Origin of the sequence: Veillonella absiana (assembly GCF_032970865.1) — a bacterium.
Taxonomy (GTDB): domain Bacteria; phylum Bacillota; class Negativicutes; order Veillonellales; family Veillonellaceae; genus Veillonella; species Veillonella absiana.
In genome coordinates this window covers 1-90,341 of the sequence record NZ_JAWJZB010000011.1, presented here as the reverse complement: position 1 = coordinate 90,341, position 90,341 = coordinate 1, and the positions used below count along the sequence as shown (strand labels likewise).

Sequence of the window (90,341 nt, the reverse complement as noted above, 5' to 3'; positions counted from 1 at the left end):
GAGCTGTCCTTATGGACCTTCATGATGAATGGCTCAGTTCTACAAGAAAATATATTAAGTTTAATCAATGAGTGACCGGTAAAACATTGTATAGTATTTTACACAGGATTATGGACTTGACTGAAAAAATAAAACTAAGATAAAATACCTATATTTAAGGGCTTTCTGTAAGCTTTATTATCTATATAAACTCTATAAAATTACTTTCAAATTCTCCGGAACCGGGTGCGCAGGTTCGAATCCTGCTAGGCGCACCAAGTAAACAAGCGTCTTCTCACGATGTGAGAGGTCGCTATTTTTTGTTTTGGGACACTTTTTGGGACACATTCTTTTTTATTGTTGCAAGAAAACTAACATGGTATAGTAAAAGTACTTTTATCAATAAAAATAATATGTATATTGTAACTAGGTAGAAAGGACTATGTAATGGAAGTAAAAAACAAAATTGCTGGTGCGGTCTATGGTATGGCACTAGGTGATGCAATGGGAATGCCCCCTGAACTTTGGGGACGAGAGAGAGCCCGAAAATTCTTTGGTGGTAAGATCACAGAATTTCTCGATGGACCGGCAGAAAACGATGTATCCGTCAATTATAAAAAAGCACAATTTACAGATGATACGGGACAAGCACTGGTTCTCCTTGACTCCTTAGCAGCGACTAATTACAAACCTACAGCTAAAGATATTGCCCAAAGACTATTAGCCTGGGCCGACAAAGAAAAGGCCTTTGAAAATAATATTTTAGGGCCTACCTCTAAAGTAGCACTAGCCAATTTCCGCGATGGTATAGATGCTCGGGCTTTCACCGACAAAGCCTTGTCCAATGGTAGCGCCATGCGAATTGCTCCTATAGGCTGTTTGTTTAGACCAGACCAGCAACAAGAATTGCTTGACTATGTATTTGGTGTTTCCCAAGTAACACATACTAGTGACGTTACCATTGCTGGCGCTGCTATGATTGCCGAAGGTGTGGCCTCGGCTATCGTACATGATGATTTTGAACAAGTATTACAAGATATATTAGCCATCGAACCAGCGGGCTATCAACGAGGTTGTGAGACCTTCAGCGCTCGTCTAGCTGAACGTGTAAAAATCGGTATTGCACTGGCAAAACAATACAAAAATGACGAGGATATGTTCCTCGCCAAAATATACGATGTAGTTGGTGCTGGTGTGGGTATTATTGAATCTGTGCCAGCGGCTATATCCATTGCTTACTATGCACAAAATCCAAATAGATGCAGTCTCATGTGTGCCAATCTCGGCGGTGATACTGATACCATCGGTGCTATGGCCACTGCTATCTGCGGAGCTTTCACAGGATATTCAACCATCAAACCAGAATACACAGAATTATTGCGTACACAAAATCCTGACACAGATTTCGATTCCTATATTAATATACTTGTAAAAGGAAGGGATCTACTAGCATGAAAACTCTTGTAATTGGCGCGGCTATCGTGGATCTTATGATGCACATCGATCGCCTCCCCAAAAGCGGTGAGGATATCCCCTGTCATGACACACGCACCGTTGTTGGTGGTTGCGCCTATAATGTAGCTAATATGCTACAAAACTTGCATATCCCCCATGACCTATGTGTGCCTGTTGGGACCGGTCATTTCGGCGATATTATTCGAGCAGGCATGCTGAAATCTGGCTATACGCCACTCATCGAGGATTCTACGCAGGATAACGGCTATTGTCTCAGTCTAATCGAGCAAACTGGTGAAAGAACCTTCATCACCGTCCAAGGTTCAGAAGGTCATTTCAAATCAGAATGGTTCGATCAAATCGACATCAATAACTATTACAATATCTATATCGCAGGCTATCAGTCTTGTGGTGAAAGTGGCCAAGTCATTTCTCACTGGTTCGCACAAAATCCTACAATTTCTAATAAACGAATATTTTTTGCGCCTGGCCCCATGATTACACACATTAAACCAGATATACTAGAACGTTTACTTTCATTACAACCAATACTGCATCTCAATGAAGTTGAAGCATTGGATTTTACGAAATGTACTAATACAGAATCTGCTATCAAGACTATTTACAATAAAAACAAGAATCTTGTATTTATCACATTAGGCAAACGAGGCACCCTTTATTACGATGGGAATGAAATACATACTATTGACGCCATGCCCACAACTGTTGTTGATACAGTAGGTGCTGGAGATAGCCATATTGCAGCCATAATCGCTGGCATCAGTAATGGCCTATCTATATCACAGTCCGTGCACCTAGCCAACAAAGTAGCAGCGAGTATTGTAAGTATATCGGGGCCCGTGATGGATTATGAAGCATTTCAAAAAAATTTGGATATTTGGAACTATGAATACAATTAATTCCGGAGGTTTGGAACTATGAATGCAATTAAAGAATTTTTCAGTGATTGGAGTTGGAATGAAAAAGCTTGGCTAGCCTTTGTGCTAATTGTACAAACAGTAGCTTGGCTTATTCACAACGATACCCTATTCGTGCTAATCATGACATTAACAAGTAGCCTTAATTTGGTATTTGGTGCCAAAGGTAAGGTCGCCGGTTTATATTTTGCCATCATTAATAGCGTATTATACTCGATTCAATGTTATGGTATTCAATTATATGGGGAAGTAATGTACAATGTCCTCTACTCCATCCCAATTAGCGCTATTGCCATCTATACATGGAAGAAAAATATGACACAAAGCGGTGAAGTTAAATTTAGATCCATGACGCCCAAGATGATGATGATTGCAACAGCCATAACCGCTGTAGGTGTATGGGCGTATATGCTGCTTCTTCAATCTATGGGCGGCAACCTTCCTTTCATGGACTCCTTAACGACAGTGGTAGCCGTAGTAGCCAGTATGCTATATTTACTTCGTTTTTCCGAGCAATGGGCTATGTGGGCTATCGTAAATATCCTAGCCATCGCTATGTGGATCATGGTATTCATGCAAGGCGATCATTCTGCAGCATTGATTATCCTTATGAAGGTTATCAACTTACTTAACTCCTTATATGGTTTCTTTAACTGGAGAAAAATCTCTAGAAAAACTGCCAATGCATAATAATATAATTTCACAATAAAAATCGCCTATAATCTACTATTCTCAATAGTGGTTATAGGCTATTTTATATTCCATTTTATTTAAATGCATCCAATCCAGCAAATCCAAATTCCAACATAGCCTCAATGAGATCCCCCATAGGATATTCCATAGGAATATCTGGGATGACATCATTGTAATCTGATGCATTATTCTGGGTGATGATGAGCATTGCAAAGGGCCCAAAGAAGCTCAATGCACAACTATACAGTCGTTTATCTTCAAAGGAAATACCCGTGTATTCACTGATGTGTTTGAGCATGATCAAATTCTGAGTGAAATACCCTACCTCATAATTGAGTCGCACAAACTCATTAGAAATTGTTCCCATTCCGAGGAATTCCTTTAAAAATGGCGATGGGTTAATGATTTCTCGCGCCCACACACGGACTTCCCAAGATTTTTCTACCAAGGCCTTATAGATATTTTCATTAATGAAATTTTCCAATCGCTGTCTTGGCGTCCAATTTTCAAGGTCCTCTTGACCGCCTCGTGCCCTACCAATTAATGTTTGGTACGTATGAGCAAGTACTTCGCGATATAGTCCTTCACGACTGCCGAAATGGTAGTTAATGGCCGCCATATTCTCACCGGCGAGCTCGCAAATTTCCTTGCTCGTTGTATCTTTAAAGCCCTTTATAGCAATAATTTGGCCAGCGCAGTCGATGAGGAATTCTTTTGTTTTTTCACCTTTACTTTTATTTTTTTGCTCTGACATAACAAACTCCTTTATTGTGCCTTATGTTTAAATAGCCATCCTGACAAGGGCATTGTTACCGCTGCCACAGCAATCATCGGTATGAAATCCATATAGATATCAAAAAATCCTGCCCCTTCAAGGTAAATTCTGCGTACTGCATCAACGGCAAAACGCATAGGATTTACATATGTAACATATTGCAATATGGTAGGCATATTATCTACCGGCGTTGCCAAACCTGACAACAAAACTAACGGCATTAATAAAATTAATAAATATACTAGTACCTGTTGCATATTCTTTGCTATAGAGGATATAGATAGACCAATACCAGTGGAACTAATAGCAAAAACTGTCACCGCCAAGAATAATAATCCAAAATTGCCTTGGAATGGCACCTCAAACCAATATCGAGCAATGAGGAATAAAAATGTACTTTGCAATAAACCAATCACAATGGGCGCCAATGCCTTGCCGATTAAAATCTCTGTCTGTGACAACGGTGTCACCAACAGTTGGTCAAACGTTCCCTGTTCCCGTTCTTTAGCAATAGACATGCCCGATAACATGATAACTTGTACAAATGAAATCATGGCAATCAAGGATGGTAAAAAATTCCAGTTTGATTTGGAGTTTGGATTATACCATACACGTTGATCAATACTAACAACTCCATATATTCCCGCTTGTTCTGCATTCCATGTTGCTACAATGGTATTCACATAACCTATAGCAAGGCTTGCAATTGTTGTATTACGACCATCTGCAATGACCTGTATAAGCGCATTGTCACCACGGCTGAGTTTACTTTCAAAATCATTAGGAATAACAATGCCTACAATAATATTGTCAGCACTGATTCCATCCGCCAACTGACTGGAATTACCTAGTGTAGCATACCTGGTGAAAGTCCCAGTAGAATCTATTTTCGCTAGTAACGACCGTGATGACGCACTATGTGAATTATCCACCACTGCATAAGACACATCATTTAATTCATAGGTAGCAGCATAGCCATACATCAAGCCTTGTAAAATAGCGGTTAGTAGAATCATTGCACGCATTCGTGGATCCTTTAGAGTAGAAATAAACTCCTTTTGTGCTAAGAAAAAAATATGACGAAGGTATAGTCTAAATTTAGCAATCCACGAAGATACCATAGATTCCTTACGAAACTGTTGCATCGTATCATTTGATGAATGTGTAGACATTAGTTCACCTTCTTTCGAGTCATATAAAAGGCTAAGAAGAAGAAGAAAATCATATACCCTAATAAAATTGATGTATTTTTAACGATGAGTGGCCAATAGTTTCCCGTTAATAACAACGATTTTAATAGTTGTAAATAATAGGTAGTCGGAAAAAAGTGACTGATAACTTGAATGGCTACAGGTTCTGAATGCAAATCAAACATAAATCCTGAAAGCATGATGGATGGTAAGAAGCTAATATAGAGTGCCATTTGAGATGCTAAAAACTGATTTTTAGCAATGGCTGAAATCACCAATCCAATCCCTAATGCTACCAATAGATATAGCATGGATACCCCCATAATCACGATGATTGACCCACGAAGTGGCACGTCAAAGAGATAGTGCCCAGCTGTCAAACATAGGGTTAATCCAATCCAAGCTACACCAAAGTAAGGGATTAATTTAGCCAAAATAATCTCTAAAATCTGTACAGGTGTGACAAAGAGTGATTCAAAGGTACCGCGTTCCCATTCACGAGCCATAACTACGGCTGTTAAAAATACCCCCACAATGGTTAACACGAGCATCAAAATGCCTGGTACATAGAACCATGCACTGGTGTTTGCATCATTAAACCAGATTCGACTCACCACATTAACTTGCCCCACACTAGAGACTGCAATACTACTCGCGGTTCTAGTTGTAACCCAGGTCAATACCGATGATTGAATGTAGGAAGATGCTGATGTCGATTTTGTTGACTCTACGCCATTAAGGAGCACTTGTAGATTGGCATCTCCGCGATATAAATCCTCCGTGAAAGTAGATGGCACTCTAAAAATAACATCTACTTTATGAGCTTTCATTAAATCAATCGCCTCTGGCATAGAGTGCGTAAATGTAGGGTTGAAATATTCTGAACCTTGTGTAAAGCTCACCATATCACGTGCCGTTGGTGATGTATCCTCAAGAACAACTGCAACTGGCACATTCTTTACGTCCAGTGACATACCATACCCCATAATAAAGATGAGCATTAATGGTAATACAATGCCCATCAAGAGACTACTCTGGTCACGAGTCAATTGTAAAAGCTCCTTTTTCACAAGGGCACGGAGCCGACGTAAAAATCCAGTAAACCTCTCCATTACATCGCCCCCTTGTCTCTCGCTCGTTCTACAATTTCAATAAAGATTTCATTCATATCGGCCTTCGGCAATTGTACTTGTTCACGAATATCTGCTGGACTACCTAAAATCAATAGTCTACCTTTGTCCTGAATCATAAATCGATCACAATATTCCGCTTCATCCATGAAATGGGTAGTAATAATTATGGTTGTACCTTGTGCCGATAATCGTGTAATCTGTTGCCAAAAATTACGCCTTGCTAAAGGGTCGATACCACTAGTCGGTTCATCAAGGAATAGAATTTTAGGACAATGAATCAAACCTGCTGCCATGGATAACCGCTGCTTATAACCACCAGGTAATTGCGAAGTATCTTCATCTTTTTTATCCGTCAATCCAAATTCATCCATGATTTCATAAATTCGACGTTCTAATGCATCACCATATAATCCATAGGCCCCGCCAAAGAAACGTAAATTTTCATACACAGTCAATGTATCATAGAGGGAAAATTTTTGTGCCACATAGCCAATATTAGCACGTGCTTGTGTTCTTGCATGGCGCAAATTTACGCCTGCTACATTGAGCACGCCCGACGTAGAAGGTAATAACCCACATAACATACGAAACGTCGTTGTTTTACCCGCCCCATTAGGACCTAGCAAACCAAACACTTCACCTTGGCGCACCTGAAAGCTCGTATTCGCTACGGCGGTAAAATCTCCAAATTGTTTTACGAGATTTTCCACCTCAATATCGATAGGCGCATCATCAGCAATGGTTTGACCTGTGAGATGAAGATAATCTAATTGAGGCATATCTGTATCACTTTTAGGAACTTGGGATTCTTCAATTTCTACTGCTGTCTCCGTTTCAGAATCCGCGAAAATTACCAATGATGATGCTGCTAATTCTTGCTCGTCATCCTTCAACAAAATCATAAAGGAATCCTCTAACCGTTCCTCTACAGGAACAGGTGTCATACCTTGCTTCACAAGCCATGCTATTTCTAAATTTGGCTCTGTTGTGATAAATCGAACTGCCCCATTGGATGGTACCGCATCGGTAATGCGTGAATCTGCCAACAAGAAACTTTGTAATACACGCATGGCTACGCCAGGTAGTGGTTTCACTTCAAAACAACGACCGCTAGCGATAGCACTGAGTTCAGCAGGTGTACCTTGTCCAAGGAATCGTCCATGATTCATGATATACACCTTTTCACACATGGCCGCTTCATCCATATAGGCGGTGCTGACAAAGACAGATAAATGTTCATCATGAACAAGATGCTTTAGGATCGCCCATAATTCACGACGAGATAATGGGTCTACCCCTACCGTTGGCTCATCGAGAATCAACAAATCTGGAGATCGCACTAATGTACAAGCAAGGCCTAGTTTTTGTTTCATCCCACCAGATAATTTCCCTGCTAAGCGAGATGTAAATTCAGATAGGCCTGTCATCTCTAGAAGTTTTTGGAATCGTTCCGGTCTTTCACCCATGGGAATTCCATGCAAATCCGCATAGAGATTCATATTTTCTGCCACCGACAAATCCTCATAGAGGCCAAATTTCTGTGGCATATAGCTGAGTAGGTTTTGCACCTCTTGAGAGTGCGCCTCTACATCAAGGCCTAGCACGTCTAGCTCGCCAGAGGTTTTATCTAGAAGTCCACACAAGAGACGCATGAATGTCGTTTTGCCTGCCCCATCAGGACCGATGAGTGCCGTCAGCTGACCTTTGGGCACCTCTAAATTAATACGCTCTAGAGCCACCACGGAAGGGCCGTTTTTCACGGGGAATTCCATATGAACATCCTTAGCCCTAATTACTAATGTAGTATCCATATGAATCACCTACAATGCGATTTTGACAGTTGTCGGCATGCCTAAACGCAATACATTGTCCGGATCGTCAGCATAGACGCGCACCTCGTACACGAGGGATGTACGCAACTCATCAGTTTGTACAGTTTTAGGTGTGAACTCGGCAGTACCTGAGATGTATCCAATTTGACCAATGATTGGTTCTGTTCTGCCATCGAGATAAATCTTAGCCTCTTGGCCTTCAAAGATTTTTGGCAAATCTGTTTCTTTCACATATACACGAGCCCATTTTTTATCGTTCAAGGATAATTTAAACACAGGCCTTGTTGTGGACGCCATATCCCCTACCTCTAATAGGCGAGAACGAATGACCCCATCAGATGGTGCCACCAATTGATAATTACTAAGCACATATTCTTGGCGTGCCAATTCATCTTTATAATATTGTAATGTAGCTTCCGCTTGGGCAATGTCCTCTTGACGAGAACCCGCTGCCGCTTCTTGTAATACTTTTTCAGCATAGGCTAATTTAGCTTGTGCTGCATCGGCTGTAGCTTGCGCATCATCACGTTGTTGAGCACTGATAGCATCTTGATCGTACAAAGATTGTAAACGAGCATAACTAGTTTGCGCTTGATTGGCTGTAGCACGAGCAGAATCAACATTTGCCTGTGCTTGCTCAATTTCTTCACTACGAGTGCCATTGAGCAATTTTGAAACTGTCGCCTGTTGTGCTGCAATTTGAGATTTATCCTTGCTAATAGATAATTTTAATTCAGTACTATCTAATTCCGCCAATAATTGTCCCGCCTTAACAGTATCTCCTTCTGTAACATAGATTTTGTCAATGCGATCACTTTGACGAAATGCTACATCCACTTCACGCACATCGACATTGCCATGCAATGTGAGTGTAGATGCATTGGCCTGCTCCACTTTTGTTTCATAATAGGAATATCCGCCATAGCCCACACCTAACAATACGATCGCGGCTATAATAATTGTAACGATTCTCTTTTTTTCCATATTATCCACCCATCTTATCATTTCCACTTCGTTTCTATAACAGTTTTTATTTATGGTGAAAGCTCCAGTCCCTGTTCATAGAACTCTATATGAAAATGACTCACCATAATTACAATAACTGATATCTATACATTCATTATACATAATCCAAATTATAATTTCAAATTTTAATTTGAAATTATTTATATAAAAAAATAAGCGTTGTAAGTAATCTGGCCACTCACCATATTACATACAACGCTTCGTATTCAAAGCTATGATTGTTTACATTTCATCATTTCTTTCAACGTAAAGTCTCAAGCATTACGCCGTCACACGATTTTGAAACTTACCTTTTTGTAATTGTAATCCATTGTTGATTTTGTTGGTCCTTAGGCAACATAGAGTGATCGAACCACATAGCGTAAAGTCTTTCACCATTATTAATAGCATAGCCATCTTGGTCATGGTCACTAGTATCGTACGGATCTGCCAAAATAATTGTATCATCTAGCGGTGTATCCGTGCCCATCGTATCATAGCCGATAATAGCACGCCAATGACCTCCCCATTCTACATTTTCTACGAGAATTGGTGTGTTGTCTTTCAAATTATCCACCACGAAGGCCTGGAAGGATTCATAGGTATCAAAGGTTTACCATCAAGACTACTTTGTACATCTAGATCCAATGTTTTTAAATAATTAACCATATCCTTTTTATTAGTTCCAATGGGATACAGTTGCGTATTCATACCTTTCGCAAGGTCCATTTCAGTGAGATTTGTAATGCCATTATGATAAAGCACAGTTAATACTGCAGCAGGTGCACATGTATTCTCACGAGATTGTTGATACGTCCGATAATGAGAAATCATCGTCAAATGATCATTACTCTTCATATTATAAGAATCGAGTCGAGGATAATACGAGGAATTTTTATGATTCATCATCGCTGGCTCCGATGACGCCCCTTCTGTTTTCGTATCTAAATCCGCTGGATACGGGATTGGATTATTGGCCAATAATTACTCACAACACCACTCATGGTGAAAGCTGATGCTAAACTCATTACAAGTAATGCTTTTGAAATCGTATTACGTAGTTTCATATGCTTAAACCTCATTTATAAATTTCTATAATAAGCAAAATAGATATGTAATTCTATCGAAAAACTCGCTCTCTTATTGTAATTTATCCCAACGATACCATAATTATTTATAAATAGCTATTGTTCTGATTACCTTAATCGTATGCCTAATATTCAATATTCAATAATTTCAATATTGAATTGCTCGATATCGAGATGTATACTTTAGATAAAGAGTTATGACATAACTCTAATTTATTTATTTCAAGTGAAATAAGAAAGAAGTGATCTATTATGAAAGAACCTGTAATCGCTCAAAAATCATCCTATCAAGTAGAATTGGAAGAAGGCAAAACCTACTATTGGTGCTCTTGTGGTCGTAGCAAAAACCAACCTTTCTGCGATGGTTCTCACGAAGGTACAGAGTTCAAACCGGTAGCATTTACTGCTGAAAAAACTGGTACCGTAGGCCTATGCGGCTGTAAACATACGGCTAACCCACCATACTGCGATGAAACACATAGAAAACTATAATAGCGATGGCTAGTGATTACTAACGATTACAAAATTATCGCATAATCGTTATATAACAAAGAGGCTGATGCTTAGGAAAAACTCCTGGCATCAGCCTCTTTGTTTTGTGCTCTTTTTAGTGCTCTTTATACAGTGTTACTTTCATTCATTAGAAAACATCAAATAGCATATAATATATTCGCTAACATAGAATGATTGTTATCGAAACTTGCATCTGAGTAAATATAGCTTTGGTCATAAGAAATGCCTAATGTTTTTTCTTCCTCATTTTCCATGTCACCCACATTAGGTGTCTTACCATACTTTTCAAATACTGTATCGATGGAATCCCCTACGCCAATACCACGAGGTGTGAGTGTAGAACGATCAAGAATCAGAATATATTGTAGTTCATCATTGGCACCATTAGGAAAATTACCATCTACATCCTTGTAAACAATAAATCCCGTACCTTGATAAAATAATCCTCTACTATGATTATTCGTTTGTGGCCAGCCAGGTAAAACCGTTGGTAGAGCAAACTCTACAACGCGTGTCGGTTCACCATATATACGACGAATATCTGCCTCGCTAGCAGGATGGGTTACACCAAGAACACGTACATCATTCACAGTAAATCCCCCCGGAATCTCTGCTGCTAGCGCCGTTAATGGTAAACATGCGAGTATCCCAATCGCCAGTAGATTCTTTAGTTTTCTCATCTCTTTCTCCTTTTTATATCCCTACAATTACACTATATGTCATTATATTAATTCGCATATTGATTAAACCAATTATTTCCAAATACATGCCCTTTATATTCTACGCGTTCCATACGACCGTCTGGATTCATAAAGAAGGTTCCTTGTTCATTCTTACTCGTAACAAATTGACCTTCGACATTATTATCTAGATGAATTGTTTTTATGTGACCATCGATAACAGTATTAATAGATTTAGTAATATACCTGGCTTCTTTTCCTGTACAACCTAATTGTGCTTGTACGTTTTTACATTCCTTAGCTACAATTTTTTCTATACGTTTTAGTCTTCGGTTATCTTTATCAGAAAACCAATCACCCATGAGGCCCCATTCAAGTAAAGTTTGAATAATAAATTCAAGTATAAATTCCAAAGCTGCTGACATATTGGCTTTTCCTTTTGTTTTTATAATTCACTTTTCAACCGTTCTAATAACGCATCACAACTCCGACTCACATCATCATAGGTTTCATCAAAGTTTCCCGTATACCAAGGATCCTTAACATCTCGGCTTTCACCGACGAAGTCCATTGCCTTGTATACCTTGTTTTGCACATCATCGCCAATGATTCGTTTTAGATTACGCGCATTATTGTCATCCATAATAACGAGATAATCGTAATTGCTGTAGTCTTGTTTCGTTACCTGTACGGCCTCACGACGTGTGAAAGGAATCCCCATTTCACGTAATTTAGATTTCGTGCCATGATGTGTATCGTTACCTATTTCCTCACGAGATGTGGCCGCTGATGCCACACGAATCTGATTGGATAATCCCGCCTTATCTACAATGTGGCGCATATAAAATTCTGCCATCGTAGATCGGCAAATATTACCGTGGCAGATAAATAGAATGTTAATCATAGTCGTTAGTTCCTTTCTGAGATATTCCCATTATACTGTAAAAAAAAGTACATGAACAACATTAATCGTTATTCATGTACAATCTTATAGCTATCACATATTCTATTTTTCAATGCGAATCTTTAATTTAGGATTTTCCTCGCTGGCATCTTTAAAGACTTGAATCAAGGTCACGCCATAATCGCCAAGCTTTGTTTTTGTATCCTTTGGCAATACCACCAATGTATCCTCAGCAATATCGGTCAGTACATCATACAAAGCATCAAGATTCTTGCCATAGTAACTAGGAAACTTCATCAATGTTTGTAAATGTTCATGCAACTCTTGTTTAGAGGTCATGTATTTACTGTCTAATATATATTCTTTCATCATAACCTCCTAATACAACTGCTTAAACGTCTTATAATGATCATCCGTGTAATAAATCAGGCCATCATTGGAGAACACGATACGTTTTGCACCACGGTTACCTTTGACATAATCGATATCAGCCTCTTTCCAACTACGTCCTTGTTTGTCAGGAACAGCCTTTTCATAATTACCGAAACGATCCCCACCGATACTCTTACCAGGGGCCACCTTATCGAGTGTGCCTTTATCCTTCCAGCCAAGTTGCTCTGCTTGTTTTTTCGTAATAAAATTGGATGGTAATTTGTTAAACTTATGTACATAAGCCGCTACGTGATCCTTGTCTGTATACGTGCCATTTTCCTGTACTTCTACGTTAGTACTACTTTTGCTCGCATCACCTTTGTTAGATTGAGTTGCTGTCTGACTCGCACTTGCTTGATTATTCGCCTGTGTCGCCGTATTTTTATTACTGCCACAACCAACTAGCAATGCGATGGCAAACACCATAACGCTCAATAATGCTATAATTCGTTTCATAATACCTCCTATATAGTTGTGATAATTATAATTTTATTATACAGGTATTACAGGTATTTTTTCATAATTAATATAGAAATTTCTCTATTTATTTTACGCATTGGTAAAAGCATCAAAAGAGCCATCATAAATATACGCTAACACAGAGAAAACCATACAAAAATCAACGATTTGTTGAATGTGACCATAAGCATTGACAGTGAATTTGCAATATGCTAAGCTACCTACCATCGTGAGAGTACTGTATACTCCCCAAACGGGTGCAGGCACAATGCGAAGCCTTTCCACGATTCGATTTAGAAACATTGAAAGGACAATCATTATGTCACTATTTGAACGTATTATTAACACTATCCTATTTGAAATCTCTGCCATCATCGTAGGCATTATCGGCGTGCGATTCTTTACAGAAACCGACGCCACACATGCTGCGGGCGTAACAGTAGTAATGTCTCTGATGGCCGCTACTTGGGCCTTTATCTATAATTACGGATTTGACCGTATCTTCACCGGTCCACGTGAAGATCGTACACCGCTACAACGTATAATACACGCTGTAGACCTTGAAGGTGGCTTGTTACTAGCCACGGTCCCATTCATTGCTTACGCCCTCAATATGAGCCTATGGGAAACGTTTGTAACGGATATTTCATTAACCCTATTAATACTTGTAGATGCTTATATTTTTAACTATATCTACGATCACGTTCGCTTACGCTTCGTAACAGCGAAAGTGTAACGGCTGAGTACAAAATATTAAGACCCTTTCTTTTTTCTCCTAACGACGTAAACGTCGAATGTCACGAGAAAGAGAGTCCTTTATTATTTTACTGTGGAACCCGGAGTACTTTCGTTGTTACGAAGCAAAACCTCACTCCGCGGGACCCCGACCTCCTTCGGCGATCGGGGCTGGATAGCTACATTTAGGCAAAAAAGCTGTCTCACGATAATATTCATCCTAACTATTAATCACTACAGCTATTTTATATCCTTAAAGCATATACTTCTCCGCGCTATATCGTCCCCCTTCGTACCAATTTGTAAAGAAATCCAATTACGGTATCGCATAATTTGTATCTCGTCGATATGTACACCTTTACAGGTATGTTAAAACACCCATGACACTATCTTTTCGCGACATTCGGCTTCGCCGTCAGGAGCGCAAAGATAGTGTCATGGGTGTTTGCACAATTAAGGGTACCGCGACGAGATACAAATTGTAGATTCTCTAAATTATTTCTTCACAAATCGGTACCCTACGCCCCAGACAGTTTCTATATAATAAGGCTTCGCCGGATCTACTTCTACTTTTTCTCTCAATCGATTAATATGTACCATAACTGTAGATGTATCACCTACCGCATCAAGCCCCCATACTTTTTCAAATAATTGATCCTTAGAGAATACGATACCTTGATTACGTGCTAGATATAAAAGCAAATCAAATTCAAGATTTGTAAGAGATAATTCTTCACCATTGCGCAAAACCTTATGTTCCCCAATTAATATCTCGATATCATCAGCTTTAATATAGTTATCTTCGTTCTGTCCAGAGCCAGCCATCGATGTGAGGAGTCGTTCATACCGTTTAATATTGCCTTTCACTCGAGCTACTAACTCTGTTGGGCTAAATGGTTTTACAATGTAATCATCAGCACCAAGACCGATACCACGGACTTTATCATAATCTTCAAGCTTTGCGGTTACCATCAATACCGGAATTTCAGATTCCTTGCGAATAGCCCGGCATACTTGAAATCCATCCATTTCAGGAAGCATAACATCTAATAATATTAAATCGTATTTTCCAGAAAGAGCGGCCTCTAAACCACTTTTACCATCCGCACAATGATCGACCTCCATATCAGAGGCTTCTAAATAGTCACGTTCCAATTCTGCAATGGCTGCATCATCTTCAATAATTAAAATTCGTTTCATATTGTTCTTCCTTTCATAATGCTATATTTACTATTGATCATCTACTATACTATAGGCAATGCAATTTCAATGATGAACCCCGTCTGTGTATAATCTAGCGTCGTTCGATTCATAGCATATACGGTGCCACCCATGGCCTCAACAATTTGTTTGACAATCGCTAAGCCTAACCCATTTCCGGACGCCACATTCGTACGCGCTGCATCAGCACGATAGAATAAGTCAAAGAGCTTGTCAATTTCATTATCAGAAACACCATTTCCATAATCCCCTAAGGTAAGCACTAAAGATTTACCACGTACCGATAAAATCATATCCACGGTACTTTCACCATGAGGAGAATATTTTAAACTATTTTCTAGAATATTGGTGAGAACGCGCTCAAATTGCATAGGATCCAAGTCAACTTGACTAGAATGCGGTGCCATGTCATCCAACAAATGCGCTCGAATGTGAACATTTCGTTCCGCATATAAATCCTTGCGTTCAGCTAAAAATTCATGCAAATACGCATTCATATCCATCCGTTGCATTTCCAATGGCACTTGACTCATCTCAAATTTAGAGAAATCACTCAGCTGTTTGATTAGTGATTCCATTACATTTGCACGATCAACAATGCGATTCGCATACCGTTCTTGTTGCTCAGGGGTTTTGACGATGCCATCTTTAAAAGCGCTGGCAAATCCTTTAACAGCTGTCAATGGAGTAGCTAAATCATGACTAATTCCCGCAATCATAGCGCGTCGTTGCTGCTCCATCTGTTCACGATGAGCTACATTATTTTTTAATTCTTGGCGCATAGTATCAAATATAGCGCAAGTCTCACCGAGCTCATCATTACTATCCACCTGTAAGGTCTGATTTAAATCACCACGCTTGATAGCTTGTGCCGCCTCTTGTAATGACTCTAGAGGTTTTAAAATCATAGATGATACTATTTGTGATAAATACAGGCCTTGTAGAATAATAGCTATCAGAAATAGCAATATTCCTGCTCCCACTACAGCTTCCATAGCCTGTTTTTCAAAAGATTCATTGGTTAAACTCTTTGTTAAAAATGGAATGTCTCCTTCACTATAAATCCCCCATCCATGGGTAGATTCTACAATATAGTGAAATTGATCGCCATCCCACTCTAATAAATCCAATGCAATAATATCACTTGTTATTATAACTTGCCCATCAGTAGGATTTTTTTCTGCACGGACTAATTTTAAAAGTCGTTCATACAATTCAGGACCATTCGTATGTTGCGTAGCATATTGAACAACACCATCTTTTGCAACTACTACATCAGCGCCTTGTACCTCCAGCAAGGAAATAGGAATTCGCAAATCAGATAGCCCCATATCATCATCAGCAAAGGCTCTATAAATACTAGACATGCTCATTTGTACCATTAGACTATTAATTTGGCTAGGAAATAGCATAACCCATTTTCTATTTTGTACAGGATCTCCAAATCGAAATATCCCTAATAAAATCACGGTTACCAATGTCAATGTCACTAGTGGCACTGTGATCATCATAAAGTTAACCATCATTAATTTATGTTTAATGGATGCTTTAGAAACCCATTCATAAAGGCGTGTCATATATACTCTCACATTCTTGTCTGCACACTACGTTGCATCTTCATATTATCATGTACACTATCATACATATAAAATTTACTATATTTATTATACGCATATTTGTTTCACCTTGGGTATACCCATATGCAATAAAATAGAGACTTGTAATGTACTTGTTTTTCACCTGTTAGAAAGCTGTTAATATTTCTTCCTATACTCAATTTATCAAAAATGTGTTTGTAGTATTAGGAGTTTACGATGAAAATCATAGCAGCCTTAAAATCGCCACTCTCAGTGGTGTTATCATTATTTACTATTTTATACCTATTAGGGAATAGTCAGATAGCCATAACCGACCCAGTAGAGTCAAACTATACATTAACAGCCTTAGAAATGCTCAAGGCTAATGACTATATGTCACCACGAATATATGGAAATTACTGGTTTGATAAACCGATTTTCTTCTATTGGGAACTCATCGGTGCCTATAAACTATTCGGCATCAATGAATTTGCCTCTCGCTTGTTTCCTACTATATTCTCTATTTCTAGTTTAGGTTTCCTATATTGGTTCACTACTAAAATTGCAGACCGTCGTTTAGCTATTACAGCTGTACTTGTACTGGGTACATCATTTGCATATTGGTTATTGGCAAAAACTGTTATTACCGACTCTACGCTATTTCTATTCTTTAATGCCACTTTGGCCTTCTTCTATCTAGCCTACAGTTCAAATCAAAAATATTATTACTACTTCTGTTATATATTTGCTGCTCTGTCAACACTCACGAAGGGTCCTATTGGATTCCTATTACCGGGCTTAATTATTGTACTATTCTTAGCCTCGCAACGTAATTTCATAGAAGTACACCATATGAAACTACCGTTGGGACTACCACTCTTTTTAGTCATAGTCGGTAGCTGGTATGGATATATGTATGCTTTACACGGCAGTGCCTTTTTAGACACCTTCCTAGGCGTCCACAACGTACTACGCGCTACAGTATCTGAACATCCAAAGGATAATGTGTGGTATTATTATACAGCTATATTCTTTGCTATTACATTGCCATGGGGCTTTACGGTGCCTAAACAACTCTACCAACAATGGAAACAACGCATCCCTAATTGGTACAAACCGCCAAATTACATAAATTATAATCCTACAACCATGTTCCTACTCATTTGGGCTATTACCATCAATGTATTTTTCCAGTGCATGGCGACTAAATATACAACCTATACATACCCTTCACTGTTTCCTATTGCGATTTTAATGGCACGTTATCTTGTGGCCCATCCAAACAGGGTGAAAGTCACAGCTTTCATTACAGGTATAACCTACATCGTGTTAACGTATACACTAGCTATCCCATTAACAAATCAATTCTATTCAGGTAAACACACAGCCCGTTATATTGAATCTTTATCTGACACAACAGCGCCTATCTACTTCCACGGTAACTATAGAGCCTCTATTCCATTTTATAGTGGGAAAACTATTATTCGTGTCGTTCAAGATGAAAGTCTAGCAGATACGCTTCCTGGTGGAATCAACTGGAATGCTAAAAATGTAATGCCTATCACGGGATTCAAAGAAATTGATGCAAATAAGACAGCCTACCTTATCGAATCTAATCCTTTAAAAAATAATCGCCCCTTTGATCTAGATCTCATTACTTGGAGTCCAGTAATGAAAACAAGCAATACCATAATCTCTACACATATTCCCACGCATTAATCGGATACACTAGTGATTATCTGGCATATATCATATGTGATATGGTGTTTACCTGATATGTGCTCCATGATGTATCCTCTACGATGTATGTTATATTTTATGTGTGATAGGCCTTATGTGTGATATGTGATATGTGATATGTCATATGTCATATGTGTGTGATGTGTCTTATAAAATTAAAAATCCCTATAGACTATCTATTTAAAAGATAATCTATAGGGATTTTTGTATGTCTTGTTTGATTATGTGTTACTTTTACCAAGAGAATCGAACGGATTCATCGAGATGTATTACCAAGCACCCATCCAAGTGATGATGATGGCATTCGTGAAGTCGATAAGAAATGCACCTACCAAGGATACAATCAACCATGCACGAGGTGCATGACCATGTTTGTCACCAATAGCTTGCATGTTTGCCAAGCCATTAGCTGTAGCGCCCATAGCGAAACCGATAGCACCTACAGCAAGCATCATGGATTCGTAGTTTTTACCGAAGATACGGAAGTATACGAGCCATGCTACCACTAGCATAAATACAGTTTGAGCCACCAAAATGATGAACAATGGCAATGCCAAGTGAATCAATTCATAAAGGTTCAAGCTGTTAATCGCCATAGTAACGTATACAGTTAACGCTACCTCTGCAACGATATTAAGACCGCCACCTTGTACTTTGTACATGCCAGAGAAATCACCAATGTTACGGATAACTGCTGCAATTAACATAGCCCCGATGTACGCTGGCAATGTAATAAGTTGACCAAGGTACGCACTAACAACGGAACCAATACCGATCGCTAAGAATACGAAAGCACTCGCTTTGATAACGCCACGAGCATCGGAGTGCTCTTCTTCTTCCAATACTGTAAGGTCAACAGCATCTGGTTTATCAGCACCAGCTGGTTTATTAGCTGGATCAATATTGTATTTATTCAAAATCCATTCACCGAATGGACCACCTAATACAAGGGCTGCTACCATGCCAAATGTGGCTGCAGTAATCGCTACAGATGTGGAACCTTGGATACCATAAGTTGTTTCAAAATATGGGCCAAACGCAGCGGATGTACCAAGGCCACCCATCAAGGATACCGCACCAGCTAAGATGCCATAGTGTGGATCGATACCCATTGCACCAGCAATACCCATACCAATTAAGTTTTGAGCAAAGCCTACAATAGTAGAGATAATCCAGAAGAATACTAATGCAATACCACCGTATTTAACAAGTTTCAAACTCGCCATCATACCAACAGTAGTAAAGAATGCTAATAAGGCCACAGTAGATAAAGAATTATCAAATGTTACTTGCAAAATTCCCAAGCCGCGCAATACGGACAAGAAGAATGCAAATGGTAGACCACCAATAACGGCAGCCGGCAAGCTTAATTTTTGGAGTAAAGCAACTTTGCTTTTAATCCAAACCCCCAAGTAGTACGTCACAAAAGCTAACGCTACTGCTTGTACACTGGAGATTTTCAGTGTCGCAACACTAGAAGCTACTTCATTCATGGAGTGCTCCTCCTTTACATACAATTCATAAAAACTCAAAAAATTACATAATCAGTACATATAAAACATAGTATCTATTTTACTCGATTTAGTTAATTTAATCAATATTGTCTATAGAAATTAGCTTATATATATTATGTAGTGAGTTCACTGTTGTATCGCTAAAATTCTCTTTCGCTTAAAGAGCAGCACTACAGTAGAATGCAGAAAGCCCCGAGTATATCTGTGCAGCGACATTCGGCTCCGCCGTCAGGAGCGAACAGATATACTCGGGGCTTTCACCCATTAAATTTTAGCGCGTTTTAAGCGAAGAGAATTCGATACAACAGTAAAGGAACTAAACGCCATGGCCGTTCCCGCAATCATTGGTGTCAACATGCCCACACCGGCCAAAGGAATACCTAATGTATTGAAGATTAACGCCCAGAACAAGTTTTCTTTAATGTTCTTCATAGTTTTACGACTAGCTTTGAACGCCGATACTAACGTGCTAAGGCTAGCATTCATCAATACAACGTCAGCAGACTCCATCGCAATATCTGTACCAGAACCAATAGCTATACCAACATCAGCAGTAGCAAGCGCTGGTGCATCATTAATCCCATCACCAACCATAGCCACCATTTTACCTTGTGCTTTCAGTTCAGCTACTTTATTTGCTTTATCTTGTGGCAATACTTCTGCCATGATGTGATTAATACCAACGAGTTTACCAATATGTGCCGCAGTACGTTTATTATCGCCTGTGAGCATCCAAACTTCTACGCCAAGGTCTTTCAATTGTTTAATAACATCAATAGACTCTTGGCGAACCACATCGGCTACGCCAAGAATACCAGCGATATTACCATCCGCGGCAACTACGGATACGGCCATACCTTGTGCTTCAGAGGCTTGGATTTCGTCCATTAAAGCAGCCATATCATAGCCAAGTTCTGTCATCCAACGACTATGACCGATTTGTACTAGGGCACCGTTTACGTTACCTTGTAACCCGTGACCTGGTACCTCTTCATAATTAACGACTTCAGAAATAACTCCATTGAATTCAGTGGCATAGCGAACAAGAGCTTTACCGATTGGGTGAGATGTTTTGCTTTCAAGAGAGGCCACATAATTTAGCAAATCGACTTCGCTAGCATTCACTGGTTTCGCCAATTCAACGGCTAGTGTACCCGCTGTTAATGTACCAGTTTTATCAAAAATAATGGCATTTACCTTGCCTGTTTCTTCAAGGGATGCGGCATCTTTAAACAAGATACCATGCTCAGCGGACAACCCAGACCCAACCATAATAGATGTTGGTGTAGCCAAACCTAATGCACATGGACAAGCAATAACAAGTACCGCAGTGGCATTCATCAACGCAGTTTCGATGTCACTACTCATAACGAAATACCAAACCACAAATACAAGGGCCGCAATAGCGATGATAGCTGGTACGAATACCGCAGATACGCGGTCCGCAATACGTTGCACCGGTGCTTTGGAGGTTTGTGCTTGTTCAACGACCTTAACGATTTGCGCTAGAACTGTTTCACCGCCGATTTTTTCAGCTTTCATAGTAAAAGTACCAGTCAAATTCAATGTGGAACCTACTACAGGGCTGTCCACGGATTTTTCTACGGGCATACTTTCACCAGTGAGCATGGACTCATCAACCGTAGATGCACCAGATAATACAGTACCATCAACCGGCACCTTTTCGCCAGAGCGAACCTCTAGGACATCGTCATGTTCCACTTGATCAAGAGGTACGTCCACGAATGCACCGTCACGAAGCACATGCGCTGTATGGGCTTGAAGGCCAATCAACTTTTCGATGGCCTCAGACGTACGACCTTTGGCACGAGCTTCAAGGTAACGACCAAGCAAGATGAAAGTTACAAGCCATGCGGATGTTTCAAAATAAATCCCTACATGACCGAGGTCAGGACGAAATATCATATTATACGTACTGAATAAATATGCCACTGTTGTCCCCATAACAACGAGTACGTCCATTGTTAACGCACCACTGTGCACAGCGGCCCAAGCATTTTTATAGAACACAAGGCCCGGTCCAAATTGAGCAACGGTGGCCATAAGGAACTCGCCCCACACAGGGATGGCGCCGTAGCCCATGCGATGGAACGCCATATTAAGCATCATTGGCACCGCCATACAGGCAGCGATAATAACCTTCGTCATCAAGGACTTTAGTTCCGCATCATGTTTTTGTTTTGCCTCAGTATCAATGGTCGGTATACCGGTATCCTGTAGCTCTGCCGCACCGAAACCTATATTTGTGATAGCTTGAATGATATCCTCTTGTGTAGGTCCCCCTTCAGCAACAGCTACATTTGCTTTTTCTGTTAACAAATTGACCTTAACACTATCAACGCCATCCAATTTTTTCACGGTATTTTCAATACGCGCAACACAAGCCGCGCAGTGCATACCGGTGATACTTAGATTAATTTCATTTTCTGCTACCATGATGGCATCTCCCTTCTCTATTTACATACATTGTCATACTTTACAGGTTTAGAATGCTGTCTCACGATTGCGCCATTGCTGCACACAATGTATCACAACTGCGTCTTACACTTATTTATGCAATGCTTTATAAACACTCATCAACTCATCAATAGCTTCCTTTTCGTGGCCCTTTTGAATGGCCTCAACCACGCAGGACTGTGAGTGACTCTCTAACATGGCCATACCCACTTGATACAATGCCGCTCGAGCCGCTGCAATCTGCTGCAACACATCGATACAATACCGATGATCCTGGACCATCTTTTCGATACCGCCCACTTGACCTTGGATTCGTCGCAATCGGCGAGATACTTTTTCTACTTCCATATCATTTAACATATGACGACTCCTTTTCTATCATCGTGAAAGCACCCTCGCTCGTTATAAATTTATTTACTAACGATACCTTGGGTCACCTTCGCAGATATGCATAATCATTTTGAAACTAACTTGCACTTGTCAACAAAAATTGGACACAAAACTAAAAAAATCAGGCATAAAAAACGAATCGATGTACAAGATTCATCAACTTTTCTGACATCCTTCAAGCTTGTTAGACAAACCATGCCATCGATAATGCAGACGAGATCAGCAGATGGGCGTGTGACGTTCCCGATACTGCTTCGGCGTCAGGTAGCCTAAGGAATAGGCTGGCCTCTGTTCATTGAAGAAAAGAATGTAGTCATCCACCTCCTCCTTGACCGGTTTCTCGCCGGTCACATGCAAGTCCATGAACAGCTCCGCCTTGATCCATCCATTGATGGACTCCATAGCGGCATTGTCTGTGGGGGTCCCGGCACGTGACATGGATCGGGTGATGCCGTACATGGGCAATAGCTCGTTGTAGGCTTTGGAGGCGTAGACCGATCCCTGGTCAGAATGGAGAACCATTTGGTGCTCCGGATGCCGTTTTTGCCACTCAATCAGATTTTCCAGTCCGCTGATGTAAGTCATGCGATCACCGCGTTTTGCAGAGAGGGAATGACTGACAATCTCATTGTTCCATAGATCCATATAAAGAGTCAGTTCATGGTAGATGCCTTTCACATAAAAAGCGGTCATATCACTCACGATGCACTGCATTGGCCCATCGATCTGCATTTCAGACATGAGCAGGTTGGGAAATATCCGCGCTGGATCGCCAGCCTTCTTGTACCTGTAGTGCTTGGATTTGCTCTTGATTCCCGCAATTCTACAGCATTTGTGGGCATAGGGATCGGACAGGACAATCTCTTTGTCCAACCGTATCTTGGCGTTCAGCCAGCGATAGCCGTGCGATGGATACTTCCAATGGTACTCCTGGAACAGCAGGACGTTGCTCAAAAGGCGCTTTTCTTTGCCCGACGGCTGAGAAAGATGTTTTTTCCAAGCGTAGAAACTGCTCCTCTGGATGCCCATTGTCTTGCAAAGAAGCTTCACCGGAATTTCTCCGGATAGTTCCATGATTACTTGATAATCTTGTTGCCGTACAGAATTACAGTACCATCCCCCTTCACCTCGTAGCCTTTTTTTAGCCGTGCCTCGGTTATCTTGGCCTTGATTAGTTCCTGGATAAGTTCTTCCTTTGTCATCGCCTTCAGTTCATCCAGCTCTGCCGGAGCTTTCTTGAACGAGGGCGCACAGATGCTTCTTCGTCCCTGCTTGGGCGGCAACTGGTTGGCATCCCGGTACATTCTCATGTAATTCCGTGCCGTCTGCTCATTGATAACGTATTCCTCTGCAGCTTCATACCGGCTGATTTCGCCGTCGTAAATGCGGCGGCCAATGTCCAATCTCTGTTCTTTTGTGTACTTCACGGCAAACCTCCTGTCCTGTGAGGGAGAATTTCTGTCCGATAATTAATTTCGTACTATCCGTACAGTATACACCGTATGTCCAAAAATTACCCCCTCCGTGTCCAATTTTAGTTTACCACTTCAAACTCTAGTTTAACTGATTTAAGTATATACCCCCCACCAGTATTTGTAAATATGGGGGTATACAGTATTATGGATATTAAATAGACCTATAAAGCCCCTGTAACAATGTACTTTTCAGAATTCACCTTCTTGCAGTTATATAGGGGGTATATTTCAACTCACCAATTTAGTGCATATATTATTTGATAATTTTCTAAATAAAAATCACGACTTATTATTCATATCGCAGAATAACAAGTCGTGGATACCTTCAACTATTCATTTCTTCTATAGTTCTAATGCAGTCTTTAATCCAGCTATGCGTGTATAGCCTTTAACAGAATCATCATAAGCAATCCGTCGCCGCTAGTGTTATCTTATTGAACTTACGTTCTTTTCTCTGTAACTCTACATTCTTACGAATACGCTTATACTGCATAATCCCCCCTCCTTCTTTCAAAAATGAACCCTCTATACTTTCGCAGTGACATTCGGCTCTGCCGTCAGGAGCAAGAAAGTATAGAGGGTTCATTTCACTCCTACATTCGGCAAAGCCGTCAGGAGCCTAGAAAGTATAGCTTGGTCATTTATTAAACTGTTTTTTTTAGCTATGTATTAATTTAGCGGCAACAAGGACCATATCCGCCCATCATCATACCTGGGCCATAATTTGATGTATTATTAGCACCCATCATACCGTAACCATTCATCATCATTGGTCCATAACCGTTCATCATAGGACCGTAACCCATCATGCCTTGACCATTGCCCATCATATAGGAATCAGGATTATTAGATGCATATTCTTTCATATTTTTCATATGTTGATCGAAATTAGCATTCATTTGTTCCGCCTGATCCTTAGTCAAACGACCGCTCTCAACAGCTTGTTTCATCATAGATTTATGATTACTTTCCATTTGAGAAAAATATTGTTCTTGCGCATCTGTTAATGATGCTGCGTTAACCTGTGCACTTTCCAATGTGAAAGTCCCACCTACACCAAGCAAACATACAAGTACTGCAGCTATCAATTTACATTTTTTAGTCATAACAAGTACCTCCTTCTGTTAGTTCTCATTATATACCTATACTCCCTCTTTGTACATAAGAGGGTATCCCCTACAAACTCAGTGTTCATCTGCACTACCAATTCCTACTCTCCAAGGGTATAAGCTTTCCCATTTTCAACTGCATCCGCAGAATCGCAAATTACATATATTTTTCCGTATGCCCATAGAACATAAAATCTCCAAAATTCCTCTCTCAGGCCATTCACCGTACAGTCAGAACCGTAAATTCCACCACTTTCCGCCTCCCACGTAGAATGCCAAATACCCAAGATACCCGCTCTCAACTCATTCTCCGATACAACGAGAGCCGTAAATAACACCCATTGCCCCGCCCCCTCTACCGTAGAATGCAAAATGTCCCTAATATACTTCCGTAGCGACATTCGGCTCCGCCGTCAGGAGCCGAGGAAGTATATTAGGGGCATTTACATTATAATCCTTTTTGTTCTATCCCACTAAACACATATCCCAAATGACCAGTATAGTTCATCAATACAAGACGCCACACGCCTTTATCGCATTCCAATACATTCACACAGGTATTATCTTGTTTGATTTGCCAAAAGTGTTCCATGCCAAGACCTAGCACATCACAGATGATAGCTTTATTCACCGCATCATGGGCTGCCACCAACACAGTTTTACCATCATAGGTGTCTACATATTCATCAAAGGCTTCACGTACACGTTTACGCACATCCTCTAAGGATTCCCCACCTTCACCAGGCATTTGCACTAAATGAGGTTCTGTATGCCATTGATGGAACATATCTGGATATTCCGCAGAAATATCCGTAGATAGTTGGCCTTCCCATACACCATGATTAATTTCTGTTAAGCGATCATCGGCAATTACTTCTTTGCCTTGATGATTCGCACAGAACTCTGCAGTCATAAAGGAGCGTTTAAGGGGACTTGAAATATATACATCTACTGGCATATCTTTCAATGCTTCACCTACTAACTTACCTTGCTCTAATCCACGTGGACTAAGGTCTGTATTTTCTTGACCTTGATAACGGCCCTCTACATTCCAATTCGTTTCACCATGACGCACCAAAATAATTCGTATCATAAGATCTCTCTTTCATCATTAAGAATCTGCATCAAGTCTATCGCGATGCAACACTATACACCTATCAAAAAAACGTACATAACAGGCGCCAAAATAACGGTGCCTGTTATGTGTTTAACTATTAATGACCAGCTTCGCAGTTGATCAATTTAACTTCCAAAATACCTTCGATAGCACGAAGTTTAATCATAATATCATTAGAGATATCTGCTTGTACTGCTACAGCCATGATATTAGTGTCCGTATCAGTTGTTTTACCTACTTGCATGCCTGTAATATTGATACCTGCCTCACCCAAGATAGTGGAAATTTGACCAATCATATTAGGACGATTGTTGTGAGGTGCCAATAACAAGTAACCTTCCGGCGTAAAGTCCATACGGTAATCATCAATTTGGATTATTTTTGCTTCATTACCATTGAATAATGTACCTACGATAGTATGAGTATTTTTTTCCGTTTTCAATGTCAATGTCACTGCATTTGCCACTGGTTTATTACCTTGGGATTTTACTTCTTTCACCTCAATATCGCGAGCAGTAGCAATATTACGAGCATTGACAAAGTTAACTGTTTCTTGAAGAATTGGGCTCAACACGCCTTTCACAGCGGTAGTAGTCAACATTTCAGTTTCTGTATCCACTAATTCACCATTGTATTCAACGGTAATTTCTTTCAACGCACCATCTGCAATGTACGTACCAAGGATACCCATGCGTTCAACCAAACCAAAATATGGTTCGATTTTTTCGTATACAGCCTTAGGAATTGGTGCCATGTTAACTGCCGTTGCCACTGGTTGGCCATTTAATGCATCGATAACACCTTGTGCTGCATCGATAGATACGGCCAATTGGGCTTCCTCTGTATTAGCCCCCATATGTGGTGTGATGATGATGCGATCAAGACCTAGGAATGGATTATTATCAAGTGTTACAGGTTCGTTAGGGAATACGTCTACCGCTGCATCTGCAACATGACCAGATTTGATATTTTCTGCCAATGCCTCTACATCAAGAACAGGGCCACGCGCTACATTGACTACGCGAACGCCTTCTTTCATTTTTGCAAATTCATTTGGTCCAATCATACCACGAGTTTCTTGTGTCAACGGTGTATGCAATGTGATAAAATCAGACTCTTTCAACAATGTATCAAGATCAACGAGTTCAACACCTAATTGACGGGCACGTTCCTTAGAAATATATGGATCATAACCAATTGTACGCATTTCAAAGGCTTGCATACGTTTTGCAACACGGGAACCAATACGACCAACGCCAATGATACCTAGTGTTTTATTTTGCAATTGTACACCTGTATATTTTTTACGATTCCATTCGCCACTCATGAGACTGTTGTGTGCTTGTGGAATATGACGAGTTGTAGCGAGTAACATAGCACAAGTATGTTCTGTGGCTGCCATCGTATTGGAATCTGGTGTATTACATACAACGATACCGCGTTCTGTAGCTGCTTTGATGTCGATATGATCAACACCGGCGCCGGCACGACCAAGAGCTTTCAATTTTTTACCTGCATCCATGCCTGCAGCCGTTACTTTTGTAAGGGAACGCATGATGAAAGCATCGTATGGTGGAATTACCTTGATAAATTCTTCTTCTGAAAGATTTGGTGTTACATCCACTTCAAAACCTTGGCTCTTAAGTAGTTCAACACCTTTAGGCGAAACATCATCTGTTACTAAAATTTTCATTGTCATTTTAAATCCTCTTTCTATACTTTCTTAGAAAATACGCCTCTATAAAGAATAGTTTCATATATACCGATACTACATAATTTCATATATATCGCTACTACATGAATATATACATACTCGCTAATCATTAATCTTGATGTAACACACGAAATTCGTCCATAAATTTCGCTAATGCCTCGCAGGCCGCTAATGGAACTGCATTATAAATGGATGCGCGGCAGCCACCTACAGAGCGATGGCCTTTGAGGCCAATCAAATCTTGCGCTGTACCAGCTTCAGCAAATTCTTTTTCTAATTCTGGTGTAGCCAAATTAAAGGTAACATTCATGATACTACGAGAATCTTCACGAGCATGACCTTTATAAAAGCCTTCGCTACGATCAATTGCATCATACACGATCTTTGCTTTTTTACGATTTATCGCTTCCATAGCTTCTAGGCCACCATTACGATCAAGCCAATGCAAAACTTTGTTAATAAAGTAAATGCAGAATACTGGCGGTGTATTGTAAGTAGAGTCTTTATCTACAAATGTTTTATATTGTAAATACGGTGGTAATGCATCATTAGCTTTTTCCAACAACTCTTCTTTAATAATAACTACCACTGCACCGGCAGGGCCTACATTCTTTTGAATACCTGCATAGATGAGATCAAATTTTGCTACATCTACTGGTCTTGCCAAAAAATCACTGGACATATCGGCAATGAGCGGTACATCAAAATGAGGGAATGTTTGCCATTCGGTACCGTGGATTGTATTATTAGATGTTAAATATACATAGTCCGTATCTGGTTCAATATCAAATGTACCAGCTTCATTCATATCTGGAATAAAACTAAAATTATCCCCTGCACTTGTGGCTACATCATAAACATCACCATAAAAAGCTGCTGCTTCTTTTGCTTTTTTAGACCATACACCAGTATTAATATACCCAGCTTTTCCCTTCAAGAAATTCATAGCTACCATCAAGAATTGATGGCTGCCACCGCCTTGAAGGAATACGATTTTATAACCTTCAGGAATATTCAGTAATTTCTTCATAAGAGCAATTGTTTCATCTTGCATTTCTTGGTAAGCTTTGCTACGATGACTGATTTCTACAACACTCATACCAGTGCCTTTGAAATCAAGAAACTCTTGTTGTACTTCCTCTAAAACCTCTAGAGGCATAGCCGATGGACCAGCATTAAAATTATATACACGTTTCATAGGTTCCTCCTCATAATTAGGCAAATAAAAAAATCTCCTCCCTAAACAGGGACGAGATATTACCCGCGTTGCCACCCAGATTGCCTAACAGCCAACTTTCAACAGCTATATCGGGCTTACCCGTCATACTCATCGCATGCCACTCCGGAGCGGAACAATATAATCCTCTATTACCTCACACCAACCGGTAATTCTCTGAAAGATTCCTTATACTGCTTCTCGTTCATCGCGTTGTATTGGACATATGTCCATACTTAATTTATTTATAGGAATATTCTACCACTTTAAAGCAAAATGTCAACTGTTAAAATACATTTGTTTCTTTATAGTGAATATTTAATTGTCATATCTACTATGTGCTGATTTCATTCAATACGTCAAAATGCTCCCACAGTCCCCTTGATAGGGCTGTGAGAGCACTCGTCGGCTAACTACTATTGATTATTGTAAAGAAAGGCCCCTAGAATTCCCGTAATAACATTCGGCTATACCGTCATGAACAAGGGACTCTAGAGGGCCTTTCATAAAATTATACTTCTACATTAAGTACAATTATTTATTGTTTTTTGCAGCTTTCGCACGAGCAGAACGATCAAGGATTGTTTTACGCATACGAATATTATTAGGTGTTACTTCTACTAATTCATCATCGTTAATCCATTCCAAAGCTTGTTCCAAGCTGAAGATTTTAGGTGGAGTCAAACGAACAGCTTCGTCAGAGGAGCTGGAACGCATGTTAGTAACATGTTTTTTCTTACAAGGGTTAACGTCCATATCAAGTTCACGAGTATTTTCACCGATAACCATACCAGTGTAAACTGGTTCGTTTGGTCCAAGGAACAAGATACCACGGTCTTGAACAGAGTTCAAACCGTATGGTGTAGTTTCGCCATCTTCGAAGGCTACTAATGCACCACGTGTACGGCTAGGGATGTCACCTTTGAACGGTGCATAACCATGGAATACATGGTTCATGATACCATTACCTTTTGTAGCTGTAAGGAATTGGGAACGGAAACCGATTAAACCACGGGCAGGAATTACGAATTCCATACGCAAGTAACCAGCTAATTCAACCATGTTCACCAAGTCAGCTTTACGAGCGCCAAGGGCTTCCATTACAGTACCCATGAATTCTTGTGGAACGTCGATTGTTAATGCTTCCAATGGCTCGCACAATTGATCGTTAATACGTTTGAAGATTACACGAGGTTTACCTACCTGTAATTCGTAACCTTCACGACGCATTGTTTCAATCAATACAGCCAAATGTAATTCGCCGCGGCCAGATACTTTGAAAGCATCTGCAGAGTCAGTTTCTTCTACTTTCATAGAAACGTTAGTTTCTACTTCGCGGAACAAACGATCACGCAAGTGACGGGATGTAACGAATTCACCATCGCGACCAGCGAATGGAGAGTTATTTACGGAGAACACCATGGACAATGTTGGTTCGTCAATAGTGATGGATGGCAATGCTTCTGGATTTTCTGCATCAGCAATAGTATCCCCAATGTTGATATCGTCGATACCAACGAAAGCAATGATATCACCCATTTTAGCTTCATCAGTTTCTACACGGTTCAAACCATTGTAAGTGTAAACACGACCAATTCTTGCTTTGCGAGTAATTTCACCATTCATAACGGCTACTTGTTGGTTAGGTTTCATAGTACCACGAACGATACGACCTACTGCAATTTTACCTACGAAGTTGTCATAGTCAAGTGTAGTAACCATGAATTGAAGTGGGCCTTCAATATCGCCTTCTGGAGCAGGGATTTCATTGATCAATGTTTCAAACAATGGATCCATGTTAACGGCTTCGTCATCCCAATTTGTTTTAGCCACCCCAGAACGAGCGGATGCGTATACTACTGGGAAGTCTAATTGATCATCATCAGCTTCAAGTTCCATGAACAATTCAATAACTTCGTCTTCTACGTCTTTAACACGTTGGTCAGGACGGTCAATTTTGTTAATAACAACGATTGGTTTCAAACCTTGTTCCAAGGCTTTACGCAATACGTATTTTGTTTGAGGCATTGGGCCTTCATAAGCATCTACTAGCAATAATACGCCGTCAACCATGTTCAATACACGTTCAACTTCGCCACCAAAGTCAGCATGGCCCGGTGTATCAACGATGTTGATTTTGATGTCGTCATGCATAACAGCAGTGTTTTTGGAAAGAATGGTAATCCCTCTTTCACGTTCCAAATCATTGGAGTCCATAACGCGTTCTGCAACTTTTTCGTTTTCACGGAACACATGGCTTTGTTTTAATAGTGCGTCTACCAAAGTCGTTTTACCATGGTCAACGTGGGCGATAATCGCAACATTACGAAGATTTTCGCGAATCATAAGATCCTCCTATAATACTTACTGAGGTTTCATACTTATTTGGCCTCAAACTTTGAGAATATAGTCTCTGTGTACCTCGCAAGATGAAATACACAGTCATCTGTAAAATACAACAGTTGTAAAATACAACAGTTCATTATACCATGAAATAGAAAAACAAGCACGATATTCGGCTTGTTTTCTAATCATACTATATATCCTTTTACGTCAATTGACGCATACCACATCGAATTCATTTCAACTCTTCTACACCGCTGAAAGTGCCGTATCCGACACGAGCAAAAAAACGAGCCATACTTACTCGTCTTCACCAATCATGCGTACTTCTGGTTCCAGATGCACACCGTGTTCATCATATACACGACGTTGTACTTCTGCAATAAGGTTTAACACATCATTAGCTGAGGCATTACCTGTATTAATGACAAATCCTGCATGTTTTTCAGATATTTGCGCATCCCCCACAGACAAACCTTTTAATCCAGTTTGTTCAATAAGGGTTCCCGCAAAATACCCTGGTGGGCGTTTAAATGTAGACCCTGCACTGGCAAATTCCAGTGGTTGTTTTGATTCACGACGCTCTGTCAAATCATCCATACGTTCCTTAATGGCTGTTTTATCGCCAGCTTTCAGAGACATTAGAACCTCTCCAATAACCTCATGATTATCGTGGAATATACTATGGCGATAGGCAAAATCAAGTTGATCGGCGTCGTAATGTTTGATATTCCCTTGGAAATCAACGGCTTGTACCTCTGTTACGACATAACTCATTTCACCGTCGTAGGCACCGGCATTCATGAATACGGCTCCACCCAATGTTCCTGGGATACCAATGGCAAATTCAAGTCCTGTAAGGCCTTGTTCCCATGCAAACTCGGATACCTCTTTTAATGTAAATCCAGACCCTACACAAAGAACACCATCGTTGCAGTCCTTGATTTGAGTCATATGGCGCAAGGATACAACGGCACCACGGATGCCACCGTCTTTCACCAAAATATTGGAACCACAACCAATAACAGTAACGGGAATGCCACTATCGTGGATGGATTTTAACACAAAGCTCAATTCATGCATATTTACAGGTTCTACAAATATATCGGCAGGACCCCCAATTTTGAATGTCGTATGCTCGGCTAATCGTTCAGACTCGCGTACACGCGTTTCTGGTAGTTCCGTAAGCAATACAGATTTTAATGCGTCAATATTATTTTGCGCCATGATCGAGAACCTTCATTCCTTCAGTAATTGGTTCGCTAATAATTTTATAAATGTCATTGGACACTTGGCTCCAACGAACATGAGCTTGCAAATAATCTTGTGCCGCTTTGTTAGCTTGAATTTGAGGCATCAATTCTTCTTGTTTTTTCAATAATTCTGCTTCTTCTGGGGCGCCAGATAATTTAGCGTATTCCCATTGCATTTGTTGTGCCATAAATGTGCGCACTAAACCAGCTGCTACAGCATCACCTTCTACAGCAGTTTGTGCCGTCATTAACTCTTTATATTCTTCGCATTCGCGCATTGCTTTTGCTAAATCATGTGCTTTATCGTAATTCATAATTATCCTCCTCAGCCTTGTTTAATCCAAGGCCCTTCTACTTTTAAATCTGGGTAATCTAATTGCCTCATCGCTTCATACGCAATAATTGCCACGGAATTAGATAAATTCAATGACCGCGCTTCCTCAATCATAGGAATACGAATCGTCGTCTCTTCATGTTCTGCTAACAGTGATTCGGGCAACCCACGAGACTCTGGGCCAAACACAAGCATATCGCCAATTTGGTATTCCACATCAGAATGTCTATGCTTGGCCTTTGTGGTAGCAAAGAAAAATCTACGGTCTGGGTATTTATCAAATACCTCCTGAATATTTTCATGAACTTGAACGTCCACTAAATGCCAATAATCTAAACCAGCTCGTTTCACATGTTTATCATCAATGGAAAATCCCAGCGGTTTAATGAGATGCAAGGTCATATGGTTCGCTGCACATAAACGCGCAATATTCCCCGTATTACCTGGGATCTCAGATTCGTATAAAACAATTTCCATAATAATCCCTCTAATTCTAAAATCTCTATCTATTCTACCTAATTATGCGTATGTATTCAAGGCGTAATAGATTTTTTGAAAGCTTCGCCCATAGGTCTCTACCCAATGAGACTCTTCACCTATGTGTACTTCGTTATCGATTCAAATGGTATGCCCTCTAAACACATATTATGCTTCGCGCACAAAATGCCCACTTTTGCCACCTTCTTTTTCTACTAAATAGGTGGGCCCCATTATCATTCCTTTATCCATGGCCTTACACATATCGTAAATCGTGAGTAACCCTACTTGCACCGCCGTAAGGGCTTCCATTTCTACACCAGTCTTACCAATCGTTTTTGCAATAGCCCGAACTTTGATAGCTCGATTGTGACTCTCTGTAATAGTCGCGCCACAACTCGCTGTATGATCCGGCAGCACTACTTCACATTGAACCTCTACCTTTGTCAAGGCTAGGGGATGACATAAGGGAATCAATGTACTCGTCTGCTTTGCCCCCATAATGGATGCAATTTGAGCCACACTGAGCACATCGCCCTTCTTCATCGTTCCCGCTACAACGCGATCGTAAACGGCGTCAGTAACAGAAATAAATCCCTCCGCTATAGCTGTTCGTTCTGTAATATCTTTATGTCCTACATCTACCATCCAAGCATTGCCGGACTGGTCAAAATGTGTTAAATCCATTCCTATTTACCTTACTTTCATTAGAGAATATACAATACAACATAACTGCCCTACCCAATGATTGTACCTGGCATTCTATGTATCATCGCTCAATTATAGTTTTCATTTCACAACATAATTCTATTATAGTTAATCTCAATAACCAACTATAAAAAATCTATATATTATGTATTATAGCAAAAAGGTGTTTTTTTGTGTCGTATCGAATATAATAAGTACAGAATATTTCCCCAGCGGAGGTCCGCCTTTCGGTAAGCTTAATCTTGCCACTCCTCCCCATGGTATAAAAAAGAGAGGATGTATACTTATGAAAACTAAATTGACCTATTATGGCCATTCTTGCTTTATGTTAACACGTGGCGATGTGTCCATGATTTTTGATCCATTCCTAACTGGCAACACTTGGGAAAAAGCAAAACCAGAGGATATTAAATGCCAATATATTTTCGTCAGCCATGGCCATGCCGACCATTACGGTGATACTGATGCCATTGCCAAGGCCAATGATGCCCTTGTTATTTCTACCGCAGAGGTAGCCCACAAGGCCGAAGAGGCTGGTTGTCGTGCTCATGCCATGCATCTAGGCGGTAAATTCGACTTTGAATTTGGGTCTGTACGCATTGTACCTGCCTTCCATGGTGCAGGTGTTCCTGGCGGTCATGCTTGTGGTGTTATCGTTGACTTCTACGGTGATATTGTATACTTCGCTGGCGATACAGCGTTCTTTAGCGATATGAAGTTATTGAACCGCTTTGGCGATATTGATTATGCATTATTACCAATCGGTGATAACTATACCATGGGTGTTGAGGATGCTGCACTTGCTGCCTCCTATGTGAAAGCTCGTATTTCCATCCCTATCCACTATAAAACATGGCCAGTTATCGATCGTGAGCCCGGTGTATTTGCTAGTTTAGTAGAAGCAAAATATAACCAAACAGCCGTTATCGTTGAGCCTGGTAGTTCAATCGAATTAAATGTATAGAGTACATGTATAACCATGCATACAAAAGCTGAGTACCTTATGATACTCAGCTTTTTTGTATAATACACAGCTGTTACCAAGGGTCTTTCTATTATACAAAAACATTCTTTTGTGTTGTATTCAAACGCTAGGCTACTATAAATTCATAAAAACTTTACATTATTTATATCGAACTATATTGAATTCTATAGAATTGTATGATAGAATATACGTTATAATATGTATATTTATTCTTTTGTATTTATAATACTGCAACTTAAGGTGAATATCCAGTGTCACCACCAGTTGCCTGTAGGAGGTATGTGTATGTCTAGTAAAATATTAGCCGATATGCTGTATGCACTCGGCGTTCTGAGTATGTTTTTATTGTTAGGCACGTATATTCGTGCCAAAGTAGGTTTCTTGCAGGAAACCTTTATGCCAGCTTCTGTCATTGGTGGTTTTTTGATGCTTGTATTAGGTCCTATTATGCTCAATTGGTTACCATTCCCTGCAGATTGGATGAAATTATATTCACTCATTCCTGGCATCCTTATCGTACCAGTTGTAGCATCTGTGCCATTAGGTTTATCTATTAAATCTAGCGAAGGTGCCATCAAAAATGTATTACCATTAGCCCTTATCGGCATGGCTATTTCCATGTTCCAATTCACATTAGGCTTTGGCACACAAATTGCCTTTGCTGATATGTATGACTTCTACGCTACCTTCGGCTGGGAGTTGGGTCTTGGCTATGTGGGCGGTCACGGTACTGCTGGCCTATTGGGTAATATGTTACAATCTATGAACTTACCATATTGGGAAACAGCCCAAGGTGTTGCCGTTACTACAGCTACCTTTGGTATCGTAGGGGGTATCATCCTCGGTATGGTATTGATCAACTGGGCGGCTCGTAGTGGTCATACTGCCTTGTTAACAAAACCTAGCGACATTCCTGAAAGTTTCAAAGTCGGTTACATCAAAGATATTTCCAAACAGCCTTCTATGGGCCGTGAAACTACACTATCCGCATCTGTCGATTCCTATGCATTCCATACAGCCATCATCCTGGCAGTATGTGCCATTTCCTACTGGATTCTCGGACTTGCTAAAGGTGCTAAGATTCCTGTGCTTCAAGATATTTCTATTTGGGCTTACTGTATCGTGGTGATGTTCATCGTTTGGGGCGTCATGGGCAAACTCAAATTAGATTACCTCGTAGATAGCAAGGTAAAATCTAAAATTTCTGGCTCCCTTACTGAATTTGCCGTTATCGCTGCTATCGCAAGCTTACCAATTAAAGCAGTATTAACCTACCTAGTACCAATTCTTGTAATGTGCTTACTTGGTTATGTGTTAACTATCGGATTCTTATTCATTATGTGTCGTCTATTCCTCAAGGAATATTGGTTCGAGCAAATGATTGCTACTATGGGTATGTCCACTGGCGTATTCCTAACGGGCGTTCTATTGCTTCGTATCTGTGATCCAGATTTCAAAACACCAGTATTAGCAAATTACTCTTTGGCCTACACCATTGTCAGCGTGTCCTATTTCGCAGTGCTTAACATTTTCTTAAATGCACTCCTCACTGGTGGTGCCTGGTCTGGTGTATGGATTTCCCTAGGTTTAGGTGTTGTCGAAACAATTGCTGCTATTGTAATTAGTCGCGCATTATTCGGTAAAATCTCAAATTAAAAACAAAACTCGCATTGTATAGTGCTTATGAAAGCAACTTACAATGCGAGTTTTATTTTCTCTTTATGTTACGGCACATATTCCTGGTTCGCCATAGAGAATCCACTGCGGCTCGTCATGCGTACGAACTCATCAATATCTTGACGTTCATCGTCTTCCACAACGCCGAGACTCTTCACAATACCGTATGGTTCTTTTACAGACAAATCAGAATGACCACCGGACAATACCCAAAGGATTTTATAGCCCTTCGGTTTAGCACGGAGGTGGTTTTCACCCTTGCCATCGGTGAAGTACACAAGTAAATCTACCTTTTGTTCGTTCGCCAATTTGATGACAGGACTAAATTCTGTAGCCCCACGCACATCAGGTTGAGGCTGGATATCTTTCACATCGGCTACGCGATATTGACGGCGCACCGCATTATCACATTCCACAACGGTCACATGATGGCTATAGACATGGACGATTTGCAACACCTGTTCAAGGGCCTGGTGAAACTCAGCATCCGTGATACTGCCGCTCATATCGAGGGCCAACCATACATTCGCCTTATGCTGGCGAAGTGTGCCTGACAATTCCATACGTTCCGGTTGACGACGATTGCGACGCATCGTCGTTTTTTTGCGCCCACTAGCCACCTTGCCCATCAATTTTTTGAGGTAAAAATACCATGGCATGGACCGTCGCGTTTTCCGGAACGTGTCAATTAAACTCTGCAAATACCCTTCTGTATCACCCCTCTTGGACTGGTTAATGTACCGTTCTGTAAACTGATCCACCACCTCTGCATCGATAGGGTCAGATTCCTCCCAAATACTATGTTCATCAAAGGGATCAAATTCCATGGATACCGCATTGTCCGACTGCTCAATAGGAATGAACAATTCCGGTTTTTCCTTGATTACGACATCCAAGGCCTTCGCATAAAATTCGAGGGTCCTGAAACGCTTCAATTGCAATCCAAATCGTGCATTCACCCATGCCACACTCACCGCATCACGGTCAAGATACTCTAGATAATCATTCACAACCATGTCCATGGCTAAATGAATGGCTTGTTTGTGAAAGCGCCCATAGAGTTGGTTCGTCCGTGTCAAATGCGCAGAAATAACATGGAGAATTTCACGCTTAATACCATCTTTCATCACATCTGGTGGTGCATCCAACAACAAAAATGGATTGGCGTACAATACGTATTTTCCACCCTTGATATTCACGCCCCAAGGACTTGGCATATCATAGCGAATGCCATGATCCATTTGCAGGTAAAAGTACCCAAAGAACTGCTCTTCGTTTATCAATAAACCATTCACTCGATGCAGAATATCCCAAAATCGTTTTGTCATATCATCGGTCATTAACAATTCTGTATTAATGGTCGGTTTGATTACAATAACCTCTTGAGATTCCTCATGGTTCGCATTTATTTGCTCCGTTTGGATAGATAATTTTGTTTCAGCAACATCAGCCTCAGCCTTCATGGTCAATTGCTCATATCGCATGTTCAGCTCTGTCAGGAGTGTTTCCGCCATACGATGAATGCGTTCACGTTTAGCAAACCATCTATCTTCTGCTTCTACCGCTTGTTTCTGTTCCAACAGTAACACCATATCCACATCTGATTCCAGTTCATTAGGCTGCGTATCCCCCGACAATGAAGCCCTTGCATTCGCTAGGGCTTCACCTTCAAGACGCGTGTTTTCTAATGATTCTTTAGATGATGAATCTATTTGTAACAAGTTCGATTCATCGCGGATATTGTCTTTATCTAAATTACGATTACTACTCATGCTTCCTCCTTTCTTTGTTATTTAGGGTCAACCTGATACTAATGTTGCGCCTTGAAGAATGCATTTACAAAGTCATCATCCTCTAGTGCCAATTGATAGGATCTTGGACATGTATTGCGCAAGTCTTTCATCAATGCCACCATCAAATCCGTTGGATACAATTGTACATATTCTACAAAGGTATGCACGGAGTCAGGACTTGGATTATCCTCTAAGCGACGAAGAATATTTTTAGCGGATACGTAGAGACGTGTTGGACTTTCACCATTGATGCGTTCAGACAGAGACATAATGCCACCTGGTTTTTGAATAGCACTCATCATATCATCATACGTCAACAGTGGAGCCTGGTCGGATTCCACAAAGTTCACAAAGGCCTCCGCAATCAATGTACCCACGTTACCACGAATAACATTTGTAAACACCTCTCTGCTGAAAGTAGATTGCCCCATGGCATCCACGGATTCACGATAGATTTTGTATAGGCCAGACACACGTTCAAAGGAACGAGGTGTAGCATCGATATCGTCCTCATGACGTTGATTCAAATAATCTGGGTACGTGGAAATAAATTCCACAACCTTGCTTTCAATATCAGCAGATACCGCCCAATCAATCCATTGCATGTAATCAGCGTTCATGTAGAGCCACACAAAACGGTTTTGTTGCGCCGGATCCATATCGATAGTTTGGTAGTCGTAGGAATCCTCGGGATTCATGGCCGCAATGATATGTACATTATTTGCCAAGCTAAAACCATTAATCTCACGATTCAAAATCAAGTTCATCAATTCTTGTTGCACCGCATGCTCGGCACGGTTAATTTCATCGATGAACAATAGAACGGTACGCCCTGCCTCAACCGCATCAGCCACGCGTTTCAACGTATGATGAACAGCGTATACTGTCGTTTTAATAGGTATAACCAGCCCATTCTCGTCCTTATGCGTTACTGTTTCAACTGTAGGTAAACCGCCAATTTCGCCTTCCTTTAACAAGTTACCATCAATAGTCACGAGTACCCAATCATGTTGGTCGGCCACGCGAGCCGCCAAAGATGTTTTACCAATCCCCGTTTCACCCACTAGCAATGGCACTTGATTCGCAGCTAGCACGAGTTCCACGCTAGCCATTGTATCTGTAAAATTCATTATATCTCCTAATATTTCAAAAATTCATCAATCAAAATCTGTTTTGCCTGCCGGCTACCCTGCTGTTCAATGACCTGCAATAGATCAATCTGCCACGTTGCTTGTCGGCCACCAAACGTTTTATTAGTAAGTAGACCTCTTAAATATGACTCATCAATGTCATCTTGGCTGACAACGGAGATGATAGTTTGTTCCAAATCATCCTTTGTCACCCCTACTGAGCTTGAAACATAGCCTAATACATAACTATTAACGCTAAATAATTTTAGAGCTCGTTCCTTCGTCAAATTCGGTACCAATCGCATAGCCTGCGGATCTTGACGAACCGCCTCCGCCTCCACTGCATCTGTAGGGCCCTTGATATATCTGAGGGCTTGATAATTTTCGCGCACTGCCGCCAATTGTACAGCTTCCGTTGGCTCTGCAATGTACTGAATGGCATCGTAGTTCTTTTCCACCGCCTTGATTTGCACAGCTTCACTAGGCTCCTTGGCAAATTTAATGGCCCATCCCGACTGCTCAATGGCCAATGCTACCAACTCAGTCGATGGCTCCTCTATGTATTCGAGGACTGACCAATCCTTTTTCACCAACGCCGCTAGCAACTCAGCACTTGGATTCTCCACATATTGAACGGCCCGCGGTGACGCACTCAGTGCCGCCTCCACAACCGTCTCCGTAGGATTCTTAATGTAATTTAATAACATACCGTTCTGCTCCACCGCAGCCAACATCATGGCCTCCGTAGGGTTCGGTATGTTTCGTATGCCGTGAGGATTATTCCGCAAGGCCTGTATATATTTTTCTTCGTTCATACTACGCCTCTATTATGTATATCATATTATTATAGATTTCTATGGTGAAATCTTCCTTGTATTTGTGAAAGCTCACAATCTATTACGAATTTTATCGATATAACTAGTATATCACAAATTTATGGTTATAACAGATGATAGACAATATTTTGATACAATTTCTCATAACCTCCAAAATTTATCGCAAGGCTACTCAAACTTCTAAGAACAAACGCCTGTTCCCATGCAATGCTACGCCCAGCGCAGCGAGCCAGGAAATCGCAGTTGCGACTCGCTCATCAACCACAGCAGAATCAATTCGAGCATCACAAGCCTAGAGTACAGCAGTGGCTACTCGTGCAACCACATCTTCACCTCAACCGTAAGAGGAAGATGTGGATACATTCTCGCAGTGACATTCGACGTAGTCGTCAGGAACGAGAGAATATATCCACATCGCCCCTTACAACACTCTGCTTCTTCGCCTAGTTTAATTGACCGTATTCCTCTAACGCCGAACCGCTAAATTAATCCTCTTTCTCCCCCCAAGGCTCTGTGCCGTGGCCTGAGTTAAAAATAGAGTATATTAGATTAAAGTACCACCAAAACCTAATTACACCTTCACAACTACGGCAAGACTTATTTTAATTGGTCGTACTACCTTCACATCTCTGTTCATAACAATACCCCCATATATACTTGCAGCGACTTTACGCGTAAGCGTTCGGAGCCAAAGTATATATGGGGGTGTTGTTATACTAGTTCATCGATATCATGGATGCGACCAATTAAAATAAGTCGATCAGCCTCAGTGAGAGGTCTATTAGGTTTCGGTGGCACTTCTATGTCATTACCTGTTTTAACCGCCACGACACTGAGCTGATATGTTTCGCGTAGCCCTGATTCAATCAGCGTTTTCCCAACCAAAAATTCTGGCGTTTCAATTTCCACTAATCCAATATCATTGGATAACTGCAAGTAATCCAGTACATAATCACGTGTCAACGACTGTGCTAATCGCATCGCCATATCTCGTTCTGGATACAGCACCATATCGACACCAATCTTTTTGAGCATCTTGCCCTGTAGTTCACTTTCAGCTTTGGAGACAACATAAGGCACATTTAGTTCTTTCAGCATCATAGAGGTCATCAAATTCGCCTGAGTATTATCGCCAATAGCCACAATAACGATGTCATATTGCCCTAATCCCAAGGATTGTAAAACAAGCTCATCTGTAGCATCAGCCACCACCGCATGCGTTAGAAATGTTGTGGCCCGCTGCACAATATCTGCATCAATATCTACCCCTAACACCTCTTGATCTAACTCTATTAAACTCTTCGCCACAGTTGAGCCAAATTGGCCCAAACCAATGATCATAATCGATTGTCGTTTCATAGTAATATATTCCCTTCTGGATAACTGATTGGTTTAGGGGCACTCGTTTTTAATGCCCATGTCCCTACCATCGTCATAACGCCTACACGGCCTGTAAACATAACGAGCATGAGAACCCATTTGCTACTTTCACTAAGGTCGGGGGTAATCCCTGTGGAAAGCCCCACTGTACCGAATGCAGATGTGACCTCAAACAATAGATTGATAAACGGAATATTTTCATCCCAAGCCAAATAACATGTGGCCAAGAAAATCAATGTAAGGGACAGTAGAATAATGCCATGCGCCTTGAATACGGTCACCGTAGAAACGCGCCGTTCCATAACCTCTACATCAGGGCGATTATTAAACAAAGTCCGCACTGCCAAGAACGCCACCACAATAGTTGTAATCTTTACGCCCCCAGCCGTAGAGTTGGCACCGCCACCAATAAACATTAAAATAATTGTTAAAAATAACGTAATAGGATGCAACTGTCCGTAATCCACCGTTGCAATGCCCGCTGTTCTTGGTGTAATAGCTTGGAATAAAGCCGCCCCAATTTTATCGACTGCTGTCAGTGGGCCTAGGGTATTCGGATTATTCCATTCAATAGCAGCGATTAATATAGTCCCCAAAGCAATGAGACTAATCGTGCCTACTAGCATAATCTTTGTATTCAATCGCAACTCATCAAAACGCCGTTTCGAGCGATTTCTCCAAATATCAAAGGTTGCCAAATAGCCAAAACTACCGATCACAATGAGCCCTTCTGTATTCACATTGAACAACCAGTCCGATACCATCACATAAGGCAAGTTATTGTCAAAGAACACGAATCCGGCATTACAAAATGTCGATATAGCCTGCATTGGCCCAATATACCAAGCACTATCGCCAATATAGGGATAGAGCTGCACAATATACACCAATGCCCCAACGAATTCCACCGCAAATGTAAATGCACAAATGCTCTTCAGCACCCCGATAATACCGCTTTGCTGATCATTGCCCATATCCTCTTGTAAGAGCAACCGATTCCGCAATCCAATCTTGCGCCCCATCAACAAGGTCACGAGGGTTGTGAAAGTCACAATTCCCAATCCACCCAACTGTATCAATATGGTCATCACTACTTTGCCAAACAAAGACCAATGATGATATGTATCTACCGTTGCGAGCCCTGTCACCGATACACAAGACACCGCCGTAAACGCCGCATCCACTAAGTTGGTGCCTCGCCCATCCACAGTTGCAATCGGCAACATCAACAAGGCTGTGCCCACTGACATCACACCTAAAAAACTCAACGCCATCAACCGATACGGATTCTTCCCCGCCGGCTGATATGACTCATTAAAATAACCCATCAATTTATTAATCATATACGCTCCTAACGTACGATATAACTTTGGTTCCAACCATACACATATATTTCATATGTCTAAGCATACTACATTTTTGGTAAAAGTAAACAAAAATCCCAAGTTCATCGATACTATTTTCAGTATCAATGCACTCAGGACTTTGTCATCTCGGACTAACCACAAGATTCAACAAGCAGTTCCAAGTCTCGTTCCCAGACCTCCATAGTTTGACCAGGCAAACCAAAGATCAAGTCGATAACGAGAGAACATTGAGCGTAAGCTTTCACATCGGCTAGACGTTGCAATACGGTTTTTTGTGTATCAAGGCGCCCTACCATTTGGCGAACATTCGTATTAAAGGATTGCACGCCAATGGACATACGGTTCACCCCGTGATTCATCCACACCTCAAGATTCTCTAGCACCAAATCATGTATCGCGTTTACCAGTACTCTTGGCATCGAATGTATAGAATGCTTCTAGCAATAAATCCTTTTTAGGTACATACCCTGAACCAAATGTAAAGCTACGGATACCATCAAGGTATCGATCAGGCACAGCGCCTGTACCATTGCCACCAAAGAATGAACCATGTTGGAAGTATTTGTAATCCACAAATGCATTCCAAGAACCTGGTACATCCACATCCGATTTACCAATATCCAAACGAGCTGTCCAGAAGTGAGGTGTACCACCATCCTCATATATTGACCAATCTCTTTAACTACATCAACCTGTTGCTTTTTAAAGGATGCTCTCGGAGAATCCACCTCCGTAAACATAACACTGAGGAGTAAAAATATTTCTAATACTTTCACTCGGTAAAAGTTCAATTGAATTCGCTCTGGCACCTCATATAAACTAGAGAATATTTATTTCAACGAATCCGTTTCCTCTATGAGCATGCCAAAATCGGAACTTTCACAAAACCGGTTTGCAATATCTGTTAGATGAATCTGTGAATCCGGTGCCAGTAGATCCATAACCGGCTGCGCCTTATCTACATTGACAATGAGATTGACACCTCTAAATTGTTTCGTCGGGAAAAAACTATCGTGCTGGTAATTATCATGAATGCGCCAGCCCACAGACATATCACCAGGGCCCATGTACAAATATTCACCTGAATCAAATTTACACTCAATCCGACCGTCCTCATAGTGGTTAATAGCAAATACGCCTGCATTCGGCTTAGAATGAAATTGTAGAAACTCCTGTTTAACCTCTAAAAATAGTAACTCAATACCATCGTAGACTTCATAGCGTTTCATCGATATAGTATCCATATTCATCATTGCAGGCATACCTTTTGGCATGTCCATAGGCATGTCCATAGGCAACTCCATCGGCATTTTGCCAGGATGTTTAGATCTCATAGCATCCACTCCATCATTAACAACTCTTATCAATTCATACTATCGTTATTGAAAGTAATTATCAAATACCCAAATGAAATAAGCCTATCAATTGAATTGTATAATCTTCTGCATATAGAAAAAACAGGCTCTCTAGACAAGAGAACCTGTATCAAAATTTTAAATCTATACAGAGCTTTTAGGCTCATCAGACGGTTTTGTTTTCACCACAAAGGTCAATGCAATGATATGCGCAATCCACACGATGCCCATAATAACCCGAGCCACGACCATATGGGACATAAAATATGCGCCTGTCCCCATAATTACAGTTACCCCGGCCATAATCGTCAACTTGTGGCGCAGCGTTAAGGCTTTTTCACGATTGAAAGGCTCTAAATATAAGCGATTAAATTTAGACTCCATAAACATACGATGAAATCGTTCTGATCCACGAGCCAATGCGAATACAGTGAGCATATAAAATGGCACTGTCGGCAACAATGGCAAAACGATACCGGCTGTACCAAGAACAAAGCTAATGGCCCCAATGGTAATCCAAAAGTAACGAATGATACCGTCTTTCTGTCGTACCCGATTATCTATTTGTTGTCCCTTTTGTTGATTCATACTAGTATCCTACACACAAAATTCAATTGAAAAATACAATCACATTACTATGCATTTTACTATGTTAGAACTCGGCCATCAAATAAAAATTATATATTCGCTAGTTGCTTGGCCTCATCTAATGTAGGCAATCCACTGCGACCGCCCAGTTGACGAGTATTCAACGCACCCACTGCTGATGCTAATTTGGCACATGCTTCTAATACCTCATTAGGTGTATATTGCAGATCTAATATGCCTTGTTCGTCAATCGTGCCCCATTGCGTAAGTCCATACAAAAATGCACCATGAAAGCTATCGCCACAGCCGGTTGTATCTACAATGGTGTCCTGTGAATACGCTGCACAACGATATTCTGTGCCATCAGGCCATACAAAATAACTGCCATTGGCCCCATCTGTGACACCTGCTATAAGGGCTCCTTTTTCATGTATGCTATAGCAAGCCTTCATCAAATCAGTTTCACCAGTATATTTTTCACCAAAATCACGAGCTACAATACAAATATCAATATGAGCCATAATCTCATCTAGACTCGATTCATAGCGATTGGCTCCGCCATCAAAGGATACCAATGTATGGGCCTTTTTCGCACTCTTGATAGCTGGCAATAACGCTTGCCGATGGCGACCATTGATGTGAAGGATTTTTGAATCTGTGATTAAATCTCTTACTAAATCTGACTCGCCATACTCTGGTGCCGTGCTGCGCTCAAAAAATATAGCTCGTTTACCAGATTCAGCCTCCACCAATATAGTGGCACAACCAGAAATAGTTCCTCCTACAACCTCTACGCCATCGGTATGTACATTATAGATTTTAAAATCCTCAAGGATAGTCCGTCCAGTCATGTCATCACCAATTCGATCTAGCATGACTACATTAGCCCCAAATTTTCCGGCCACGGCAAGGGCTGTCGACACAGGTCCGCCCCCATCATTAGCGGATTCTACTACCTCTTGTACTTCACGACCCGTAGGGAATTTACGAACTTTAATAAGGTGAAAGTTAATCATTAGCAATTATCACGTATAAACGGATTACTAGAATTCAAGCTAATACTTACCTTGCACTATTCATACAACGTGTCACTTAAATAATATTGTTAACGTACTCTAATACGTCATCAATACTTTCAAAATGAGCCGCTGCATCCAAGAAATCATCATCATCAATGATGGTGGTAATATCCGTTAATAATTGAATGTGCTCATCCTTATTCGGCGCGCATAAAAATACCGCTACCTTCACAGGGTCATTCGCTGGACTGCCAAAATTAACTGGTTTATCTAATGTCACCAATGCAGTACCCACACGTTTAGCCCCCGCCTCTGGTCGTGCGTGTGGCATGGCTACGCCTGGGGCCAACACGATGTATGGGCCCATTTCATGAACGGAATTCACCATAGCATCAACATAGCTAGGCTCAACAAGCCCTGCATCTACCATTAACTGTCCTCCATGACGAATGACATCCTCCCACGTTTCCGCAGGATAATGAAAGGACACATTATCTTCGGCCAATAATTCTTGAATCAAACTAAACACCTCCTTGGGTTATATACGTGATAGGTATATTATACACTGAAAGTATCTAAAATTGTGGTAAATCTTACACAAACAAGTCTTCTTCTTCCTCAAGCAAATAATCCTTTGCCATCCACCGTTTTGTGGCAGTAAATGTTATGGTCAACCATTTTTCAGATGCAGGTCCTCCGATAGCATCGTCGATTTCATTGCGAATTCTGTCAAAGCTTTCAATAGATTGTTCTGGATAATCCGTAGGAATGAGAATATCAATTTCGATAATTTTTACATTACCGTAGGCCTGCACGCTACTAACATAGTCCTCGAATTTATATCGTTTCATAAAGTCCCCCATAACAATTTGGATTCTATTATGATAAAGTTTTGGGGCTACCCCAAGAATTTGTTTCAATGATGGAATCAAGATTTTCAACGATGTTGGCAACATTTGAATAGACAACACAATTAATACCACTGGATCTATATACCGAGCATAAGGTGCCCAATCCGTAAAGGACAATCCCCAAGCTAATAGGAAACTCACTAAAATTGCTGCTTCAAGCATTACATCGACAGACCAACTCATATTATCAAACTTAACCAAATTAGATTTCAGTTTCTTATTAATTCGTCTAACGTAGATGATGTAAAATGTATCAGCTAATGTAAAGAACAATGCATACCCAATAGCTAATCCGACGTTAATAATACGCCCGCCCGCCAGCAAATCCGTAATACCCGATGACAATGCATAAATAACAATGAGTAATGTAAAGCTGCCTTCTAAGACGAGAACTAGTGGCTCAAATTGGAAATACCCAAACTGGAATCGTTTACTCGTTTCGTGGGCAATCAGTTTGGAGGTGCCGATCATCATCATTTTTATAATCACACCGATGAATGCAGTCATCCCATCCAGCAAAATCGCGCTAGATCCGGTGATAATCCCCATTATAGTACCACTTATGGCCAAGAGTCCCATCAGTCCAGCCGATTGCATTAATAATCGCTGTTCCAAGCCCTTCTTATCTAGCATATGAGCCTCCTTATTTTGGTTCAAACTCTGTTTTTAATACATATCCGTAGGCCCTTTTTATCCCCCGATCATCAGTAGAGATATATACACCTTGAATTTCTGGTGCAAATCCAGGCAATTGGTTAATGCCCTCCTCTAGGGCCAAGAAATAATCCCGTGCTGTTTCAGACCACCGTTCACCTGGTTGCACACATAATACACCTGGCGGATATGGCAAGGACCCTTCAAGGGCGATACGCCCTACCGCTTCAGAAATTGGCACTAGTTCACCTTCGCTACGAACAAACCGGTAATTGGCCTCTTGCGGGGTCATTACAAATTCTGGTAAATATTCATTGAGGAATAAACGTTTTTGTAATTCGCTCACATTTCTCTCTTTGTAAAAGTCATGCATCTCCTGACATAGACGTTTAATATGGTATCCCTTATATTTTTCTTCATAAGCATAGAAGATACTTGGCAACACCTCTTCCATCGGTGCATTCCGGTCGATGAGCGCCTCAAAAGCCTCTAGTTGTTGAACTAGATGTTCCATTTTCGCATGAGATTCTGCTGGTGTCATTAGGAATAAAATCGTATTTAAATCGCATTTTTCAGGAATGATACGGTTTTCCCGTAAATAATTGGCCAAGATATTCGCATGAATACCAAAACTTTCATACGCCCCAGTTTCGAGATTAATACCCGGTGTGGTGAGCTGGAATTTACAAGGATCAATAAAATATTGACCTTTACCATAGCCTTCAAAGGAATGCCATTTAGCATTCGGTTCAAATTCAAAATAGGCCACATCATTCACCATCTCACTGGTGTTGCCTTCTTGCCATGGTTTGCCATGCACCACTGGTGGAATGAGTGGTTTTAGATAATGGCAACGGTCTAGCACAGATTTGCGAGCGTCAATACCAATTTCTACACACTCCTTCCATAACTCAAGACCCGCCGGTCCTTCATGGATTTTTGCATTCACATCGAGGGATGCAAATAATGGGTAGAACGGAGATGTGGATGCATGCATCATGAACGCATTGTTAACACGTTTATGTGGTACGTAGCGTTCCTGCCCTTTGATATGTCCATCCTTTTTATGAATTTGAGATGTCTGAGAGAATCCAGCTAATTGCTTATGCACAGATTGTGTCACAAATAAACCTGGGGCATTGGGCCCTAGTTCTAACAATAGAGGACTACAGTCTTTCATCATAGGGATGAATTGTTCATACCCCACCCAGGCAGAGTCAAACAAAATATAATCACAAAGGTGACCGATTTTGTCAACCACCTGACGAGCATTATAAATAGTACCATCATAAGTACCTAATTGAATCACTGCTAAGCGTATGGGACGCGGGGATTGTGCTTTCACAGAATCCTTGGCGGCCACAAGATTACGAATATAGGCCTCATCAAAACAATGTTCTAAAATCCCACCGATGGAACCAAAAGGATTACGCGCCGTTTCCAAATACACTGGCGTCGCCCCAGCCTGTACCAACGCACCATGGGAAATAGATTTGTGATTGTTACGATCGTACAACACGATATCCCCAGGCGCAAGCACCGCATTGAGGACCACCTTATTAGACGCAGATGTGCCATTCAACACAAAATACGTTTTGTCTGCATTAAATACACGCGCCGCATGCTCTTGTGCATCAAAGGCCGGGCCCTCATGAATCAAGAGGTCCCCTAATTTTACGTCCGCATTACATAAATCACTGCGGAACACATTGTCACCATAAAAATCGTACATCGCACGACCCGCAGGATGTTTGGCAAAGAACTGACCGCCTTGATGTCCAGGACAATCGAACTGGGCATTATCCGCCTCAACGTACTCGGAAAGAGCACGGAAAAATGGCGGTAATACCTGGGATTCATAAATATCACAGGCTCTAATAATTTCTTGGCGTACGGCATCTACACCTATACTAGTATTTGTCGTTACGGTATCCTCATCAACGATAATAACTGGAATTTGTAAGGATACGACCATTGGATTCTTTAAAATACGCTGTCCAATGGGAGACTCCACATCGGCCTTTGTCATAACAATGACGCCAACAGTAGCAAAATCCACATTGGGTAAGGTAATAATTTCACGATGTTCAAATGAGCCAATAATAACTTTGGCTGCACTGGAACAAGCAATTCTTAAATGGGTCATGGGGGCTCCTATATTACATCTACATACTTCTTCAAGTATGTTTTTAAATCATCATCACATACATATAAATATGTGCCTTTAATACCACGTGTCATTAATACATAGTATATATTCTTTATATATTGCGTGAGTTCTTCTGGTGTGGCAGATTTCTTACCATTTACATCAAAATACTTGTTTTTATCGGCATAGATACATTTCTTTTCCACATCATACTTTATATCTGGCCCAAGAATGACAAACCCATAGTTCAGATCATAGCCTTGGATACAGTGAATACTGCCTATCTCATTAATAGAACTTTCACTATTTACCCAATCTGTAGGTGTCGTATTCCATTGGCGCCCAATTCCATCAATAATGATATCTACTTGTTGCTTGTCTTTTTTGCTAATCCATTTCCAGGCAAATCCAGCAAGCATCCTAGCAAGACCGGTATCTCTCTCCTTAATATTTAATAATTCATTAAATGTGCTATACGCCTCAACGAGTTTGAATTCATAATTCTGTACTTCTTTTTTATGAGTTGCTTTACCATCTAAAATCTCTTTGATATACGTTAAGTACGTATCACCAGCGCGAACACGCATCTGAGTTTTCAATTCAAACCGTTGTAGTGGCCTATGGCATCGGGATTCTAAGGTTTCATAGAAGTTACTTTCACCAAGACCTGATGGGCCTATAGTTTGATCTGCATCAAAAAATAATACTGGTGTATCAACAGTAGCCAACACCCAATCTAATTCAGTCGCATTCTCATCAAGATGCAATACCTCATTATTGTTCTTATGCGCCTTATAATTCACAATATTTTTTCGTTGTCGCAAGCGATGAGCCTCATCAACAAACACAATATCATAATGATTTTTAACCAGTTCAGACGGGCCAATCACATCGCTGGGACTCAAATTGTATATCCCCTTAAACAATTTCTTCAAGGTAGTACGTAATGATACCTGAGGAATAACTAATGCCATTTTTGTAGTCATATCATGCTTTTCTACACAACGATCTCGCAATAGCTTAAACATGTATATAGCAATAATCGTCTTACCCGAACCAGGCATCCCATTGATAACGATGGGTTCTTTCGTCTGTGCCTCAATAGCTGACAAAATGGCATTCGCCGCCAATTCCTGATATGCATTAAGGGATTTATATGGAGAGTATTTATAAAAATCAGAATTACGAATCTCATTCATCGTTTTAGACACGATTTTGTCATCTAACAATCGTGTCCACAATGCATAAAACCCTTGATCATAGTACTCTTTGTTATAGTAATCCTTATCTTGTAACCCACTATTACCATTTGTTAGGGCATAGGTACCTTCAGCAGAGAACAGCTGTATCAGTTTAGATTCATAATCAAATGTCACCGACTGATTAAACTCTTTGGAATAAATAAAATTCACCATCGTAAACATTTGCTTATCTTCACTTTTACGGTGTTCTTCCATTCGTCGTAATCCGCCTGTCGTTTGACCAATATACGCAAAGGGCTTGTGAGCACGTTTCTTAGCTATTTTCTTTTTTGATGCATCTACGCACTGTGCTTGTCTTAATATGTATAAAATAGGCCAATTACTCCAATACTTATTTGATTTTTCAGATGTCGGATCAATTCTCTCTAAAAAATTTAGTTGATCAACATTATATTCATAGGATATTTTTTCTGGTGAAAGCAACTCTTCATCCAGCTTTGTACCAACTATAAATTTCATATAATCCCCCATGTATCTTATGTACTTTATGTATCTAATTCATTGTACTTTAAATTCGACCCCTTTGTTTTCTCCATAGGGTATCGAAGTTCATTATATGCCATTTTATCCTCTAAGCACTTCGCCAAATCAAAACCATTCATTTGTGCAAATCTAAGGAGAAAAAAAAATATATCCGCCAATTCGCCACTCATTTCAGCACGCTTATGGTCATCATGCATCATGGTTTCCATTTGTTCTGTTGTTTTGAATCTAAACAAATCTACTGTATCCATATATAGCCTCATATAATTCTTATTGTTATACCTATTCTTTCATTATACAAGACAATCCTTAATTCTTCTATTTCAATTAACAATTCTTGCTATATAGCTATTACATGCGGCAAACAAAAAAAGAGCCACCTGCCCCCATCGCCTCGTATCACAACGAAGACTCTGGGGTAATGCAAGTGACTCTTAAATTATGGCAAAGGTGCTTTTAGTACCTAATGGCTATCGCCTCTTCCCGAAGCAAGTAAGGTCAATAATTACGTGTAAAACAAATGACGTTGAGCCTATTCACACTCTAGGATCAAGCTTAATATTCCGCTACTATATATTCTCGATAGTTAGTACTATATATTGTGTTTGCTATTTTCTTTTTGCACTATATTTTGTATTTTTATTCTGTATATTCCATCATTTCCATGATTTTTTTAAGAATTTTGCTGACAAAATGACGACATTACTCAAACATCTCTAAATTTGATTCATCTTCTATATCTGATTCAATAAGTCCATGTTTTGCTAAATAGCTTTCCCTTTCATACATTACCATTTCCATATAATCTGATTGATCTTCCCATTTAGCAAACGATGATATATCTTTTTGAACCATATCTGGTATTTCTTTAAATAACTTATTCGCATTGAATGCTTTAACTGCATCTGAAAACAAAGTTATTGTATCTTGGCAATATCCTGTGACATACTTAATAATTTTCTTCTTATAATTCTTTTCGATCGAATCAATATATGCAATATACCCTCTTATTTGCTCATTTTTTGTATAATCACCTGTTATAATTTGATAATGAATCATTGCTCTTACACTTCTTTTTAAATCTTTTGAAGCTTTGAGCATGCCATCATTTATTGTAACTCCTACCACTTTTTTATGTCCTTTAGGTGTTAAAAATTGTGTTTTCTTTTGATTTAGGGTAAATCCTTCATCTTCGACTATCTTTTTTATCATTCCATAAATTTTATGCAATTCATCACGATTATCACAAGAGAATGTTAAGTCATCCGCATAACGAGTATATACAATATCTCTTTTATTACAATATGCTGCAATTCGTACATCCATTTTATAGCATACTAAACTTGCTAAATATGGAGAAGTTACAGCACCTTGTGGTAATTTCCCATCTAATATACATATATTTGTAATTAAATTTGCTGCATACGTATTATATCCTAGTTGTAAAAATTGATTATATACTTTAGCTCTACATATTGACGGATAAAAATCTTTCAAATCCATTTTCAATATATATAAATTGTTTTTATGTCTTTCAGCACATAAAACCAAGGGTGAACCCTTTCCATTTTTTATAAATCCTATACTATATTGCGAAACTCTTACTTTATACAGTATATTTTGCAATATCCATCTTTGCATTATTTTCAATGAAGCACAGGGAGCATTTATTTCTCGTAAATTTCCATCTTTCTTTTTAATTTTAAAAGAAACATATCTACCTTCTGCGTTTTCTTTAGATAAAAAATAAAGTAATTTTTCTGTTAATCGAGTAACTTCTGCTAATGTGGAAATGTCCTGAAACATTGGTAGTCCCAATGATTCTAAAACCATTTTATTATTGTATTCTTTCAAATTATTAGCACCACTTTCTTACCTTAAATATTTTGTGTCAAAACCATGGGGGTATTTCACTGTCGTGGAATAGCACCATGGTTTTGACCAACTCTGGTTATGTTAATTTACTCAGGAAGACGAACCATCTCCCATAGACTTCTACATAAATATGTATCTGCAACGTTCTAAGATTATGGCGCTAATAATATTGAGCATTAATAATATCTAGCCTTATTCCATTTAATATATGATCCCTGTTCTCTATTACAACATCTTTCAATAATGCTTTTACATTGTAATAACCTTTTTGTGTCAGTTCGTAATAATTCAACTCATCTTCAACATTTTTAACAAGCATCCCTTCTTTATATAATCGTTTTAGAGCGGCTGTATATATCACTTCGAAACGGCTAGATTCAAATTTCTTATCATGATAAATTCCTTTTATTGTCTCACTCATTTCTTTAATTTCAATTCGATTATAAAAAAATAACAATAATAGTATAAAATAGAATTGCCCCGATATCAAGTCAATTTCTTTCGTATATTTCCCATATTTTCTTGTATATTTCTTATTTCCATAAAACCAATATTTTGATTTAAGATATGCATTAACCTCTTTTACCATATCATCCATATCATTATTGAAAAAAATAACGTTTCTTTTATTATGAGTAGAAATATATTGAACTGGACCTTGCATAATAAAACTTTTATCATTTTTATATTTCTTCTGAATTAGCACCACCAATTTGTCTAACGTTTTTTTATTGCTAGTAAATGCGCCCAATTCTGTATAAGAGCCTGGACTCTCGCATACAATTATAATTAAATCACTATTTTCAGCTAAAAAGTTTTCCAATGTAAATAAATCATATTTCTTTCTACTTAAAAGTTCCATAAACATATCCTCTGGATAAAATATGGACAACTTTTTATCTTTTTCTAACCTGTTTCTAAGCTGATCTCTGCTAGAAATATATTTTTTACTACTTGCACCACCACATAAAAATAAGTCAATATTACTATGTTGTATTTGTAAAAATACTTCTTCATATATTCGTTTAACAATTAATTCTTCCATAGTTTTCCTCTAAAAATAAGTTTTATTGTCGTGTTTATACTATTTAAGCTTCTTGTGCTAATATTTCTATACTAGTCCAAGCTCAAGTCCTCTATTTTCATGCTTTTTAGATGTTTATTAAACTACTCAACATATTTTTAGTCCAAGATTAGTCCAACGATTATTTCTCAACTAAATACCATCTTGCAGCATGTCCAGTTCCTTCTACATCAGCCATACCTTCACGCTTCATAGCCTGCAAGATATTAGATACTTTTTTGGACTGCTGTTTATCATCCAATATTGCAGGTAGGGCTCCTACTAGAACTTGTTTAAGTTCTGTCACGCTTGCTTTATCCATCGTTTCCAGTGCATTAGTAATAATCTGCTTATACACATCTATACTTAATCCTTTATTTCTAACATACTCTGTCTTCTGTCCTACCATATCTGCAATTTTAAATGAAACATATATATTAGGATATCTACCCTCTACAAGTCCAAGCTTCTTTATCTCGTTATAGCTTTCCTTCGAGATTGTTTCATGTTTCTGGATTTTATCAAGTAATAATACAGTCTGTAAATCCAAATCTCCATTTGATTTTAATAACTGAGTATAGTTCTTATCTAAAATCTTTCCATACAATGTAACCATTACCCTACTTGGATTCTCTAGGTCATACGTAGGTAACGGGAAACATTTTTCCCTTTGAATCTGATACATCATTGGTATTCCCATTGCATTTGTATCAATCATATACAGATTTACCATCGCCCTGCATAGAAAAGTATTTCTATAATATGGTGGTTTATATCCCTCTTCTAGCGCTTGTTCCACAGTTTCAGGAATGAAATTTCCTTCATTAATAAAAACAAGCCTATCTTCAAATTCCTCTACATTGATTTTACCGCGTAGCTGATAATTTGAATGTGCAATACAGTTATTTAGTATTTCTTTTACAACATCCTGGTCATATTGATATGTTTCATCTGGGAAAAGAGTTTGCTGTCCTGCAATATAGCGGTATTTCTCATTACGGATCTTTGCATATGTTTTATCCACTGCTAAAAGTAAGGGCATATCGAAATGTTCATATGCTTTCGCTGTTCCACTTCCGCTATATAAAGTCCATGTAATCCTTGGAATAAATCCATCAAATAAGTACGAGGATTCCTCTTTTCCTAATAAAATTAAAGCAGCATTCGTTACTTTTCCTTTTATTAAAAGACCCGCCTTGTTAAGGATCTCAATATCACTCATTTTCTCAAGCATTTCTGTAGATTTTCGTGATGATTTTTGTTTTTTTATAAACAGTTCTCTTGCATAAGCAACAGCCTCTTCATCTAAATCAGATAAATCAGCATTTTCAATTATTTCCTTCGACCAATCAACACCTATTTGACTACGAATCAAATCCATCTTATCCATTGGTAACGGACACGTATTTTCATCTTCCCGTGCATATGCAGCTCCATTCCAGGTTGCAGGAATTCCTCTAGTTGCTGGTGGAATCTGAAATGCTACAATCCTATGATTATCTATTTTCAAGTCATAGATTTCCATAAAAGTCGCTCTTTCGTTTGTACCTCCAACTATTTCCTTTTTTAAGTTTTGCAAGTTTCCATCCTGACGATAAGCTGTCCCGAGTATATTTTTTTTATTATCAACACCAAAGATTAACCATGCTTCCTTCTTTCCTCTAATATTGGCTTCATTTCCTAATGCCGAAAAATATTTTCCGATATCTTTAAAGGAATAGCTTGTGCGCGCTTCCTTAAACTCAACTACCTCATCTTCGAATGTAATAATCATTTGTTTAATTTTTTCAATAAGTTGTTCATCCGTATATATCATCTATATTCCTTTCCACTAGACTAATCTTGAGCTAAATCTTGGACTAATCTTGAGCTAAATCTTGGACTAATCTTGAGCTATTTTAGACTTTTCTTGGACTAAAATTTTTACTCCAACGACATCTTTTTCAATACTTCATTCCCTTTATCGGTTACCACATATCTGCCCTTTGTATGAAGCATCCTAACATATCCTTGTTCAACCAATTCTTTTATCATCTGATTTGCTTTGAATTTTCCACAAGGTACTAAATCTGCAATCTCTTGCTGATTTAATGGGCAAATATTATTCCCATCAATCTCCAATTGATTTTCTCTAAGAATCATTAATACTTTTGCCTTTTCATTTACAAATCCTAATATTTCATTCATTTTTGTTGTTCCTCATTTTTTAACTATTAGATTATTATAGTTCGATTTTAAAACCATTCTACCACATTACAAATTATTTCTCCACAATAAAATAATTTGTAATTTATTTTACCAAAGTTCCAAACTATCTTCTGCATCTACCCACATCTGCATCTCTCCATCCAAGGCTAGCCTTGCATATTCCAACGGTTCATCAATTGCCAATGCATTTAACGCACATTGGGAACCAGGTGTTGTCCTGGTTCCCTCTTCTGCTTTATTGTACTCAATTCTAAGTAAAATATTATCAAATGTCGTTATATCTATACTGTTACAATTTGAATTATAACGTGCGTAAATAAGTCTCATATCATCAATCCCTTCCATCATCCTGTAATTTAATCTTACTGGTGCATTGACCATTTCATGAACCAATAGACTGCTACGAAAACAATAATTGTAAATACCACTGCTAATATCACATGAAATAGTTTCTCCATAAAATCATAAAATTTTCTTTTTCTGTTGTATTGTCTCCACTTCGACTTTGGTTTCAAATCATCCAAAATCTGCTTCCACAGAGGACGATTTTTTAATCTAGCGACTTCGCCCTCTAGTTCTCGTATACGTCTGCTCATCCAGTTTCCGTTCTTCTTCTCGCTTTCCAGCCTCTTGCTGACATACTCCAAGTCTTTCCTTGAGAGATATTCTTTCTCCATCAAAATTTTCTTTTCCTTCTCCAAATTCTGATTTAAAGTCTGTTGCTCCTTTAATTTTTCCTTGAATAATTTCCTGTCCTCTGCCTGAGTCTTTAGCAAATCGTCCCTCTCCGCTGTCATTGTTTGAAGTGCCTGTAGTGCTTCCTGCAATAGCTGCTTTAACTTCTCTATAGTATTCTTCGAGTTCTCTATCTGTTGTTCCCATTGCTTCCTCAAACTGGGATTCTCCACTATTGGCTCTTTTTCTTCTAGCGGCATGCTCTCTGATTTCTGCCTGTCTTTCAAATTCATTCAATAATCCCTCCTTTGATACATCCATCTGAAAGGTCTTGGAAATATTGGAATCACGCACTTTTTTCCCATATTCGTTCTCAAACGTAATATTCTTTCTACTATCCGTCCAGGTGGTGCGCCACCCTCTTATTGCCATTCCTTTCACAAATTCCTCTTTGCTACAACTTTGTTCTCTCGTTTCCATAACTGCCAAGGCACATTCTGCAACATGACTTTTCTTTTGGTCATTCAGCAGGAGATGATATTTATCCTTGCTCCAAGCTCTAACATGACCTTCTTCCAAATCATTTCCATGAAAATCTTTCCCCTTCTGTGCTACTGTCAATCCACGTTCTACACACATCTGATTAGTCATTTCTTTCATCCGCTCCAAATCTTTTTTGGAATTATGCAGCTTATGACCATCCTCATAGCTCACTGTATTGGTGACCAGATGTAGGTGCACATGATCCCGATCCTTATGCACCCCAATCAATGTCTGAAATCCATCAAACCATTTCTCTACAAATTCTTTTCCAAATGCAAATGCCTGCTGTAACGTAAGATTTTCCTCTTTATGCCAAGAGATAATATTGTGGGCATACATTCTTCCTGAATCCTTACCCCACAATTTCTTTTCTTCTAAAAAGGATTGATAGACTGAATCATACGTAATTTCATCAGCTGAAAATGGTCCAGTTACATATACGAGTCCCCGATTTGTTTTGTCCTCACGAAGCACATATTCGATACAATTTCTCATTGCCCCATGTGATTTTGTTGACTTATTAATCGTCTTATTGATTGCCACATTTCTTCACACTCCTTCTTAAAATAGTTGTTTTGATCTGCAATGTCTTCCAATTTGTCTATTGTTGCCAGCACTCCAGTTCCATTTGCAATATGCGCCATCTGATTTACATTAGTTGCCATTCCTCTAATCTGGCGAAGCAGATCATCAAAATTCTTGTTTATATTCTTAAGTACATCAATTTCTTCTCTTGGAGCAATCACTACTCCAGCAAGAGCATTGATGATAAATGACCGCTGTGTCTGTCCTGAAGCTATCACTTTTTCCTGTAGTCGTTCGTACTCTTCTTGATTCATTCGAAACTTGACTTGGTATTCTCTTTTTCGCACTTTGTATTACACTCCTTTCGTGGTTTTTGTCTTTTGGGGTGCAGGGGCGGGCTCATCATTATAGTTTCAAGAATAGTGTACAATTCTCATTTATTATATAATTCTCATTTATATAACTTTCAAGTTATGCAAACGAAAAAGCCAGCGACTAAGCACTGGCTTCTGTAAAGAGCTGGTATTCCTGTTTTAAAACTATCAGTTTGCTATATAATACATCCCATTACCATAAATTTGAATTTCTTTGTAATCGTTGTATTAATTCCTTTATGATATGTGGATTATTGACAAGCTGTATCTCCTCGGTCAAACGACGGAGAAAATTAATGTGATGCTTTCTTGCAGTCCTTAATTTTTTCTCAACTATATTTGAAGAATGTAGTATCAAAATAGGTTCTTCCTGTTCATCCCTACATAAGTGACAAGATGATTTAGAAATGCTAGACAACTCATACTCGGTGTTGGAAATAGCCATATTGATATATCCATAAGCTGAGTCTTTGCCAATAGGATTACGACATTTAAGTAAGGCAAAGACAATGTTAGGTCCTAAAATCAAGGGTTCCGATGCAGTACGTTTTTCCCCATAACAATTACGTACATTTTTTAGTCCCAACCCTTTACGCTCTGCCATATCTCTTAAAATATTACGCACGGTTCTTGTAACGACACACCGCTCACCATTGTCATAAATAATCAATGTACTATCGCCGCTATCATACACTGGTATCATCGCCCAAATTTGGTTAATTCGATCATATACTTGCTCAAAGTCATTCGCTACTGCGCTTTTCGGTTCACATGCTGTCCCCTTCATTATATCAGTTACCTCCTGTTCTTACAGTGTGACAACTTGCTAGCGAGTAATATACACTCACGACACTTTTTCACGAATTTAGCACACACAGGTCTACCAGTCTTCTATGACTCCATTCTATAAAACTAGTTAATCTCTGTAAAGTTAATAAATATACTAACTCTATATTTATTTAATGCAGTTACATATCAACAAAGTTTCTGATTTCAATCATCTAACAAAGTAGATGCTAGCTATATCATTTATCCCATATAGCAATAAAAGAAGAGATGCATTATAGCACCTCTTCTTTTATTATCATATTAATTTCTATGGGCCCTAAACAGTAAAAGTATACAAAATCAGTTAGATATACTAATCAAGATACCTATTAACGGCCTAATTGACCACCCACAACTAAACGTTGGATTTCATTTGTTCCTTCATAGATTTGCATGATTTTCGCATCGCGCAATAATTTTTCTACTGGGAAATCACGAGAATAACCATAGCCTCCAAGCACCTGAATAGCGTCTAAAGCACACTCTACGGCGATGTCCGCAGCATAGCATTTAGCAATCGCCGCTTCACGAGAGAAGTTTTTACCAGTGTAGTATACGTTAAGTGCATTAATAACACCAGCACGAGCCATTTCTGTTTTAATATCCATATCAGCTAATTTAAAATTCAATGCTTGATGTTGGAAAATTGGTTTGCCAAATGTTACACGTTGTTTTGCATAGGCAACGGCTTCATCAAGAGCGCGTTGTGCAATACCAACAGCCATAGCACCTACCATTGGGCGTGCCAAATCGAGTGTTTGCATAGCATAGATAAAGCCACGACCTTCTTTACCTAGCAAATGGCTAGCAGGAATGCGTACGTTATCAAAACGAACATCCGCTGTATCGGACAAACGAATGCCCATTTTATCTTCTTTTTTACCAATGGATACACCTTCACGGTCGCGTTCCACGATGAAAGCAGAAATACCACGAGTACCTTTGTATTTATCAGTTAAAGCAAATACCACAAAGATTTGTGCAAGGCTAGCATTAGTAATGAAACATTTTGTACCATTCAATACATATTCATCGCCATCTTTCACAGCCACAGTGCTACCATTACCTGCATCAGAACCAGCATCAGGTTCTGTTAGGCAGAATGCTGCAAAACCATTGCCCTTCGCACCTGTCAAGTAATCTGCAAAGTATTGTTTTTGTTCATCTGTACCATTCATCAATACTGGTTTCAATGCCAATCCGCTAGCCGCAATACCTGTAGCAAAACCAGCATCAACTTTAGCTAATTCTTCATATACTGCTGCAACTGCATAGTAGGATTGTTCATTCCCGCCGTAACCATCTGGGATTTCCAATGCTGCAAATCCAAGATCAATAGCTTCTTGATATACGTCCATAGGTAATTTACCTGTACGATCACATTCAGCTACAACAGGTTTTAATTTTTGCTCAGCAAAATCTTTTGCTAGATTTACTAATAATTGTTGCTCTTCTTCTAAGATATAACCCATTTGCAAGTCCTCCAACTACTACTTTAAACTTTGTACATGACTATGTCTGGTACTTATACTAATTATCTTATTATATCATTTTTAAAAGTATCATTCATAGATTTTCTTATTTCCCTTGAAACTCTGCTTTGCGTTTTTCTACGAATGCCTTAACCCCTTCGATAAAATCCTCTGTAGCTGCGCATTCACGTTGTGTAGTCGCCTCTACATCACGAAGGAATGTACTATATTGTTCAAAAGCAGCACCATAAATTTGCTTTTTAATATTTTTATATGCCACTAATGGACCCGCAGCGATTTTACTAGCTAGTTTGTTTGTTTCCTCCTCTAGTGCCTCTATTGGTACGACTCTAGTGATAAGGCCCCAGTTCTTAGCATCCTCTGCACCAATTGGTGTACCTGTAGCACAATATTCAAAGGCCCGTTTTTCACCTAACTGTTTAACTAATAAATAGGTAGATCCTGTATCTGGAGCTAATCCTAAATTTACAAAGGCCATGATAATTTTTGTATTTTCCGTAGCGATAACAAAATCAGCAGATAAAGCTAATGATACACCAGCACCAGCTGCCGCCCCACTTACACTAGAAATCACAATTTTATCTAGTGTTTTAATCTTTTGAGCAATAATACCCACCTTTTCAATGAGACTATCCATATTTACGGATTCCCCGGATGTAGCTAGTTTATAGAAATAACCTACATCACCACCAGCAGAAAAGGCTTTTTCTCCACCTTTTAACACGATTACCTTCACTGCCGGATCTTCATTAGCCGCATCAAAGGCCCAAATAAGCTCATCTGCCATACTTTCATCAACAGCATTTAAATTTTTAGGATAATTCATCGTGATGGTAGCCGCCCCATCCTTTACTTCATAGATTAATTTTTGTAAATCCATAGGAAACCTCCGCCCTGTAGACTCGAAATATAATTACTACTATTCTCGTTCTATATTCGCTATGAATACTTAAAACTCCTGCCAATTTATGTATATATACCATACCAATTTCTATAAATCTGTAGACATACATACCTTTTCCTCTAACGATCTCGTTCTACTATTTGCCTCAACATTCCCATTGCCTTATCGTGATAATACTTGATATTCTGCCGAGAGCATCCCTCTTCTCGTGCCATATCAGCCATCGTTTTCCCCTTTCCATATAGGTCACAAATAATTCGTCTCTCCTTATTATTCATATTAGCCAACGCCTCCATACACCGATTCAGTTGTTCGTCCTCAACAATACGACTCACTACCTCATCGGCCACATCCTCATCACTAGGAAAATCATCTATGGACTCATCATCCTCACTCTCTTTGTGGTAACTAGTCAATAAACTAGCCTCGTGCTCCCAATTGCGTTTTAATTTCTTGTAGTAATTCCAATGACCAAATTTAATACGACTCTTTACAAACCCCGCAAAAGGAATACCTCCAGATGAATCATACTCTTGAATAGCCTCTAATAATACCATCCACAAGTGCGCTTCCACGTCTTCACGCATGGTGAGCGTATGCGATATGTTAGCATACTTGTGAATCAGTGGCGTATATCGGCGGCATAATTCTGATTTTGCTAATTCTCTGTTGCGATGCCACACTCTTTTTTCATAAGGTGTCAAAGCCCCTACACATACGGCCCGACCATGTAGCATAATCATTTCCTTATCTAGATGCAAAGCAAACTCTTGTTGGCAATACTCCACCAACTCTCCATCACTTAACGAACCTAATACTAATGTATCAAAGCATTCTTTTTCTAAATAGTCCTTGTCTAAACGTACCTTGTCTTGCATAGTTTCTCCTTTGGGAGAAATGCATTTCTCAATGTATTAGCGCTGACTACACTGTAAAAGGAATTTAAATATTTGACAAATCAGTAGATTGATCATTTTAGATGCGTTATTGCCGCACTTTTTACTGTTTTAGCACAGAAAAAGCGTGCAAATCCGCAGAATTTTGAAATGGCCCCCTAATGTTGTATCCCCACAAACTATTTCATCCAATAACTACCCGAATCTAGGCGAATAATTCAAGCCTGATTACAGCGACATTTGTTCACTCTCACAGGATTTACATTGCATTATGCACTACAAACTATATTGTATTTATCTAATCTATAGAATAATTATTCACTATTTCATCTATAAAGAACTTGAGTTAATGTATCGTGCTGAGTGTACATTGTGATTAGTAAAAAGGAGGATTATTATGCCTACCAAGAAAAATCTGACTTGGCAAGCTCTCACATTAATGGCGTTCACCGCCGTATGGGGATTTGGTAACGTTGTAAATGGTTACGCCAATCAAGGTCTACACATCGTTGTATCTTGGATACTCATGTTTAGGGTATCGCTTAACTATGATTATCGTAGGTCTATTAATCAGCATCCCAGCCTTTGGTATTGGTGACATACCAATTCACCAAAAACCGTACTATCGGATTTGGCTTTGGTGCCTGGTGTTTCTTCTTCACGGCCTTTGCCTGTGTAATGGGTATCTTCCCTCTTGATGTAGAAGTATTCTCTTCTGGCTGGAATTTCCAATTTGCCATGAATATTTTGACACCACTCATTCTTATCGGCTCAGGACTCTTATTACCGTGTTTAGCGAATAAGGATAAATAAATTATCGGTAACGATACAGACTCAAACTCGAGCTATTATTATAGAAATACCCATAATAAAATCCCAAATGATGAAAGCCCCGTTCGCAGGCATTACGCCAACGAACGGGGCTTTCATCATTTGGGATTTTATTTTGTCATTTTTTAAGATTTTATTTTGTCATTTGAGAATTTATTTTATTATGTAAGGGATTACTTTATCACTAGAGGTGTTCTAAATCTAACTAGGTACAGAACTTAACTATAAATGTTATTTATGTTTATATCCACATTTTGGACATACACCATTTTCATCTAAAGCAATACCACATAATGGGCAACGCGCCTTAGTACCTGTTGGTGTATATTCTTCGCTAGCTTTATTTACACCACTAGAGAATGTAATCTTAGAGATATTAAGTTTATCTTTCAAAAGATCATATACAATTTTAATCATAGCTTCTACAGTCATAGTTTCCTTAGTCACAACAAGGCGACACTCTGGATATGCTGTAGCTAGTTCAGTTTTAAATGCAGGACCAGTCATAATATTAGATGGATGACCATTACGGATGCCTTGCTTTTCATAAACATCAAGAATAGCTGGCAACAATGGATCATCTTCACGAAGAACTAAGGCTTGGTACCATAACGTCTAATTTGTTAATGAATTATTCTCTCATTATAGATAACAAAAACTAACAAATAATAATTATCTTCTTATAGTGTAACAAGAATTATTATTTTTGGCAAGATATCTTAATCATATATACAAAATAGAAAAATCCAGATACAAAGGTACCTGGATTTTAATTGTATCAGTTTAATTACTGATTCTATTCTTTCTAATGATTAATATGGTATTAGTTTTATTCTTTCACTACTACAATGCGAGCCTTTTCAACGAGCATCTCTGGTGTCATCAATCCAATCGCATCATGTAAATATCTACCGAAGGACCCTATCCACTCTCCATGTTGTAATTTTGAATATGCTATTTCACCAGCCACACTCATCGTTGTAATGCCAGCTATTGCTGCGGTCATTGGACTAACAACACTTGCAAAAGCGCCTACAATAGCCGTGGTCATACACCCCGTTCCGGTGAGCATAGGCAACAGATCTACACCATTATGTAATTCCACAACTATAGTCCCATCTGTAATGATATCTACCGCACCGGTAACTGCGACTACAGAATTATATTTCTTCGCGATGGTAGTGGCCGCTTGTGTTATAGGGAGACTTTCATCTGTCGCATCTACGCCACCAGCGGTATAGGAGATTTCATAAAGAGCCATAATTTCAGAAGCATTACCACGAATAATAGCAACCTCAAGTTGAGAGGGTAAATGTGTCGCCACACGACGACGCAACAGTGTAGCCCCAGCACCTACAGGATCAATCACAATGGGGATCTGTAATGTATTAGCTTGTTTACCGGCTAACAGCATAGACGTTGCTGTCCCCTCCTCAATCGTTCCAATGTTTAACACTAAAGACTGACTAAGAGTTGTAATCTCCTGTACCTCACCTGGATGAGATGCCATAATAGGGGATCCACCAATAGCTAATAAAACATTAGCACATTCGTGAGCTGTCACATAATTTGTAATATTATGAACAATTGGTTTTTTCCTTCTTAAGGCTGCCAAGGCCTCTCCAATTGCAGTAGTATAGTTTGTCATATGTACCTCATTAATTGCAAAATACAACTTACGTTCAAAGTACTCATTCAACTCGAACTCGTGCTCTATTCTAAAAAATAAAAGATGATCCATGTCCATTATACAGCAAAACGGCGACGTATGATAACTCACAATATCATACGTCGCCATTTCGCTCGTCATACTCTTCATCTGTAAATCGTTTATACTCAACACTTCGCCTTATCTACGCACTAGAAAAGGCTTGGACTCACACCTCTAAGCATATGTCGAGCTCTCACCCTCAAACATATTTTAAATGTTAGTATAAACACTCCAGCTTAAAAAGCATGATTAATACTTGTAGTTTAAAAAGTACTGTCATAGCTCTTCACATATTGACCTCCACCCTCGAGATCAAACTATACCAAGTTCATATACTTTTTATACTCAAAGTATACCATTTGTGTTTACTATTGTAAAGACTTTTCCACCTTTTTATTCTAAATAATTGTATATTTAATTTTTTCAACATAATAAATAAAAAATAATCCACTTTAACATATAAGATTATATTTCTATCCACCTCTACCCCAACTAATTTTATCGATATAGTATATATCGGATTTATTAGAACTTTATTTTGCTAAATTGAAATAATTACTTGACTATTGATTATCAAAATAATCTCTATTCAAAATATTATTTTATATTTTATTTACCTTGACTAGTATATTTATACATCTACTCTGTATGGTATTTCAATATATAAACATACTATCATTTCCCTATAGTAACCAATATAGTATACGATTACATCCTCTATAATAATCCACAAAAGTTCAGTACAGCTATTATATTTGAATAAAAAAACCTTTCTTGCTCATTAGAACAAGAAAGGCTCTTTGTAATGTATATCTATTATTTTGCTGCTTCTGCTGCCGCTTTTGCTGCATCAGCTGCTTTTTTCAAGTTTGGTACAGATGTAGGACATGTAACAGGTGTACAAGCACCATTAGGTCCTAAATCTGCTACGCGGCTTACAAAGTGATGGGAATGAAGCATTTTATGAGCTTTATCACTCAATGGTTTACCATCAAAGAACTCATTGTACAATGCTTGAATTTGTGGATTATCACAAGCTGTTTTTACTTTCACTTCGCTATCACGAGTATACAAGGATGCAATACGTGCTTCACGAGCTTTATCAGCTTGAGGTAATTTAACGCGTGGTTGACCACCACCACCGATACAGCCACCACGACATGCCATTACTTCGATGAAGTCATAATGGATGTTTTCAGCACGCATATGATCGATGAATTTACGCAAGTTGCCAGTACCATGTACAGCCGCTACGTGCAATGTTTTATCGCCGATTACAACGTCAGCTTCACGAGCGCCTTCCATGCCACGAATTTCTTGAAATGGAATCAATGTATTAGGAGCATCCTCATTTGTTACCATTTCATAAGCAGCACGCATAGCAGATTCCATAACACCACCAGTGTTACCGAAGATGATACCGCCACCAGATGCTTCGCCCATCAATGGATCAAATGTGGAGTCTTCTAATTCATCAAAGCTAATTTCTTCTGCACGAATCCATTTAGCCAATTCACGAGTTGTAATACAGTAATCTGTATCGCGCATATCTGGTTTGTTCCAGTATTCAGCAGATGCATTCATTTCTTCACGACGAATTTCAAATTTCTTAGCCGTACATGGAGTTACACATACAGCCACGATTTGTTTCGCATCGATACCCATTTTTTCTGCAAAGTATGTTTTTTGCGTTGGTGCTTGCATTGCAATTGGGCTCTTAGCTGTAGACAAGTTTGGCAAAAACTCAGGATAGAATGTTTCTGCAAACTTAACCCATGCTGGGCAGCAACTAGTGAACTGTGGCAATGTACCATCGCCATGCAATACACGTTCAATTAATTCGGATGCTTCTTCCATGATAGTCATGTCAGCACCGAAGTTTGTATCTAATACATAGTCCCCTCCTAATTTGCGAAGGGCAGATACCATTTTGCCTTCTACGAAAGTACCCGCTTCCATGCCGAATTCTTCACCTAAACCAACGCGTACGGCTGGTGCAGTTTGGAATACAACAATTTTGTTTGGATCAGCAATAGCTGCTTTTACTTCGTCGATTTCAGAACGTTCGTTAATGGAATCGAATGGACAAATGGATGCACATTGACCACAATGAATACAGATTGGCACATCCCCATTTGTAGTCAAATCATAGTAGTCAAATACGCCCATATCTACCGCACAGGCTTTACGGCAAAGGGAACAGTTTTTACATTTAGATAAATCTTGCACTAATGCAATATTGCCGTCTTCAATTGGAACACGACGATCTAAAAATTGGTACTTCCTCATAGGTCCTCCTACTTAGGTAACGTAGTTATCGTTATACTTTGAGAATTATATCATAGTTAAAGTCGCTCTTCAAGAGACATCCATCGCTCTGTAAGCTCATCAGCCCGCTGTTGTGCGGAATTTCTCTCAACCATCAATTCTTGCATTTTTTGAAAGTCTGTTGCACATTGTGCAATCATCACATCTAGGCCTTTTATGAGGTGTTCTAGCTTTGGTAATTCCTCTAAAATAGCTTCATATTCTTGCTCTTCAAATTTATTAAGGGGTTTCTTATCCTCTGAACCCTCCGTAGATGTTTTCTCAGGCTCATTTATATGTTCAACCAACTTATTGTCACCTTTGTAAAAGCCCCGACTACTTGAGCTATTGCTTTTATGACCACTACCTTGGCTTTCACCATTGATAGAATCTTTATAATCAGAGTAAGATCCATGCACGATTTCGATATCACCATCACCTTGGAATACAAAGAGTTTATCCACTACACGGTCCAAGAAATAACGATCATGACAGACCGTAACGATAACACCACCAAATCCATCAAGGAATTCCTCTAGCACTTCTAGCGTGGGAATATCTAAATCATTTGTAGGTTCATCCAAAAGCAGTACATTGGGGGCACTCATCAAGAGCTTCAATAGATACAAACGTCGACGTTCCCCACCAGATAATTTTCGGATAGGAACCCCATGCAGCTCTGGGGTAAAGAGGAATCGCTCTAAGATTTGGCCTGCACTTAAGGTACTACCATCGCCAAGTACCATGTACGCATGGTCCTCACGAATGTAATCTAATACGCGCATGTCCTCATCAAAGTGGGGTAATTCTTGCTTAAAATGGGCTATACGGACCGTTTCACCGCGACCTGTTGTACCACTAGCTGGGGTAAGTGTACCGTCTAGAAGCTTCATAAACGTAGATTTACCAACACCATTTGGTCCTACGATACCAATGCGATCATGACGCACCACGTGATACGTAAAATCACGAACCATAGGGCGACCATCAAAGTCAAAGCTCAAATGGTCAATGTCAAAGATAGTTTTGCCGAGACGAGTTTTCAAAGCTATCGGATCCATCGTATCTACACGTCGTGTAGTTTCCATGGCTTTGAGGTTTTCAAACCGTTGTAAACGAGCCTTTTGTTTTGTGCTACGAGCCTGGGCGCCACGACGTACCCATTCGATTTCACGCTTTAGAAATTGGCGCCGTTTTTCCTCGGTCGCTGCTTGACGAGCCTCTCGGTCCGCCTTAAGTTCCAAAAATTTCCCGTAATTACCATCATATTGATACATATGGCGATTAGATAATTCCAAAATACCATCACACACCGTATCTAAGAAATAACGGTCATGCGTACTGATTAACAAACCACCTTGCCGATTTGCTAAGTATGTTTCCAACCACTCAATACTATCCTCATCCAAATGGTTCGTCGGTTCATCCAATAGGAGCAAATCACAAGGATATAATAATGCTTGGCCCAAGGCCAAGCGGCGACGTTGACCACCAGATAAATATTGTACCTCTTGATTCACATCAGGGAATCCCAATTTATTGAGGATAATGCGAGCCTGTTGCTCCACTTGCCAACCTTCCTCTCGATCCATCCGTTCCAGGAGGTCCATGTATTGGCGAGTAATTTTTGTTGTGTTGGCACTTGAAGTCTCAACTGTTGATGCACTCGCACTATTAGCTGTTACGGAATCATCGACTGTTGCGGAGCTTTCACCAGAACCTACAGTACCATCAGTACTTGACTCAGACAGAGCATTATAGGCGCGACTGGCCCGTTCAAAATCGCGTACCAATTGGAGTTGCGGATGAGACCCCTCTAGGATAGTTTCCAAAAGTGTGGCATTATCGTCAAAATCAGGCATTTGTGCCATGTAATACACACTAGCCTTGCCATTACGGTCGATAGTGCCCTTATCGGCCTCCATTTGGCCCGCCAAAATTTTAAGGAACGTGGATTTCCCAGTCCCATTGATACCTACGAGACCTAGGCGATGTTCATTGGTAAATGTAATATTTACATCCCGGAACAAGAGGCGCGTACCATAGGATTTTTCTATATTTTGTAAACTAACTACATTCATTGTAGGACTCCTATATCTTGACAGTGTGGACCCACGTCAGTAGAATAAAATTAAAGTAATTCATTAAGTAATGTTCATGTTTTAGGAGGCACTCATGGGACCCGACACGGTTGAATCATTGTATGAAAAAATGGACTTTGGTATTTTAGATTTTGACAACACGGATGTATTGTACACCGATTTATTGGATGATGGATCATATGCAACGATCACAGATAACGATGGTCATATGCCAGAAACATTGGAAACAGAAATTGTATTTTCTGTATACGACGACAACGATTCATTCCAATGGAGTGTAACCCTAGAGGATTCCCTCTACTTTCAGGAACTGTACAGCGCTGCTGAAAGCACCGAAGCTCTGCTCGCTACATTGCAAGATATTCGCCAAGAACATATCGAACTCTACGATTCATTATAATTAATGTGCTAGTTTCTAGATATGGATTACCTATTCTATTAGAAATATCGCACACATAATTACATTTGAAAGGCACCGCCCATAGGCGATGCCTTTTTTTATTGTCATATTCTATTATATGTTACTATAAGGGCGAAACCAATAGTATATTTGCTCAATAGTTTGGCACATAATCAAATACTCTTATTTTTCACTGGCCAACTCTAAATTCGACATATAGTCACCAGTATATTTAGGAAGGTCCTTTTTATCCAACATGGCGATGATATCACCTACGATATTCGCAGCCCCATCTACATGCCAGGCACGACATTGAATAGACATGTGTTGTAATCGATGTGGATTAATTAATAATGCAGTGACTACATCCTCCAAATTATGGATATCTCGTGTCCAACGAGCACAGCCACGACGTTCTAAGAGTTCTGCATTAGCATCTTCTTGTCCAGGGATAGCATTAAAGAATACCATAGGTATTCCCATAGTAACAGCCTCCATACAAGTTAAGGCGCCTGGTTTAGTCACAAGCAAAGTAGCATCTCGCATCAATTCAGACACATTGCTCACATAACCGTACACGGTTGTCTTTGTTTTCATATTGCGGCTCAAGCTAAGCAATGATTCATAGAGTGAAGTATTTTGGCCCGCTAGTACAACGAGTTCATCTATGGATTCAATATCATCTAATCGTTTAAGGGCTGACTCTAAGGACCCCATTCCAAGGCCACCACCCATGACTAAAACTTTCACAGGAGCGCCCATACGATAATCTGTAATGGCATCATCAAAGAAAGCGCGACGCACGGGAATCCCTGATACGTGAATCCGTGATTCCTCGATGCCACAGGAGGTCATCTCCTGCACCATTCCCTCAGTGGCCACAAAATAAGTATCCACCTGTTGGTACATCCAGAATTGGTGGCTACTGAAATCCGTTAAAATTGCCATGATAGGTACATTAATCTGCCCTTGGCGTTTTAAAATACACGCAGCACCACACGGAAACGGATGCGTAAACACCAACACATCTGGTTTAATTTTGTTAATCAATTTGGACATACGGTTCTTCAATACCCAAGACAATGCCGTTTGCAACAATCCACCGCGATGCTCCCCTTTGGACAATTTATAAATCAAATCATACAGCATAGGAAATACGTCGATCATCTTGATGTATGTATCCTTCAAGATATTATCGATGGATAATGTATCGGTATCCAAAAAATCCACATGCGTAATCTCTGCATCTGGCTCTTGTTGCACCCAATATTCTTCTATGGCTCTAGCGGCCTGCATGTGTCCGGTCCCGATAGACGCGGAGACAATGAGTACCTTTCTTGGTGTTTCTGAACTCATACTATGCCCCTTTCTCTACGCAATTATACCATATATTAGGGCTATTAGAGAAATACCATAACGTTGTATATGACTTGTGATAGTTGCATTATCTAAGACCTGTCAATTTTAAGTAAAAAAAGAGACCCCGAAGGATCTCCTTTTACTTAAACTGTCAGTGACAATTATTTTTTACGTTTTTTAGCAGCTTCAGTAAGGTTAACTTGTTCTTTCAAACCTTTACCAGCTTTGAATGCAGGGGATTTGGAAGCTGCAATTGTGATAGTTTTGCCATTTTGTGGGTTGCGGCCTTCACGAGCTGCGCGTTCGCGAACTTCGAAAGTACCGAAGCCGATTACTTGAACTTTGCCACCTTCTGCTAATTCTTCAGCAACTGTGTCGAATACAGCTTTTACTGCTTTTTCAGCATCTTTTTTAGTTAATTCAGTTTTTGTAGCAACGCTTGCGATTAATTCTGTTTTGTTCATGACAGAACCTCCTTAAAATACAAACTATTCCCGTGTTCTCAAACGCCACGACGAATGTTATTTTTCTTGCACCTTAGCCTCATCCCAAAAAGCGTCCAGCTCAGACAAACTAAAAGTTCCCCAGGCACGACCACTTTGGTTCACACGTCTCTCCACATGAGCAAAACGCCGATGGAACTTAGTGTTTGTGCGAATCAGTGCATTTTCACCGCTTATTTTATACCATCTAAACAGATTAATCAAGGAAAAAAGTACGTCACCCGCCTCATTTTCCATGTTTTCTTGATTATTTTCTTGAATAGCCTCTTTAAATTCGGCCATTTCCTCATCGACTTTCGCCCACACCGGATCTTCTTCAGTCCAGTCAAAACCTACCTTTGCGGCCTTTTCTTGCAACTTTTGAGCTCGTAATAGTGCTGGCAATCCCACACTTATGCCATCTAAAATATTTTTCCGCTCTTCCCCATGTTCTTGGGCCTTTAATTCGTCCCATGTTAGAGCCATTTGTACACTTTTACTGGTATCCCCCGCCTCCGAAGCACTCGAGTCCAACTTTTGATTTCCGCTCTCACTTAGCGAGTCTGTCTCTCCTCCGCGGACAGGGAATACATGAGGATGCCGTCTAATCATCTTATTAGTCACATCATCAATAACATCTTGCATGGTAAAAGCCCCACGCTCTGTTGCTAATTGTGCATGGAATACAATTTGTAACAATACGTCACCTAATTCTTCACGAAGATTAGCGACATCTTTATTATCGATGGCTTCCATTACTTCATAGACCTCTTCAATAAAGTATCGTCTAAGTGATTCATGTGTCTGTTTTCGATCCCAAGGGCAACCATTGGGAGCACGGAGCTCTGACACCACATCAACTAAAGGTTGGATGTTAATATTCTTCGTCATATAGTTCAACCTCCTCTTGTTTTTTCTTCGCCAATAATCGTTTTCCTATGATTGGCATATTATATAGATCACCACGAGTTATCGCCCGTGTGAGCCACAAGGTAGCACCATAGGTCACGATGGCTCCCACTATAGTAAATCCTACTGCTAAAGCATTACCAACAAGGGTCAAAAGAAAACTATACATCACGCTAGCCATACCGCCCATCGCCATAGCTGATAGGATGATTTTAATCAACTCTACCTTTGGTACGATGGAACCAATATAGCGTTTAACAAATATAAAGTTAAGTATGGCGGCAAGACCGAAGAATATATTCGTCGCCCATGCGGCACCATTGATACCAAGTTCTGGGATAGCTGTTAATTCATAGTCTAGGAATACTTTCACCAAGAGACCAATAAAGATTGTCACCATGGGAATCACCGTGCGACCTAAGCCTTGTAAAATAGCCGCTGTAATTTGTTGTGCCCCTAAAAGGACAATACTAAGACTCATGACAGCAATAGCAGGCCCAGCATGAGGTGTATTATAAATCATCTGAGATACGGGTGTAGCCAAAACAGATAGCCCTACACAAGCAGGGATAGTAAATAAATTAGCGATTTTCATAGCCATTTTCGACCGATGATTAATATCGTCTAATTTATGAAGTGCTGCTGATTCAGATACAGCTGGTACCAAACTAGCTGCAAGAGATGTGGTCAAAATGATAGGTAACCCCACAAGAGACGTTGCCATACCTGTGAGATAACCAAATTGTGTGGTCGCCTCATTCATATAATAGCCAATATCCATCAGGCGACGTGGCACGATGGCCATGTCGATGAGCATTACAATAGGCATAACAATATTAGCCATGGATACCGGTATAGCTAATGCAATAAGGCGCTTTACCACAGTAGAAGTTGATTCCTCTATGGATTCAGAATTCTGTGTAGCTCGCAACTCATGACGTACATGCCTCTGCCGATAATAGAAATAGCCGAGTACAACCACCCCAGCTAGTACGCCAGGAAAGGTAGCAAAGGTAGCCCCCGCAGCAGCCCAATGTAGACCTCGATCAATGAGTAGGTAGGCCAGCCCTACCATCGTTACGACCCGGAATGTTTGCTCAAAGACCTGGCTAGTCCCTGTTGGTACCATGTATTGGAAACCTTGGAAATAGCCTCTGAAACAGCTCAATAAGGTCACCACAAAAATAGCTGGCGCCAATGCCTTGATACCTAAGAGTGCCCTCGGGTCTGTAATAATCCCCCATTCCACAAGGTAATCAGCCAGTACAAACATACCGATGCCGAAAATAGCACCTACTGTCGTAAGTAGCATCAACGACACCTTAAAGGTCTTATCAATGCCCCGCATATCCTCATTGGCCAGTTTTTCCGCAATCATAATGGAGATAGCCACCGGTATTCCGGACACAGCAATACTTACAATCATTTGATAAATGGGATAAGCCATCTGATAGAGACCGATGCCCTCACCGCCTAAAATACGAGCAATGAAAACCTTACTGAATGCACCGATGACCTTTACGATAATGCCAGCGATGGTCAAAATCATAGCACCTTTTAAGAATCGATTCATAGGCCCTCCTTCGTATGTACCATAGATGCCTTGTTGGCGCCACTTGCTTCATTAGCTGTCGTAGTAGCGGCCACAGCGCTAGTTGAGCCTGGCACCTTACGGCTCAATTCCTTGAGCAAGGTTTCGGTAATGGTCAAAATATTGCCTTTCACGCCATTCAGAGACATGTACAAGGTCGCTGGTTTTGTATCAGCTAATTTAATTTTTTTCCAAATACTTTCAGTAACGGCACCCATATCCCAATCGGCCATTTTGCTGTCATCATGCCAATGGATGATAATTTGTTGCTCCCGAAGCACAAGGCTCTTGATCCCGATGAGACGGGCCTGTTCCTTGAGTTGTGCCAAGCGCAACAAACGGTCCACAGGGTCAGTCGGCGTACCAAAACGGTCGATTAATTCGTCCGTCAAATCATCCAATTGTTCCTTGGATTTGACATGCAATAGACGTTGGTATACAGAAATTTTACGCGCGCTATCCTTGATGTACGGGTCATCGATAAACGCATCCACTCCCAAATCAATAGCTGGATCTGGCGTAATATCCACGTGAATTTCCTTGTTTTGGGCCTTTGCAATAGCCTCTTCGAGCATCGTACAATACATGCCAAAACCGACGGAGGCGATATTGCCATGTTGCTGGGAACCCAACAGATTCCCGGCCCCACGAATTTCAAGGTCACGCATAGCGAGTTTAAACCCAGCCCCTAATTCAGTGAATTCTTCGATGGCTTTCAACCGTTTTTCAGCGGCCTCACTCAAAATTTTATCAGGACGATACATGAAATACGCGTACGCACGGCGTCTGGAACGACCTACACGTCCACGCATTTGGTACAACTGTGAAAGCCCCAAATGGTCCGCATCATAAATGATGATGGTATTTGCATTTGGAATGTCGAGGCCTGTTTCAATGATGCTCGTACATAATAACAAATCATATTGACCTTCGTAGAAATCGGCCATGATTTCCTCAGTTTGGCGCCCCGTCATTTGACCATGCGCAATAGCATAGCGAAGTTCCGGCATCGCCGCCTCAAGGAGTTCCCCCATATGTTCAATGGATGCTACTCGATTATATACGAAGTAAACTTGGCCTCCTCGTTGAATTTCACGACGCACCGCATCAGCGATGAGATTCATATCGTATTCCACCACATAGGTTTGGACTGGCAAACGGTCCTCTGGTGGGGTGTTGATAACAGACATTTCACGCACGCCTACCAGGGACATGTGCAAAGTCCGCGGAATTGGCGTAGCACTCAATGTGAGTACATCGATGTTGGAGGCCCAGCTCTTCCATTTTTCCTTTTGAGCCACCCCAAATCGTTGTTCTTCATCGACGACAAGCATGCCTAAATCCTTAAATTTGATTTTCTTGTTTAGCAAGGAATGGGTGCCAATCAATACATCTATGGAACCTTCTTCTACCCCCTTTACAATTTGCTTTTTCTCAGCGGTAGTACGGAAACGATTCAATACCTCCACCTTAACGCCAAAGCTATTAAATCGATTTAAGAACGTTTGGTAATGTTGCTGCGCCAACACCGTTGTCGGTACTAGCACAGCCACTTGTTTACCACTCATAACGGCCTTGAAAATAGCACGCATGGCCACCTCTGTTTTACCAAAGCCTACGTCACCGCAAAGCAATCGATCCATTGGGGCAGGTCGTTCCATGGATTCCTTAATTTCTGCCGTGGCCTGCAATTGGTCCTGCGTTTCCTCGTATGGGAATGTATCTTCAAACTCTTGCTGCCATGGTTGATCTGGTAAAAATGCAAAACCCGGTGTAATTTCCCGTTCTGCATAGAGGGCTACTAACTTGTCGGCCAAATCATCAATGGATTTTTGTGCCTTCGCCTTAACCTTGCGCCAATCGCCACCACCCATTTTATGGATGCGCGGTGCATCGCCTTCGTTGCCGATATATTTTTGCAATTGATCAAGATTACCCGCCGGTAAGAATAAACGATCCGTTCCTGCATAGGCAATTTCAATATAATCCTTATGAATCCCTTCCGTTTCAATGGTCTTGAGGCCTACATATTTACCAATACCATGAACGCTGTGTACGACATAATCGCCGATACTGAGGTCCGTGAAATACGTAATATCCTGACCTTTTGGCGTCTTTTGGCGCAACTTTTTCTTTTGTTGTCCGTAAATATTGCCTTCCGTAACGACCACGAAATGGCTATGTGGCAATTCAAACCCGTCCGTTAATAAACCTTGTAAAATCTGCACCGTACCTGGTTTATGTTCTAGTACCGACGTCTGTTCATAGGGAATGCCGTCCTCGATGAAAGCTCGTTCAATGCCTTCGCGCCGTTGTTGATTATTTAACACTAGTACCACTTGATGATTCAATCGGTGCCATTGTTTAATTTCATCCGTCAACAATGGAATTTGACGTTCAAAACTCGTCATCGCCTTGCCTTGAATACCCACTGGATTAAATCCAGTGAGACCAATAGATCGTTGTTGCATAAAGGTAAAGGCAATTTGTGTATATCCATTAACACTGCGTTGTAATGTATTCCAATCGCAATGATCCGCGCGATGCGTAGTATCTTCTTTTAAAAATTTCTTGAGCGATTCCTGAATACGGCCCGGCTCATCATAAATGGTAATACCGTTATTTCCATAGGATAATAACGTCGTCGCATCATCACCAATATCCAAATGAAGTGGTGTAATGGTGCAGTTTTCAATGGTTTCAATAGAACGCTGTGTATCGATGGTGAAATAGCGCATCGTATCGATTTCATCACCAAAAAACTCAATGCGCACAGGGTCTTCATTGTTCACAGGGAATACGTCCAAAATATCGCCACGCACGGCAAAATGACCACGTTGTTCCACCTGGTCTACTCGTTCATATCCAATTGTTACTAATTGTTCTAGCACTTTTTCACGTTCGTATTCCACACCGTTTTCAAAGTGAATACTTTGGCGCGCCAATCGCTCTGGGCTCACCACATATTGTGAGACCTCCTCCGCATTGGCTAGCACCACTACTGGCTGTTTCCAAGCCAATAAACTGAGCGCTCGCATTTGATTCGCCTGATTTTCTAGGCTACGTGCTACCGGCGTGAAATCCACTTTATCCGTTATGGGGAATGGTACCACCGGCACATTAGGCAAGAAAAATGCCAAATCTCGTTCCCATAATTCCTTGTGCTCTTTGTCGTGCACGATAATAATAGTTGGTGGGATTTTGATGGCAGAATTTGATTTCCCCTGTTTAGAGCCACTAGTTGCACCGACCTCATTGTTAGCACTAGCTTCTGTATCCATGCTGTCAGTTGTACTAAAATGAACCGCCATGGCCCGACTGAACAAAAATGATTTCTGCGAGCTGCTGAGCCCATATATCACTGTTTTTCCCTTGCCGCTAAACGCGTTTAGCCCGTCCTGGAAGGGCGGGTTCTGGGATAACATAGTATCTATTTGTTGCATAATTACCTCGTATATTCTTTACCAATCAACCTCGGTTGACTGTACGGTACTATTATATCATATGTATATGACGAGACTATAAATAATAAAAATGGTGAAAGCCCATTTACAGCTTTCACCATTGCAAGTAATATATTTAATTATTGATTCCGATCATGGCGCATATCACGCCCACCGAGATAACCAACTAGCCCGGAACTAATGCTCATAGCGAGTTCCGACCAACCGTAGAGCACGGCCATAATATTCACGATACCTAGCATGACTAGTGCTAAAATTTCACGGATACTAATTTTTTCAAATGTCATAGGAATAACCTCACCTTCTACAATAAATACCCTAGCAGAACAGTATCTACTAGGGTATATTCAACCAATATAAGATTGTAAAAAATGAGTCAACATTTTATAGAAATAAAATTGATAAAACTGTTGACTCTGATAGCCGTAGTATGATATTATTATTTCAGTCGGTATGCGGGAGTGGCGGAATTGGCAGACGCACCAGACTTAGGATCTGGCGCCTTACGGCGTGGGGGTTCAAGTCCCTTCTCCCGCACCACTATTTTATTACACCTATAGAGGTGTATTTTTTTTGCCCATTTTACAATTATCTGCCATAATTTAATACTATCCTTTCCCTCATATCGTCCTCCACCATCTATATTATGGTTCTGTATAACTAATAAATTAAAAGAGGCTGACACAAACTTCGTATGCTCGAAACCTGTGTCAGCCTCTTTTAGGATGATGATGAATAAATGCATGCCCTACATTTACTACAAAAATATATTACAACCACAAAAAAATCATGGTTGGTAATACCAATGGTATTATTCACCATGACTACAGTGTTTAGATCATCGAATGGCTGCTACTGTAAGACTTGTTTAACCACTTATCAGTACCTTGTCCATTGAAACTATTTCGGCCAATAAAAAAATTCTTTTTTACCATGCGCGAAAAAAGAATCAATCTTCTCCTCCCTATCGCTCGTAGGTCAACTGGTGAATGTTGAATAGGTAGTTCTCCTGACTCGGTGTCATCGCTCCTTTTGCCTTCCCAGTTTCCCAGTGACTTAATAAAATTCGCTCGACCATACAGTGGCGGGACCGTGCTGGCTTTGAACCAGCTTTTCTGTTATGCATTTCTGCACCTATTCCCAAATATGTATTTGTATGTGTTTATAATAGCATGTTGATTGTTCGGAGTCAAACAAATTTCATTCTACTTTTACAATAAGAATAGACAAATTCAAATTCACTGTATATATGCATTAAACTCATATCGGTTGACAATTAAACTGTAATTTCTGATTGACAGATACCGCCCTATTTGTTATTATTATCTAGTATCAAGTCACACTTGATGTACATAGGGGTATAGCTCAATTGGTAGAGTTACGGTCTCCAAAACCGTCGGTTGTGGGTTCAAGTCCTACTGCCCCTGCCATTATAGAAAGCGACCATTTATTGGTCGCTTATTCTATGACAAATATTTGTAAAGAAATATTTGAAAAAGTACTTGCATTGTAAAGCGCAATATGTTAATATAATCAAGTACCAAGTACATGACTCAGTAGCTCAGCTGGATAGAGCGTTTGACTACGAATCAAAAGGCCAGGGGTTCGAATCCCTTCTGGGTCACCACTTAAACCGCACTAATAGTGCGGTTTTTTATTTTTGACATCATATTATAAAACTCCCTCTATAAACACAAAATAGCGCCCTTTGTGGGTGCGTCTTAGGGATTTATAATCCCTGAAAATTTCGGCATAGTCGTGAGTATCGGCTATGCCGTTTTTTCATGCTTGCTCGGAATTTCTACTGCTCCGATGCAGTTGTAAATGATTTGAATTCGCTGCACTCTATGACCATCAACTTTTTCTGCCTTGAACACGATGATCTTTTCCACAAACTTCCGAATGATTTCGGCATCCAATTCCTTGATGTCCGTGTACTTCTGTACCAGTTGCAGGAAGTATTCGGCATTGAGGGATTTTTCTTTTGCTGTGGTAATGAACTCATCCAGTTCAGCAATCCGGCTTTCCAAGGCTTTCTGCTCTGCCTCATAGGTAGCGGACATCTTGGCAAAACGCTCATCGCTGATTTTGCCGACCACGTTGTCCTCGTAAAGCCGTTGGATAATTTTATCAAGGGCGGTAATGCGGGCTTTCGCTTGTTCGTATTCCTTCTAACTGCTGCGGAGTTCTCGGTTCAGTGCCTTTTCCGATGTGTTGGTCACAAGCTGAATGAACTTGGCTTCATGTTCTCTGGCATAAGCGGTCACTCTGCGCAGGTCATCCAAGAGAAGCTGTTCTATGACCACATTGCGAATCTGGTGGGAAGTACAGTTGCTCTTACCACGCTTACGGTAGGTAGAGCAGACCAGATGCTCTTTCTCATGTTCCCAGCCCCTTGCACGGACTTGGTACATCTTGCTGCCACAATCGGCACAATAGTTGTCCATTTGTAAAGGTCATCCGTCTGTTTGACAGCAGGAGCATTTCTGCCGTTGCTTTTTGCATAATCCACAGGGGTCAGTACCTTGCGCTTTTTGAGTTCCTTGGCAATCTGTGTCGGGCCGTAGCCGGAAATACACAGGTGGAAGATTTCCTTTACCACCACAGCAGCATCTTCGTCTACAATCCAGTGGTTCTTGTCCTCAGGGTCTTTCTTGTATCCGTAGGGTGTATTGGTGCAGAGCGGCTTGCCAGCCTGTCCCTTTGCCTTGAACACCGCACGAATTTTCTTGCTCGTGTCCTTGGCATACCATTCATTGATGATATTGAGGAATGGCGTAAAATCGCTGTCCTGCTGACTGTCACTGTCGACCCCGTTATTGATGGCAATAAAGCGGATATCCGATTCCGGGAACACCATCTCGGTATAGTAACCGACCTTTAGATAATCTCTTCCGAGTCGGCTCATATCCTTGACAATGATGATGCCCACAGCACCTTCATCCACCTCAGAAAAAAGAATGGATTCACGCAGGGAACACTTGCGGAAGAACTGAAAGTAGCAAAGGGAACGGTATCTGCATGGGAAATCGGCAGTCGCAGACCCAGCTTTGAGATGCTCGATACCATGTGCGAATTGTTTCATGTACGCATGGACTATCTGATTGCACAGTCAGACGATGACAGCTTTGTGTGTGCGGTCAATATAAAGGCGGTCACAAAATAAGCATTTTACCTGAGAATCTGACCTGTTTTTATATAATAATGCGGACAAATACGCAAAAGAAAACCACGCAGGGAACATTGTCCTTCTGCGTGGTCATACTCATCACTTATTTGTGTTCATCACTACCATATGGTGTCTTCGGTTCTGCCACCATAGACAGGTTGTCCTGTGGATGCAGTTCATATATGGTCGCTGGGTGTTCCGGCTCAGTAAAGGTTGCCGAGCCACCGATGCCAAAATACTTCTCAAAGAATGTCTTCAGTTTATCAATGACACCTTGCTTTTTCTTGGCTCTGCCACCACCGCCAAAGCGAGAAACAGGAGGCATGATTTTATCGATGTCTGTACCGGCGGTTTTGATTTCACCATCACGGAAAGCATTCTCCAAGAATTTACGGGTGTCCTCCGGCTTTAACTTTTCCTCTGTAATGATGGTCTGCAATTCAGCCTCACGCTGTTTGACCACATAATCATGCCACTCGCTCATGATGTCATCTGCATCGTTGACCCCTGCGATAAAGGTTTCAATCAACTGTTTCTTGCTGCGTAGTTCCGGGCTGGCATCAATGGCTTTATTGATGGTAATCAGAACTTCTTTATCCTCACAATGGGTATCGTGGTATTTCTTTACAAGCATCAGAATATAATCAATGTTGATTTCTATCTGCTTGATCAGTTCCACCTCAAACACAATATCGTCTGTGATATCTGTGCTTTCTCCGGCTTCACGTCTGCGTTTCCATTCATCACGCAGGTCTTGGTATCTGCCAAGGTAGTCCTGTAGGTCACGCTCGGTAATAAGTTCATTACCCTTAAATTCATCAAAGGATACGAGCAGGTTACGCATACGCAGAATTGCACCAAACAAAGAAATAAAATCCTTCTGATTCTGCTCGCCAATAATCTGTGGTTCTTCCAGAGGGAACTTCTCGTTCAATTCCTCCATCATATCCACATAGCAGGGCATTGGCTTTCCGTCTACGGACTCATAACCATAGTAGTAATCCTTAAAACTGTTCAAAAGCACAATACCGCCAGCGTTCTTGTCTCCAAACAGAGAAATTGCGCTATCTACACGCTTTTGCAGATTGCGAAAACAAACAATGTTACCGAAAGTCTTGATAGAATTGAGGATACGGTTGGTACGTGAAAACGCCTGTATCAAACCGTGCATCTTCAGGTTCTTATCCACCCACAGCGTGTTCATAGTAGTGGCATCAAAACCAGTAAGGAACATATTAACTACGATGAGCAAGTCCAGTTCCTTGTTTTTCATGCGTAGGGATACATCCTTATAGTAGTTCTGGAACTTATCGCTGGAAGTATCATAAGTTGTATGGAACATTCCATTATAATCACGGATAGCAGATTCCAGAAAATCACGGGAGTTCTGGTCGAGGGCAGAAGTGTCCTCGGAGTTCTCCTCATCCAGAATACCGTCAGCTTCTTCCTCATTTGCGCCGTAACTGAAAATCGTTGCAACACGCAGTTTCTTGGTTGGGTCTGCTGCCATCTGCTTCTGAAATTCTTGATAATATAGTTTTGCCATTGGCACAGATGCCACAGCAAAAATAGAATTAAATCCGCTAAGACGTTGTTGCTGCTTGATTTCTTCTACTGTGCCACGCTCGGCGGATGCCACTTCTTCAATATTCGTGAGAGTATTGAAAATATATGTCTTATCCCCACGGTAGGTTTTTTGGTCGAAATGTTCCAAAATATACCGTGTCACCAATTCAACACGCTTAGGCGCCATCATTGCTTTTTCACGATTGATGTCCCATACCATTTCATCGGTAATTTCTTCGTCCGTATCCATCGTTTTAATATAGTCCACACGGAACGGCAGAACATTTTTATCGTTGATGGCATCCACAATGGTATAGGTATGTAACTGGTCACCAAAGGTCTGCCCCGTTGTAAAGAACTCCGGGTTCTTAGATGCGCCAGAATTAGCTGCGAATATCGGTGTCCCTGTAAAACCAAACAGGTGGTAGTTCTTGAAGTTTTTTATAATAGCCGTGTGCATATCACCAAATTGGCTACGGTGGCATTCGTCAAAGATAATAACGATATGCTTATTGTAAACCTCATGATTAGGATTCTTCTTTATGAAAGTAGCCAGTTTTTGAATCGTAGTAATAATAATACGACATTCTTTTGGACGTCCTTTTGAATCTTTGTCACTTAACTGCTGTTCTAAAATTCTGGTAGAAGTATTGCTGTTGGCAGCACCTTTTTCAAAGCGGTCATACTCCTTCATGGTCTGGTAGTCCAAGTCCTTACGGTCAACCACAAACAGCACCTTATCAATATAAGGCAGCTGTGATGCCAGACGTGCCGTCTTGAAAGAGGTGAGCGTTTTGCCGGAGCCTGTTGTGTGCCAGATATATCCGCCACCTGCCACGCTGCCGTATTTTTTATAGTTGTTGGCAATCTCTATACGATTCAAGATGCGCTCGGTTGCCGTGATCTGGTACGGGCGCATAACCATAAGCATATTTTCTGATGTGAAAATACAATACTTGGTCAGCACATTCAGCAGAGAATGCTTTGCAAAGAAAGTCTTTGTGAAGTCAATCAAATCCGTGATAACACGGTTATTGGCATCTGCCCAGAAGCAGGTAAATTCAAAGCTGTTGCTTGTTTTTCCCTTTTTCGTCTTGCCAGAAACCGCATCCTTGATAGCATTAAAGCGAGTGCTATTGGAGTAGTATTTCGTATTTGTTCCATTGGAAATAACGAAAATCTGCACATATTCAAACAGTCCGCAACCTGCCCAAAAAGAATCCCGCTGATAACGGTTTATCTGATTGAATGCCTCTCGGATAGGGACTCCTCTGCGCTTCAGTTCAATATGCACCAAGGGTAGACCGTTGACCAGTACCGTCACATCGTAACGATTATCGTACTTTGCGCCGTCCTCTTTACCAAGCACATGGCCCAGGCCACCCTCTCTGCCGCTTGTAGCGGCATTCACCTTGTACTGGTTGATGACCTGCAAACTGTTATTATGGATATTTTTCTTATCCATGAGTGTGATGTTCTTCGTAGAGCCATCGTCCCGTTTCAACACTTGGACAAAGTCCTCCTGTATCTTGCGGGTCTTTTCCACGATATGCTCGTTGGGATTCGCAACAGAATCCACAAAAAACTGTTGCCACTCTGTATCAGAGAACCGATAGTGGTTCAGTGCCTCCAAGCGGTCGCGGAGGTTGCGGATTAAATCCTTTTCTGTATGGATTTGCAGATATTCATAGCCCTGCTCACAGAGCAGACGAATAAATTCTTGCTCCAGAGCAGCCTCGCTCTGGTAGCTGTCCGAACGTGCCTTCACAGGCTCATATTCTGTGACTACGGTGTTTTCTGTTGTCTGTGCGACAATGTTAAAATAAGGCACGGTGGCTTCACCTTCTTTCTTTTTTATAGTTCCTTGAATGACAGTAATCTGTCACGATAGTATTCATATTGTTTTTTTCGTGCTTCGATCTCTGCTGGCAGACCGATGTTTAGGTCGGAGCAGATTGATTCAAAATTATCCAAGACATTAGCAAAGCGTTCCTGTACTTCTAATGAAGGAAGTGGAATTTCAATACTTTCTATCGATGGAACATTGGAATGAACCACCTTGCTTTTTATCTTACCTTTGCTTTTTTGCTGTCTGGCGTCATAAGTAGAAAGCACATATGATAGATACTTAGGATTCTGCTTGTGTTTCATTACCACAATATCTCCGCCTGCTAAGCACTTATCATGCCCCACATAAGCAATAGATTTTGCTATATCTTCAACGCTTTCTCCTGTTATAGCAAACAAAATATCGCCATGTTCAAAATACTTTGGAGATGGTACATACTCAAGTTGTGTATGAGATACGCACTCATCAAACCAAGTATTATAGGTTGTATAGATTTCGCCATATCTGACGCATGGGATTCCATCTTGTGTTACTTGGTCACGCTTTATTCCTGCACCTCGATAGATATCTGTTGCGATATCTTTCAGTTTGACCATTGGAATCTCTTTATTGCATGAAAGCATTGCATCCCTATAATATTCATACTGTTTTTTCCTCGCTGTAAGCTCCGCTGTAAGCTCCGCTGTAAGCTCCGCCGTAAGCTCCGTGAAATTGTCCAGAATACGGACAATTTCCTCCTGTACAGGTAGAGGGGGGACGGGAATTCTAAAATCTTGCAATGTTGAAAGTACAATATAAACCATCGCAGCCTCATTCTTGTGACTGTCCAAATATACTTTAAGATTATTGCTAAGTGAATAATACAAAAATTTTACTGAAACAGATGAATCAAAATCAGTTAGCACATAGGTACGTTGATAAGCCTCAAATTTACCAATATAATACTTAACATTACCAATATTTGCATTTCCTGCTATAAGTAAAGCTTCTGTGTCCCATCTGTATTGATTAATACGGCTCGGTTCTTTTGCTGTTGTAAAAAACAAATATTCCCCATCTTCGACAGCAGCATTTGCATTAAGTCTTCCTGTTTCTATTTTGCAAACTTTTCCAAGTAGCCTATACTTTACCCCATTGGGACATAACTCTTTGATTAATTCATCTAATTTGTTCATAGTTATGCCTCAATCTCTTTGATAATTTTATCTATTTCTTTACGTAATTTATCTTCTTTAGCAACTATCTCTTTGATATCAGCATTTAAATGTTTAATATCAACCTTTTCCCGTGTATCCTCTGCCTCTACATAGGTGGAGACCGAAAGGTTATAATCATTTTTGACTACTTCATCATAACCTGCCAAATGAGAGAAATACGCCACTTCCGCACGCTTTGCAAATATATCAACGATTCGGTCAATATTTTCAGGTGTTAGTTTATTGTTGTTTGTGACCTTGATGCACTCATTGGACGCATCAATAAACAGCGTTTTGTTATCGTTCTTATTTTTCTTCATCACCATAATACAAGTGGCAATGGATGTACCGAAGAATAGATTGCTTGGTAACTGAATGATGCAATCTACATAGTTATTGTCTACCAGATATTTACGTATTTTCTGTTCCGCACCGCCACGATACATAATACCCGGAAAGCATACGATAGCAGCAGTACCATTGGATGCCAGCCATGAAAGACTGTGCATAATAAATGCCATATCTGCTTTACTCTTAGGTGCCAGAACTCCGGCTGGAGAAAAGCGGGGGTCATTGATGAGCAGTGGATTTTCGTCACCCGCCCATTTAATAGAGTAGGGAGGATTAGACACGATAAGTTCAAATGGTTCATCATCCCAGTGCTGTGGGCTGATAAGCGTATCCTCACAGGCTACATTAAATTTATCAAACCCCACATCGTGCAGGAACATATTGATTCTGCACAGGTTGTAAGTGGTGATATTGATTTCCTGTCCATAGAATCCATTGCGGATGGCATCCTTACCAAGAACTTTTTCAGCCTTGAGCAATAGACTTCCGGAACCACACGCAGGGTCATATACCTTATTGATTTCAGTTTTTCCTACCGTACCAAGCCTTGTCAGCAGTTCTGATACATCGGCAGGCGTATAGAACTCACCGCCGGATTTACCCGCATTAGAGGCATACATGGACATAAGGTATTCGTAGGCATCGCCAAAAGCATCGAAGGTGTGGTCTTTCACAGCACCGAGGTTCATTTCACCCACGCCATTTAACAGCTTGACCAGTTTCTCATTGCGCTTGGCAACCGTAGAACCCAATTTATTGCTGTTAACATCATAATCATCAAACAGTCCGGCAAAGTCGCTTTCTGCCTCGCTGCCTTTCGCAGATTCCTCTATATGGCGGAATACGCTTTCCAGTGTCTCATTCAAATTTTCATCGTTTGCAGCCTTTGCTCTGACGTTGCAGAACAGTTCACTTGGCAATATGAAAAAGCCTTTTTCTTCCACCAGACCGTCCCGTGCTTCTTCGGCTTCGTCATCTGACATTGTTGCAAAATTAAAATCGGTATTTCCGGCTTTGATTTCACCGTCATTGATGTAGCTGCACAGGTTCTCGGAAATATAGCGATAGAACATTGTGCCGAGGACATAGTTCTTAAAATCCCATCCGTCTACTGCACCACGCAGTTCATCCGCTATTGCCCAGATTGCACGATGGAGTTCATCACGCTCTTGTTCCTTTTTAGTATCAACCATTTTCTTTTCCTCCGTCTTCGTCTGGAATAAATTCCAAAATATCATCTACGCCACAGTGCAGCACACGGCAAATACTCTCCACACTGTCAAGGGAGATATATCCGCCTCGTTTTAGCCGTGTGATGATGTTGGCAGAGAACCCTGCCTCCTGCATCAACTGGCCATTTGTCATATCTTTTTCAATCAATAAATGAAACAGTTTTTTATAACTGACTGCCATATCACACCTCCATTAATCCTGTTAGCCGATATGCTTAAAGTATATCACGCAAAAGTGAATTTTTCATCTTTATATAAATCTATTTACAAAAAGAAAGCGACCACACAGGAGCATTTCTGCTCTTGCGTAGTCGCTATTCTCTTTGCACCGTTTGGGGAGACGTACTATAAAACTTCCTCTATAAACACAAAATAGCGCCCTTAAAGGCGCTATTTTTTGCATTTATAATTATTCCTATTATGATTTCATCTATACACTCACATCAGGATAGATAGATTTCGCTTCTTTAATAAGCTCTACCATAATTTCTTCGTTCTTCTCACGAATCATACCTGGGATCCGGAATAGGTCAATAACAGCCCATACACCAAAACCACCACCAGTTACCCAATATAAAATATTGATAATAGGTTTACTTAAATAGAAATAATGAACACCAAAGAGGAACCATAAAATATATGCAGTACTCTTTTGTTTTAATTCAGATTGACGAGACAACACATAACTGCGTTGCTGCTCTGGCAAAGTTTGTAATAATAGTAATAATTTTGCGTCCATAATATCTCCTTACGTTTTAGGCTCAAAAAATTATTCAATGTATCTATGTGAGCTATGGATGCTATAGATAATATAGCACCTAATATAATACTAACGAATTGATACCACAAGTATGTGATATCTAATGTAAGAGCCTTAGCCCTATTTTACATGTATATACCAGTTGAATCTCTATTTTGCATGTGGTTGATCGGATTCAGCCACTACATTCACGACCACTGGCTGATCATTGCCTAATTGGACCATAACAGCCCCCATAGGCTGATTCATAGCCTCTGCGATAGCTTTCACCTGACGCATCGCCACAGGAACAGGATTCGTAGTTCCTGGTATATATAAATTTTCCAATGTCTCAATATCTGCCACGGACAATCCTGCAGTTGCTGCAAAGTCCTGGACACTGATATTGTTACTTTCACGATATTGTTTAATGATGTCTCCGATATACATAGTTGATACACAGTGCCACATGTTTATAAACCATCCCGCTAGTGAAATCCGGGCCATCTACGTTTACATTGGACCGTGGTCTCCTTCCTTAAATTTACTCATACGTTCAGTTTTATTGTATAAAATCAAGTATGATTAATTATAGCATGAACTCCTTCCATTTACCAAAAAAGAGCCCTCTTGTAAGGGCTCTTCTTTCGTCTCTGATTGTTTACCTTATATATACGGGGAGACGTATATATGTAATTTGTTGTTGTATGTTTGTGTTGTATGTATTGTTGTTGTATGCATTGTATGTTTTTGTAAAGAGAGTGTTTCAGGTAAACGTTTCAGCAGACCTCCGATTTCAATTTTCTAGTTGACTAGGTGTAATACCTCTATCAACTATACTCAGTATAAATGGAACCAATGAAAGTTACATGAAAGTGGGATGAACGTTACATGAAGTTTATTTTGTTCCTTTGGTACGAACTATTTGAGTTGTTTTTTTAGTACCGCTTTATCTACCCACATCACAGGACGAACACCAATGATAGTTTCGTTAACTTGATGATTACGGCTACCTAAATCCCCCCAAACGAGCTTACGGTGCCTATCACCCGCCGTTCGCTTCGCTCACTGTGGGAAAGTGATGCAATGACTCAATGCGTCACTTCGTTCCAAGTAGCCTAATGACATAGCGACAACTTGGTATGTTCCTCGCTGTGGATTTTGCATCGCAAAATCTTACGTTCGTGACTAAGCGATGCATGGGTCTAGTACGTCGCTATGCTCCTCCTAGCCCTCAAGCCCTGCTTATCCCAGGTACACCTGCTCGATAGGAAACTGCCGAGCAGAGAAATAAAAAAGCCCACCCATAAGGGTGAGCTTTTTTATTTCTTCAATCAGCAGCTTCCTATCACACTCGCTAACTTCGTTAGCTTCGTCGAACCTGATGCAATACAATTTGTGCGTCACTTCGTTCCTTCAAATTGTTTGCCCTAGGTTTCCCAGGCCAAGGCCTGGTCGGCTCAATATAATAGATATGCAAAACGAGGTCAACGTTGTTGACCTCGCTTCTTTTCAATCAGCAGCTTCCTATCCTCCCAGGCCGTCGCCAGCCAAGTACTTTCGGCGTTTACGAGCTTAACTACTGTGTTCGAGATGGGAACAGGTGGAGCCTCGTAGCTATCGCCACTGAATC

85 protein-coding genes, 3 tRNA genes, 1 rRNA gene, 2 pseudogenes and 1 riboswitch are annotated in these 90,341 nt (G+C 40.2%); of the genes and pseudogenes, 14 read left to right on the top strand and 77 right to left on the bottom strand.

Translation table 11 applies throughout. From position 1 onward, the window contains the following. The first annotated feature begins 426 nt into the window (after positions 1–426). Genes RVY80_RS09655 through pnuC form a run of 3 tightly spaced genes read left to right on the top strand, consistent with a single transcriptional unit; the run spans position 427 to position 3,062 of the window. Complete coding sequence (locus RVY80_RS09655) at positions 427–1,434, top strand: ADP-ribosylglycohydrolase family protein (RefSeq protein ID WP_317330449.1); 1,008 nt, start codon at positions 427–429, stop codon at positions 1,432–1,434. Further along, entirely contained in the window at positions 1,431–2,354 is a 924-nt protein-coding gene (locus tag RVY80_RS09650) for a PfkB family carbohydrate kinase (protein WP_317330448.1), read from the top strand. Before RVY80_RS09655 ends, RVY80_RS09650 begins: the two co-directional genes overlap by 4 nt. An 18-nt stretch (positions 2,355–2,372) precedes the next feature. Continuing rightward, on the top strand, positions 2,373–3,062 hold the full coding sequence (gene pnuC / locus RVY80_RS09645; protein WP_295191564.1) for a nicotinamide riboside transporter PnuC: 690 nt from the start codon (positions 2,373–2,375) through the stop codon (positions 3,060–3,062). 76 nt (positions 3,063–3,138) lie between these two features. Here pnuC and RVY80_RS09640 read toward each other — a convergent pair whose 3' ends face one another. The 8 genes from RVY80_RS09640 to RVY80_RS09605 all read right to left on the bottom strand — a co-directional run bounded on the left by RVY80_RS09640 (position 3,139) and on the right by RVY80_RS09605 (position 10,067). Further along, on the bottom strand, positions 3,139–3,819 hold the full coding sequence (locus RVY80_RS09640) for a TetR/AcrR family transcriptional regulator (RefSeq protein WP_295191562.1): 681 nt from the start codon (positions 3,817–3,819) through the stop codon (positions 3,139–3,141). Between the two features lie 11 nt (positions 3,820–3,830). Next, positions 3,831–5,012 carry an ABC transporter permease gene (locus RVY80_RS09635; protein WP_295191559.1) on the bottom strand — a complete coding sequence of 394 codons (1,182 nt, stop codon included), beginning with the start codon at positions 5,010–5,012 and terminating at the stop codon, positions 3,831–3,833. After that, on the bottom strand, positions 5,012–6,142 hold the full coding sequence (locus RVY80_RS09630; RefSeq protein ID WP_295191556.1) for an ABC transporter permease: 1,131 nt from the start codon (positions 6,140–6,142) through the stop codon (positions 5,012–5,014). The genes RVY80_RS09635 and RVY80_RS09630 overlap by 1 nt, the downstream gene beginning before the upstream one ends. After that, positions 6,142–7,974 carry an ATP-binding cassette domain-containing protein gene (locus RVY80_RS09625; protein ID WP_317330446.1) on the bottom strand — a complete coding sequence of 611 codons (1,833 nt, stop codon included), beginning with the start codon at positions 7,972–7,974 and terminating at the stop codon, positions 6,142–6,144. The genes RVY80_RS09630 and RVY80_RS09625 overlap by 1 nt, the downstream gene beginning before the upstream one ends. A 9-nt stretch (positions 7,975–7,983) precedes the next feature. Next, on the bottom strand, positions 7,984–8,979 hold the full coding sequence (locus tag RVY80_RS09620; RefSeq protein WP_295191550.1) for an efflux RND transporter periplasmic adaptor subunit: 996 nt from the start codon (positions 8,977–8,979) through the stop codon (positions 7,984–7,986). 328 nt (positions 8,980–9,307) lie between these two features. Next, positions 9,308–9,568 carry a hypothetical protein gene (locus tag RVY80_RS09615; protein WP_317330445.1) on the bottom strand — a complete coding sequence of 87 codons (261 nt, stop codon included), beginning with the start codon at positions 9,566–9,568 and terminating at the stop codon, positions 9,308–9,310. Continuing rightward, entirely contained in the window at positions 9,565–9,981 is a 417-nt protein-coding gene (locus RVY80_RS09610) for a cysteine peptidase family C39 domain-containing protein (RefSeq protein ID WP_317330443.1), read from the bottom strand. The genes RVY80_RS09615 and RVY80_RS09610 overlap by 4 nt, the downstream gene beginning before the upstream one ends. Then, positions 9,945–10,067, bottom strand: a complete 123-nt coding sequence (locus RVY80_RS09605; RefSeq protein ID WP_317330442.1) for a hypothetical protein — start codon at positions 10,065–10,067, stop codon at positions 9,945–9,947. The genes RVY80_RS09610 and RVY80_RS09605 overlap by 37 nt, the downstream gene beginning before the upstream one ends. 273 nt (positions 10,068–10,340) lie before the next feature. Between RVY80_RS09605 and RVY80_RS09600 the strand changes: the two genes are divergently transcribed. Next, the gene (locus tag RVY80_RS09600; protein WP_295191545.1) at positions 10,341–10,580 is read left to right on the top strand and encodes a CDGSH iron-sulfur domain-containing protein; all 240 of its coding nucleotides are present in this window, start codon (positions 10,341–10,343) and stop codon (positions 10,578–10,580) included. A gap of 158 nt (positions 10,581–10,738) precedes the next feature. On the opposite strand, the gene RVY80_RS09595 is transcribed toward RVY80_RS09600, so the two are convergent. The 6 genes from RVY80_RS09595 to RVY80_RS09570 form a co-directional block, all read right to left on the bottom strand. Then, complete coding sequence (locus RVY80_RS09595; RefSeq protein WP_317330440.1) at positions 10,739–11,281, bottom strand: hypothetical protein; 543 nt, start codon at positions 11,279–11,281, stop codon at positions 10,739–10,741. 47 nt (positions 11,282–11,328) lie between these two features. Further along, the gene (locus tag RVY80_RS09590) at positions 11,329–11,706 is read right to left on the bottom strand and encodes a hypothetical protein (RefSeq protein ID WP_317330439.1); all 378 of its coding nucleotides are present in this window, start codon (positions 11,704–11,706) and stop codon (positions 11,329–11,331) included. Between the two features lie 20 nt (positions 11,707–11,726). Continuing rightward, positions 11,727–12,185, bottom strand: coding sequence for a low molecular weight protein-tyrosine-phosphatase (locus RVY80_RS09585; protein ID WP_317330438.1), 459 nt, complete (start codon positions 12,183–12,185; stop codon positions 11,727–11,729). Between the two features lie 102 nt (positions 12,186–12,287). Then, positions 12,288–12,554, bottom strand: coding sequence for a barstar family protein (locus RVY80_RS09580; RefSeq protein WP_317330437.1), 267 nt, complete (start codon positions 12,552–12,554; stop codon positions 12,288–12,290). Between the two features lie 9 nt (positions 12,555–12,563). Further along, on the bottom strand, positions 12,564–13,073 hold the full coding sequence (locus RVY80_RS09575; RefSeq protein WP_317330436.1) for a ribonuclease domain-containing protein: 510 nt from the start codon (positions 13,071–13,073) through the stop codon (positions 12,564–12,566). Positions 13,074–13,166: 93 nt separating this feature from the next. Further along, positions 13,167–13,304: a hypothetical protein gene (locus tag RVY80_RS09570; RefSeq protein WP_317330435.1), complete on the bottom strand. Its 138-nt coding sequence runs from the start codon at positions 13,302–13,304 to the stop codon at positions 13,167–13,169. A gap of 91 nt (positions 13,305–13,395) precedes the next feature. Between RVY80_RS09570 and RVY80_RS09565 the strand changes: the two genes are divergently transcribed. Then, the gene (locus RVY80_RS09565; RefSeq protein ID WP_317330434.1) at positions 13,396–13,812 is read left to right on the top strand and encodes a PACE efflux transporter; all 417 of its coding nucleotides are present in this window, start codon (positions 13,396–13,398) and stop codon (positions 13,810–13,812) included. Positions 13,813–14,306: 494 nt separating this feature from the next. Here the strand turns inward: RVY80_RS09565 and RVY80_RS09560 are convergent, their stop codons facing one another. Then, positions 14,307–15,011 carry a response regulator transcription factor gene (locus RVY80_RS09560; protein WP_310746392.1) on the bottom strand — a complete coding sequence of 235 codons (705 nt, stop codon included), beginning with the start codon at positions 15,009–15,011 and terminating at the stop codon, positions 14,307–14,309. A 44-nt stretch (positions 15,012–15,055) separates the two neighbouring features. Continuing rightward, positions 15,056–16,609 (bottom strand): HAMP domain-containing sensor histidine kinase, encoded by a 1,554-nt coding sequence (locus RVY80_RS09555; RefSeq protein ID WP_295189261.1) that lies wholly within the window; start codon positions 16,607–16,609, stop codon positions 15,056–15,058. A 237-nt stretch (positions 16,610–16,846) separates the two neighbouring features. On the opposite strand from RVY80_RS09555, the gene RVY80_RS09550 reads away from it, so the two are divergent. Then, positions 16,847–18,328 (top strand): ArnT family glycosyltransferase, encoded by a 1,482-nt coding sequence (locus RVY80_RS09550; RefSeq protein ID WP_317330433.1) that lies wholly within the window; start codon positions 16,847–16,849, stop codon positions 18,326–18,328. Between the two features lie 290 nt (positions 18,329–18,618). Here the strand turns inward: RVY80_RS09550 and RVY80_RS09545 are convergent, their stop codons facing one another. From RVY80_RS09545 to moaC, 15 genes are all read right to left on the bottom strand, one after another. Next, the gene (locus tag RVY80_RS09545; protein WP_295189267.1) at positions 18,619–19,842 is read right to left on the bottom strand and encodes a sodium/glutamate symporter; all 1,224 of its coding nucleotides are present in this window, start codon (positions 19,840–19,842) and stop codon (positions 18,619–18,621) included. Positions 19,843–20,127: 285 nt separating this feature from the next. After that, positions 20,128–22,320 carry a heavy metal translocating P-type ATPase gene (locus RVY80_RS09540; RefSeq protein ID WP_317330431.1) on the bottom strand — a complete coding sequence of 731 codons (2,193 nt, stop codon included), beginning with the start codon at positions 22,318–22,320 and terminating at the stop codon, positions 20,128–20,130. 111 nt (positions 22,321–22,431) lie between these two features. Next, positions 22,432–22,701 carry a metal-sensitive transcriptional regulator gene (locus tag RVY80_RS09535; protein WP_317330429.1) on the bottom strand — a complete coding sequence of 90 codons (270 nt, stop codon included), beginning with the start codon at positions 22,699–22,701 and terminating at the stop codon, positions 22,432–22,434. 249 nt (positions 22,702–22,950) lie between these two features. After that, on the bottom strand, positions 22,951–23,805 hold the full coding sequence (locus RVY80_RS09530) for an IS3 family transposase (protein WP_009014516.1): 855 nt from the start codon (positions 23,803–23,805) through the stop codon (positions 22,951–22,953). Positions 23,806–23,807: 2 nt separating this feature from the next. After that, positions 23,808–24,158: a hypothetical protein gene (locus RVY80_RS09525; RefSeq protein WP_006555381.1), complete on the bottom strand. Its 351-nt coding sequence runs from the start codon at positions 24,156–24,158 to the stop codon at positions 23,808–23,810. 722 nt (positions 24,159–24,880) lie between these two features. Next, a complete protein-coding gene (locus RVY80_RS09520) occupies positions 24,881–25,312 on the bottom strand; it encodes a DUF2680 domain-containing protein (RefSeq protein ID WP_295189276.1) in 432 nt (143 codons plus the stop codon). A gap of 104 nt (positions 25,313–25,416) precedes the next feature. After that, the gene (locus RVY80_RS09515) at positions 25,417–25,716 is read right to left on the bottom strand and encodes a hypothetical protein (protein WP_317330425.1); all 300 of its coding nucleotides are present in this window, start codon (positions 25,714–25,716) and stop codon (positions 25,417–25,419) included. A gap of 47 nt (positions 25,717–25,763) precedes the next feature. Beyond that, positions 25,764–26,408, bottom strand: coding sequence for a histidine phosphatase family protein (locus tag RVY80_RS09510; RefSeq protein WP_317330423.1), 645 nt, complete (start codon positions 26,406–26,408; stop codon positions 25,764–25,766). A gap of 121 nt (positions 26,409–26,529) precedes the next feature. Further along, positions 26,530–28,131: a phosphoglycerate dehydrogenase gene (serA, locus tag RVY80_RS09505; protein WP_310746102.1), complete on the bottom strand. Its 1,602-nt coding sequence runs from the start codon at positions 28,129–28,131 to the stop codon at positions 26,530–26,532. Between the two features lie 124 nt (positions 28,132–28,255). Beyond that, on the bottom strand, positions 28,256–29,344 hold the full coding sequence (serC, locus tag RVY80_RS09500; protein WP_310746101.1) for a 3-phosphoserine/phosphohydroxythreonine transaminase: 1,089 nt from the start codon (positions 29,342–29,344) through the stop codon (positions 28,256–28,258). Between the two features lie 552 nt (positions 29,345–29,896). After that, entirely contained in the window at positions 29,897–31,708 is a 1,812-nt protein-coding gene (gene typA / locus RVY80_RS09495) for a translational GTPase TypA (RefSeq protein ID WP_295189288.1), read from the bottom strand. Between the two features lie 297 nt (positions 31,709–32,005). Beyond that, on the bottom strand, positions 32,006–32,932 hold the full coding sequence (murB, locus tag RVY80_RS09490) for a UDP-N-acetylmuramate dehydrogenase (RefSeq protein WP_317330420.1): 927 nt from the start codon (positions 32,930–32,932) through the stop codon (positions 32,006–32,008). Beyond that, positions 32,919–33,272, bottom strand: coding sequence for a YlbF/YmcA family competence regulator (locus tag RVY80_RS09485; RefSeq protein ID WP_295189294.1), 354 nt, complete (start codon positions 33,270–33,272; stop codon positions 32,919–32,921). The genes murB and RVY80_RS09485 overlap by 14 nt, the downstream gene beginning before the upstream one ends. An 11-nt stretch (positions 33,273–33,283) precedes the next feature. Further along, entirely contained in the window at positions 33,284–33,769 is a 486-nt protein-coding gene (gene trmL, locus RVY80_RS09480) for a tRNA (uridine(34)/cytosine(34)/5-carboxymethylaminomethyluridine(34)-2'-O)-methyltransferase TrmL (protein WP_317330417.1), read from the bottom strand. A 168-nt stretch (positions 33,770–33,937) separates the two neighbouring features. Beyond that, positions 33,938–34,456: a cyclic pyranopterin monophosphate synthase MoaC gene (gene moaC, locus RVY80_RS09475; protein ID WP_295189300.1), complete on the bottom strand. Its 519-nt coding sequence runs from the start codon at positions 34,454–34,456 to the stop codon at positions 33,938–33,940. A gap of 307 nt (positions 34,457–34,763) precedes the next feature. Here moaC and RVY80_RS09470 point away from each other — a divergent pair, with 307 nt between their 5' ends. Together RVY80_RS09470 and RVY80_RS09465 are read left to right on the top strand one after the other, a co-directional pair. Then, positions 34,764–35,441, top strand: coding sequence for a metal-dependent hydrolase (locus tag RVY80_RS09470; RefSeq protein WP_295189303.1), 678 nt, complete (start codon positions 34,764–34,766; stop codon positions 35,439–35,441). 306 nt (positions 35,442–35,747) lie between these two features. Further along, positions 35,748–37,118 carry a sodium/glutamate symporter gene (locus RVY80_RS09465; protein ID WP_317330413.1) on the top strand — a complete coding sequence of 457 codons (1,371 nt, stop codon included), beginning with the start codon at positions 35,748–35,750 and terminating at the stop codon, positions 37,116–37,118. Between the two features lie 68 nt (positions 37,119–37,186). On the opposite strand, the gene RVY80_RS09460 is transcribed toward RVY80_RS09465, so the two are convergent. From RVY80_RS09460 to RVY80_RS09335, 26 genes and pseudogenes are all read right to left on the bottom strand, one after another. Then, a complete protein-coding gene (locus RVY80_RS09460) occupies positions 37,187–38,911 on the bottom strand; it encodes a vWA domain-containing protein (RefSeq protein ID WP_317330411.1) in 1,725 nt (574 codons plus the stop codon). 38 nt (positions 38,912–38,949) lie between these two features. Next, entirely contained in the window at positions 38,950–40,062 is a 1,113-nt protein-coding gene (locus RVY80_RS09455; RefSeq protein WP_295189312.1) for an AAA family ATPase, read from the bottom strand. A gap of 8 nt (positions 40,063–40,070) precedes the next feature. Beyond that, positions 40,071–40,877: a hypothetical protein gene (locus RVY80_RS09450; protein ID WP_317330410.1), complete on the bottom strand. Its 807-nt coding sequence runs from the start codon at positions 40,875–40,877 to the stop codon at positions 40,071–40,073. Between the two features lie 732 nt (positions 40,878–41,609). Continuing rightward, complete coding sequence (locus RVY80_RS09445; protein ID WP_317330409.1) at positions 41,610–42,257, bottom strand: potassium channel family protein; 648 nt, start codon at positions 42,255–42,257, stop codon at positions 41,610–41,612. Continuing rightward, on the bottom strand, positions 42,254–43,621 hold the full coding sequence (locus RVY80_RS09440) for a TrkH family potassium uptake protein (protein WP_317330407.1): 1,368 nt from the start codon (positions 43,619–43,621) through the stop codon (positions 42,254–42,256). Before RVY80_RS09440 ends, RVY80_RS09445 begins: the two co-directional genes overlap by 4 nt. Before the next feature lie 155 nt (positions 43,622–43,776). Continuing rightward, the gene (locus tag RVY80_RS09435) at positions 43,777–44,004 is read right to left on the bottom strand and encodes a radical SAM protein (RefSeq protein ID WP_411040809.1); all 228 of its coding nucleotides are present in this window, start codon (positions 44,002–44,004) and stop codon (positions 43,777–43,779) included. A 31-nt stretch (positions 44,005–44,035) separates the two neighbouring features. After that, positions 44,036–44,308: pseudogene (locus RVY80_RS09430) on the bottom strand (hypothetical protein); the annotation flags it as partial. A 167-nt stretch (positions 44,309–44,475) separates the two neighbouring features. Continuing rightward, positions 44,476–44,979 (bottom strand): hypothetical protein, encoded by a 504-nt coding sequence (locus tag RVY80_RS09425; protein WP_317330405.1) that lies wholly within the window; start codon positions 44,977–44,979, stop codon positions 44,476–44,478. Between the two features lie 165 nt (positions 44,980–45,144). Next, positions 45,145–45,588 carry a YbaN family protein gene (locus RVY80_RS09420; RefSeq protein WP_317330404.1) on the bottom strand — a complete coding sequence of 148 codons (444 nt, stop codon included), beginning with the start codon at positions 45,586–45,588 and terminating at the stop codon, positions 45,145–45,147. A gap of 89 nt (positions 45,589–45,677) precedes the next feature. Beyond that, positions 45,678–46,604 (bottom strand): carbohydrate kinase family protein, encoded by a 927-nt coding sequence (locus RVY80_RS09415; RefSeq protein ID WP_317330402.1) that lies wholly within the window; start codon positions 46,602–46,604, stop codon positions 45,678–45,680. A gap of 76 nt (positions 46,605–46,680) precedes the next feature. Then, positions 46,681–47,127, bottom strand: a complete 447-nt coding sequence (locus RVY80_RS09410; RefSeq protein WP_317330400.1) for a PTS sugar transporter subunit IIA — start codon at positions 47,125–47,127, stop codon at positions 46,681–46,683. 73 nt (positions 47,128–47,200) lie between these two features. Next, the gene (locus RVY80_RS09405) at positions 47,201–48,151 is read right to left on the bottom strand and encodes a cation diffusion facilitator family transporter (protein WP_317330399.1); all 951 of its coding nucleotides are present in this window, start codon (positions 48,149–48,151) and stop codon (positions 47,201–47,203) included. Between the two features lie 10 nt (positions 48,152–48,161). Continuing rightward, on the bottom strand, positions 48,162–50,318 hold the full coding sequence (gene speC, locus RVY80_RS09400; RefSeq protein WP_295189335.1) for an ornithine decarboxylase: 2,157 nt from the start codon (positions 50,316–50,318) through the stop codon (positions 48,162–48,164). Between the two features lie 8 nt (positions 50,319–50,326). Continuing rightward, entirely contained in the window at positions 50,327–52,042 is a 1,716-nt protein-coding gene (locus RVY80_RS09395; protein ID WP_317330398.1) for a DNA/RNA helicase domain-containing protein, read from the bottom strand. A 26-nt stretch (positions 52,043–52,068) separates the two neighbouring features. Then, positions 52,069–52,317 carry a MazG-like family protein gene (locus tag RVY80_RS09390; protein WP_317330397.1) on the bottom strand — a complete coding sequence of 83 codons (249 nt, stop codon included), beginning with the start codon at positions 52,315–52,317 and terminating at the stop codon, positions 52,069–52,071. Positions 52,318–52,768: 451 nt separating this feature from the next. Further along, a complete protein-coding gene (locus tag RVY80_RS09385) occupies positions 52,769–53,920 on the bottom strand; it encodes a retron St85 family RNA-directed DNA polymerase (protein WP_295189344.1) in 1,152 nt (383 codons plus the stop codon). A 181-nt stretch (positions 53,921–54,101) separates the two neighbouring features. Further along, entirely contained in the window at positions 54,102–54,986 is an 885-nt protein-coding gene (locus RVY80_RS09380; protein ID WP_317330396.1) for a retron St85 family effector protein, read from the bottom strand. A gap of 160 nt (positions 54,987–55,146) precedes the next feature. Then, complete coding sequence (locus RVY80_RS09375) at positions 55,147–56,820, bottom strand: RNA-binding domain-containing protein (RefSeq protein WP_295190681.1); 1,674 nt, start codon at positions 56,818–56,820, stop codon at positions 55,147–55,149. Positions 56,821–56,927: 107 nt separating this feature from the next. Further along, entirely contained in the window at positions 56,928–57,191 is a 264-nt protein-coding gene (locus RVY80_RS09370) for a helix-turn-helix domain-containing protein (protein ID WP_295190683.1), read from the bottom strand. 108 nt (positions 57,192–57,299) lie between these two features. Then, on the bottom strand, positions 57,300–57,557 hold the full coding sequence (locus RVY80_RS09365; protein ID WP_459350137.1) for a DUF6061 family protein: 258 nt from the start codon (positions 57,555–57,557) through the stop codon (positions 57,300–57,302). Positions 57,558–57,767: 210 nt separating this feature from the next. After that, positions 57,768–58,973, bottom strand: a complete 1,206-nt coding sequence (locus tag RVY80_RS09360; RefSeq protein WP_317330395.1) for a relaxase/mobilization nuclease domain-containing protein — start codon at positions 58,971–58,973, stop codon at positions 57,768–57,770. After that, a complete protein-coding gene (locus RVY80_RS09355) occupies positions 58,922–59,302 on the bottom strand; it encodes a plasmid mobilization protein (protein ID WP_411040806.1) in 381 nt (126 codons plus the stop codon). The genes RVY80_RS09360 and RVY80_RS09355 overlap by 52 nt, the downstream gene beginning before the upstream one ends. A gap of 220 nt (positions 59,303–59,522) precedes the next feature. Continuing rightward, positions 59,523–60,116, bottom strand: a complete 594-nt coding sequence (locus tag RVY80_RS09350; RefSeq protein ID WP_317330393.1) for a hypothetical protein — start codon at positions 60,114–60,116, stop codon at positions 59,523–59,525. 370 nt (positions 60,117–60,486) lie between these two features. Beyond that, positions 60,487–61,629, bottom strand: a complete 1,143-nt coding sequence (locus RVY80_RS09345) for an acyl-CoA dehydrogenase family protein (RefSeq protein WP_317330392.1) — start codon at positions 61,627–61,629, stop codon at positions 60,487–60,489. A gap of 106 nt (positions 61,630–61,735) precedes the next feature. Continuing rightward, the gene (locus tag RVY80_RS09340; RefSeq protein ID WP_317330391.1) at positions 61,736–62,530 is read right to left on the bottom strand and encodes an enoyl-CoA hydratase/isomerase family protein; all 795 of its coding nucleotides are present in this window, start codon (positions 62,528–62,530) and stop codon (positions 61,736–61,738) included. A 143-nt stretch (positions 62,531–62,673) separates the two neighbouring features. Further along, positions 62,674–63,432, bottom strand: a complete 759-nt coding sequence (locus RVY80_RS09335) for a sigma-70 family RNA polymerase sigma factor (RefSeq protein WP_317330390.1) — start codon at positions 63,430–63,432, stop codon at positions 62,674–62,676. Between the two features lie 612 nt (positions 63,433–64,044). Here RVY80_RS09335 and RVY80_RS09330 point away from each other — a divergent pair. Further along, positions 64,045–64,263 (top strand): hypothetical protein, encoded by a 219-nt coding sequence (locus tag RVY80_RS09330; protein ID WP_317330389.1) that lies wholly within the window; start codon positions 64,045–64,047, stop codon positions 64,261–64,263. 249 nt (positions 64,264–64,512) lie between these two features. Here RVY80_RS09330 and RVY80_RS09325 read toward each other — a convergent pair whose 3' ends face one another. From RVY80_RS09325 to RVY80_RS09310, 4 genes are all read right to left on the bottom strand, one after another. Then, positions 64,513–64,851, bottom strand: coding sequence for a hypothetical protein (locus RVY80_RS09325; RefSeq protein ID WP_317330388.1), 339 nt, complete (start codon positions 64,849–64,851; stop codon positions 64,513–64,515). A 259-nt stretch (positions 64,852–65,110) separates the two neighbouring features. After that, entirely contained in the window at positions 65,111–65,929 is an 819-nt protein-coding gene (gene thiM, locus RVY80_RS09320) for a hydroxyethylthiazole kinase (RefSeq protein ID WP_317330387.1), read from the bottom strand. An 879-nt stretch (positions 65,930–66,808) separates the two neighbouring features. After that, on the bottom strand, positions 66,809–68,281 hold the full coding sequence (locus tag RVY80_RS09315; protein WP_295190704.1) for a [FeFe] hydrogenase, group A: 1,473 nt from the start codon (positions 68,279–68,281) through the stop codon (positions 66,809–66,811). Positions 68,282–68,337: 56 nt separating this feature from the next. Beyond that, positions 68,338–70,380: an ABC-F family ATP-binding cassette domain-containing protein gene (locus RVY80_RS09310; RefSeq protein ID WP_317330384.1), complete on the bottom strand. Its 2,043-nt coding sequence runs from the start codon at positions 70,378–70,380 to the stop codon at positions 68,338–68,340. A 94-nt stretch (positions 70,381–70,474) separates the two neighbouring features. Between RVY80_RS09310 and RVY80_RS09305 the strand changes: the two genes are divergently transcribed. Next, positions 70,475–70,801, top strand: coding sequence for a hypothetical protein (locus RVY80_RS09305; RefSeq protein ID WP_317330383.1), 327 nt, complete (start codon positions 70,475–70,477; stop codon positions 70,799–70,801). 183 nt (positions 70,802–70,984) lie between these two features. Here the strand turns inward: RVY80_RS09305 and RVY80_RS09300 are convergent, their stop codons facing one another. The 6 genes and pseudogenes from RVY80_RS09300 to RVY80_RS09275 all read right to left on the bottom strand — a co-directional run bounded on the left by RVY80_RS09300 (position 70,985) and on the right by RVY80_RS09275 (position 78,893). Further along, positions 70,985–72,157 (bottom strand): MGDG synthase family glycosyltransferase, encoded by a 1,173-nt coding sequence (locus RVY80_RS09300; RefSeq protein ID WP_317330382.1) that lies wholly within the window; start codon positions 72,155–72,157, stop codon positions 70,985–70,987. Positions 72,158–72,321: 164 nt separating this feature from the next. Then, positions 72,322–72,624: an HU family DNA-binding protein gene (locus RVY80_RS09295; protein ID WP_317330380.1), complete on the bottom strand. Its 303-nt coding sequence runs from the start codon at positions 72,622–72,624 to the stop codon at positions 72,322–72,324. 57 nt (positions 72,625–72,681) lie between these two features. After that, complete coding sequence (gene mazG / locus RVY80_RS09290; RefSeq protein ID WP_310746461.1) at positions 72,682–73,533, bottom strand: nucleoside triphosphate pyrophosphohydrolase; 852 nt, start codon at positions 73,531–73,533, stop codon at positions 72,682–72,684. Then, complete coding sequence (locus RVY80_RS09285; RefSeq protein ID WP_317330379.1) at positions 73,517–75,124, bottom strand: putative polysaccharide biosynthesis protein; 1,608 nt, start codon at positions 75,122–75,124, stop codon at positions 73,517–73,519. The genes mazG and RVY80_RS09285 overlap by 17 nt, the downstream gene beginning before the upstream one ends. A gap of 89 nt (positions 75,125–75,213) precedes the next feature. Next, positions 75,214–78,585, bottom strand: a pseudogene (gene mfd, locus RVY80_RS09280) (transcription-repair coupling factor); the annotation flags it as partial. Between the two features lie 140 nt (positions 78,586–78,725). Beyond that, positions 78,726–78,893, bottom strand: coding sequence for a hypothetical protein (locus RVY80_RS09275; protein WP_317330376.1), 168 nt, complete (start codon positions 78,891–78,893; stop codon positions 78,726–78,728). 168 nt (positions 78,894–79,061) lie between these two features. Between RVY80_RS09275 and RVY80_RS09270 the strand changes: the two genes are divergently transcribed. The 3 genes from RVY80_RS09270 (at position 79,062) to RVY80_RS09260 (ending at position 80,233) form a co-directional block, all read left to right on the top strand. Continuing rightward, a tRNA-Leu gene (locus tag RVY80_RS09270) sits at positions 79,062–79,146 on the top strand. Between the two features lie 442 nt (positions 79,147–79,588). Beyond that, positions 79,589–79,759: riboswitch (cobalamin riboswitch) on the bottom strand. Positions 79,760–79,960: 201 nt separating this feature from the next. Next, a tRNA-Trp gene (locus RVY80_RS09265) sits at positions 79,961–80,036 on the top strand. Positions 80,037–80,156: 120 nt separating this feature from the next. Next, a tRNA-Arg gene (locus RVY80_RS09260) sits at positions 80,157–80,233 on the top strand. 142 nt (positions 80,234–80,375) lie between these two features. Here RVY80_RS09260 and RVY80_RS09255 read toward each other — a convergent pair. The 3 genes from RVY80_RS09255 to RVY80_RS09250 all read right to left on the bottom strand — a co-directional run bounded on the left by RVY80_RS09255 (position 80,376) and on the right by RVY80_RS09250 (position 81,553). Continuing rightward, on the bottom strand, positions 80,376–80,705 hold the full coding sequence (locus tag RVY80_RS09255) for a DUF4368 domain-containing protein (RefSeq protein ID WP_317330374.1): 330 nt from the start codon (positions 80,703–80,705) through the stop codon (positions 80,376–80,378). 72 nt (positions 80,706–80,777) lie between these two features. After that, positions 80,778–81,020, bottom strand: coding sequence for a recombinase zinc ribbon domain-containing protein (locus RVY80_RS10235; protein WP_411040804.1), 243 nt, complete (start codon positions 81,018–81,020; stop codon positions 80,778–80,780). Further along, on the bottom strand, positions 80,903–81,553 hold the full coding sequence (locus RVY80_RS09250) for a recombinase family protein (RefSeq protein WP_459350127.1): 651 nt from the start codon (positions 81,551–81,553) through the stop codon (positions 80,903–80,905). Before RVY80_RS09250 ends, RVY80_RS10235 begins: the two co-directional genes overlap by 118 nt. Between RVY80_RS09250 and RVY80_RS10230 the strand changes: the two genes are divergently transcribed. Then, a complete protein-coding gene (locus RVY80_RS10230) occupies positions 81,491–81,772 on the top strand; it encodes a helix-turn-helix domain-containing protein (RefSeq protein ID WP_411040807.1) in 282 nt (93 codons plus the stop codon). The genes RVY80_RS09250 and RVY80_RS10230 overlap by 63 nt on opposite strands. A 106-nt stretch (positions 81,773–81,878) precedes the next feature. Here the strand turns inward: RVY80_RS10230 and RVY80_RS09245 are convergent, their stop codons facing one another. From RVY80_RS09245 to rrf, 7 genes are all read right to left on the bottom strand, one after another. Further along, on the bottom strand, positions 81,879–85,172 hold the full coding sequence (locus RVY80_RS09245) for a type I restriction endonuclease subunit R (RefSeq protein WP_317330372.1): 3,294 nt from the start codon (positions 85,170–85,172) through the stop codon (positions 81,879–81,881). A gap of 23 nt (positions 85,173–85,195) precedes the next feature. Beyond that, positions 85,196–86,365, bottom strand: a complete 1,170-nt coding sequence (locus tag RVY80_RS09240; RefSeq protein WP_317330371.1) for a restriction endonuclease subunit S — start codon at positions 86,363–86,365, stop codon at positions 85,196–85,198. A gap of 2 nt (positions 86,366–86,367) precedes the next feature. Then, positions 86,368–87,930, bottom strand: coding sequence for a type I restriction-modification system subunit M (locus RVY80_RS09235; RefSeq protein ID WP_317330370.1), 1,563 nt, complete (start codon positions 87,928–87,930; stop codon positions 86,368–86,370). Next, a complete protein-coding gene (locus tag RVY80_RS09230) occupies positions 87,923–88,150 on the bottom strand; it encodes a helix-turn-helix domain-containing protein (RefSeq protein ID WP_317330368.1) in 228 nt (75 codons plus the stop codon). The genes RVY80_RS09235 and RVY80_RS09230 overlap by 8 nt, the downstream gene beginning before the upstream one ends. Before the next feature lie 249 nt (positions 88,151–88,399). Next, positions 88,400–88,708 carry a TM2 domain-containing protein gene (locus RVY80_RS09225; protein WP_317330367.1) on the bottom strand — a complete coding sequence of 103 codons (309 nt, stop codon included), beginning with the start codon at positions 88,706–88,708 and terminating at the stop codon, positions 88,400–88,402. A 171-nt stretch (positions 88,709–88,879) separates the two neighbouring features. Then, positions 88,880–89,158 carry a helix-turn-helix domain-containing protein gene (locus RVY80_RS09220; RefSeq protein ID WP_317330365.1) on the bottom strand — a complete coding sequence of 93 codons (279 nt, stop codon included), beginning with the start codon at positions 89,156–89,158 and terminating at the stop codon, positions 88,880–88,882. 1,064 nt (positions 89,159–90,222) lie between these two features. Further along, a 5S ribosomal RNA gene (rrf, locus tag RVY80_RS09215) occupies positions 90,223–90,339 on the bottom strand. Between the last annotated feature and the right edge of the window lie 2 nt (positions 90,340–90,341).

Excerpts from the sequence above, each read along its gene's own strand:
- RVY80_RS09655 (WP_317330449.1), top strand. The coding sequence starts at position 427 with ATGGAAGTAAAAAACAAAATTGCTGGTGCGGTCTATGGTATGGCACTA.
- RVY80_RS09650 (WP_317330448.1), top strand. The coding sequence starts at position 1,431 with ATGAAAACTCTTGTAATTGGCGCGGCTATCGTGGATCTTATGATGCAC.
- pnuC (WP_295191564.1), top strand. The coding sequence starts at position 2,373 with ATGAATGCAATTAAAGAATTTTTCAGTGATTGGAGTTGGAATGAAAAA.
- RVY80_RS09640 (WP_295191562.1), bottom strand. The coding sequence starts at position 3,819 with ATGTCAGAGCAAAAAAATAAAAGTAAAGGTGAAAAAACAAAAGAATTC.
- RVY80_RS09635 (WP_295191559.1), bottom strand. The coding sequence starts at position 5,012 with ATGTCTACACATTCATCAAATGATACGATGCAACAGTTTCGTAAGGAA.
- RVY80_RS09630 (WP_295191556.1), bottom strand. The coding sequence starts at position 6,142 with ATGGAGAGGTTTACTGGATTTTTACGTCGGCTCCGTGCCCTTGTGAAA.
- RVY80_RS09625 (WP_317330446.1), bottom strand. The coding sequence starts at position 7,974 with ATGGATACTACATTAGTAATTAGGGCTAAGGATGTTCATATGGAATTC.
- RVY80_RS09620 (WP_295191550.1), bottom strand. The coding sequence starts at position 8,979 with ATGGAAAAAAAGAGAATCGTTACAATTATTATAGCCGCGATCGTATTG.
- RVY80_RS09605 (WP_317330442.1), bottom strand. The coding sequence starts at position 10,067 with ATGAAACTACGTAATACGATTTCAAAAGCATTACTTGTAATGAGTTTA.
- RVY80_RS09600 (WP_295191545.1), top strand. The coding sequence starts at position 10,341 with ATGAAAGAACCTGTAATCGCTCAAAAATCATCCTATCAAGTAGAATTG.
- RVY80_RS09595 (WP_317330440.1), bottom strand. The coding sequence starts at position 11,281 with ATGAGAAAACTAAAGAATCTACTGGCGATTGGGATACTCGCATGTTTA.
- RVY80_RS09590 (WP_317330439.1), bottom strand. The coding sequence starts at position 11,706 with ATGTCAGCAGCTTTGGAATTTATACTTGAATTTATTATTCAAACTTTA.
- RVY80_RS09585 (WP_317330438.1), bottom strand. The coding sequence starts at position 12,185 with ATGATTAACATTCTATTTATCTGCCACGGTAATATTTGCCGATCTACG.
- RVY80_RS09580 (WP_317330437.1), bottom strand. The coding sequence starts at position 12,554 with ATGAAAGAATATATATTAGACAGTAAATACATGACCTCTAAACAAGAG.
- RVY80_RS09575 (WP_317330436.1), bottom strand. The coding sequence starts at position 13,073 with ATGAAACGAATTATAGCATTATTGAGCGTTATGGTGTTTGCCATCGCA.
- RVY80_RS09570 (WP_317330435.1), bottom strand. The coding sequence starts at position 13,304 with ATGGTAGGTAGCTTAGCATATTGCAAATTCACTGTCAATGCTTATGGT.
- RVY80_RS09565 (WP_317330434.1), top strand. The coding sequence starts at position 13,396 with ATGTCACTATTTGAACGTATTATTAACACTATCCTATTTGAAATCTCT.
- RVY80_RS09560 (WP_310746392.1), bottom strand. The coding sequence starts at position 15,011 with ATGAAACGAATTTTAATTATTGAAGATGATGCAGCCATTGCAGAATTG.
- RVY80_RS09555 (WP_295189261.1), bottom strand. The coding sequence starts at position 16,609 with ATGACACGCCTTTATGAATGGGTTTCTAAAGCATCCATTAAACATAAA.
- RVY80_RS09550 (WP_317330433.1), top strand. The coding sequence starts at position 16,847 with ATGAAAATCATAGCAGCCTTAAAATCGCCACTCTCAGTGGTGTTATCA.
- RVY80_RS09545 (WP_295189267.1), bottom strand. The coding sequence starts at position 19,842 with ATGAATGAAGTAGCTTCTAGTGTTGCGACACTGAAAATCTCCAGTGTA.
- RVY80_RS09540 (WP_317330431.1), bottom strand. The coding sequence starts at position 22,320 with ATGGTAGCAGAAAATGAAATTAATCTAAGTATCACCGGTATGCACTGC.
- RVY80_RS09535 (WP_317330429.1), bottom strand. The coding sequence starts at position 22,701 with ATGTTAAATGATATGGAAGTAGAAAAAGTATCTCGCCGATTGCGACGA.
- RVY80_RS09530 (WP_009014516.1), bottom strand. The coding sequence starts at position 23,805 with ATGGAACTATCCGGAGAAATTCCGGTGAAGCTTCTTTGCAAGACAATG.
- RVY80_RS09520 (WP_295189276.1), bottom strand. The coding sequence starts at position 25,312 with ATGACTAAAAAATGTAAATTGATAGCTGCAGTACTTGTATGTTTGCTT.
- RVY80_RS09515 (WP_317330425.1), bottom strand. The coding sequence starts at position 25,716 with ATGTCGCTACGGAAGTATATTAGGGACATTTTGCATTCTACGGTAGAG.
- RVY80_RS09510 (WP_317330423.1), bottom strand. The coding sequence starts at position 26,408 with ATGATACGAATTATTTTGGTGCGTCATGGTGAAACGAATTGGAATGTA.
- serA (WP_310746102.1), bottom strand. The coding sequence starts at position 28,131 with ATGACAATGAAAATTTTAGTAACAGATGATGTTTCGCCTAAAGGTGTT.
- serC (WP_310746101.1), bottom strand. The coding sequence starts at position 29,344 with ATGAAACGTGTATATAATTTTAATGCTGGTCCATCGGCTATGCCTCTA.
- typA (WP_295189288.1), bottom strand. The coding sequence starts at position 31,708 with ATGATTCGCGAAAATCTTCGTAATGTTGCGATTATCGCCCACGTTGAC.
- murB (WP_317330420.1), bottom strand. The coding sequence starts at position 32,932 with ATGGCGCAAAATAATATTGACGCATTAAAATCTGTATTGCTTACGGAA.
- RVY80_RS09485 (WP_295189294.1), bottom strand. The coding sequence starts at position 33,272 with ATGAATTACGATAAAGCACATGATTTAGCAAAAGCAATGCGCGAATGC.
- trmL (WP_317330417.1), bottom strand. The coding sequence starts at position 33,769 with ATGGAAATTGTTTTATACGAATCTGAGATCCCAGGTAATACGGGGAAT.
- moaC (WP_295189300.1), bottom strand. The coding sequence starts at position 34,456 with ATGGATTTAACACATTTTGACCAGTCCGGCAATGCTTGGATGGTAGAT.
- RVY80_RS09470 (WP_295189303.1), top strand. The coding sequence starts at position 34,764 with ATGAAAACTAAATTGACCTATTATGGCCATTCTTGCTTTATGTTAACA.
- RVY80_RS09465 (WP_317330413.1), top strand. The coding sequence starts at position 35,748 with ATGTCTAGTAAAATATTAGCCGATATGCTGTATGCACTCGGCGTTCTG.
- RVY80_RS09460 (WP_317330411.1), bottom strand. The coding sequence starts at position 38,911 with ATGAGTAGTAATCGTAATTTAGATAAAGACAATATCCGCGATGAATCG.
- RVY80_RS09455 (WP_295189312.1), bottom strand. The coding sequence starts at position 40,062 with ATGAATTTTACAGATACAATGGCTAGCGTGGAACTCGTGCTAGCTGCG.
- RVY80_RS09450 (WP_317330410.1), bottom strand. The coding sequence starts at position 40,877 with ATGAACGAAGAAAAATATATACAGGCCTTGCGGAATAATCCTCACGGC.
- RVY80_RS09445 (WP_317330409.1), bottom strand. The coding sequence starts at position 42,257 with ATGAAACGACAATCGATTATGATCATTGGTTTGGGCCAATTTGGCTCA.
- RVY80_RS09440 (WP_317330407.1), bottom strand. The coding sequence starts at position 43,621 with ATGATTAATAAATTGATGGGTTATTTTAATGAGTCATATCAGCCGGCG.
- RVY80_RS09435 (WP_411040809.1), bottom strand. The coding sequence starts at position 44,004 with ATGAATCACGGGGTGAACCGTATGTCCATTGGCGTGCAATCCTTTAAT.
- RVY80_RS09425 (WP_317330405.1), bottom strand. The coding sequence starts at position 44,979 with ATGAGATCTAAACATCCTGGCAAAATGCCGATGGAGTTGCCTATGGAC.
- RVY80_RS09420 (WP_317330404.1), bottom strand. The coding sequence starts at position 45,588 with ATGAATCAACAAAAGGGACAACAAATAGATAATCGGGTACGACAGAAA.
- RVY80_RS09415 (WP_317330402.1), bottom strand. The coding sequence starts at position 46,604 with ATGATTAACTTTCACCTTATTAAAGTTCGTAAATTCCCTACGGGTCGT.
- RVY80_RS09405 (WP_317330399.1), bottom strand. The coding sequence starts at position 48,151 with ATGCTAGATAAGAAGGGCTTGGAACAGCGATTATTAATGCAATCGGCT.
- speC (WP_295189335.1), bottom strand. The coding sequence starts at position 50,318 with ATGACCCATTTAAGAATTGCTTGTTCCAGTGCAGCCAAAGTTATTATT.
- RVY80_RS09395 (WP_317330398.1), bottom strand. The coding sequence starts at position 52,042 with ATGAAATTTATAGTTGGTACAAAGCTGGATGAAGAGTTGCTTTCACCA.
- RVY80_RS09390 (WP_317330397.1), bottom strand. The coding sequence starts at position 52,317 with ATGGATACAGTAGATTTGTTTAGATTCAAAACAACAGAACAAATGGAA.
- RVY80_RS09380 (WP_317330396.1), bottom strand. The coding sequence starts at position 54,986 with ATGGAAGAATTAATTGTTAAACGAATATATGAAGAAGTATTTTTACAA.
- RVY80_RS09375 (WP_295190681.1), bottom strand. The coding sequence starts at position 56,820 with ATGATATATACGGATGAACAACTTATTGAAAAAATTAAACAAATGATT.
- RVY80_RS09370 (WP_295190683.1), bottom strand. The coding sequence starts at position 57,191 with ATGAATGAAATATTAGGATTTGTAAATGAAAAGGCAAAAGTATTAATG.
- RVY80_RS09365 (WP_459350137.1), bottom strand. The coding sequence starts at position 57,557 with ATGGAAGGGATTGATGATATGAGACTTATTTACGCACGTTATAATTCA.
- RVY80_RS09350 (WP_317330393.1), bottom strand. The coding sequence starts at position 60,116 with ATGAAGGGGACAGCATGTGAACCGAAAAGCGCAGTAGCGAATGACTTT.
- RVY80_RS09345 (WP_317330392.1), bottom strand. The coding sequence starts at position 61,629 with ATGGGTTATATCTTAGAAGAAGAGCAACAATTATTAGTAAATCTAGCA.
- RVY80_RS09340 (WP_317330391.1), bottom strand. The coding sequence starts at position 62,530 with ATGGATTTACAAAAATTAATCTATGAAGTAAAGGATGGGGCGGCTACC.
- RVY80_RS09335 (WP_317330390.1), bottom strand. The coding sequence starts at position 63,432 with ATGCAAGACAAGGTACGTTTAGACAAGGACTATTTAGAAAAAGAATGC.
- thiM (WP_317330387.1), bottom strand. The coding sequence starts at position 65,929 with ATGACAAACTATACTACTGCAATTGGAGAGGCCTTGGCAGCCTTAAGA.
- RVY80_RS09315 (WP_295190704.1), bottom strand. The coding sequence starts at position 68,281 with ATGAGGAAGTACCAATTTTTAGATCGTCGTGTTCCAATTGAAGACGGC.
- RVY80_RS09310 (WP_317330384.1), bottom strand. The coding sequence starts at position 70,380 with ATGAATGTAGTTAGTTTACAAAATATAGAAAAATCCTATGGTACGCGC.
- RVY80_RS09305 (WP_317330383.1), top strand. The coding sequence starts at position 70,475 with ATGGGACCCGACACGGTTGAATCATTGTATGAAAAAATGGACTTTGGT.
- RVY80_RS09300 (WP_317330382.1), bottom strand. The coding sequence starts at position 72,157 with ATGAGTTCAGAAACACCAAGAAAGGTACTCATTGTCTCCGCGTCTATC.
- RVY80_RS09295 (WP_317330380.1), bottom strand. The coding sequence starts at position 72,624 with ATGAACAAAACAGAATTAATCGCAAGCGTTGCTACAAAAACTGAATTA.
- mazG (WP_310746461.1), bottom strand. The coding sequence starts at position 73,533 with ATGACGAAGAATATTAACATCCAACCTTTAGTTGATGTGGTGTCAGAG.
- RVY80_RS09285 (WP_317330379.1), bottom strand. The coding sequence starts at position 75,124 with ATGAATCGATTCTTAAAAGGTGCTATGATTTTGACCATCGCTGGCATT.
- RVY80_RS09275 (WP_317330376.1), bottom strand. The coding sequence starts at position 78,893 with ATGACATTTGAAAAAATTAGTATCCGTGAAATTTTAGCACTAGTCATG.
- RVY80_RS10235 (WP_411040804.1), bottom strand. The coding sequence starts at position 81,020 with ATGTACCAAGTCCGTGCAAGGGGCTGGGAACATGAGAAAGAGCATCTG.
- RVY80_RS09240 (WP_317330371.1), bottom strand. The coding sequence starts at position 86,365 with ATGAACAAATTAGATGAATTAATCAAAGAGTTATGTCCCAATGGGGTA.
- RVY80_RS09235 (WP_317330370.1), bottom strand. The coding sequence starts at position 87,930 with ATGGTTGATACTAAAAAGGAACAAGAGCGTGATGAACTCCATCGTGCA.
- RVY80_RS09230 (WP_317330368.1), bottom strand. The coding sequence starts at position 88,150 with ATGGCAGTCAGTTATAAAAAACTGTTTCATTTATTGATTGAAAAAGAT.
- RVY80_RS09225 (WP_317330367.1), bottom strand. The coding sequence starts at position 88,708 with ATGGACGCAAAATTATTACTATTATTACAAACTTTGCCAGAGCAGCAA.
- RVY80_RS09220 (WP_317330365.1), bottom strand. The coding sequence starts at position 89,158 with ATGTATATCGGAGACATCATTAAACAATATCGTGAAAGTAACAATATC.